The following is an 87,500-nucleotide window of genomic DNA, read 5'->3' on the forward strand; positions in this document are numbered from 1 at the left end:
CGACAGCCCTTGCCTGCAACTCACGCGCTCGCAAAATCCCCGCTTCAGACCTACGCCAAAAGACAGTGTGAGATATCCGGGCTAGCTGTGCCCGACATAGTCAGGCACGGTCTCGATTTCGTCGCGAACCATGCCGGCAGCGAAACTGAACTGGCCCCAAAACGCCAAGCCATAAAATGCCTGACCGACAATCAGGGAAAATGGAATTTGCCAAAGCGGCATCCCTGCTTCTCGGGCATGGCCGACAATACGTCGTGTTGTGCGCCACGACATGGTGAACCATCGGCTGAACGACTTCGCCACCCGTTGCGTGCGGCTAGGCGCGCTAAGCTCCACATATTTGCGGTCGGCATCGCGACCGGTTACCAGTGCACGCCAGTAAAAGAATTTCCAGCCACGTGGCGAGTAATGGTAAGCGCGTGCATTGACATTATAGATCTTGTGACCTTCAAGTTTTAGCTTGCGCATCAGCAATGTGCAGGAGACTTTGAACCCATTATGTTTTGGAAAAGGATTTTTTGTAATCCAGTCGCGCCGAAAAGCTATATTATTGGCATTAATTGCCCTCTTTGAAGCAAATCTCCCGTCTCCATGTGCCATTGGAAAAAACCAAATCAAAGCAAATGTTCTAGAAAAGAAGTCATCATGCAATAGGTAGGTATATCCGTTCACGCAAACAATTTCAGATTGTGCGAACGGCTCAAGTAAAGTTGATAGCCATCCGGGTTCAGCTACGGTATCTGAGTCGGATAAGACAATTACGTCCCCATCGGCTTTCAAGATTCCATTATTCTTCAGGTCGTAATATCGCCCTCCTGGGCAAGCGGCAAAGATGACGTCGGCAACTCGTTCCAGTTGCGGCGCTTCCGCTGTGATGTCGCTACGAAGCGTTTTTGCATCCGCCTCTGTTCCGCCGTGGGAGATGACAACCTTCGGTCTGGCCAAGCCGGCTGAGGAAACCGAAGTGATTTCACGCGCCAGCGCCTTCAGTCCAACGCCGACTTCGCCCCAATCTATGGATTTGGCGTTCTCCATTTCCAAGACGAGCGAGTATGTTGCGCGTTCCTCAACCATCTCTGCACCGACCATTTATCAGCGTCTAGGTGGCTATCGTCGCCGCAACCCAATGTAAAGACAACCCTACGGATCAAGCGGCAGTAGATTCGCAAAGCGCTCCTTGTCACCTATGATCTTCACATCGCCTTTTCGATCAGATCGGACGCTGGCCCAGGTTTCTAAGAGTGCCGAAAGCGCGATGATTGCTGAGGTTGAATTTTGAGGGGTCCGAGTATTGCGACAAGAAGCGCTCCCTCCACTCCATATTGACGTTGTCTCGTTGGATTTCGAGACCTGAACTGGGGGCTGGTGCAGATTCAGCAGATTCAAATGTGAGTTGCGCGCCTACCAGACCCGCGACTTTCTCAAGGCTGGCCTGTGGATTTGCCAAGAGTTCCTCGTATGTCAAGGACAGGAAAGACAATCCGTTTTTTGCAAGCCAGATGTCCCACGACAGATTCTCCAGCACGATTTTTTCAAGGGCCTCCGCTATCGATGCGCCGTCATAGCGTGGTGAGTTCTGAACAGCCTCAGTAGAGCGAAACCGACCGGTCTGACGAGCGCGTGACCAAGAGATTGCCTGACCAAGGAGATCGCGGCGAGTCAAGCGCACGTAGTGCAGTCCTGGAAGGCTGGCTGGGAGATCCACAGTCTTGGCCACCTGCAAAAACTGGCTTGCAAACAGTTTGGCAGCGTAAATTCCAGAGGGAGACCGCCCATCTTTCAATGCACGCAAAACCTGGGCACGGGGATCGCGAGGATAGTTCGGCATTGCGAGAACACGGCGGCCACCGAACCACTCGAGGGGGTTGCCAAGCTCGGTGGCCGCCATCAATCCGGCCAGATGATTGCTGCCGCTGCGCGGTGAGGTGCAGATGAGAATTCCGGCTTTCAACCCAGCCAGCATTTCCGGCGGGATTTCAACTGGCAGAGGGCGCCTACGAAAAAGATGCATGGCGATCAAGACTACCGCTTCAGCAAGAACACAGCCTGCTGGCCGAAGAAATTCCAGAACCACCACGGCATCGACAGGCCGATCTTCTGGCCATTGGCGTCGAGTGCGGTTGCTTTTTCCACGGTTGCGCCGAGTTCGTCGCACAGATTGACGAAGTCGCGGATGGTGCAGAAATGGATATTGGGCGTGTCGTACCAGGAATAGGGCAAGTCCTTGGTCACCGGCATGCGGCCGTTGAGGAACAGCGAAAGGCGCACGCGCCAATGGCCGAAATTGGGGAAGGACACGATCGCCCGGTTGCCGATCCTGAGCAATTCGTCGAGCACCAGCTTCGGGTTGCGGGTGGCCTGCAGCGTCTGCGACAGGACGACGAAGTCAAAGCCCTTGTCGGGATAGAATTCGAGGTCCTTGTCGGCATCGCCCTGGATGACCGAGAGGCCGCGCGCCACGCATTCGTTGACGCCGCGCTGCGACAGCTCCAATCCCCGGCCATCGACCTGCTTGCTGTCTTGCAGCAATTCGAGCAGCGAGCCGTCGCCCGAGCCGACATCGAGCACGCGGGACCGCGGCGGGATGAGATTGGCGACGACCTCGAGGTCGACACGCTGGTCGCGGTTGACGCTCATTGGCTCAATCCTCTCGCCCGGGCCGCCGAGCCGATGAAGCCATTGATGGCGGCAAACAGTTCCGGCTCGTCGAGCAGGAAAGCATCGTGGCCGCGATCGGTCTCGATCTCGACGAAGGATACCGACGCGCCGGCCGCGTTGAGCGCATGCACGATCGAGCGGCTCTCCTCGGTCGGAAACAGCCAGTCCGAGGTGAAGGACACCAGGCAGAAGCGGGTTTTGGTGCCGGCAAAGGCGTCGGCCAACCGGCCGCCATGGTCGGCGGCGAGGTCGAAATAGTCCATCGACCGGGTCATGTAGAGGTAGGAATTGGCGTCGAAGCGATCGACGAAGGTCATGCCCTGGTGGCGCAGATAGCTCTCGATCTGGAAGTCGGCGTCGAAGCCGAAGGTCAGAGCTTCGCGATCCTGCAGGTTGCGGCCGAATTTCCGGTGCAGGGCGGCCTCCGACAGATAGGTGATGTGGGCGGCCATGCGCGCCACCGCCAAGCCCTTTTCCGGGCGTTTGCCGTGTTCGAAATATTTGCCGCCATGCCAGTCCGGATCGGCCATGACAGCTTGCCGGCCGACCTCGTGGAAGGCGATGTTCTGCGAGGAATGGCGCGCACCGGTGGCGATCGGCAGCGCCGAGAAGACGCGCTCCGGGTAGCTCGACGCCCATTCCAGCACCTGCATGCCGCCCATCGAGCCGCCAAGCACGCAGAACAGCTTTTCGATGCCGAAATGGTCGATCAGCATCTGCTGCGCGCGCACCATGTCGCGGATGGTGATGATCGGCAGGTCGAGCCCATAGGGTTTGCCGGTGGCGGGATTGGTCGAGGCCGGTCCGGTGGAACCCAGACAACCGCCGATGACGTTGGAGCAGATGACGAAGAAGCGGCTGGTGTCGATGATCTTGCCGGGGCCGATCAGCACCTCCCACCAGCCCGGCTTGCCGGTCACCGGATTGGTGCTGGCGACGTGCTGGTCGCCGGTAAGCGCATGGCAGACGAGGATGGCGTTGGAGCGGGCGTCGTTCAGCGTGCCATAGGTCTGGTAGGCGATCTGGAACGGCGACAGCAGCGTACCGGCGTCCAGCTTGAGCGGTTTGTCAGGCCCAAAACGCAAAACCGGGCTCGATGGCTGGTCGGCCTCGTTGTTGGTTTTGCGAGCACGCAGAGCGGCCATTGCATCCATCTCACACCTTGATCCCTGCACCGTGCTTTTCGAAAATCGATGCCGATGCGGTATCCGGCCGGCGCGGACAACAAAAAACCGGCATTGCAGTCGCAAAGCCGGTTACAGGATGCAAACGGCCCTTTAGCAAGTTGTTTAACGTGGCTGCAAGCCGACCGGCCAAATCACCACGGAAGTTCGCACCCTTCTAGGCCCGTGGCGTGCTGGCGTCAACGGCCAGCCTTTGTCCCGAGGCGGTCACCTCTCGACATTGCGGGCCACGGCTTGTATTTCCGCTGCGGCTTCCCTGAGGAGCGTTCTCGACGGATTTTACGACATGAGCCAGACACCGGACAAGGCACGTCCAACCCCGCGCGCGGGCATCATGGACATCGATGCCTATGTGCCGGGCAAGAGCACGGCGCCCGCCGGCATCGCCAAGGTCTACAAGCTGTCATCGAACGAGAACCCGCTCGGTCCGTCGCCAAAGGCGATCGAAGCCGCGCGCGAGATTGCCGGAAAGCTCGATATCTATCCCGACGGCACCGCCAGGCGGCTGCGCGAAGCGATCGCCGAAGTGCATGGCCTGAACCCGGCCAACATCATCTGCTCGAACGGCTCCGACGAGATCCTCGGCCTGCTGGCGCAGACTTATCTGGCGCCCGGCGACGAGGCTGTCATCACCGAACACGCCTTCATGGTCTACAAGATCTACATCCAGTCGGCGGGTGCCGTTCCGGTGACGATCAAGGAAAAAGACGAGCGCGCCGACATCGACGCCATCCTGGCCGCCGTCACGCCGCGCACCAAGATCGTGTTCCTCGCCAATCCCAACAACCCGACCGGCACCTATGTGCCGTTCCAGGAGGTGCGCCGGCTGCACTCAGGTCTGCCCAAGCACGTGCTTCTGGTGTTAGACGCGGCCTATGCAGAATATGTCCGCCGCAACGACTACGAAGCCGGCATCGAGCTCGTCGGCAGCGCCGAGAACGTGGTGATGACCCGCACTTTCTCCAAGATCGGCCTTGGCGGGGCGCGGATCGGCTGGATGTACGGGCCGATGCACATCGTCGACGCAATCAACCGCGTGCGTGGCCCCTTCAACGTCAATGCAACGGCGATCGAGGCCGGCATCGCGGCGATCCGCGACCGCGCCCATATCGAGCGCAGCATCGCGCACAACGAGACCTGGCTGGCATGGCTGAGCGAGGAGTTCACAAAGCTTGGACTGCGGGTGACGCCGAGCGTCGGCAATTTCGTCCTCGTTCATTTTCCCGAGGACAACAAACATTCCGCAGCTGCGGCGGACGAGTATCTAACGGCGCGCGGCTATATATTGAGGCGCGTTTCCGGCTACGGCTTTCCCAACGCGCTGCGCATGACCGTCGGCACCGAAGAGGCCAATCGCGGCGTTGTCGCCGCACTCACGACATTCCTGAAAAGCTAGAACACCATGACATCACCGATGTTTGAAAAGATCGCGCTGGTCGGCATCGGCCTGATCGGCTCGTCGCTGGCCCGCGTCATCCGCCGCGAGGGTCTGGCCCACCACGTCGCTATCTCGACCCGCAGTGCCGCGACGCTGGCGCGAGCGAAAGAACTTGGGCTGGGCGATAGCTACACCACCGATGCGAAGGAGGCGGTTCGCGATGCCGATCTGGTCATCGTCTCGGTGCCGGTCGGCTCGTCCGGCACCGTGGCCGAGGAAATCGCACCGGCGCTGAAGCCGGGCGCGATCCTGACCGATGTCGGCTCGACCAAGGCATCCGTCATCGCGCAGATGCAGCCTTATGTGCCGGCCGGCGTCCACTTCATTCCCGGTCATCCGCTGGCGGGCACGGAAAAATCCGGCCCCGATGCCGGGTTCGCCGACCTGTTCGACAATCGCTGGTGTATCTTCACGCCGCTGCCCGATACCGACCCGGACGCGCTGGCACGGCTGTCGGAATTCTGGCGCCGCTGCGGCGCCAACATCGACACGATGGATCCCCAGCATCACGACATGACGCTGGCCATCGTCTCGCATCTGCCGCACATCATCGCCTACAACATCGTTGGCACCGCCGATGATCTGCAGTCGGTAACCAAGTCCGAGGTGATCAAATATTCGGCTTCCGGCTTTCGTGACTTCACGCGTCTTGCCGCCTCCGACCCGACGATGTGGCGGGATGTGTGCCTGCACAACAAGGATGCCATCCTCGAAATGCTGGCGAGGTTCTCGGAAGATCTGGCGTCGCTGCAACGCGCGATCCGCTGGGGTGACGGCGAAAAACTCTTCGACCTGTTCACCCGCACCCGCGCCGTGCGCCGCTCGATCATCGAGGCCGGCCAGGACATCGACGTGCCCGATTTTGGCCGCCAGGCGGTCGAACACCCGGCAAAGACCTAAGTCTGTTTCAGGCGGGCCAGGTCGCGGCAACCATGGCCAAAGTCTCGGCGCGGTCCGGGGCACCAAGCCTGCCGCCGAAGTGTAGGCATTTGAGCGCGGCGGCCGCACTGGCAAAGCGCAGCGCCTGCTCGACCGGCATGGCTTCGGCCATCCCCACGGCGAAGGCGCCGTGAAAGACATCGCCGGCCGCCAATGTGTCGACCGCTTTGATTCTCGGCGCCGCGACGTGGCGCACACAGCCTGCGGAACGGTCGTGCCACCAACTCCCCGCCGCGCCGCCAGTCACCGCGACAAAGGCGTCGGTGCGGCTGGCGAGATCGGCGCAAGCCGTTTCCGGATCGAGCGCCTGGCCGCAGACAATGCGCGCCGCCGGCTCCGATGCAACGATGTGCGTGGCGAGCGGCAACAGCTGTTCCAGGACCTCCAGCGGCGCGGTGTCGGCATCGAGGATCGCCGGCCGACCATCGGCGCGCGCCGCCTTCAGGGCAAGTGCTGCCGCACCTGGCCAGCGGACATCGACCAGTACGGCATCGAATGCGGAGAGGTCGGCGACCGGCAAGGCTTCGGGATCGGCCTGGGCAAGCCTGTCATAGAACGGCACGATGATGCGCTCGCCATGCGCGTCGACCAGAATCGAGGCCAGCGCCGAGCGGGCGCCTCTGACGCGGCGCACAAAGGTGCAATCGACGCCTTCGGCCTCGACGCTGGCGATGAGCTGGTCGGCGATGACATCGTCGCCGGCGCTCGCCCACAGCGATACCTCGGCGCCCAGGCGATGGGCGGCGCAGGCAGCGCTGGTGGCCATGCCCGAGGCGATCTGGACGCCGTCGGAGGCGATGAACTTGCCCTGATGCACGGGCAGTGTCTCGACACGCAGGATGGTGTCGAGCGTCAGCGCGCCGACGCTTAGAAGTTTTGCCGGTCTGTTCATACTGGGATGCTTAATTGAGCGGCTTGATCTTGCCCAGTGGGATGAAGCCGAACGAGGCCTTGCCCTTGACCACCTTGAGCGGCATCGACGGTTCGTTGCCGAGCACCGCCAGGGCAGAAAAGCCCTGCTCGATCTGGCTTTTCTGCTCGGGTATGGCGGCACCGAGGATGGCCGCCACCGCCTTCGGGTCCTTCAGCCTGATCATCAGATCGGCGTTGACCAGGCCCTCGGCATCGACCGAGAGCGGTCCCGAAACAGTGATGCGCGCCGTCCCCGACGACAGGTCGAGGTTGCGGATTTCGATCGCCTGGCCGCGCAGGCTTTTCACCTGCGTGCCAATCAACGCGACGCCGTTCTTCAGCGTTGCGTCGCCGCTGGCATCGAGCGCCGGCAGCACGCGCCCGCCGATCGCGCCGGGGTCGATCTCGAGATCGCCGAAACTGCCGAGATAGTCGATGTCCGACCCATTCGGCCGCAGTTGGCCGGCCGCCTTGCCGGCGCTGAACAATTGCACCGGGTCGGTATCGTCGGCCGGATCGGTCTGGCCGGACAGGCCCTCCGCCTCCAGGGCAATCCGCTGCGGTAGCGGCCACCACAATTTGACGTTGGCCTGCAGATTGTCCCAGTCGATCCACAGCGGCGCCATGCCTGGAACGGAAGTCCTGAGCGGGCCGCGCAGATTGGCAACCGGTGACAGAGGCTGGATGATCTGGGCGGCTGCGTTGAAGCTGCCGGCCGAAGCGGCGATGTTCCTGGCATCGTCCTCGTAAGCCAAATTGTCGCAGGAGACGGTAAAGCTCAGGGGATAGCCGCTGACCTGGAGGTTGGCGCAGCCGGCTTCGACGCCAGTTTTGTTCAGCGTGGCAACCGCCTTGTCGGCCTCGCTCCTGACCCGGTCAGCCAGATAGAACCAGCCGCCGCTGTAGATGGCAAACAGCACCACGACGAGCGCGGCAAGCCACAACAGGCGGCGACGTTTACTCGGCTGGCGTTCGTCACTTGACGTCATGCTTTGGCTCTCGTTAACGCATGGGTGTTGCGGACGGACAGTCGATCCCGCCAACAATAGGTAGACAGAGACGAATAGGTAGACGGGGACAGGCGGAAAAGACACCGGTCCCGGTGCGGTGTTGGCATCTTTTGCAATCAGGCGCGGCGATATGGGCGATTTTTGGGTGTTTGGCTATGGTTCGCTGATCTGGCGGCCGGGTTTCGCGCATGTCGAGACACAGCGTGCCCGCCTGCATGGCTACCGGCGCTCGCTTTGCGTCTATTCCTTCGTGCATCGCGGCACGCGTGAACGGCCGGGGCTGGTGCTCGGCCTAGATCGTGGCGGCTCCTGCATCGGCTTGGCGTTCCGCGTTCCCGGCGACTTGCGCGACGAGGTCATCGCCTATCTGCGCGAGCGCGAATTGGTCACCAACGTCTATCTCGAGCGCTTGCTCAAGATTCGTCTCGACGGAGGCCGGACGGTCGAGGCGGTGGCCTATATCGTCGACCGCCAGCACGAGCAATATGCCGGCGCCCTCGACGCGGCGGAGGCGGCGGCCGTGGTGCGCGGTGCGGCCGGCCAGTCCGGCATCAACGAGGACTATGTGCTGAGCACTCTGGAGCACCTCGAGGCGCTGGGCATTCGCGACCACTGGCTGGAAGAGGTGGCGCGGCAGGTCGCGCCTTTGTGAAGCTGGCGCTGCGGAAAAAGGCGGCCAGGCTTTTGACCTCGATCGGTCAAGACCTAGGTTAGGCTCCGAACCTCAGCCCCGCGGGCGCCATTCGCCCGCCCCAATTATCCCGGAGATACGCCTTGCAGAAACGCCGTCTCGGTCGCACCGACCTTTCCATCGCGCCGCTGGTTCTGGGCGGTAATGTCTTCGGCTGGACCGCCGACGAGAAAACCTCGTTCGACCTGCTCGACCGCTTCGTCGGCGCCGGCCTCAACACCATCGATACGGCGGACGCCTATTCGCGCTGGGTCTCCGGCCACAAGGGCGGAGAGTCGGAAACCATCATCGGCAAGTGGATGAAGGACCGTGGCAATCGTGACAAGGTCATCGTGGTCACCAAGGTCGGTTCGGATATGGGGCAGGGCCACAAGGACCTGTCCGCCGCATACATCGAAAAGGCCGTCGACGCATCGTTGAAGCGGCTGCAGACCGACACAATCGACCTCTATCTGTCGCACTGGCCGGACCCGACGACGCCCTACGAGGAAACTCTTGGCGCCTATGAAAAGCTGCTCGCCAAGGGCAAGATCCGCTATGCCGGCTGCTCGAACCTCGACGCCGCTCAGTTGCGCGCCGCACTCGATGTGGCGAGCCTGCGCAGCCTGCCACGCTACGCAGTGCTGCAGCCGGAATACAATCTTTACGATCGCTCGTCCTTCGATGGGCCATTGCGCGATCTGTGCGTGGCCGAGGACATCGGCGTCATCACCTATTTCAGCCTGGCCAAGGGCTTTCTCAGCGGCAAATACCGCCGCGAGGCCGATCTTGGCCAAAGCCCGCGTGGCGGCGGGGTGAAGGACTATCTCAATGCGCGCGGATATCGCATCCTCGCGGCACTGGACGCGGTCTCGGCCAGGCATTCGGCCAAGCAAGCGGAAGTCGCACTTGCCTGGGTGATCGCGCGGCCAGGTGTGACCGCGCCGATCGCCAGCGCGACCAAGCCCGAGCAGATGAACAGCCTGATCAAGGCGGCGTCGCTGAAACTGAGCGGCAACGACATGGCCGAACTCGACAAGGCGAGCGGCTGAAGCTTTCGGCGACCGCTCCTCGCACGAACGTCCAAGACCACCCTCTCGTCTTGCCATACCGTTTTTCGCAGGGGCAAGGCAGAGGGTGAGATGACTGAGCCGCTGCTTTCGCAGCCGGACCTTTGGCGTCAGCTGCTCGCGCTGGTGCTTGCCGCCACGGTCGTCATGGGCAGCCCGGGGCCGGCAACGATAAGCGTCACCGCCGTCGGTGCCGCCTTCGGCCTGCGCCACTCGCTGGGTTATGCCTGCGGGATCATCCTGGGCACGATCGCCGTGCTTTTGGTTGTCGCGACCGGGGTCATGGCTGTGCTCACCTCGATGCCGAAGCTGGCGCCGCTGCTGGCTGTCGCGTCCGCGGCCTACATTCTCTATCTCGCCTTTAAGATCGCCACGGCACCACCCTTGGCGGCGCGCGCTGGCGAGGCTTCGCGTCCAACATGGCTGGCCGGGTTTCTTCTCGCTGTCGCCAACCCAAAGGCCTATGTGGCGATCGCCGCCGTGTTCGCCGGCGCTTCGTCGAAACAAGGCGTCGCTGAGATCGGTCCATGGCTTGGGCTGACGGTTCTCGCCCTGATGATCGTCGCCATCCATGCGGTGTGGCTCGTCGCGGGAGCAGCGTTCGCGCGGTTCCTGCGCCAGCCGGCAACCTCGCGGATCGTCAATTTGGTCTTTGCCGGGACGCTGGTGTTGACCACCGCGCTGGCCGTGTTCCGCTGAAAACTGGCCCCGGAGTTTTCGCTCAGGCTTTAGCGCCGAGTTCCCGCAACCGCTTCACCGCTGTCGGCGGCAAGGCGGGTGGGTTCGGGCCGCGCGCCGCATCAATCAGGAACTGGTCGCAGGCAGCTTCCGTTTCCCCGATCAGCCGGGCCATGAATTCGTCCTTGCTCAGTCCCGGTGGAATCGGCGGCAGGAAGCGCGCCTTGATCGTGCCGGGGTAGCGCAGGAATTTCCGCCGCGGCCAATAAAGGCCGGCGACATGGGCAACCGGCACGACCGGAACGCCAAGCTGAGCATAGATTTCGACGATGCCGTATTTGTAGGCCGGCTCGTCGCCCGGCGCCCGGCGCGTGCCCTCGGGATAGATGATCAGCTGGCGAGGGTTGCGCGCCATCTCCTCCTTGGTCGCGGCGACCACGGCCTTCAGCGCCTTCGAGCGGCTGCCGCGGTTAACCGGGATCATCCGCATCTTCATGATGTACCAGCCGAAGAACGGGATCCAGGTCAGCTCTCGTTTCAAAATGTAGAGCGGGTCCTGGAGGAAGGGAAAGAAGGCGATCGCGTCCCAGAACGACTGGTGCTTGGGCGCCAGGATGAACGAGCCTGCCGGCAGGTTTTCCTGGCCGGTGATGTCATTCTTCGTTCCGGCGATCTTGTCAAAGAGCCACATCGAGGTGCGCGACCAGAATTTCGGCACGAACCAGGCGCGGTGACGGGGCGACAGGAAATAATAGGGGGTCCAAAGGATCATCTGGACGATCAGGTTGACGTAGAAGACGAAATTGAACGTCAGCGATCTGGCATAGAGCATGGGGGAGGCCCGGTGAGGAGGTGAGCGTTGGTTACACCAAGCGCGGGGAAAAAGGAAATGGCCGACGGGCGCTCCGATCGGCGATGAAGAGCGATCCGTCGACGGTCCAGGTTCCGCTACATCAACCGCGCCAGCCGCTCCTTCAGGCGCGGCGCGGCAAAATCGAGGAAGGCACGCAGCTTCACCGGCAACAGGCCGTGGCCCGCATGCACCAGGCTTACCGGCCATGGCGCCGGCTCGAACTCCTCCAACAGGACGCGCAGCGAGCCGGACCGCAGCGCGGCCTCGATCTGGTAGGAGAGCACTTTGGTCAGCCCGACGCCGGCGATCGCCGCGTCGATGGCCGCTTCAGCGCTGTTGACCTGAAGCCGTGAACGGACCTGGACCGGGATTTCGGCCTTGCCCTTGGTGAAGCTCCAGGTGGCGGCGGAAGCAAGTCCCTCGAAGGTGATGCAATCGTGTGTTTCGAGGTCCTCCGGGGTGATCGGCGTGCCGTGTTCGGCCAGATAGGCCGGGCTGGCGCAAACGACGCGGCGGATCGCGCCGACGCCCATCGCGACCAGGCTCGAATCGGGCAACTGCCCGATGCGGATGGCGAGGTCGAAATGGTCCTCGACCAGCTGGATTATGCGGTCTGCCAATGTCAGGCGTATGTCCACGTCGGGGTAGGCTGCGAGAAAGCCGGTGACGACCGGCAGCACGTGCAGGCGGCCAAAGACGACCGGCGCGGTGATAGCCAGTTCGCCGGTTGGAGCGCTGTATTCTCCGGCAGCCGTGCGTTCGGCCTCACCGACGTCGTCGAGGATGCGGCGGCAGGCGGCAAGATAGGCCTGGCCGGCATCGGTCGGCGTCAGCCGGCGCGTCGAGCGGTTCAAGAGGCGTGTGTTGAGATGGCGTTCCAGATCGGAAACCTTGCGGCTGACCGTTGCCAGCGGAATGCCGAAACGGCGGCTTGCCGCGGACAGGCTGCCGGCCTCCACCGCGGCGACAAAGAGAGACATTGCTTCGAGACGATCCACAGCTTCTTCCGGAAAATGGAAGGACGAGTTGCAAATATGTCATCTGCATCGGAACGATGGAAGGCTTTATATTGTTGTTGTCGGCCTGCCTGTAGCATGGCCACAACCTGCAAGGAGCAATCATGTCCGAAGCCCGGCCACCGCTGCCGCCGTTCACAGCCGAGACATCAGCGCAAAAGGCGCGCATGGCCGAGGATGCCTGGAACTCCCGCGATCCGGCACGGGTCGCGCTTGCCTATACGACGGACAGCCGCTGGCGCAACCGGGCCGAATTCCTGCAAGGCCGCGATGCGATCCAGGCGTTCCTGACGCGCAAATGGAGCCGCGAGTTCGACTACCGGCTGATCAAGGAGGTCTGGGCCTTCCACGACAACCGCATCGCCGTGCGCTTCGCCTATGAATGGCACGACGACAGCGGTTCATGGTTCCGCAGCTACGGCAACGAGAACTGGGAATTCGACGGACACGGCCTGATGCGCCTGCGTATCGCCAGCATCAACGACCTGCCGATCGGCGCGGCTGATCGTAAGTATCACTGGCCGCTCGGCCGGCGGCCGGACGATCACCCAACACTGTCGGAACTCGGGCTTTAGAGCAATTCCAGGAGGCTTTCGATGAACGCGCATGCTTTCACCAGCGACGTCGCCTTCACGCCGACCGTCAAGGCGATCCAGGCACGCAAGGGTTCACGCCAGTCCTATGCCCGCGTCGAGGAGCGTGGCGGCTGGCAAGCCGCGATCACCCCTGACGTTGCCGCCTTCATCGAGATGCAGACCAGCGTCTTCCTGGCGACGGCCAATGGCGATAGCCAGCCCTACATCCAGCATCGCGGCGGACCGGCCGGCTTCCTCAAGGTGCTGGATGAACACACGATCGGCTTCGCGGATTTTGCCGGCAACCGGCAGTTCATCACGCAGGGCAATCTGGCCGACAATCCGCAGGCCTTCCTGTTCCTGATCGACTATATGCACCGCCAGCGCATCAAGCTCTGGGGTACGGCGCGCGTTGTCGAGAACGATGCCGAGCTGATGGCGAAGCTGATGCCTCAGGACTACAAGGCCCGCCCCGAGCAGGTGATCCTGTTCACGGTCTCGGCCTGGGATGCCAATTGCCCACAACATATTCCGCAGCGTTTCGAGGCGGCCGACGTGGCGGCTGCACTCGGCGAGAGAGACAAGCGGATCGAGCGCCTCGAACGGGAGGTCGCGCGGCTCAAGGGGATGTCGGGCGCTGCCTCCAGGGCAGGCGCGGCCGCCGGGGAATAATGGTTCAGCCGCCGGCCGCGGTTTCGGCCAGCGCTATACCGGCTGGAGTTGGCTTCACCGGCACGATGCCACGCGCCAGCGCCAGCAAATATTTGTTGTACTCGGTGAACAGCACGCGCAATGCCCGCGGCTTGGTCAGCCAGCCGCCATTGTCGAGGTTGGAATTGACCACCGGATAGGGCTCAAGCTTGGCGCCATGCAGCAGCCGGCCCATTTCCAGCAGGCTGCGCGGCATATGATAATTATTGGTGACGAGGATCACCGTGCCATAGGCATGGCTCTCCACCCATTTGGCGCTTTCCTCGGCATTGCCGATCGTGTCGAGCGCGGCACGGTCGATGTCAACGCAGCAGGAGAACAATCGCTTGTCGCCACCGGTCGCCGCCTGCAGCTGACGACGGCTGGCGGAAGGATGCACGCCACTGATCAGCAGCCGCTCGCCCTTGCCCGACGCAAGCAGGTCCATCGCCGCGTCAAGGCGGGACTGGCCGCCGGTCAACACGATAATCGCGTCGGCCCTGGCTGGATTGGCAGGGGTCGTCAGGTGACTGACCTTGTTGGCGAACCAGCCGAAGCCGCCGGCAAACAAAGTCGCGAGGACGAGCAAGGAGAGAGCGGACATACGCAACGCGGCCCTTATCCGGCTCACTGTGCGGCGGTCATGCGAACGGGCAACCACCACTGGCATCTGCCCAGCCGTACCGGTTGAATCCCGCGCGTCCATCGCCATATGGTTAATCCTGAAATGCGACCTTGGGTAGTTAAAAGACGCACTTTGCGTTACGTGAATTCTCCATCCGTGATCTGTCCATGTCGTTAGCCCGCGTCCGGTTGGCGGACGTCGATGTCGCTGAGATAGGCAACGACGGTGGCGTGCGAGGTTGCCGCCGTCAGTCCGCCGATCACCAGCACCATCAAGACGACACCGAGATAGCCCGCCGAGCCGATGGCGAAATTGCCGAACAGGGCGGTCGCCTGGTCGGCCTGCGGCGTTGCCATGTTGCGCGACGACCACCAGGAAAAGGCGATGAAGACGAGCACAGCGGCCGCGCCGCCGGCTGCCGCGCCTTTCATGCCGGTGACCAGGAAATGCCGGCGAAACTCGCGTGCGATGAAGCGCGCTTCGGCGCCGACGAAATGCAGTACTTCGATGATGTGGCCGTTGCCGGCCATGGCGCCGCGTGTGGCGAACACCACGGTCAGCACGGTCGCCGACAGCATCAGCGCCAGCACGGCGATGCCGATGGTCACCGTCGTGCGGGCCATGGCCACCAGCCGGTCGACCCAGGTGCGGTGATCGTCGAGCGAGGCGCTCGGCAGTTTCGGCGTGATCGCGGCGCGCATGGCGGCGAAATCGGGTGGGCTGCTCTCGTCGATGGTGACGATGATCAGGCGCGGCACCGGCAGTTCGTCGATGTTAAGGCCCGAACCGAGCCACGGCTCCAACAGCCTGGCGGTCGCCTCACGATCGATGATCCGGGTCGCCTTGACGCCGGGAAATTCGCCGGCGATCTGCGAAGCCTGGGCAAGGGCTGCCTCCATGTCGAGACCGTCGACCGGCTTAACCTGGATCGTCGCCTCACGCGAGATCTGGTTCTCCCAGACGGAAGCCGTGTCGCGCACCAGCGTCACCGCACCGAAGGTCAGGCAGGAAAGGAAGGTCATGATGGCGATGACCAGCACCAGCGCCCGGCCGGCGATGTTCTGCGCCGGCACGATCGGTGCCATCCTGCGCTGGGCGCGCGGCCTTGCCTCGGTAGCCTCGGCGTCCTGCGTTCGTTCGACAAGATGTCCGGCGGACAGTTCAGTCATAAATGTCCAGCCTTCCGCCGGCCAGGATCATGCGGCGCGCGTCGACCTGTTCCATCAGGCCGAGATCGTGGGTGGCGATCACCACGGCGGTGCCGAGACGGTTGAGTTCGATGAACAGCCGCAGCAGGCGTCGCGCCAGCGGCGGATCGACATTGCCGGTCGGCTCATCGGCCAGCAGGATCTCCGGCTGCTCGATCAGCGCGCGGGCGATCGCGGCGCGCTGCTTCTCGCCGCCGGACAGAACCGGCGGCAGCACATGCATGCGCTCGCCCAGCCCAACCCACTTCAACAGTTCGGTGACATCGGTGCGGTAGCTCGCCTCCTCGCGCCCGCGCACGCGCAGCGGCAGCGCGACATTCTCGTAGGTGGTCATGTGGTCGAGCAGGCGAAAGTCCTGGAACACCACGCCGATGCGGCGCCGCAGATGCGGCAACTCGGTGCGCGAGATGCGCGAGCGGTCCTTGCCGAAGATGGTGATCAGCCCGCGCGTCGGCTTCAGCGACATGAACAGCAGGCGCAGCAACGTCGTCTTGCCGGCGCCCGAAGGCCCGCTCAGGAACTGGAAGGAGCGCTCCGGAATGTGCAGGGAGATGTCGCGGAGGATTTCCGGACCCATGCCATAACGGAGGCCGACATTTTCGAAGCGAATCAATTTCGGCGACCTGAAATTCGGCACGGCGGCGAGCCGGCCTGTTCTGGGTAAAGACCATCGGCCGGCATGGTTAACCGGCGGTTAATTCCTGCGTTCTTTCGGTTCGTCACGAGGGCTCCGGTGGGGAAGCGTTAACCATTTGTGTTTACGCAAAAAGAAACGAAAAGCGAACACGTTCTGCAATGCTGGGGCCATATGGCTGACGATCGAACCGCGCGCCCGGTTTCCGGCGAAATCATGACCGATCCGGCGGCAATTGCCGTAGCGGACCGGTTCATGCGTGGTTCGGCTGCCGACATCGTCGATGCCGACTATGTGGTGATGCCGCGTCTTGTCCCTGTCGTGGAAAGCGTTTTGCCGCTGCCGCGTGCGATCGTCACACCGGCCATCGAGGGCATGGACATGCTGCGCAAGCCCGAGGCCCCGGCGGAGCGGCCACCGGCCTCGCGCGGCGGGCCGATCTTCTGGGTCGCCGGCCTAGGGGCCGCCCTTGCCGCCTTCTGGGTCTCGGGTGGGCATGCGCTGGTGCGCCAGGCGCCGTTCCTGTCCGGCGCGCAGGCGTCGGCGCTCAGCATTTCAGGCGTCACGTCACGCATCGACGCCTCGGGGCCGAACCCAACGCTGTTCGTCGATGGCGAGGCCGCCAACGATGGTGCGAAACCTGTGCAACTGCCGCCGCTCGAAATTCGGGTGACGAGCAATGACGGGCGCACAACCCGCTATACGTTGGGGACATCCGGCCGCGCGCTGGCGCCGCGCGAAAGATTCGGCTTTGCCAGCCGGCTCGACGTGCCTAAGAACGGCGTAAGAACCGTTTTAGTCACTTTCGCTCAATAGGCGACTATCGAGGAACACCAATGCCAATCGTACGCGGCAAGGACATCGAAGTCCTGTTTTCAGCATCGGCGATCGCCCGGCGCAACCTTGAGCTCGCCAAGGAGATCGCCGGCCACGACTATCACGATCTGCTGGTGATTTCGGTGCTGAAGGGGTCGTTCATCTTCGCCGCCGACCTTATCCGCGCCATGCACGATGTCGGCCTGTCGCCGGAGGTCGAGTTCATCTTCATCTCCAGCTATGGCGCTGGCACCACCAGCGGCGAGGTGAAGGTGCTGCGCGACATCGACAATGAGGTCGCCGGCCGCGACGTGCTGTTGATCGACGACATTCTCGAATCGGGCAAGACGCTGAGCTTCACCCGCGACCTGATGCTGTCGAGGGGCGCCAAGAGCTGTTCCGTCGCCGTGCTGCTCGACAAGCGCATGCGCCGCCAGACCGCGCTCAATGCCGACTACGTCGGCTTCGACTGCCCCGACTATTTCGTCGTCGGCTACGGCATGGATGTCGCGCACGCTTTTCGCGAACTGCCGTTTGTCGGCGTCGTGAAAGGGGACGCGTGAGCGGCTTCCAAAAAGATCCACCGACCCTGCGCGCTTTCAGGAAAAGTCAACTTTTCAGCGCCAAGTATGCCGGTCATGGCAAAGCTTCTGATCGTCGAGGACGATGAGTCCGTACGCACCCTGGCCGCCCGCGCGCTTGAACGCGCCGGGCATACAATCGATATCGCGGCGGACGGCGCGCAAGGGCTTTCGCTGATCCAGGCCGCGCGTGGCGGCTACGATCTCGTCGTCTCCGACATCCGCATGCCGGAGATGGACGGCATCGAGATGGCGATCGCGGCGGCAGCGCTCTTTCCGGCGATGAAGATCATGCTGATGACCGGCTATGCCGACCAGCGCGAGCGCGCCGAGGAATTGAACGGCATCATCCTCGATGTCGTGCAGAAGCCTTTCACGCTGGCCGAAATCCGCTCGCGCGTCGAACGGGCTCTGATCTGCTTCGCCTGATCAGGCTGGATCGGCAGCAGTGAGCGCGGGTGGAGCGCTCTTGCGCCGTTCGGTGTTGAGCGCCAGCAGGCCGGCGCCGATTATGAGGGCCGCGCCGATCACGGTCGTCGACCGCGGCATTTCGGCGAAGAACAGGAAACCCCACAGCGGCGACCACAGAATGCCGGTGTATTCGAAGGTGGCGACGCGGTTGGCCGGCGCCATCCGGTAGGCCTGCGACAGCAGGATCATGCCGGCGGAAGCGACGAAACCGCAGGCCGCCATCTTGAGAAAATCGGGCAGCATCGGCCACAGCCAGGGCCGCACCAGGAATTCCAGGCTCGGGTGGACGGCATGGGTGATGCCGGCAAGGTGAAACGCGCCGGCAACCACGGCGGCGCCGACCAGATAGGCGCCGTTCTGATAGAAGGCCATGACGGTGGACGATTCGGTATCGCCTATCTTGCGGGCCATCAGCTGCGAAAAGCCATAGAGCGCCGCCGAGCCCAGCGACAGCAGTGCCGCCCAGTCGAACAGCCCTGCGCCCGGGCGCAGCATCACAAGGACGCCGAACAGCCCGATCAGCACGGTTGCCATCGTTTGCCAGGAGACGCGCTCGCCAAGATACGGCCCGGCCAGCGCCATGATGAACAGCGGCGCCATGAAGTAGAGCGCCACCGCGTCGGCGAGCGGCAAAGCGGCGATGGCGAGATAGTACATCGTATAGGAGGTGAACTGGATGAAGGCGCGCATCGTCAGCATGCCGAATCGCTTCGACAGGATCGCCCGCAGGCCGACATCGGTATGGACCAGAACAATCAGGATCGGCAAGGCGACGATCGATCGGATCGCCATCACTTCGGTCACCGGATAACCGCTCGACACGGCTTTGACGAGCGGGTCCTGCAACGAGAAGACCAGCACGCCGAGACACAGGCTCAGGATGCCGCGCACCATCCGGTTCCGCATGACGATTCCAGGCTCCAGTACCGCGACCGCAAGCTAAAAAGAACCCGCCACCGTTTCGGGCAGCGGGCACGAGTGAGGACTCTTGATTGGTCCGCGGCTGATTTCGCAGCCGCATATCCAATGGGAGTGGCCACTATCGTCCTGCGTTTGACATGTTGCAAACGAATTGGAATGATGCCAGCGATCAAATTTCCTTATGGCGGATTTCATGCGACCGACCCTCGACAGCGACCTCCTGCGCACCTTCGTGGCGATTGCCGAGACCGGCAATTTCACCAAGGCGGCGGAGCAGGCCGGCCGCACCCAGTCGGCGGTGTCGATGCAGATGAAGAAGCTCGAAGAGCTGATCGGCGACAGCCTGTTCGAGCGCGGCTCGCGCGGCGTCGCGCTGACGCGGCGCGGCGGCGAACTCATCGTCAATGCCCGCCGCATCGTCTCGCTGCTCGACGAGACGGCGGCTTCGATGGCGGCGGCGCCGCTTGGCGGGCCGGTGCGCATCGGCATTCCGGAGGAGTATGGCCACGCCATCCTGTCGCGCGCGCTCGGCGCCTTTTCGAAGCGCCACACGCAGGTCGAGGTCACCGTGCGCTATGCGCATTCGGGGGCACAGATAGCGGCGCTTGCCGCGGGCGAACTCGATCTGTGCGTGGTGTTCGAATGGCAGGATCCTGCCGGCGGCGAAGTGCTGATGCACGATCCGACCGTGTGGGTGACGTCGACCCTGCACCACATGCATGAGGAACAGCCGGTGCCGATCGCGCTCTACAACCGGGCAGGCTGGTGCAAGGACTTCGCCATCAAGTCACTGGAGCAGCGCGGTCTTGCCTATCGTGTCGCCTATACCAGCGACACCACCGGCGGCCTCAAGCTCGCCGTCACCTCCGGACTGGCGATCGCACCGATTTCGCGCAGCAACATTCCCGACGGCTGCCGTGAACTGACGACCGCGGACGGGTTCGGCGCCATCGATTCCTCGAATGTGGTGATGCACCGCAACCCGAATGCGTCAGGCGAGGCGATCGACGGCATGCAGGAGGCAATCCGCGAGGCGTTCGTCAACAGGCTGAATCAGCCGGCGGCATCCTCGTAGAAATGCAGGCGGTTGCCGAACGGGTCGGCGACCGATACCTCGCGGGTCTTCCATGGCGTTTTCTTCCAGGCCGGGCCTGGCGAAGCGGTATTTCTTGCCGATCAATTCGCCATGCAGCGCCGCGATATCCTCGACCCTTATGCGCACGGCAATGCCGAGGCACCGTCGCCGCGTTGTCGTCAAAGCTATGCCCCCACCGCACTTCGAAGCCGAGGAAGCCGACGTAGAATTCACGCGCCTTGGCAATATCGAAGATGCGCAGGATAGGGATGACAGCGCCAAGTTTAGGCATGGTGCTGCAACCGTCCGGGAGGGTTTTCGGGTGTGGTCGAGGCGGGGCGGCAATCCCTTTGTTGTTTTATCGCAATTCCGGACGGAAAACCGCTTCACACTTTTCCTGGAATTGCTCTATTTCAGCTCGAGCAGCCGTTCCAGATAGCTGCGTTCGATGTCGGGACTCAGCGCGTTGCCGAGCCGCTTGCGGATCGCTTCCAGAATCTGACGGGCGCGCTGCACATCGATCTCGTCGGGCACCTTCACCGAATCGCCGAAATCGGGCCCCTGGCTGGCGCGTGGCCGGCCGAGCGGGTCACGATCGGCATTCTGCTGGCGGCCGCCTTGTTCGCTGCCGCTCTGGTCGCCCTGCATGGCCTGCATCTGCTTCATCATGTCCTTGGCGCCCTTGCGGAGCGCTTCCAGCGCCCGGCCCTGATGGCCGACGGCCTCATCGCCTTCGCCCTCGCCGAGCGCCTGTTCGGCATTGCCCATGGATTTGCCGGCCTCGCCAAATCCTTCATTGGGCTCCATGCCCATGCCCTCGAGCCCCTTCTTCAACTGCTCGAGGTCGCTTTTCAGCTGGCCCTGACCCTGCTGCAGCTGCTTCAGCGCATCGGCGAATTCCTGCGGCGTCATCGGCTTCGGCTGGCCGCCCTCGTTCGGCTTGCCGTTTTCGCCTGATTGACCTTGTTGCTCGTCCTGGCCGAGCTGTTCGTCGCGGTTCTGTCCGCGCTGGCGTTCGCCGCGCTGCATCTGGTCCATGCGGAAGGTGTCGTTCATCATCTCCTGCTGGCGGCGCAGGATATCGCCGAGCTTGTCCATCTGCTGGCGCATCTCGCTATCCTGCTGGCCGCCTTGCTGCTGACGGCCGGCCTGCAGATTGTTCATCATGTCCTGCAGTTGCGACAGCAATTGCTGCGCCTTGTCGCGGTCGCCCGACTTCGCCAGATTCTCGATCTGATCCATCATGCGGTCGATATCGCTTTGGCGCAGTTCCTGGCCATTCTGCTGCATCTGCGGGGCGCTGGGATTCTGCTTGGCGCGCTCCGCGAATTCCTGCAGGAACTGGTTCATCGCCTCGCGCAGTTCCTTCATCGCCTTTTCGATTTCGGCGTCGCTGGCGCCATTCTTGATGGCGTCCTGCAATGCCTGCTGTGCCTGGCGCAGCCGCTTTTCCGCGGCCGAGAGATTGCCTTCCTCAATGCCGAGCGCGATTTCCCAGAGATAGGAGACCTCGCTGCGCAATTGATCGTCGCTGTCGGCCATCTTCAACCGGCTGCGGGCGCTCATGATGGCGAGGTAGTGGGACATGTTGTCGAACGTGTCTTCCGGCCGCAGCGTAATGGCGTCCATCAGGTCGAGCACGCGCGGCTTGGCATTGGCGTCGAGCGCGAGCAGGCGGCGCTGCTCGATCACGGCTCGCGCCAGCGGATTGGCGAACGGCCGCTCCGGCATCATCAGCGTCTTGGTTTCGCTTGATGCGGTGTGCCCGGCATCGTCGGTGGCAACCAGCGTCAGCTTGATGTTGCTGCCGGCCCAGACATGCTCGGTCAGGTCCTTGGAGGTCTTGGCCGCATTCGACTTGCCGCCGCGTCGCGGCAGCGAAAGCGGCATTTCAGGCGGACCATAGAGCGGATGCGCATTCGGTGCCTGCGGATCGGCGAGCGTGAACACCGTCTTGGCGGTGGCGGCGCCATAGTCGTCGTCGATCTGGTAGTTGAGTTCGAAGGCGCCGTTGGCGGCCCGCTTCGGCTCGCCGACGAAGCGGATCCGCGGCGGCTTGTCGGTTATGACCGCGAAGGCCCAGCGGCCGAGCTGATCCTCGCCCGATGTCAGCGTCAGCGTGCCGTCGCCGGTCAGCTTGCCGGTGAACTGGCGTATCTTGGACGGCGTCGCCGGGCTTGCCGCTGGCTTGGCTGTGGCGGCCTGCGGACCGGCCGGCTCGATGGCGCGGGAATTGCCACTCTTGTCGGCGTAGGCAAGCGTTTCCTCGCCCGAACCGCCGGTCACGCGCAACGACACATCGCTGCCTTCGGGAACGGTGAAGGTCGGCGTCGCCTGGTTGGCGTCGGCGGTCAGGAAGATCGGCGGCTTGCCGGTGTAGGCCGGTGGCGTCACCCAGGCGTCGATGCGCGGCGGCACGGTATCCTGCGCGCCACGGGCATTGAACCCGTCGCTGACTCTGCCGCCCGTCGGCCCGAAGGAGAAGGCGAAGGCGGTAACGAGCAAAAGTGCCGCCACCGTGCGCAGTCCCCAGGGGTCGCGCTCCGGCACCCGTGTGCGCGGCAGGTCGGCGCCGAGGCTGTCGAGCTTTCCGGCCATGCGCTTCTGGTGCTCGCGCCAGAGCGCTTGCGAGAAGCTGCTTTCCCTACCGCTAGGCCGGTCGGTCTGCACCAGCACCGGGCTGTGCAGCAATTGATTGGCCGCCTCGATGCGGCGGTCGATTTCGGCGGCGCCCGGCAGGCGGAAGAAGCGCAGGGGATAGAGCGCGGCCAGTGCCGCGATGGCGAAGGCGGCGACAAGGCCGATGCGCGCCATATCCGGCAGCCGGGAGAAGAGGCCGAGCCAGGAGGCGCTGAGGAACAGGCTGGCGACGATGACGAGCGGAAGCAGCAACGGCCAGCCGCGCTCGACCATCATCGAGACCCGCGTCGCCAGCCGGCTCAAGGCTAGGCGCCCGGCCAGGCCGCGATTGCTGCTGAAGGTGGGTCGTCGCGTCATCGGCCCTTCCTCGAGCCCTATTCCATCCCGAAAAAACAGGCATGGGGCTCTATCTCTTGAGCATGATCTATCCCAAAAACCGGATTCCACTTTTCGGGATCATGCTGTGGGCGGGCAGGATAGCCCAAGCCTCACGACTCGAAGAATACCAGCAAACACGGCAAAGGCGAGGCGGTTTGGAAAAACGTGAAGGCCGCTATTATAGTTCCATGCTGCAGTCAGAAGGTTGCCGGGTTCGCATTTGCCCCGCAGACCAGCACGGCGACGCGTTCGCCCGGCGCTGGCGAATAGCGGCCGGACAGGATCGCGGCAAAGGCGGCGGCGCCACCCGGCTCGGAAATGATGCGAACCCGGTTCCACAACGCCTTTTGCGCGGCGATGATGTCGTCGTCGCTGACCAGGATCGAGCGTTCGACAAAGGCCTCGGCGATCGGGAACATCATCTCGCCGACACGCTTTGGCGCCAGCGAATCGGCGGCGATGCCCTCGGCCGGCGCATCGACGGGGTGTCCGGCCTCAAAGGCGCGGTAAAGCGTTGGTGCCCCTTCCGGCTCGACGGCGATGATGCGGATGCGGCCGGCAAACCAGGCAGCGATGCCGCCGATCAGGCCGCCGCCGCCGACGGCGACCAGCAATGTGTCGATCTCAGGCAAATCGCTCTCGATTTCCAGCCCAAGCGTGCCCTGGCCGATCAGCGTCTCCTGCTGGTTGAAGGCATGGATCTGCAAGGCGCCGGTTTCCTCGGCGAACCGTTCGCTGGCGGCCAGTGCCTCGGCATAGCGGGCGCCGCCGACGATCAGATCGGCGCCGTAGGAGCGGATCCGCTCGAGCTTGGCCGGCGGGCTCACTTCGGGCACGAAAATGGTCGCCTTGTGGCCAAGCCGCATGGCGGCATAGGCGACGGCAGCACCATGGTTGCCGCCCGACGCGGCGACGACACCGGCCTCGGGAACCGGCCGTTCCAGGAGATTGGTGAAGGCGCCGCGCGCCTTGAACGAGCCGGAATGCTGCAGGCATTCGAGCTTCAGGTCGATCGCCAGCGGCGGCCGGTCGAAGTCGGCCATGTCGACGCGCAGCACCGGTGTGTGGCGCACATAGGGACGGATGCGCGGTTCCATCGCGGCAATGCGCTCGCGTGTGACAGTGTTGCCGTTCGTCATCGACGTCTCCTCGGGATTGACAGTAATTAGTAACTTGGCAAAATGGCTAAATGCAAGAGGTCGATGTCTTCAAGGCGATTGCCAACGAACGCAGGCTGCAGATACTCGACTGGCTGAAGGATCCGCGCGCGCATTTCCCACCCCAGGCGGATGGCGATCTGGTCGAGGACGGCGTCTGCGCGCTGCTGATCGCCGAGAAGCTCGGCATCACACAGGCGACGCTCAGCGAGCATATGCGCGTGCTCACCCAAGCCGGCTTGTTGCGTGCCAGGCGCATCAAGCAATGGACATTCTATCGCCGCGACGAGGATAGGATCGCCGAAACAAGGGCGCTCATCCAGAACCGGCTATAGCGCTACCGTCGGCGTTCGAGACGATGTGGCCTCTATGCGAGCCAATCGGGTACGGAATCCAGCCCGATCAGGTCGTCATAGGACAGGCGCGGACGCACGACGTGGAAGCGGTCCCCGTCGACCAGAACTTCCGGCACCAGCAGGCGGGTGTTGTAGGTGCCTGCCTGCACCGCGCCATAGGCGCCGGCGGTGAAGACGGCAATCAGGTCGCCGGACTTCAGCCTGGGCAGATCGCGGTCGAGGCCGATATAATCGCCGGTCTCGCAGACCGGGCCGACAACGTCGACCATCATGCGCGGCGCGTCGGCCGGCGGCTGCACGACCGGACGGATGTCGTGGAAAGCATCGTAGAGCGTCGGTCGGATGAGATCGTTCATGGCGGCGTCGACGACCAGGAAGTTCTTGGCGTCGCCTTCCTTCACGAAGATCACTTCCGAGACGAGGATCCCGGCATTGCCTGATATCAGCCGGCCCGGCTCGAACATCACCTTCAATCCGAGCTTGCCGACATGCTTCCTGACGATCTGGGCATAAGCATCGGGGAGGGGCGGCGGATTGTTGTCGATGCGGTAGGGAATGCCGAGGCCTCCGCCGAGATCGATATGCTCGATGACATGGCCGTCAGTTCGCAACGCGCCGACCAGATCGACAAGCAGGGCGAAGGCGTCGTCGAAAGGCTGCAGCTCGGTGATCTGGCTGCCGATATGGGTGTCGATGCCGGTGATCTTGATGCCGGGAAGCTTTGCCGCGCGGGCATAGACCTGACGCGCCTTTTGCCACGGAACGCCGAACTTGTTCTCGGCCTTGCCGGTGGAAATCTTCTTGTGGGTCCTGGCGTCGACATCGGGATTGATGCGCAGCGAGATCGGCGCCACCTTGCCGAGCGCCACGGCTCGCGCCGACAGGAGCTCGAGTTCAGGCTCGGATTCAACGTTGAAACAGAGGATGCCGGCGGCAAGGGCAAAGTCCATTTCCCGTGCGGTCTTGCCGACGCCCGAAAACAGGATCTTGCTTGCCGGGATGCCGGCGGCCAGCGCCCGGCGCAACTCCCCTTCCGAAACCACGTCGGCGCCGGCACCGAGCTTCGCCAGCGTCCGCAGAACGGCTTGGTTGGAATTGGCCTTCATGGCGTAGCAGACCAGCGTTTCGAGCCCGGCAAAGGCCTGCGCGAACACCCGGTAGTGCCTGGTCAACGTGGCCGTCGAATAGCAGTAGAACGGCGTGCCGACCTGCGCGGCGATATCGGGGATCGCCACGTCCTCGGCATGGAGCACGCCGTCGCGGTAGTCGAAATGGTTCACGAGAGTGGTTCCGGAAGTTGGAGCACGATGAGATCGGGTTTAGAAGGACCAAAACCCAGTCGCATGGCTGCTCTAGATCAGCGGGTCGAGGATGAACTTCTTGTCCTCGACCGGTTTTTCCGGCTCCGGCGGTACTGGCTGGTGCGCCTTCGAGGCATCCTTGCGCGCTTGCACGGCTGCCTCATAGGGCGTGTCGAGACCGCCCCTCCTGCCGCAGGCCGAAACGGCCGCGATCGCCGCCAGAAGCGTCAGAGTCACCCAAATCCTGCTTCCGGTCATCGATCCATCCGTCCGAAACGTTTGCCAGCCGCCGCTTTTAGCCGAGTTCTCGGCGTATTGCACCCCGGATATTGCTGGTCGCAATATCAGGGATATTGCTGGTCGCAGCAGCCGGAATCACGCTTTCGCCAGTCGCTTTTTCCAGGTGCGGATCTGTTTCCTCACTTCCGACGGCGCGGTGCCGCCGAAACTGGTGCGGCTCTTGACCGAGTTCTGCACCGCCAGCACCGAAAATATGTCCGCCGTGATGGCGGGATCGATCGACTGCAGATCCTCCAGCGAAAGCTTCTCCAGCCCGACCTTCTTCTCTTCGGCCAGAGCCACCGCCCGGCCGGTGACATGATGCGCCTCGCGGAACGGCAGGCCGAGCGTGCGCACCAGCCAGTCGGCAAGATCGGTCGCTGTCGCGTGACCCGCGCCGGCGGCCTTCTTCATCGCGGCCGCGTTGACCGTCATGTCCGAAACCATGCCGGTCATCGCGGCCAGCATCAGGTCCAGCGTCTCGGCGGCATCGAACACCGATTCCTTGTCTTCCTGCATGTCCTTGCCATAGGTCAAAGGCATCCCTTTCATCACCGTCAGCAGGCCGACCAGATGGCCGGTGACGCGGCCTGTCTTGCCGCGCACCAATTCGGCCGCATCTGGGTTCTTCTTCTGCGGCATGATCGAGGAGCCGGTGGAAAACGAGTCCGACAGCCTGACGAAGCCGAACTGCGGCGTCGACCAGATGATGATCTCCTCGGCCAGTCGCGACAGATGCGTGGCGCAGATCGCCGCCATGCCGAGGAACTCCAGCGCGAAATCGCGGTCCGAAACGCTGTCGAGCGAATTGCGCATCGGCTCACGGAAGCCGAGCGCCTTGGCGGTCCGGTGGCGGTCGATCGGGAAACTGGTGCCGGCGAGGGCCGCGGCACCGAGCGGGCTTTCGTCCATCCGCTCGATTGCATCGCGCGCACGCGACAGGTCGCGCGAAAACATTTCGACATAGGCCATGCAGTGATGGCCGAAGGTCACCGGTTGGGCCGCCTGCATATGGGTAAAGCCCGGCATCACCGTCGCCGCATGCTCCTCGGCCCGCTCCAGCAGTGCCTTGATCAGCCCTTTCAACGCCTCGGCGACACGAAAGCACTCATCCTTGACCCACAGTCTCAAGTCGACCGCCACCTGATCGTTGCGCGAGCGGGCGGTGTGCAGCCGGCCGGCCGCCGGACCGATCAGGTCGGCAAGGCGCGCCTCGATATTCATGTGGATGTCTTCCAGCCGGGTCGAGAACTCGAAGCTGCCGGCCTCGATCTCTTTCAGGATCGTGTTCAGCCCGTGAGCGATTTTTTCTTGATCGGCCGCCGAAATAATGCCCGTTTGCGCCAGCATCTCGCTATGGGCGATCGAGCCTTTGATGTCCTGCGCATAGAGTTTGCGGTCGAAGGAGATCGACGCGTTGATCGCTTCCATGATCGCGGCCGGACCCGAGGCAAAACGTCCGCCCCACATCTGGTTGCTGGTTTTCTTGTCGCTCATGGCTATAACCCGTGCTTCGGAGCAGTTTGAGAAAATGGCAGACGGCAATAGATTCTTCCCGGCCTCGCGCCTGATCCTCGCCGCCTTGGTGGCGGGCGCGCTGGCCGGCGCGGTCGCGGTATATGTCAGCGAGAGCCGGTCTGGCAACAATGCACCGGCACAAGCTGTCGTCGGCGACAGCAAGGACGATGTCGCCTGCGCCGCCAAGAGCGATCGCGCCAAGAAGGTCGCGGCCTCGGCCACCGGTCAGGTCGCTGCACTGTTGCCGGCCGATCCGCCGCAATCCTTGAAAAGCCTCGCCTTTAACGGTCCGGACGGCAAGCTGATGACGCTTGCCGACCATGCCGGCAAGACGGTGCTGCTTAATTTGTGGGCGACATGGTGCGCGCCGTGCCGCGCCGAAATGCCGGCGCTTGATGCGCTGCAGAAGGAAATGGGCAGCGATGCCTTTCAGGTGGTCGCCGTCAATGTCGATGCCGGCGACGATGTGAAGCCGAAGAAATTCCTCAGCGATACCGGCGTCACGACGCTCGGCTATTACCGGGATTCGACGATGGCGCTGTTCAATGACCTTAAGAAGCGCGGCCTCGCGCTCGGCCTTCCCGTCACCATGCTGATCGACGGCGAGGGCTGCCTGCTCGCCCATATGAACGGCCCGGCCGAATGGTCGGGACCGGACGCCAGGAGACTGGTCGAGACGGCGCTCAAGCCCGAAAGCTTCTAGCGTCGGGTTTTTCCGGAGAAGGGCGACTGACTACTTCTCTGGTGTAGCCGGCTGGCCGCGCTAGTCAGGCGATGCGAACCGTCACGACAATTGCTTCATGATCGGAGCTCGGGCTGCCGTCCGCCAGCACAGCCGGAAGGACGGCGGGGGCTGTTGCGACAAGGCCGCGCGTGAAGAACCAGTCGATGTGGCCGGTCGGGGTAGGATCGCCGAACTCGCGCCGCTGCGTGGGCAGGTCGAGCCTGTTGGCGGCCTTCCAGTCGTAACCGCGCCCGGCGAAGACCGCGAACAGCGGTTCATGGCGTTCGACATCGATCAGCCGATCAGGCTCGGCCGCGATGCGCGCCGCCCAGGCGTCGGGATCGTCGTGGCGGTCCTCATGGCTCGATGTCAGCGTGTTGAAGTCGCCGCCGAGCAGCACCGGCGCCTCTGGATCATATCTGTCGATGGCATCGAGAAGATGGCTGACCTGGATGGCCCGGCCGGCGGGATCGGTGCGGTTTTCCAGATGCACCGAGACGACCGTCACCCTGCGGTCGCCGATCCGCACCTGGCCACCGATGGCCATGCGCCCGCCGATTCGCGGCTGGCCCCGCTCCGGCAGGAACCAGCCGCCAGCCGCGTCGAGGCGGACCAGGAAAGGGCGAAGCAGCGGGATGGCGCTGGTCACGGCATTGCCGTGGAAGCCTTCCGTATTCTGGACGGCGCCGGTTGCAGCCTGCTCAGTCTCATTGCCGCCGCCGAGCTCGACGAATTCGACGCCATAGGCGAAGGCATGACCGAGACGGTCGGCAAGGGCGCGCAAGGGATGGCCGTTGCCTGAGCGCGCCATGCCTTCGTCGACCTCGGACAGCAGCACGACATCCGGTGACTGGTCGGCAAGCGTTGCCGCGATGGCATCGCCATGGCGCAGCCGTTCGACGTTCCAGGCCACGACGGTGAGCGTTTCGCCCGTGCCTTCGCGTGAAGCCTTACCGCCGATCTCGATCTGGCCAAGTGCCGGTGTGGCGCCGGCCAAACGAAGATGGGTGGCGCTATCACGGGGACCGTCGCGCATGGCCTGGCGCTCGGCGAGTGGAACATGTGTCAGCTGTGGCACCAGCATTTCATTCATCCCTTTAGCCGGATAATCATGACTGCTCTTCAGGTCTTTACGTCCTTGACAGCCGCCCTAGCTACCTAGAGCGCCGGCATGACATTTTCATGCCGGCGCAACCGCTGGAGGGAGGAGAGACAGGCTGTCCACAGGCCTGAGGGGCCACAGCAGAACTGTCACATACCTTCTCTAAGAGAGCGGGCAAGGACTTGCGCAAGACCCTTGTCAACAGCCACTCAAGAGGGAAGAAATCATGACCATCATCAAGCGGGGCTTTGCCGCCCTTGCCGTAGGCGCGCTCAGCATCGCGCTTGCCATGCCCGCCGTCGCAGAGCCGGTGAAATTCGATTTCTGGTTCGGCCTTTCGGGCGACCTTGCCCGCGTCGTCGACACTCTGTGCAAGAACTTCAACGCCTCGCAGGCCGACTATGAAGTCGTCTGCACCAGCCAGGGCAACTACGACGCCACGCTGCAGAACACGATCGCCGCCTTCCGCGCCGGCAAGCAGCCGGCCGTCGTCCAGGTCTATGATGTCGGCACTGCCACCATGATGCTGTCGGGCGCCTACAAGCCGGCCGACAAGCTGATGGAAGAAAACGGCTACAAGATCGACTACGCCGACTATTTCCCCGGCATCGCCCGCTACTACGCGACCTCGAAGGGCGAGATGCTGTCCTTCCCGTTCAATTCCTCGACCGCGCTGATGTACTGGAACAAGGACGCCTTCGCCAAGATTGGCAAGACCGAAGCGCCGAAGACCTGGGAAGACGTTGGCACCGATCTTCAGGCAATGAAGGACGCCGGCTATGAATGCCCGATGGCGATCAATATCTCGGCCAACGAAAGCTGGCAGCTGATGGAGCAGTTCTCGGCCATCCACAATCAGCCGATCGCCACCAGGAACAATGGCTATGACGGCCTCGACGCGCGTCTGGAAGTCAACAAGACCAAGTTCGTCCAATACGTGACCGACCTAAGGAAGTGGTATGATGCCGGCCTGATCAAGATCAAGTCGAAGGACCTCGGCCAGGACATGGTCCAGGCCTTCGCCTCCGGCACCTGCCAGGTCATCATGACTTCGGTCGGCGACCACGGCACGGTCGGCAAGACGCAGAAGGCAGGCATGAACTGGGATGTCGCCGAATTGCCCGTCTATGCCGGCACCGAGCGCAAGAATTCACTCGTCGGCGGCGCTTCGCTTTGGGTTCTCTCCGGCAAGTCGGATGCCGAATACAAGGGCGCGGCCGCGTTCCTCAACTTCATCCATGACCCCAAGACCGCCCTGTTCTGGTCGACCAACACCGGCTACATCCCGGTGACCAAGTCGGGCTTCGACTACATGAAGTCCACCGGCTTCTACGACAAGGCGCCCTACAAGGGCCGCGAAGTCGCGATCGCCAGCCTGACCGCGTCCGAGCCGACCGAAATCACCCGCGGCGTGCGGCTGGGCAATTTCACCCAGATCCGCGCCGAGTTCGGCACCCAGATGCAGGCGATCTTCGCCAACAAGGTCAGTGTCCAGGAAGGCCTCGACACGCTGGTCAAGAATGGCGACGCCATCCTCGACCGCTTCCAGCAGACCTATCCGGGCAAGACCCTGCCCTGACCCACAGGCGATTTTCAGGCCGCCCGTCGAGCCTCATGCTTGAGTCGACGGGCGGGTGTTTCGCGTATCTAATGCACACGTGACTGGCCGTTGAGCGGCATCGGCGGACCGATGGAAAAACGCGTTACCTTTGGCAGCTGGACGATCGGCATCCTTTTCGCGGTGCCTCAGCTCCTCTTGATCTTCACCTTCTTCTACTGGCCCGCCGGTCAGGCCGTGTACTGGTCGCTGACGCTGCAGCAGCCTTGGGGCGGCGGCAACATCTGGGTCGGGCTCGATAATTTCCGCTCGATCCTCTCCAATACCGACTACTGGAACTCGATCATCGCCAGTGTTGTCTTTGCCGCCGTCAGCACCGGGCTTGCGATGTTCATTGGCCTCGTGCTGGCCGCCTTGACCGATCGGCAACTTGCCGGATCGCGTTTCTATCGCGTGGTGCTGATCTGGCCTTACGGCATCGCGGCGCCGGCGCTGGCAATGGCGTTCCGCTTCATCCTTGCGCCGGAAGCCGGCTTCATGGCCGTCGTCAACCAGGTCTGGCCCGGCTTCTGGGATCCCGGCCTTGACGGCACAGATGCCATGGCCTCGATCATCATCGCCTTTTCCTGGAAGTATGTCGGCTACAACTTCATCTTCTTCCTCGCCGCGTTCCAGGCCATTCCGCGTTCGCTGATAGAGGCAGCCGCAATGGACGGCTCCGGCGTCGTCAGGCGCTTCTGTGACATCCAGTTCCCGCTGATCACGCCGACGATCTTCTTCCTGCTGGTCATCAACATCACCGAGAGCTTCCAGGATTCCTTCGGCATCGTTGACATCATGACCGCCGGCGGCCCTGCGAACGCCACCAATCTGATGGTCTACAAGATCTATTCCGACGGCTTCAAAGGCCTCGATTATTCGGGCGCCGCCGCGCAGAGCATCATCCTGATGGTGCTCATCGTCGTGCTGACCATTTTCCAGTTCCGCTTCATCGAGCGGCGCGTGCACTACAGGTGATGCCGATATGGTAGAGCGCACCCCCTTCCTCAATTTCTTCACGCATCTGATCCTGTTCATCGGCTTCGTCTTGTGCGTCGCGCCGTTCGTGATCGTCGCCATCGCGGCGTCGCACAATCTCGGGGATGTCAACGACGTACCGATGTCGCTGCTGCCGGGCAGCGACTTCTGGCTGAACATCAAGACGGCCTGGACGACGGCCGACCTCGGCCCCAAGCTTCTGAACAGTTTCATCATGGCCGTCGGCGTCGCGGCGGGCAAAGTGATCATATCGGCGCTCACCGCCTTCTCGATCGTCTATTTCCGCTATCCCGGCCGCACCTTCATATTCTGGCTGATCTTCGTGACGCTGATGCTGCCGCTGGAAGTGCGCATCGTGCCGACCTACGCGGTCGTCGCCAATGTGCTGTCGCCCTATCAGACCATCCTCGACCTGACCGGAATCAGCTGGCTGATCGAGAAGGTATCGGGCGTCCAGGTTTCGCTCAACCTCGGCCTTCTCAATTCCTATACCGGCCTGATCCTGCCGCTGGTCGCGACCGCCACCGGGACCTTCCTGTACCGGCAGTTCTTCCTCACCGTTCCGGATGAACTGACCGAGGCCGCGCGCATGGACGGCGCCGGCGCGCTGCGTTTCTTCATCGACATCCTGCTGCCGCTGTCGCGCAACAACATGGCCGCGCTTGGGACCATCATGTTCCTGTGGGCGTGGAACCAGTATCTGTGGCCGTTGCTGATCACCACCGACCAGTCGCATGCGACGGCGGTCACGGAACTCAAGCAGCTCATCCCCAATGTCGGCGGCATTCCGGAATGGAACATCGCCATGGCCGGAACGCTTATCGTCATGTTGCCGCCGCTGATCGTTGTCGTGGCCATGCAGCGCTGGTTCGTGCGCGGCCTGATCGCCACCGAAAAGTGACCTGAAAGGAGACGAAAGATGGCCTCCATCACCATTCGCGACGTCAAGAAAAGCTACGCCAAAATGCAGGTCGTGCATGGCGTCGACCTCGACATCGCATCGGGCGAATTCGTCGTCATCCTCGGGCCATCAGGCTGCGGAAAGTCCACGCTGCTTCGGATGATCGCGGGACTGGAGGACATATCCGGCGGCGAGATCGCTATCGATGACACCGTGGTCAACAATTTGGAGCCGCGTGAGCGCGGCTGCGCCATGGTGTTCCAGAACTACGCGCTCTATCCGCATATGAGCGTAGCGCAGAACATCGGCTATTCGCTCAAGGTCGCGGGCGTTGCCGCCGCCGAGCGCCAGCTGCGCATCCAGGCGGTCGCCCGCACGCTGGAGCTCGAACATCTGCTCGACCGCAAGCCGATGGCGTTGTCCGGCGGCCAGAGGCAGCGCGTCGCCATGGGCCGGGCGATGATCCGCGAGCCCAAGGTTTTTCTCTTTGACGAACCGCTGTCCAATCTTGACGCGAAACTGCGCGTCCAGATGCGCTCGGAGATCCGCAAGCTGCATCGCCGGCTGAAAGCGACGTCTGTCTTCGTAACCCATGACCAGGTCGAGGCGATGACGCTTGCCGACCGGCTGGTGGTGATGAATGGCGGGCGCGTCGAACAGGTCGGCACGCCAGCCCAGATCTACAGCCGTCCGGCCAGCCGTTTCGTCGCCACCTTCGTCGGTGCGCCGGCCATGAACATTCTTGAAGGCACAGTGGACCTCGACGGGGTCTCGCTGCTCGCCGGCAGCCGGCATCTTGCCGTTCCGCGCGCCGGCCTGGCGGTCGGCACGCAGGTGGCGGTCGGTATCCGGCCGGAAGCCGTGCGGCTGGTGGCGCCGGGCACCGCAGGCGCGCTCAATGCGACCGTCGACCTGATCGAGGAACTGGGCGCGGGCCGCGTCATCTATGTCGATCTAGACGGCGCGCCGTTTTCCGTCATGACCTCGGAGGCCGTCCACCCGGAACCCGGCAGCGCGGTGGGTCTGCGGTTTTCGCCCGACGATCTGCATTTCTTCTCGTCGGATGCGGGAACCCGTCTCGAGGTCTTCAAGGCTTCGGTGCCGGAACCGGCACTTTGATTTCTGAAGCCATTGTCGCCGATGACTGGACCGGCACCACCGGCAAGCCGAAGAAGCCCGCAATGAAGATTATCCAGGTCACCGATGTCCATCTTGGCCGGCAAGGCGAGCGCCGCTATGGCGCCGACCTGCATCAGCGGCTGGCTTCATGCATCGCGCACATCAATGCGCATCATGCCGATGCCGCGCTTTGCGTCTTCACCGGCGACCTGACCGAGACCGGCGCGCCCGAAAGCTATGCCGATCTCCGCGCCTCTCTGAGCGAGCTGTCGGTGCCCTTTCAACTGCTTCCGGGAAACCATGACCGGCGGGCCAATCTTGTTGCGGCGTTTCCTGAAATTCCGGTCGACGAGAACGGCTTCGTGCAGTCGGCTCGCCAAACAGCCGACGAGGTGCTGCTGTTCCTCGATTGCCTGGCGGAGGGCCGTGTCGAAGGCGAATTGTGCGACAAGCGGTTTGCCTGGTTGGAAGCCCGGCTCGAAGAAGCGGCAGGCCGGCCCGCCTATGTCTTCATGCATCATCCGCCGGTCACGCTCGGCCTGCCGCAACTCGATCCGCTCGCCCTTGAGCAACCCGAACGGTTGCTGGGCCTGCTTCGGGGTCATGGTAACGTCCGCCACATCTTCTTCGGCCACGTCCATCGCGACATCGCAGGCACGGTCGCCGGCATTCCGTTCTCGGCGCAGCGCGGCCTGCATGCCAGGTTCGAACTTGCCCTCGACCGATCGAGCGAGATTGTCGAGCAAGCGCCGCCCTCCTACGCGGTCGTCCTCGTCGACAGCGCCAACGAGCACGTGGTCGTGCACGGCTGCGATTTTCTCGAACAGTGGCCGATCTATTCCGGCGAGACCGGCGAACGCATCACCGTGTGAGTCGGATTGAGGCGCAGCGCCGAAAAGCTTTCGACCGTTCAGGTGAAGACATGCGCCTTTCCCGATACGGTCAGCCGGACGATCTCGCCGACCGCCGGCGCGTCCATGCCCGGTTTGCGCAGCACCAGCGGCGTGTTGCCGATCGCGGCCGCATCGGGCGGATCGGCATTGTTCAAGAGCCGCACCGCGATCGTGCACATCGAGCCGGCGAATTCCGATTCCGTCACTTCGCCGAACAGCATGTCCGAAGTGCCCGACATGCCCTCGCGCGACGTTCTTTTCAGCGCGATCTGCTCCGGCCGCAGCATGATGCGGGCAATGTCGCGGCTGTCGTTGGTGTCGACCGCGATGCGGCCGAGTGGAGAATTGGCGAAGCCGCCCGATATCTTTGCCGGCAGGATGATGGCGTCGCCGAGGAACTCGGCGATCATCCTGTCCTTCGGCTTGAAATAGAGTTCGCGCGGCGTACCGATCTGCGAGAACTTGCCGTCGCGCATCACCGCGACCTGACTGGCGAAGGACAGCGCCTCGGCCTGGTCGTGCGTCACCAGGATGGTGGTGATGCCAGCGGTTTCCAGAAGCTCGGCCACCGCCTTGCGCATCGAGGCGCGCAGGCCAGTATCGAGCGCCGAGAACGGCTCGTCGAGAAGCATCAGTCTCGGCTTCATCGCCATGGCGCGGGCCAGTGCCACACGCTGCTGCTGGCCGCCGGAGAGCTCGTGCGGGCGGCGTTTGAGGATCGCCTTGTCGAGCCCGACGATATAGGCGAGCTCGACGATGCGCTCGGTGCGCTTGTCTTCGCTGCGGGCCATGCCGAAGCCGATATTGTCGCCAATGGTCAGATGCGGGAACAGGGCGCCATCCTGCGCCACCACGCCGATCCCGCGGCGATATGCCGGCACCGCCGCGCCGCCATTGGCCAGCACCTCGCCGTCGAGCGTGATGCGGCCCTGGTCCGGGGCCTCGAAGCCGGCGATCAGCCGCAGCAGGGTCGTCTTGCCGCAGCCGGACGGGCCGACGATTGCCGTGCGGCTGCCACTGGCGACGCTCAGGTCGACGCCGGCAAGCGCCGCCACCGGGCCGTAATGCTTGTGCAGGCCGCTGATTTCGAGAAAGCTCATCGTCCGGCCATCCGTTTCGACTGGACGTAAAGCAGCCAGGTCAAGGGAAGCGACATGGCCACCATGATGAAGGCGTAAGGGGCCGCGGAGGCATAATCAATCTCGCCGCTGTAGGACCAGAACGCCATCGCCAGCGTGCGGGTGCCGTTCGGCGCCAGCATCTGGGTGGCGGTCAGTTCGTTCATGATGCCGAGCGCCACCAGCGCCATGCCGGCCGCGGCACCTGGCGCCGACAGGCGGATCGTGGTCGACCACAGCGCCTGCAGCGGGGGCCGTCCGAGGCTGGAAGCGGCGCGTTCGAGTTCGACCGGCGCCTGCGCGATCGAGGCCCGCAGGCTGACCAGAGCGCGCGGCAGGAACATCAGCGCATAGGCCATCAGGATGGTGAACAGGGTCTGGTAGAGCGGAAGCGCGATGCGCACCGTGATGGTGACCAGCGCCAGTGCGATGACGACCCCCGGCAACGAGCCGACGATGTAGTTGCAGCCCTCCAGCAGACGCTGCAATGGCCCCGGCGCTCGGATCGAGATCCAGGCCATCGGCATGGCGGCGACCGTGGCGAGCAATGCGCCGGCGAGCGCCAGGAACAGCGTTTGGCCAAGCGCCAGCCCGATCTCGTCGAAGCGCCAGACAGCCGCGCCGCCGGCGGCAAGCCAGCCGCCGATGGTGACGAACGGCACGCCAAGCGCCAGCAGCGTGGTGACGACAAGCAAGGCGAGGCAAGGGACGGTGGCCCGTCCGAGGCTTGTGCGCTGCTGATAGCGCGCGGCGCCGGAGCCGACGCGGGCATAGCGCTCCTCGCCGCGCACCAGCACTTCGAGGCCGAGCAGCACGAAGCAGCAGCTCACCAGCACGCCGGCCAGCATGTTGGCGGCCGGGCCGTTGAAGGTCGACTGGAATTGGTCGACGATCGCCGTGGTGAAGGTGTCGAAGCGGATGAAGACATAGAGGCCGTACTCGGCCAGCAGATGCAGCCCGACCAGCAGCGAACCGCCGCAGATGGCCAGCCGCAATTGCGGCAGCACGACACGCCAGAACACGCGCCGGGGCCCAAGGCCGAGTGCGGCGGCGGCGTCCTCGAGAGCGGGATCGAGACGGCGCAACGCCGCCGACACCGGCAGATACAGGAACGGGAAATAGGCGATCACGGAAATCAGGACGCCGGCCCACAGGCCGTGCAGTCCTGGCACCATGGTGATCCAGGCATAGCTGTGCACGAAAGCGGGGATGGCGAGCGGCGCCACGCACAGCCAGGCCCAGAACCGGGCGCCCGGCAAGTCGCTGCGCTCGGTCAGCCAGGCCAGGGCAACCGACAGCACGATGGTGATCGGCACGCAGAGCGCGACCAGCAGGATAGTATTGACCAGAAGCTCGCCGACACGTGGCCGGAAGACCAGCGCCGAGACGGTTTCCCAGCCGGTCCGCACCGCGATCCAGATGATGAAGGCAAGCGGCAGCAGCGCCAGCAGCGCAACGAAGACGGCGGCGATGACCAGCCAAAGCGGTGCGCGTCGCCGAGCCCTTCGGCCTGTGCCCGAAGGCAGGCCCGAGCGCGCGAGATCGACCGCAGACTGCATCAGGTCAGACGCCGCGCCGTTGCCGTCCAGCGGCAGCAATTGAAGGACCGCGATCGCGGTCGGGAACACAGCGTGTCGTCATCGACGAATGCCATCTCGAAAAGCAAAATCACTCCCGCGGAAGGCGAATTCCCGCGGGAGCGTGGTCGGTTGTCCTTTTAGGAGGAATGGCAACTAAAGCAAGCCGGCTGCCGTCATCAGGTCGGTGACCTTCTTGGAGTTCAGCGTCGTGGTATCGACTTTCGGCGCCTGCAGATCGGCGAGCGGCACCAGCTTCGGGTTGGACTCCGCACCCTTGCCGACCGCGTATTCGAAGGAATCGCCGGTCTTCAGCACGTCCTGGCCGCCCTTGCCGGTCACCCATTTCAGGAAGGCCTGGGCTTCCTTCGGATGCTTGCTCGAAGCCAGCACACCGCCGCCGGAAATCGAGACGAACGCGCCCGGATCCTGGTTCTTGAAATAATGCAGCTCGACATTCTTGCTGTTTTCGCCGGTCTTGGCCTGATCGCCGAAATAGTAATAATGGTAAATCACGCCGCCTTCGATTTCGCCGGCGTTGACCGCCTTCATCACCGTGCTGTTGCCCTTGTAGGCAGTGAAATTGGTCTTCATCGCTTTCAGCCAGTCCGCCGTGGCGGCCTCGCCCTTGAGCTGAAGCAGCGCACTGACGATGGCCTGAAAATCGGCGCCCGAGGGGGAGGCCGCCCAACGGCCCTTCCAACTCGGATCGGCGAGGTCAAGCATCGACTTGGGCAGCTGGTCGGCGGTCAGCTTGGTCTTGTTATAAGCAAACACCGTGCTGCGCGCCGCGACGCCGACCCATTTGCCGCTGGCCGGCTGATAGTCCTGAGGAACCTGGGCCAGTGTGTCGGCTTCGACCGGCGCGAACAGGCCGGCATTTTCGACCAGCACCATGGCCGGCGAGTTTTCCGTCAGGAACACGTCCGCGGGCGAAGCAGCGCCCTCGGCGACGATCTGGTTCGAGAAATCGCTGTCGCCGCCATTGCGCACGGTGACCTTGATGCCGGTCTCCTTGGTGAAGCCTTCGGCCCATGCCTTGGTCAGGCTCTCGTGCTGCGCATTGTAGACAATGATGCCATCATCCTCCGCCATGGCCGGACCGGCGAGCAGGGTGATTGCCAGCACGGTGGCGCCGACGAGGGTGGAAAGAGCGTATTTCATGTCACTGTCCTCGATCTCCGGGGTCTTCGGTCTTTCAGGGCCGCACCTATCGATACCTGACCAGGATAGTCAACATTGCTTTGCTGATTTTGATCGAGCGCCTGCAAACTTTCGTGATTTGCCGCTAGTTTGGCTTGGACATTATTTCGCCGGCCACGTAACAAATCAGCGCCGAGACGCGAAAATCGGGGGAGTGAACTCTTGTGAGCGGCAAGGACGAGGCCGAGCTTTCCCGGCTGATGCGGGCCGCGATCGCGGGAGATGAAAGGGCCTATGCCGACTTTCTGCACCGGATTGCCGCGCTGGTGCGCGGTTTTGTCAGGCGCAAGATCGTGCGGGGCGGGGTCGATCCCGAGGATGTCGTGCAGGAAACCTTGCTGGCCATTCATGTGAAACGACATACCTGGCGCCAGGATGCGCCGGTGTTGCCGTGGATCTATGCAATCGCCCGCTTCAAGCTCATCGACGCGTTCCGGCGGCGTGGACGGCGCATCGAGATCGATGTCGACGATATCGCCGAGACGTTCGCCGAGCCGGAAACGGAAACCGTCAGCGAGCGCGACATCACCCGGGCTTTGGACGGCCTGTCGCCGGCACAGCGCTCGGTGGTCTCAGCCGTTTCGGTGGAAGGCCGCTCCATTGGAGAGACGGCGGCAAAGTTCGGTATCAGCGAGACGGCGGTGCGTGTGTCGCTGCATCGGGGACTTGCCGCGATAGCCAAGCGGTTCGGGCAGGGGCGATTCGGGCGGGAATGACATGAGGACGGACGATCTCATCAAGGCGCTGGATGCCGATGCCCGGAGCAAGGCGATGCCGTTGCAATCGGCCTGGTGGGTGGCCGCCGGTGCGGCCGCGGTGATCGCGGCCGTCGTTTTCCTGCTGACCATCGGTCCGCGCCCGGACTTCATGGCGGCCGCCCACACGATACGCTTTCTTTCCAAATTCGTCTTCACCATCGTGCTTGCCGTCAGTGCCTTTGCCCTGGTCCGCGCCTTGTCGACGCCGGGAGCCTCGACGGGCCGGGCAATGGCCTGGATGGCCGCTGCGCCGGTGTTGATAGCCGTGGCGGTGGTTCTGGAGCTTTTCATGGTGCCGGAGGCGCTGTGGGGCACAAGGATGGTCGGCTCCAACATGATGATCTGCATGGCATTCATCCCTTTGATCGGCATCGGTCCGCTTGCCATTTTCCTGTGGATGCTGCGCTATGGCGCACCGACACGGCCGGTGCTTGCCGGCGCGGCTGCGGGCCTGCTCGCCGGCGGGCTCGCGGCGACCTTCTACGCCGCGCACTGCTTCGACGACTCGCCGCTTTTCGTCGCCACCTGGTACTCGCTGGCGATCGCGGCGCTCGCGCTGCTTGGCGCGCTTGGCGGGCGATTCTTCGTGCGCTGGTAGTGCGCCACGGCGATCACGATCCGTGCTCGCCGATCCTTAATCATGCCGGCAACCGTTTGTCGGTTAGCGACAGCACCGCTATGGACTGGACTTCACCTGGGACGGCCGCACTCACGTGATCGGCGCCAGCATGGGCTGGCTGCGATCAACGCCAATTGCGGCGAGGCGGCCGGCCATGGCTGCGTTTCCTTGGCGCCGGACGGCGAAAGCAGGGCCGATCGGGAAGAACCGCCCGCGCCACTGGCCGTGGCGTCTTGATCAGAACCGGTCCCGAAAAGAGTCTGCTGCTGACGCGGTTTGATCAGCGCGTCGGAACGGGATGCTCGCCGCGATAGTCGTAGAAGCCGCGCCCGGTCTTGCGGCCGAGCCACCCGGCTTCGACATATTTCACCAGCAGCGGGCAAGGGCGGTACTTCGAGTCCGACAGGCCGTCATGCAGCACCTGCATGATCGACAGACAGGTATCGAGCCCGATGAAGTCAGCCAACTGCAGCGGCCCCATCGGATGGTTGGCGCCGAGCCGCATGGCGGTGTCGATGGCATCGACCGAGCCGACACCCTCATAGAGCGTGTAGATCGCTTCGTTGATCATCGGCAGCAGGATGCGGTTGACGATGAAGGCCGGAAAATCCTCCGAGACCGTGATCGTCTTATCGAGCTGCTTCACATAGGTCTTGGCCGCCTCGAAGGTCTGGTCCTCGGTGGCGATGCCGCGCACCAGCTCGACCAGCTTCATCAGCGGCACCGGGTTCATGAAATGTATGCCGATGAACCGCTCCGGCCGGTCGGTCTGCGCGGCAAGCCGCGTGATCGAGATCGACGAGGTGTTGGTCGCCAGGATAGCTTCGGGATTGAGCTGCGGACAAAGCTGGGCGTAGATCTTGCGCTTGACCGTCTCGTCCTCGGTCGCCGCCTCGATCACCAGATCGGCGCCGGCAAGATCCGCCATCGCCGGCGCGGAAGAGATGCGCGCCATCGCGTCGTTGCGCACCTTCTCCTCGAGCTTGCCGGACCCCACTTGCCGGGCCATGTTGCCGCTGATGGTGGCGATGCCCTTCTCGATGCGGTCGGGGGATATATCGTGGATCAGCACCTTGTAGCCCGAAAGCGCGGAGACATGGGCGATGCCGCCGCCCATCTGGCCCGCGCCGATGATGCCGATCGTCTCGATCTTGCTCATTACACCGATCCCGTCAAAAGGCCTTTGCGGCCTGCTTTTTGTGCGGTGCAAACTAAAAGGGCGGGGCGACTTCGTCTACCCCACCCTCACCATTTAATACGCTTTGGCAGAAAGCGTCAAAGCGCCTTTTGCAGCTCCGGCAAAATGACGAAGAGATCGCCGACGAGGCCGTAGTCGGCAACCTGGAAAATCGGCGCCTCCTCGTCCTTGTTGATGGCGACGATGACCTTCGAATCCTTCATGCCGGCAAGGTGCTGGATGGCGCCGGAGATGCCCACCGCGATGTAGAGATCAGGGGCGACGACCTTGCCGGTCTGGCCGACCTGCCAGTCGTTCGGCGCATAGCCGGCATCGACGGCGGCGCGGGAAGCGCCGACGGCTGCACCGAGCTTGTCGGCGACCGGCAGGATGACTTCCTGGAACTTCTCCGCCGAACCCAGCGCGCGGCCGCCCGAGATGATGATCTTGGCCGAGGTCAGCTCCGGACGGTCGGTCTCCGAGAGCTTGTTCTCGACGAAGGTGGACAGGCCCGGATTGGCCGCGGCCTTGACGGTCTCGATGGAGGCCGAGCCGCCCTCGGGGGCGGCCTGGAAAGAGGCGGTGCGGACCGTGATCACCTTCTTGGCGTCGGTCGACTGCACCGTCTGGATGGCGTTGCCGGCATAGATCGGCCGCTTGAAGGTGTCGGGCGAGACGACTTCGATGATCTCGGACACCTGCGCGACGTCGAGCAGGGCAGCCACGCGTGGCGCGACATTCTTGCCCGACGAGGTCGCCGGCGCGATGATGGTGTCGTAGGCGCCCGCCAGCGACACAACCAGTGCCGCCGTCGGTTCGGCGAGGCGCTCGGCGAGTTCGTCGGCTTCGGCCAAGAGCACCTTGCTCACGCCCTTCAGCTTGGAGGCAGCGTCGGCCGCCGGCTTGGCGCCCTTGCCGGCAACCAGCACATGCACGTCCGAACCGATCCGCAGCGCCGCCGACAGCGCCTTGGCGGTCTGGTCGGAAAGGGTGGCGTTGTCGTGTTCTGCAATCAGAAGAATAGCCATTGATGATATTCCTGACTTTCGTTTTCGCGGCTCCCTGAAATCCGGTCAGGCCGAGTCGAAAACGGTTGGTTTCGAGAACCGGAGCGGAGCGTACTTCAGTACGTGAGCACCGGAAGCGGAGAAACCGACCGTTTGCAGGCCGGCCTCATCGGATTTCCTAGAGCACGCCGGCTTCGTTCTTGAGCTTGTCGATCAGCTCGGCGACGCTCTTGACCTTGACGCCCGCCTTGCGGCCACTCGGCTCCTCGGTCCTGATGACTTTCAGCCGCGGCTTGACGTCGGCGCCGTAGTCGGCCGGGCTCTTCTCGTCGAGCTGCTTCTTCTTGGCCTTCATGATGTTGGGCAGCGAGGCATAGCGCGGCTGGTTGAGGCGAAGGTCGGCGGTGACGATCGCCGGCATCTTCAGTTCCACCGTCTGCAGGCCGCCGTCGACCTCGCGCGTCACCTTGGCCTTGTCGCCCTCGAGCACGATCTTGGAAGCGAAGGTGCCCTGCGCCCAGCCCAGCAGCGCCGCCAGCATCTGGCCGGTCTGGTTGCTGTCGTCGTCGATCGCCTGCTTGCCGAGGATGACGAGGCCGGGCTGTTCGGCGTCGACGACGCCCTTCAGCACCTTGGCGACGCCGAGCGGCTCGGTCTGTTCGTCGGTCTTGACCAGGATGGCGCGGTCGGCGCCCATGGCGAGCGCGGTGCGCAGGGTTTCCTGCGCCTGCTGCGGGCCGATCGAAACGACGATGATCTCTTCCGCCTTGCCGGCTTCCTTCAGCCGGATCGCTTCTTCCACCGCGATCTCGTCGAACGGGTTCATCGCCATCTTGACGTTGGCGAGTTCCACCGCCGAACCATCAGCTTTCACGCGAACCTTGACGTTCGCATCCACAACCCGCTTCACGGGCACAAGGATCTTCATTTGCCTGTCACCTCTTCACGCTAGTTGGGCGCGCTATAACAGCCTGCGCCCTTTCTGAGTTGTCGAAAGCCGACATTCCGGATGGAAATTCTGGTCTTTGACCGCCTTAGGCCGCGGCGGAGACGTTTCCGTAGTTGCGGCAACCCTGCACGTCAATACGCTGCAAGCAGCCAAATCGGTTCAGTCCGAACTGGGAGCGCTTCCTCGCCCCCAGCGCGGCGTCGCGGCGGGTGGATCTGGGATCAGCGGTTCCGTGGCAACGTGCTGTTGGTTGGGAGCGGTGGGCGCGACGTCTTCGTCAGGGCCTGCAAACAGCGGCACACCGCGGCTGCGCAATATGAGCACCAGAATGGCGCCGGCGATGATGCCGCCTATGTGGCAGGCCCAGGAGATCTGGTCCTCGCCGCCGGCGGCAAACATCACCACCTGGAACAGCACCCACAGAATGAGCGGGATGAACGCTGGAATGCGCAGCGGGATGCGGGCAAAGGCCAGCACCCAGACCTTCACCCTGGGATAAAGGATCAGATAGGCGACGACCACGCCGGCGATGGCCCCGGACGCGCCGATCAGCGGCACTTGCGAATCCCAGGCGACGAGCCCCTGGAAGGCCGCTCCCGCAACAGCGCATAACAGGTAGAAGATGAGGTAGCGGATGTGGCCGAGCGCATCCTCGACATTGTCGCCGAACACCCACAGGAACAGCATGTTGCCGCCGAGGTGGAAGATGTCGGCGTGCAGGAAGGAATAGCTGAGATAGCTCAGGCTTTCGGGGATGACGATAAAGCGAGGGTCAAGCTCGGCTGTGTCATGCACGACCGACGGAATGAAGCCGAGGCCAAGCACGGCGGCATTGGTGAAACTCTCGCCGCCTAGCGCGGTGGCGAAATAGACCAGGGCGTTGGCCACGATCAGCCCGATCGTCACATATTGCAGGCGGATGTGCCGCAGCCTGTTGGTGTCGTAAAGCGGGATGAACATGCCCAGGCCCTCTTCCGCTTTCGACCATCAGCGGTTCTTGCCGGGAACCCATAGCACGTCGGCGTTTCCGTTGTCATTGACCGCCCGGGCGGCGACAAACAGGAAATCCGAGACGCGGTTGATGTATTTCAGCCCGTCGCGGTTGACGTGTTCGTTCGGGTCCTGGGCCAGGGCCACCATCAGCCGTTCAGCTCGCCGCGCCACGGTGCGGGCAAGGTGAAGGGCGGCGGCCGCCGGTGTGCCGCCATTGAGCACGAAGGATTTGAGCGGCTGAAGCTCCTTGTTGAGCAGGTCGATCTCCTTCTCGACCCGGTCGGTCTGCACGGCGACGATGCGAAGCGGCTCATAGCCGAGCGGCTTGCCGTCGTCGGGCACGGCGAGATCGGCGCCGAGGTCGAATAGATCGTTCTGGATGCGGGAAAGCATGGCGTCGATCGCGGGGTGAGCCGATGCCGTATGCACCCGGGCGATGCCGATGCAGGCATTGGCCTCGTCGACCGTGCCGTAGGCGTCCACCCGCAGATCGGATTTCAGCCGCCGTTCGCCGGTGCCGAGACCCGTGGTGCCATCATCGCCGGTGCGGGTGTAGATCTTGTTGAGCTTGACCACGTCGCCTCCCGGCCGCCGATATCCTCACTTGCGGGTGAAATACACCGCAAGCAGGATCAGCGCCAGCGCCACGGCCTGCAACAGAACGCGTGCTTGCATCAGCTTGTTCGAGGTGACGCCGGAGCCGCCGCGCATCATGTTGATGAGGCCGCGAACAAGCACGATCACCACGGCGACCATGACCAGAATGGCGAGGATGTTGAAGGCGGTTGCCATGGTGTGTTCCCAGTTCAGTTGATTCAGGCGCGTTTGGCAAGGATGCGGTAGAGCATCGATGCGGGCAGGATGCGTTTGAGCACCGCACCGATCCTGGCCGGCACCGTTACCACATAGTGGGCGCGCGGGCGCCGCGACAGAAGTGCATGGCGCAGCGCCGCGTGAACCACTTCCGGCCCGGGCTTCAAGGCCGATTGGCTGCCGCCAGCCCGCAGCCGCTCCAGTTGCGCCGCATAATCGAGGCGGTGGACCGAAGTCTCGTGCTCGATGTTCTTCAAGAACCAGGGAAGCGCATTGCTGGCGATCTTCGACGTTACCGGCCCCGGCTCGATCAGCGAGACATGGATGCCGCTGCCCCCAACTTCCTGATGCAGGCACAGCATCAGACCTTCCAGCGCGTGTTTCGACGCCGAATAGGCGCCGCGAAAACGCACTGGCGTCAGGCCGAGGATCGACGAGCAGTGGACGATGCGGCCGTAACCCTGGCGGCGCATCACCGGCACCAGCCGGCGGGTCAGGTCATGCCAGCCGAAGAAATTCGCCTCGAACTGCTCCTTGAGCGCTGCCACCGGCAAATCCTCGACGGCGCCGGCTTGCGCATAGGCGCCGTTGTTGAACAGGGCATCGAGCCTGCCGCCCGTGCGGTCGAGCACCGCCGTAACCAGCGCGGCGATGGAGTCCGGCTCGCAATAATCGAGATAGAAGGCCTCGATGCCGTCGGCCTCGAGTGCGGCGATGTCCCGGGGCTTGCGCGCCGTCGCGAACACCCGCCAGCCTTCCGCCTTCAACGCGCGGGCGCAGTACGCGCCTATTCCCGAGGATGCGCCGGTGACGATGATCGAGCGCAATTCTTGCGCCGGACTGCTCGTGGTTTCGCCAAGGGTTGCCATTTGCCGCAATCCCTTCCCATATTCCCGGCGTGGAGACAATTGGAGGGCACGGTTCTTGTTGCGGAAGATCGTTGCCCTCAAACGGGTCCTCTACGACGCGCTTGGCCATTTCAATACCGATGATGGCTGGGCGATGGCCAGCCATCTGGCGATCACATCGCTGATGGCGCTGTTCCCGTTCCTGATTTTCGCCACGACGCTGGCGAGCTTCCTCGGCGCGCAGGCGTTCTCCGACACGGCCGTGCACCTGGTGTTCGACACCTGGCCCGAACAGATCGCCAAGCCGATCGCGCGCGAAGTGCTCAATGTGCTGACCGTCAGGCGCACCGACCTCTTGACCTACGGCGTGCTGCTTGCCGCCTATTTTGCCTCGAACGGCATCGAGGCGCTGCGCACATCGCTCAACCGCGCCTATCGCGTCTCGGAAACGCGCGGCATCATCTACCGCCGGGTCCAGAGCATCATCTTCGTGCTCATCGCAACGGCCGGGTTTCTGGCGATCAGCGTGCTCCTGGTGTTCGCGCCGCTGCTGGCGCGACTCGCCGAAGCCCATATCGACTGGATCAAGCCTTATATGGGCACCATCACGCTGTGGCGTTATGTGATCGCCTCGGCGGTCATCGTCGGCGGATTGTTTGCCGTCCATTTCTGGCTGCCGGCGGGCAAGCGCCGCCTGGTGTCGATCGTCCCGGGCATCATCTTCACGCTTTCCGGATGGCTTGTCGGTTCGACTGTCTTCGCCACCTATCTCGACCATTTCTCGTCCTACGTGACGACCTATGCCGGCCTCGCCTCGATCATGATCGCCGTGGTCTTCCTCTACATGGTCTCGGCGATCTTCATCCTTGGCGGCGAGCTCAATGCAGCGATCAGCCGCTATCTTGAGGCACGCGCGCGGGTCGGATGAGTCGGTGCTGGGCGGATAGAAGAATTGAAGAATTGAAGAATTGAAGAATTGAAGAATGGGCTGTCGCTTGGGTTCCTCAGTTCCTCAGTTCCTCAGTTCCTCAGTTCCTCAGTTCCTCAGTTCCTCAATTCCTCAGTTCCTCAATTCATCCCTTGTTCGGCCGAGCTGTTGCCAGGCCAACGCCGAATGTCGTGATCGCCATGCCGACAATCTGCAGCGCGTTGAGCTGCTCGTCGAACAAGGCCCAGGCGATGATGGCCGTCACCGCCGGTACCAGGTAGAACAGCGAGGCCACTTTCGACATCTCGCCGTCGCGGATCATCACCATCAGCAGGAAGATGGCGCCGAGCGACAGCACCAGCACCAGCCAGGCCATGGCGAAGATCAATTCGCCGTTGATGACGACAGTGTGCGTCTCGAAGGCCAGCGCGGCCAGTATCATCAGCGACGCACCACCGACATATTGCCACATGGTCGCCGCGACGAGGTCGCCGCCGGAGGCAAAGCGCTTCTGCCAGATGGTGCCGGCGCTCATGCCGAGCACCGAGACCAGCGAGGCGGTCAGTGTCGCCGCCGTTACGCCGCCGCCGAGCGCGCCGAGCTTCGGCCACAGCACGATGACGATGCCGATGAGGCCGATGCCAAGGCCAAGCCAGTGGCGCGGCAGAATCGCCTCGCCGAGAAACTTGCCGGCGAGCACCGCCGTGATCAGCGGCTGCAGGCCGACGATCAGGGCCGAAAAGCCGGCCGGCATGCCCCTGTGGATGGCCCAGAAGACGGCGCCGAGATAGACGCCGTGCATCAGGATGCCGGCGCCGGTGGCATGCAGCGCTTCCTCGCGGGTGGCTCTCTTGGAGCCCAGCACAAGCATCAAAACAGCCAGCAGAATGGCGGCGATGACGAAACGCGCGGCAAGGAAGGTGAACGGCTCCGCCCACGGCATGGCGTAGCGCGCGCCGATGAAGCCGGTGGCCCACAGGACAACGAAGGTGGCGGGAATGAACCGCTTTATGCTGTGCATGTTCCGGAGACCGCCGTGCTGGGGAGAGTTGACCGTGACGCTGCTCTACTGCGCTTCAATCCGACGCGCAAAGCGAAACCATTGATCCATGCATCATCGGAATTCAACGGCCGGGACGTTTGGCAGGTGGTTTCTCTGATCTCGCCCGGCTTAAAGCCCGACCATCCGCCTGACGTCATCAGGCGATGCGCCGGCGTTGCGTAAGGCGGCAAGGCCGGTGTCGCCGAGGCTCTTGGACAGCTTTCGTCCATCGGGCCCGAGGATGAGACGATGATGGAAATAGGCAGGCTGCGGCAGCCCGAGGAGTTGCTGCAGCAGGCGCTGCACGCCGGTGGCGGAAAACAGATCCTGCCCGCGCACGACGTGGCTGATGCCTTGCAGCGCATCGTCCATGACGACGGCGAGGTGGTAGCTGGTCGGGATGTCGCGGCGCGCCACGATCACGTCGCCCCACTCCCGCGGGCGGGCTTCGACAGAGCGCGTCGCAAGCAGTGTCTCGTCGGAATACTCGGTCCATGACAGGGCCTTGCCGACACGCGCCATGGCGGCGCGGACATCCAGTCGCCAGGCGAAGGGCGTATTCTCGGCGATCCGCCGCTTGCGTTCCTTCATCGGCAGCGCCTTGTCGGCGGCGGGATAGAGCGGTACGCCGTCGGGATCGCGCGGCCAGTCGCGTCCGTGCTTTTCGCTGTCGGTGATAAAGGCGCGGATCTCGCCACGGCTCATGAAGGCGGGATAGACGAGTTCTTCCGCGATCAGCCGGTCAAGCATCGCTTTGTACTCGGCGAAATGCTCGGACTGGCGGCGCACCGGCTCTTCCCAGCCAAGCCCCAGCCATTTCAGGTCGGCAAGCACGCCGGCCTCGAATTGCGGCGTGCAGCGCACCGTGTCGATATCCTCGATGCGCAGCAGCAGCCGGCCGGCCGCGGCATTCGCCAGCTTCTGGTTGAGCAGCGCCGAGTAGGCGTGGCCGAGATGCAGGTCGCCATTGGGGCTGGGCGCGAAGCGGAATGTCAGGAGTGTCATCTCTTGGGCGGCAATCGGGTTGTGCGGCGGTTCTGCCAATTGCTACCGTGCAGCCGCTCAAGGAACAAGAAAGCATGCAGCGTATCGTGACATCGGACGACATTGCCCGGGGGCTCGATGCGCTTTGCGTGATCGACCCGCGCCTGGAAAAGGTACGCGGCATGGCCGGCGAGGTGCCGCTGCGGCTTTCCGAACCGGGGTTTCGAAGCCTGGCTTCGATTGTCGTCTCTCAGCAAGTGTCGCGCGCCAGCGCCGATGCGATCTTCGGCCGGCTGGTCAAACTCGTCGATCCGCTGACGCCGCGGGCTATCCTTGCCGCCGGCGAAGACATGTTTCGCGAGGCCGGCCTGTCGCGGCCGAAGCAGCGTGGCCTGATCGCTGTTGCCCAGGCGGTGGTCGACGGCCTCGACCTGCATCACCTCTGTTCGCTCGATGCCCAGGAGGCGATTACGACGATGACGGCGGTGTCCGGCATCGGTCCATGGACGGCGGAAGTGTACCTGCTGTTTGCCGCTGGGCACCCCGACATCTTCCCAGCGCGCGACGTCGCCTTGCAGAGCGCGGTCGGCCACGCGCTCGGCATCGACCCGCGTCCGCCGGAGAAAACACTGATCCAACTCGCCGAATCATGGAGCCCCTGGCGAGGTGTCGCGTCGCGGCTTTTCTGGTCCTATTATCGCGAAACCAGAGGGCGAGACGCCGCACCGCCGGCCTGAAACCGCAAAAAAGCCTGAAAATCATGTCTTTTTGCCGCTTCGACGACGCGACAATCCGCTTCACATCCCTGTCATGTCGGGCTTACAGTATCCTCGCCGTTCGGTTCTAGAACCAAGGAGGTAAACACGTGACGGTTGCCGTATCTCCGGATGGGCTTCCAGCACTAGTGCTGAATGCGGATTACCGCCCGCTCAGCTATTACCCCTTGTCGCTCTGGTCCTGGCAGGACGCGATCAAGGCGGTGTTCCTCGATCGGGTGAACATCGTCGCCGAATACGAGCACGCCGTCTCCTCGCCGACCTTCTCGATGAAGCTGCCGAGCGTGGTCAGCCTCAAGGCCTATGTGAAGCCGTCGAGGCATCCGGCCTTCACCCGCTTCAACGTCTTCCTGCGTGACCGCTTCCAGTGCCAGTATTGCGGCACGCCGGAGGACCTGACCTTCGATCACGTTATCCCCCGCCATCGCGGCGGTGCCACGACGTGGGAGAATGTCGTTGCCGCCTGCTCGCCCTGCAATCTGAGGAAGGGCGGCATGATGCCGGCGCACGCCAAGATGTGGCCGCTGCAGAAGCCCTTCCAGCCGACAGTGCATGATCTGCACAATAACGGCCGCCTGTTCCCGCCCAACCATCTGCATGAGAGCTGGATGGATTACCTCTACTGGGATGTCGAGCTGGAGCCGTAGAGTTCGGCACATCAGCTATGGCAAGGCAACTGCCGAAGTTGGTGCTGCCCCTCATCCGGCTGCCGCCACCTTCTCCCCGTATAGTGACGGGAAGAAGGGAAGCTGCGGCACCCTCGGCCTCGCAACGTTGGTGATTGGCGAAATCGGCGATGACAGCGTCTTTCTCCCCGTCGCCATACCGGGAGAAATGCCCGGCAGGGCAAAGGGGCGGCGGCAACACCTCAAGTCCAGCCACAGGCCGGGCGGCGCGAGTTTCTGTCTCGCGCTGGCTCAGTCGCGCGCGAAAGCGCCGCGGAAGGCGACGGCGGCGAGGATCAGGCTGGCGATGGCGTTCCAGCCGGCCAGCGACAGGCCAAGGATGCGCAGTGCGGCCTTGTCGCAGGATGGCGGCACGAATTTGTCGAGCGCGTCGAGCACGCCCTTGCCGCCGGTGTCGACCGGTCCAGCACCCGCGGTGCAATCGGTCGGGCCGGCCCACCACTGCCATTCGACGCCGGAGTGATAGACGCCGAGATAGAGGCCGTAGAGCATCAGCAGGCCGCCGACAGCCAGCAGGCCACGCGTCAGCCAAGCCGGTGCGTGCAGCATCGACGCAATCGCCGCCAGCACCATCAGCGGCACGCCGATATAGTAGGGTGTGCGCTGCTCCAGGCAGAGGTGGCAAGGGATGTAGCCGCCGAGATACTGGAAGCCGAGCGCCGAGCCGACGGTGGCGGCCATGGCGACGGCGAGGAACAGGGCCGTGCGCGTCCGCTGGCGTGCGGGATCGGCATTCATCGTCGCGGTCATTTCAATCGGCTCCGTCCGGCTCGCGATGGCTGTCTTCAGAGGGCGTATTTGACTGTTATATAGAGCAAAATCAGGGCAGCCGCCGCGCCACCGGCGATCAGGCCGAGACGCTTTTCGATGAACTCGCGGATCGGCTCGCCATAGCGGCGCAAAAGCCAGGCGAGCAGCAGGAAGCGGCCGCCGCGCGCCACGATCGCCAGCACGATGAACAGCAGCAAATTGACGCCGATGACGCCGGACAGGATCGTCACCACCTTGATCGGCGGCAAATGGGCCGCGCCCGAAGTGACCAGCATCAGGATGATGAAGCCGACACCCGCGCCCGCGCGCAGCGTCTCGAACTCGTCGTACTTGCCGTAGAATTCGAGGATCGGCCGCGCCACCGCGTCATAGGCGTAATGGCCGATAAACCAGCCGGCGATGCCGCCCAGCACCGAGGCGACGGTGGCGATCAGCGCATAGCGGTAGGCGCGATCCGGCCGCGACAGCGCCATCGGCAGATAGAGCACGTCGGCCGGCACCAGAAACACCGAGCTTTCGACGAAGGCGATGAAGGCCAGCCACCATTCGGCGGATTTGCGGGCCGCCAGCGACAAGGTCCAGTCGTAAAGTCCGCGAAGCATCGCCACTCCTAGCATGTCGCCCCAAAGGTGCGCGGCGATCTTTCCGAACATGCCGCGCTTTGACGCGCCGCCTGTCTAGAAAGATTTTCCGCACTGCACAATGGCAGCGCCGTCACGAAATCGAAAGACGCAGTTTGGTCGCATCCGGCATGCCGGAGAACTCATGCCGGAGAATTGGCCAGTTGACGAACAGGCCCCCAACCGTATAGTCCCGCGCCATCCAGGCCGCCCGGCCTGAGCCCCTATGGCGGAATTGGTAGACGCGCTCGACTCAAAATCGAGTTCCGCAAGGAGTGCTGGTTCGATCCCGGCTAGGGGCACCAAACTTTTCTCCCGGCAGCCAATCCGTGTTTTGGGACAGGCTCCTACCGCCGCCCCAGCAGGCTCTTCATGCGGTTGCGCAGCAGGCGGGCCATGTTGCGGGTTTCGCGGTAGAGGTGCAGTTGCGAGGCGGCCTGGCGGGTCAGGCGGTCGGCGTCCGGCGTCAGGCCGATCACCAGCGTGCCCATCGGCTTGCGCTCGGCCCACAGCCGGCTCATCACCGGGTGGTCGGGCACGGCGCAGGAATCGGTCATCATGATGTTGGGATCGTCGAGATGCTGCCTGGTCACCTCGATCATCAGCAGCGTGCCCGGCGAATAGCTGGCCAGCGTCTCGTCATAGGCCGTCTTCCAGGTGTAGGCGACGCCGGTTTCGACGAAGACGATCAGGCAGGCGATGGTGCGGCCGTCGAGCGTCAGCGAATGGATGCGGCACATGTCCTGCTCGGCCAGCCGGTGCACGGCCTCGCGGGCGAAGGCGGCGCGGTAGCGGTCGATTGCCATGGCGGTGCGTTCGCGACCTTTCCAGCCGGCCGCTTCCAGGGTCAGGAAGCTCTCGATGGCGTGGCGGATGTCCTCGAGCCCGCGCGCCACGACATGCTCCAGTCTGCCGAGGTCGCCAAGGCGGCGCTTCAGGCGGCGGAACTCGCGATTATGGTGCGGGCGCAGCGAGGCCTTCAGATAGTCGTCGCCATCGAGTTCGCTCTCGAGCGCCGGGCGCTGGGTCTGGCCTGTGGTGACCAGCATCAGGCCGCGCGTCTCGGCAACGGTGGCAAGCAGGCTCGCCACCGGGCCATCGAGCCGGATATCGGGCAGGACGAACACTTTCGGCAGCTTGAGGTGAGGGCGCGACAGCATCGAGAAGAAGTCCTCGACGACGCCGACCGGGTCGTCGCGGTCGACCAGCGGCGTGCCGAGCGGCCCGAACGGGCTCGACCATGTGCGCATGACCGGCACGCCGAGCGGCATGGCCGGCCGTTCCACCGAGAACGGCACCAGAAGGCGCAGCCGGTTGCGGTATTCGTCGCCGTCGCGGATGACCGCCAGCCGCACCTCGCGATCCTCCAGCCGGGGCATGGCCGGCGCCAGGAAGCGCGGGTTGAAGAAGACGTTGGGCTCGATCGCGCGGGCGCAGAGGTAATCCAGCTCCTCGACCAGGTCGAAGCCGGCCGATGCCGGGTAGATGGCGAGTTTGCGCTCGGGCCGGTTGTTGGCGAAGATCTCGATATGAGCGGGGTCGGGGTCGCGGGCCAGCCCGGCAAGGCCGGACACCATGGCGCCGGCGGTGCCGCCGCTGGTTTCCTCAAGCAACGGGATGGCGGCCATCACGCGGCTCCTTTCGCGGGCACGAAGATGAGCATGACGATGCCGAGCTTGCGCCACACCGTGAAGGACAGCGCGCCGGCTTCGAAGATCATGGCAAAGGCGGTGGCCATTGCCGCGCCCCATAGGCCGAACATCGGGATCAGCACCACGTTGAGGGCGATGTTGAAGGCCAGCGTCATGGCATAGACGGCGGCGCAGATGTTCTGGTTGCCGCTCATCGTCAGCAGGCTTTCGCAGGGGCCGACGGCGGCGCGGGCCACGACGCCGAAGACGAGCAGGAACAGCAAGGGATAGCCGCTGCTGAATTCAGGGCCGAACAGCACCAGCATCGGTTCGCCGAGCGCCAGCACCAGCAGCGCCATCAACAGCGATGGCCAGAACGTCCACGACACCGTCTCGCGGGCAAAGGCGGCGAGCCTTTGCGGGTCGCCATGGGTGAACTGCGCATAGCGCTGGGCAACGCCGGCCTTGACGGCGAAATAGACGAAATGCACCAACGCCAGCGTCTTCACCGTGGCGAAATAGACGGCGACGTCGTTGGGATCCATATAGGCGCCGACCATCAGCACGTCGGCATTGGTGAGCAGGAAGAAGAAGCTTTCGACCAGGAAAATCGGCAGCGAGACGACGAACCACTGCGCGAAATGCACCTTCATCGGCCCGGCCGGGATCTGCCGTTCCATGCGCTGGGTGACACCGATCAGCTGACCAAGCGTGGTGGCGTAGGTGGCGGCGATCGAGGCGAAGATCGCCGTCCTGGCGTCGGGGGCGTAGCCCGCCGCCAGCATCAGCGCCATGAACAGCAGGATCAGGATGGGTCGCACCAGATAGGTCGGCGACAGGGCAAACAGCGCCCAGCTGTTGGCGCGTGCCAGTCCCGACAGAAGGTCCGACATGGCGATCATCGGCAGGCAGATGACGCCGAGGATGAACGGGATCACATAGTAGCTTTCGATCCAGGGTGCCGCCAGCCAGACGCCGAGCGCGCCGAGCCCGGCGATGAGCGTGGAGGCGATCAGCACGAACAGGCGGCTGGCCAGCACGATGCCGCGCAGCTCGTCCATCAGGCCGCGCTCGCGGTATTCGGGAATGAAGCGGATGACCGAGGTGTGGAAGCCGAGGCAGGCGAGGTTGCCGACGATGACCATCGTCACCCAGACGAGGACGAAGATGCCGTATTCGAACGAGCCCATCCAGCGCGCCATCAGCACCTGGCTGATGAAGGCGATGACGGCGCTGACGATGCGGATGGAGAAGGCGATGACCGACATGCGGCCGGCCTCGCCGCGCTCGTCGGCGGTGAACAGCACGGCATCGATGCGGCCAAGCAGCGGCCCCATGCGCAGCGCCCAACGCTGCGGCAAGAACCGCCCGGCAGTCGTGGCCGCGGAAAAGCGCACCCCGATTTCTCTCCGTTTTCCGCTTCTTTTTCGAGGTTGGGTGTAGCGAAAACACATTAAGAAACGGTTGGGTGAGCTTCTCCTTCGCCCCGTCCCTATACGGGGGTGAGGCGTGGTCCGCGCAGCGGACGAAAAGCCAATTGCTTGGCTTTTCGAACGGCGAACGCCCGGAGCGATAGCGAAGGGCTAGGTGCCGGCAGGCGGTGCGGCTTTCGGCGGAAGGGCGTCACCTATTCGCAGCTCGTTGAAAAGCTGAATGCGATGGGCGTTGACGAGAAAGAGGTAAACGTGCGCAATAAGCTCTCTAGGGGCAAATTCACGGCGGCGTTTTTACTTCAATGTCTCAGCGCGATAGGATCGCAGACACTGCACTTGGCCTAGCCATAGGCCTCGGGATTGCCCTTTTAGTTCTTGTCTGGGCGGTTCCGGGGTTTCGTGATCCAGCCGATAGCAAAAACGGACAGCAGCACAACGAGCAGAAAGCCGACGGGGACGAAAAGCCAGTCCAGCCGCCCAGCTTCTGGAAAACCTACACTACGCCGTCTGATACGTACGCACAGTGGATCGCAGCGTTCTCCGCTCTCTTCAGCGTATGCGTTAGCACTTGGGCTGTGTGGCTGGTCAGAAACACGCTGGTTGTCAATCAACGAGCGACCGCCGCCGCCGAAGATGCCGTTGCCACCACTCGCGAAATGGGCGAACTGGAGACCCGTGCGTATCTTGCCGTCACCGGCGGAACGGCTGTTTATTACGGCAGCAGCGATCCCCAGGTTTTCATAAGGGTGCGAAATGCCGGGAACTCGCCGGCCTTCGACGTCACTGCCCATTTCCAAAATTGCAAAGATCATACAGCCGGATAGCGAGGGCGACTATTTGCTTAGCGCTTTTGGGAAAACTGACGAACGAGGCCTCGGATTCAATTTGGACGGACTTCTGGAATATCAAACCGTTTTCGATATGAAAACGGGAAACACTGATATGGAATCGACGTTCCTGTTCTTGTTCGGGCCGAGCAGGGCAAAGATCGCAAAAGCAATCCAAGACGGCAAGCGATTGCGGCTTCCTATGCAACTCATGCCGCAGTTCAGTTCCGGCTGGATTGTTGATTACCGCCGCGCAATGCGGTCCGCCCGCGAGAAAGAGCGCCGCGAAAAGCAGGCAGCCAAGCGGACCTAGCCGCGACAAGGCAAAAGAAGCTCGGGCAGGGGGGCGGTCTATGCGGCTAGCGATCCCCGCGCCACCTCTGGTCCGTTTGCTACATTAGACCGGAGATTTGCGCTGCGGCCATCGCCCGTTCGCAACAGCCTATCCACACCGAATGAGGAAAGCCGCGCAGTTGAGGTTCGAGTTCGAGGCTGAGATGGTGCGGCTGAAAGCAGCGTAGGCGCGGCGGGACAGCACCCCCCTCTGGCCTGCCGGCCATCTCCCCCTCAGGTGGGGAGATTGGCTTGGCTAGTCGCAAACGCTTGCGCCGCCCCTCATCCGCCCTTCGGGCACCTTCTCCCCGTATAGTGACGGGGAGAAGGGAAAGAGGCGCCGCGCTTACGCGAACGCGCCGTGGCAATGCTTGTATTTCTTCCCCGACCCACACGGGCAGGCTTCGTTGCGGCCGACCTTGCCCCAGGTGGCAGGATTGTTGGGGTCGCGGTCTTCGGGGGCGACGATGGCGGTTGTCTCCGGGCGGACCAGCAGGGCGGTCTCGCCGCCTTCGAAGTCGTTCTCGCCGGTGGTGCCGTCGATGTGGGTGCCGAACATGTCGGGGGCTTCCGGAGGCGGTGCTTCGGCGGCCTGGCGGACCAGTTCGACGCGCATCAGCTGCGCGGTGACGGCCTGGCGCAGATTGCCCAGCATCGCCTGGAACAGCTCGAACGCCTCGCTCTTGTACTCCTGCAGCGGATCGCGCTGGGCATAGCCGCGGAAGCCGACGACCGAACGCAGATGGTCGAGATTGACGATGTGCTCGCGCCACAGATGGTCGAGCGTCTGCAGCACCACCGAACGTTCGACATAGCTCATCACCTCCGGGCCGAAGCGCTCGGCGCGCTCCCTGGCGGCGGCGTCGGCGGCCTGCGTGATGCGCTCGCGGATGTCGTCCTCGGCGATGCCCTCTTCCTTGGCCCACTCGTCGATCGGCAGGTCGAGATTGAGGAACTCGGCGACCTCGGCCTTCAAGCCGGCGACATCCCACTGCTCGGCATAGGCGTTTTCGGGAATGGCCTTGGCGACGATCTCGTCGATGACGCCCTCGCGCATCTCGCCGATGGTTTCAGAGAGGCCTTCGCCATCCATCAGCTCGATGCGCTGCTCGAACACCACCTTGCGCTGGTCGTTGGAGACGTCGTCGTATTTCAAAAGGTTCTTGCGGATGTCGAAGTTGCGCGCCTCGACCTTCTTCTGCGCCTTTTCCAGCGCCTTGTTGATCCAGGGATGGATGATCGCCTCGTCTTCCTTGAGGCCGAGCTTCTGCAGCATGCCGTCCATACGCTCGGAGCCGAAGATGCGCATCAGGTCATCCTGCAGCGACAGGAAGAATTTCGAGCGGCCGGGGTCGCCCTGACGACCGGAGCGGCCGCGCAGCTGGTTGTCGATGCGGCGCGATTCGTGGCGCTCGGTGGCCAGCACATAGAGGCCGCCGGCGGCGAGCGCCTTTTCCTTCAGGCGCTCGACGTCGTCACGGATGGCCTTTTCCATGGCCTCGCGCTCGGGGCCTTCCGGCATGTCGCCCAGCTCGTCGGCGATGCGCATGTCGGCGTTACCGCCGAGCTGGATGTCGGTGCCGCGACCGGCCATGTTGGTGGCGATGGTGATGGCGCCGGGCTTGCCGGCCTGGGCGACGATCGCCGCCTCGCGCTCGTGGTGGCGGGCGTTCAGCACCTCGAAGTCCTTGAAGCCTTCCTTGCGCAGGCGTTCGGCCAGCTGCTCGGATTTTTCAATGGAGGTGGTGCCGACCAGCGTCGGCTGACCCTTGGCGCTGGCTTCGCGGATCTCCCTGACGATCGCCTTGTATTTCTCCTCGACCGTCCGGTAGACCTCGTCGTCCTCGTCAATGCGGATGACCGGCAAATTGGTCGGGATCTCGGTGACGTCGAGATTGTAGATGTTGCCGAATTCCTCGGCCTCGGTCAGCGCCGTGCCGGTCATGCCGGAAAGCTTCTTGTAGAGGCGGAAGTAGTTCTGGAAGGTGACGGAGGCGAGCGTCTGGTTCTCCGGCTGGATCGCCACATGCTCCTTGGCTTCGAGCGCCTGGTGCAGGCCTTCCGAATAGCGGCGGCCCGGCATCATGCGGCCGGTGAACTCGTCGATGATGACGATTTCGCCGTTGCGGACGATGTAGTCCTTGTCCTTCTGGAACAGCCGGTGCGCCTTCAGCGCGTTGTTGACATGGTGGACGATGGCGACGTTCTCGACGTCGTAGAGCGACTCGCCCTTGAGCAGGTCGGCGTCGCGCAAAAGGTTTTCGAGCTTCTCGGTGCCTTCCTCGGTGAAGATCGAGGTCTTCTGCTTCTCGTCGATCTCATAATCCTGCGGCTGCAGCTGGATGATGAAGGTGTCGATGGTGTTATACATTTCCGAACGGTCCTCGAGCGGACCGGAAATGATCAGCGGCGTGCGCGCCTCGTCGACCAGGATGGAGTCGACCTCGTCGACGATCGCGTAATTGTGACCGCGCTGCACCATCTGGGCGCGCTCGTATTTCATGTTGTCGCGCAGATAGTCGAAGCCGAGCTCGTTGTTGGTCGCGTAAGTGACGTCGGACGCGTAAGCGGCGCTGCGCTCCTCGTCGGACAGGCCGTGCACGATGACGCCGACCGAGAGGCCGAGGAACTTGTAGACGCGGCCCATCCATTCGGAGTCGCGGGTGGCGAGATAGTCGTTGACGGTGACGACGTGGACGCCCTTGCCGGCGAGCGCGTTGAGGTAGACCGGCAGCGTCGCCACCAGGGTCTTGCCCTCGCCGGTGCGCATCTCGGCAATGCCGCCATTGTGCAGCACCATGCCGCCGATCAGCTGGACATCGAAGGGACGCATGCCGAGCACGCGGCGCGCCGCCTCGCGGGCGGTGGCAAAGGCTGGCACCAGAAGGTCGTCGAGCGTGGCGCCGTTGGCGATGTCCTGGCGGAATTTCGCGGTGCGGCCGACCAACTCCTCGTCGGAGAGCGCCCGCATCTCGTTTTCCATGGCGTTGATCGCCTCGACACGAGGCCGGGTCGATTTGACCCGACGGTCGTTGGAGGAACCGAAAACCTTACGGGCGAGACCGCCGAGACTGACCATCCAATGGTCCTTTCGATAGAATTCTCAATCTTGAGATAGGCGCCGGCCGGCCCCATCAATTCCACGTGAACGTGGACAAACACAAAAAGCGCCCGGAAAACGGTTCTGGACGCAAAGTCGTTGGACAGATAAGAGGGGGCTCAACTGATGTCAACGCCGCGCTGGCCCTGCCGGGCGCGCCAAATTCCGCCACGATCTGGCTGATCTGGAAGCCACCCCTCCTTACAATCCCCACCGGAGTCACCTTATGTCCTTGTTGTTCCGCCGCGCGTCGCTCGCCAGCCTCGGTCTGGCCTTCGGCCTGTCGGCCCTTTCGCTGTCGCCGCTTATGGCGCAGCAAACCGCTCCCGCTCCGGCGGATGCGGCAGCGCCGGCCGCGGCACCGGTCGATCCGAATACGGTGATCGCCACGGTCAACGGCCAGCCCCTGACCGAGGCCGACCTGGTGCTTGCCGAAGGTGAATTGTCGCAGCAGTTCTCGCAGCTGCCGCCCGAGCAGCGCCGCGCCGCCGCCCTTTCGGCCGCCATCGAAATCCGCGTCATGGCCGCCCAGGCCGTCGCGTCAGGGCTCGACAAGGATCCCGACTTCCAGCGCCGCATGGCCTTCCTGCAGCAGCGCGCGCTGCATGGCGAGATGGTCGAGAAGGGCGTTGTCGACAAGGTCACCGACGCCGAGGTTCGCGCCCGCTACGACCAGGAGATCGCCAACACGCCGCCCACCAACGAGGTGCACGCCCGTCACATCCTCGTGAAGACGAAGGAAGAGGCCGAGGCCATCATCAAGCAGCTCGACGGCGGCGCCGATTTCCAGAAGCTCGCCAACGAGCACACCAGCGATCCCTCGGGCAAGACCAGCGGCGGCGATCTCGGCTGGTTCGGACCCGGCCAGATGGTGCCGGAGTTCGACAAGGCAGCCTTCGCGCTCGAGGTCGGCAAATACACCGAGCAGCCGGTGCAGTCGCAGTTCGGCTGGCATGTCATCAAGCTCGAGGACAAGCGCACCAAGCAGCCGCCGGCCTTCGACGACGTCAAGGACCAGGCCAAGCAGGCGGTCATCCGCGACAAGTATTTCGCGCTGGTCAAGTCGCTGCGTGCCGGCGCCAAGGTCGAGATCCCCGACGCGAAACTGAAGAAGGCGGTCGATACGCTGGAAAGCGCCAAGTAAGCCTGAAAGAATTCTTTGCAAAGGGGCGCGGCAGCCAAGGGTTGCCGCGCCCCTTTTTCGTTGGCCAGCATCGGTCGCCTTTTACCTTCCGGGCGCCGCTATGCCTCGCATCACGTAACCGACTGCCTTGCGTATCGTCGCTTCGTCCTCGTCGAGCCGGTTGGTCAACAGATGCCTCCAGGCGAAGGAGGCGATCAGGTCGGCAACAACAGCCGAATCGATGTCGGCCGGGATTTCGCCTCTTGCCTTTGCGCGTTCGATGATCTGGCCGGTATGGGACCGTCGGCCCAGCGCATAGTCGGCAAGGGCCGCCGCCGCCGTATCATCCGACTGTGCCTCGGCGATCAGCGACCTGAACACGCTGCCCGACGACGTCTCGCGCCAGTGCGAGAACAGGTTCTTCAGGAAGCCGACGAGATCCTCCTCCAGTCGCCCGGTATCGGGAACGTCGACGCGTTTCTGGCGCTGGTAGACTTCGAGCAGCAATGCCGCCTTGCTCGGCCACCAGCGATAGATGGTGGGTTTGCCGGCACGCGCCCGCCGCGCCACCGCCTCGATCGAGAAACCGGCATAGCCGGCCTCGACCAGCACGGCCTCGGCGGCTTCGAGAATGGCATCGGCGCTGTCGGGGTTGCGCCGCGCACCGATCGATCTGCGCGCCGGATCGGCGTCCTCGGTCATTTCTGTCATCCTCGCCAACAAGTTTGCTGGCAGTATAGGTGAGGTCCCGGTGAAACGAAACGGACCGTTTTCAAGCTTCTGGAGGGCGGTGATGGTCGCGCCGGGCAACGAGTCCGCGATAACCAATTCCTTTGGAGCCTTTATCAGCGTGTTGGTTAGCGAAGCCCCCAACGCAAAAACCCGCCTGTGCGGCGGGTCACTGGCGCAATCAGCACCATGGTCGAACATGTAGCATAGCTGCCCTCACGGGTCAAGGAAGAAATTCCTATCGGCATGAATGGGGAGAACTCGCCGATACTGCGTTCGAGTTCACGCTTGCCGAGGTCATTGCCCTCGATCACCTCATAACGCCATAGCTCGCGGCGACGCCAACAGATTTGAAATGCAAGCTTAATCCCGAGTTGGCCCGTCCTGCAAAGCGAAGACAACGCCCTTGCGCCCGCGCGGCGTATCGGGCAAACCGGCCTTCCCTTGCGATTTTTGCCGCCCGAGGTCTGCATGTCCACGACGATTTCGCCGCTTGCGCCGAAGAAGTACCCCAAAATGCCGGCCATCGAGGGGGTGCGCATCGCCACCGCCGAGGCGGGGATAAAGTACAAGAACCGCACCGATCTGCTGACCATGGTCTTCGATGAAGGCACTGCCGTCGCTGGCGTGTTCACGAAATCGAAATGCCCCTCGGCGCCGGTCGATTTCTGCCGGCAGAATCTCGGCGCCGGCAAGGCGCGGGTGCTGGTCGTCAATTCCGGCAACGCCAACGCCTTCACCGGCAAGAAGGGCCGCGAGTCGACCGCACTGACGGGCGAGGCGGCGGCGAAGGCGGCGGGCTGCAAGGCAAGCGAGGTTTTCCTGGCGTCGACCGGCGTCATCGGCGAGCCGCTCGACACCAGCAAGTTCAGCCATCTGCTGGCCGGTCTGGTCAGCAACGGCAAGCCTGACCTGTGGACCGAAGCGGCAAAGGCGATCATGACCACGGATACCTATCCGAAAGTGGCGACAGCGACTGTCAAGCTGGGCGACACCGACGTTACCATAAACGGCATTTCCAAGGGCGCCGGCATGATCGCGCCCGACATGGCAACGATGCTCTCCTTCGTCGCCACCGACGCGCCGATCGCCGCCCCTGTCCTGCAGGATCTGTTGTCGCGCGGCACGGCCAAGACGTTCAACGCGGTCACCGTCGACAGCGACACCTCGACCAGCGACACGTTGCTGATCTTCGCCACGGGCAAGGCCGCCAAGCGTGGCGCGCCTGAGATAACCGACCCTAAGGATGCCCGCCTTGGCGCGTTCCGCCGGGCGCTCGGCAAGGTGCTGAAATCGCTGGCGCTGCAAGTGGTGCGCGACGGCGAGGGTGCCCGCAAGCAGGTCGAAGTCACCGTCACCGGCGCCAAATCGGCGCGCTCGGCCAAGCGCATCGCACTGTCGATCGCCAATTCGCCGCTGGTCAAGACGGCGGTCGCCGGCGAGGACGCCAATTGGGGCCGCGTCGTCATGGCTGTCGGCAAGGCCGGCGAGCCCGCCGATCGCGACCGGCTGTCGATCTGGTTCGGCGACAACAGGCTGGCGCATGAAGGCGAGCGTGATCCCTCCTATTCCGAGCAGGCGACGTCGGCCTATATGAAGCGCGACGATATCCGCATCCGCGCCGATATCGGCATCGGCCGCGGCAAGGCGACGGTGTGGACCTGCGATCTCACCAAGGAATATGTCGCCATCAATGGCGATTATCGGAGCTGATGGTTTTGGGCTCCAGGCATCCGGCAAGCATGCTCGCGATCGTGCGCCGCTACGAGGCGGCCGGCTTTCGCGCCTGGCCGGCAGCCGCCGTCCACTATGACGGCACCTGGGTGGTGCGGCTGACCGCCGGCCATCCGGCCAAGCGGCTGAACTCGGTCAATCCGCTCGATCCCGGTGACATCCAGCACATTGCCGACCGTATCGGCCGGGCCAGCCGCCGTTTCGATGCCTATGGCAGGCCGCTGACGTTCCGCATGTCGCCGCTGTCGGGTCCCGATCTCGCCAGCCATCTCGACAAGGAAGGCTGGAGCCGGTTCGACGAGTCGCTGGTGATGCGGCTGCCGCTGGCCGACGCGCAACTCGACGCCGCCATGGACCAGATTCCGCTGAAGGACATCAGCCGCTTTATCGGCGCCTCGCTCAAGGTCAGCGGTTCGGATGTTTCGCTGCGGCCTGGGCTGTCGGAGATCATCGGTGCCATCCAGCCCGAGGCCGGACTGTTCGCGCTCGAAGATGGAACCGAGCCGCTGGCAACGCTTATCTGCGTGCATGACGGCGATCTGGCCGGCCTGTTCGAGATCGCCACCGACAAGTCGGCGCGCAACAAGGGCCACGGCCGCAACCTGATCCTGTCGGCGCTGAAATGGGCGCGGTTGCGTGGCGCGCGGGAAGCCTGGCTGCAGGTCGAGGCCGGCAATGTGCCGGCGCTGGCGCTCTACCATTCGCTCGGCTTCGACGAAGTCTATCGCTACCACTACCGCCGGCCGCCCGGGCATGAGTGAAGTTGGGCATGATTGATGTGACGATCGCCGGCAAGCGCCTGCTTCTGGTCGCCGCCTGCGCGCTGGTCGATGCCGACGGCCGGGTGCTGCTGGCGCAGCGGCCCGAGGGCAAGCAGCTTGCAGGGCTGTGGGAATTTCCCGGTGGCAAGGTCGAGCCCGGCGAGACGCCCGAACAATGCATCATTCGCGAGCTGAGCGAGGAAATCGGCGTCGAAACCGACATTCCGTGCCTGGCGCCGCTCACCTTCGCCAGCCACTCCTATGAGGACTTCCATCTGCTGATGCCGCTGTTCATCTGCCGGCGCTTTCGCGGCATCGCCCACCCGAGGGAAGGGCAGGCGCTGAAATGGGTGCGGCCAAAGCAGATGCGCGACTACCCGATGCCGCCGGCCGATGCGCCGCTGATCCCGTTCCTCATCGATCTTCTCTGAGGGCGCTCCCGTCCGATTGCCGATCGAGGCGTCGTATCAGCCAGCGTTAATGGAAGATTTATCTCATCGTGAAAAATTGATGCATGGCCGTTCGCGGCCGCGCCGCCGATACGCTGGGGAGCGATAGCATGAGCCTAGACAGGGATTGGGACCCGATCCGGCCCGAACGCGGCTTTCGCGCCGCCGACGCGGGCATGGGGATATTGCGCGTAACGCTGCTGTTCGGTTCGGCCGCTGTGGCGCTGGCGCTGATCGCAACCTCTTTCCTCGACAACCAGACACGCCCGCTGTCTGCTCGCGACGGTCTTGCCGGGCTCGACATGACGGCCACCGGCTCGGTGAGCCATCGCGAAACCTATACGCTGCGCCGCAGTGTGCTGCAGCCGCAGCCCGGTTCGGTCTGCATCATCAGGTCCAATGGCAGAAGCAGCGGCGACTGCTGACATGGTTAAGAGTTTTCGCAAAGGCGGCGGTTTCACCGCCTGTTAAGCCTTTGCCGTTAACCTTTCTTAACAGGTCGGCGGTAAGGTCCGGGCGAGAGGGGTTCAGGCCATGAAAGCAGTGCTGCTGCGTTTTCTGAAAGACGAGACGGGCGCCACGGCCGTCGAATATGGCGTGATCATCGCCGTGCTGTCATTGGCCATAGTCGGCGGTATCGGTCAGGTCCGCGACGGGATCATCTGGCTGTTCAGCGACAACAGCAGCAGGCTTGCGAACGCTTTCACACCTTGATCCGGACTAATTCAAAGAGATAGAGCATGATGTCGTCCGAAAACCGCTTCACACTTTTCGGCATCATGCTCTAGCGCCCGCGGGCAGGATCATTGCCCGTCTGGCGCCTCCAGGATTGCCTTCAGCGAAACCTTGGCCGAACCCGGCTTCAACGGTTTTTGCTGCGATGCATCGGGCGCCCAGCCGGACATCCAGACAATCGAGAAACTTGCCCTCACGCGGCCATCGGGGTCGGAAAACCGCTCTGCGTAGATCTCCGCCGCGCGGGCAAACAGCGCGCGCGAGCCCGGCCTCCGGCTGCGATCGGTGAGCGCACTGGTCTCGCCCATGGCCCGCAGGTCCGCCATCAGGTTAAACAGGCTGTCATAGCGCACCGTCACCGTCTCGACATCGGCGACCGGCAGAGCGAGACCGGCGCGCTGCAGAAGCGCACCGGCCTCGCGCACGTCGGTGAACGGGATGACACGCGGGCTGGCGCCGCCATAAAGCTCGGTCTCCGCCGCAAGCAGGCTTTCGCGCAACTCGAAAAGCGTGCCGGAGCCGGCAAAGGCGCCGAGGAAAAGCCCGTCCGGCCGCAACGCGCGGCGGATCTGGATCAGCATGCCGGGAACGTCGTTCATCGCCTGCAGCGACAGAAGCGAGACCGCCAGATCGAGGCTCTCCGGCTCGAACGGCACGGTTTCGAGCGGTGCGATCAAGCCGGCGCCGCCGTTCAGGAAAGCCGTGTCCGTCTCGACGCGGACAATGTCGGCGACCTTGCCGCTCTCGGCGAGCATTTCGGCTGCCGTCGGCGTCTGGCAAAACAGCACAGCCGCCTTGCCGAACCGGCGCTCGACGGCACCCAGCCGGTCGGCAAGATCCTCGGCGGTGCGGCGCATGAGGAAGTCCGCGCCGTCGGCCGGCTGGGCAAGCGCGCGCCGCTTGTGCGCCAGCCACAGAGAGGTATCCATTATCGGTTGCAACGGGCGGATCCTTGTTTGTCCATGCTCTAAGATAGTGGATATAGTGACGCGCAGGACCAACCACGTGGCCGATCCGATGCCCAAGATCAAGTCCGTCGAGATACGCAGTCTCGCCCGATCGGCTCTCGGCTGGCCGGCTCGCATCCTGTTTCCGCCGGTCTGCGCCGGTTGCCGGCGGCATGTCTCGCAGCCCGGCGTGCTGTGCGGCGCCTGCTGGCCGAAGCTCAGGCTGCTGGAACGACCATGGTGCCCGGTGATGGGCACCCCGTTCACCCACCATATGGGCGAAGGCTTTCTATCCGCCGAGGCCATTGCCGATCCGCCGCCTTTCGAGCGGGCGCGGGCGGCGGTCGCTTATTCCGGCGTCGCCCGCCAGATGGTGCAGGGGCTGAAATACCAGGATCGCACCGATCTCGCGCCATGGATGGCGCGCTGGATGGTGCGCGCCGGTGCCGATCTCATCGCGCAGGCGGATGTGGTGGTGCCGGTGCCTCTGCACTGGCGGCGCTTTTTCAGGCGACGGTTCAATCAGTCGGCGGAACTGGCAAGGGCGGTCTCGGCGCTCAGCGAATTGCCCTTCGCGCCCTCGGCGGTGCGGCGCGTAAAACTCACCCGCCAGCAGGTCGGGCTGGAGCGGGCTGAGCGCGAGGAGAATGTGCGGGCCGCCTTTCGCGTGCCCGCCGAGGCGGAAATCGAGATCGCCGGCCGCCGAGTGCTTTTGATCGACGATGTCTACACCACCGGCGCCACCGTGCGTTCCGCCACCAAGGCGCTGAAAAGAGGAGGTGCGGCCGCCGTCGACGTGCTGACCTTCGCGCGCGTGTTGCCGGGGGACTTCCGGGCGGACGAGTCCACGACTATATAAGTCGGCAACGAACAGCGGAATTTCGTCATGACCGATGTCACCATCTATACCCGCATGATGTGCGGCTATTGCACGGCAGCCAAGCGGCTGCTCGAACGCAAAGGCGTCGCCTTCACCGAACACGATGCCTCCTTCTCGCCGGAGCTGCGCCAGGAGATGATCTCCCGCGCCCACGGCCGCTCGACCTTTCCGCAGATTTTCGTCGGCGATACGCATGTCGGCGGTTGCGACGACCTCCACGAGTTGGAAGCCGAAGGCCGGCTGGACAGGTTGCTCGCCAACGGCGCGACGAATTGAGGAAGATGGCGATGGGTGTTTTCAAGGCCGCTGCAATCCAGATGCGTTCAGGCGAAAGCCCCGAGCGCAACGCGGTCGATCTCGAACGGCTGGTGCGTGAAGCGGCCGGGCAGGGTGCGACCTATATCCAGACGCCGGAAATGACCGGCGCGCTGATCCGCGACAGGCAAGCGCGCGCCGCCTCCTTCACGTCCGAGGACAAGGACATCATCGTCGCGACCGCGCGCGGACTGGCCGAGGAGCTCGGCGTCTTCCTGCATATCGGCTCGACCGCCATCCTGCGCGCCGACGGCAAGCTCGCCAACCGGGCGCTGCTGTTCGGCCCGGATGGCGCCACGCTCGCCACCTACGACAAGATCCATATGTTCGACGTCGATCTCGACAATGGCGAGAGCTGGCGCGAATCCGCCGCCTACGAGCCGGGCACCGAGGCCGTCGTCACCGAGATCGACGGCGCGAAACTGGGTTTCGCGGTCTGCTACGATTTGCGCTTTCCGCAATTGTTCCGCGCCGAGGCACTGGCTGGCGCCGACCTGCTTTCCGTGCCTGCCGCCTTCACCCGCCAGACGGGCGAGGCGCACTGGCATGTGCTGCTCAGGGCGCGCGCCATCGAGAACGGCGCCTATGTCGTTGCCGCCGCGCAAGGCGGCCTGCATGAAGACGGCCGCGAGACCTACGGTCATTCGCTGATCGTCGATCCGTGGGGCCGTATCATCGCGGAAGCCGCGCATGACGAGCCGGCGGTGATCGTCGCGGAGATCGACCCGGCGCAGTCGCTTGCCGCGCGCAAGAAGATCCCCAATTTGAAAAATGCGCGGGATTTTGCTGTCAATGCCGGCCTGGGCGAGGCGCCGCGTCTCAGGGGAGCGGCCTCTTGATCCGTTTTGCCCTGATCTGCGAGCATGAGCACGAATTCGAAGGCTGGTTTCGCAGCAACGACGATTTCGACACCCAGAAGAAGCGCGGCTTTGTCGATTGCCCGACCTGCGGCTCGCACAAGGTGCGGAAAGCGCTGATGGCGCCGGCCGTCTCCACGGCGCGCAAGCAGGAAACGATCGCGCTCGCCATGGGCGAGGCGCAGAAGCAGGCTTTGGCGCAGCTGAAGGCGATGGCCGAGAAGGTGCGCGAGAATGCCGACTATGTCGGTGACAAATTCGCCGAGGAAGCCCGAAAAATCCATTTCGGCGAAAGCGACGCGCGCGGCATCTATGGCGAGGCGACGCTGGACGAGGCCAAGAGCCTGGCCGAGGACGGCGTCGAGTTCATGCCGATTCCGGTGTTCCCGGATGATCGAAATTGACCGGCTAGCTCACGCTGCCGATCAATTTCTCAAGCAGCCGAGAGAGCGTTTCCTTTTCTGCATGTGTCAGGCTCGCTAGAATCTCGTGCTCGTTGGCAACGTGGGCGGTAACTGCCTCGTCGATCAAAGCGAGACCCTTTTCGGTCAACCGCACGACAATGCCGCGCCGATCGTTGGGATGTGGTCCGCGCAGGATCAATCCGGACGTTTCGAGCCGGTCGAGCCGGTTGGTCATGGCGCCGGACGTCACCATCGTCGCTTCATAGAGGGCGGTCGGCGTCAGCGCGTAAGGTGATCCCGAGCGGCGCAGCGTCGCCAGCACATCGAATTCCCCGGACTGCAGTCCGTAACGGGCAAACAACGGCGCCAGCCGCTCGCGGGCGATCAGCGAGGAGGCCTCGTTCAGCCGCCCGAGCACGGCCATCGGCGAGACGTCCAGATCGGGCCGCTCCCGCTTCCATTGCTCGATCGCTCTTGCCGCCCTGTCCAACAGTCTCACCATCATATATCTTGACGTTAAGAATCTTTCCATTATCTTACCGCAAGATGCAATGCTGGCCAAGGGCCGCTCGCGACAGGGTTCGATTATGAAATTTCTTTGGGATTCGGCGCTCGGCCTGCTGGTCGTCACCGGCGGCCTGCTCGGCCTGACGCTGCCCTTCGGCAAGCTCGCCACGGCGGCCGGCGTTCCGGCCATGGTCTGGGCTTTCGTCATCTCACTTGGCGCCGGCGGCGTGCTGTTGTGCTCCTTGCTGCTGCGCGGCCAGCGTGTCCAACTCACCGCGCACAAATTGCGCTATTTCTTCGTCACCGCCGCAGTGTCCTATGCCGTGCCCAATCTCCTGATGTTCTCGGCCATCCCGCATCTTGGCGCCGGCTACACCGGCATCATGTTCACGCTGTCGCCGGTCATCACGCTGGTGTTCTCGATCCTGCTGCGTGTCCGGCGCCCGAACGTGCTGGGAATTGTCGGCATTGCCGTCGGCTTTGTCGGCGCCATCATGGTGGCGGTGACGCGCGGCGAGGCCGGCGAGCCGGCCGATTTGTTCTGGGTGGTGATGGGGCTGCTCATCCCGGTCAGCCTTGCCGCCGGCAACATCTACCGCACGGTCGACTGGCCGGAAGGCACTGGCCCGATCGAGCTTGCCGTCGGCAGCCATCTGGCATCGGCGGCGATACTGCTGGTCGGAATTCTCGCTCTGTTCGGCGTCACGGCCTTCGCTCCCCTGAGCGGCGTGCCGATGGTGGTCGTCGCGCAGGCTGCGTCGGCGTCGGCGATGTTCGCCTTCTTCTTCCGGCTGCAGGCGGTCGGCGGTCCGGTCTATCTCAGCCAGATCGGCTACGTGGCGGCGGCCGTCGGCTTGTTTGCCGGCACGATCTTTCTGGGCGAGCACTATCAGCTGCTGACCTGGGCGGGCGCGGTCATCATCACCGCCGGCGTTTTCATCACCACCAGTGCACAAAATCAGATCAGCACGAAGGCGCAACGCCAGGCGGCGTGAGCGCCTTCGCGCCTCAGCCGGCGCCGGTTTCGTTGTCTTCGCCACCGGTGTCGGCCGAGCCGCCCAAGGTGATCTACTGGCGCGGCGGCTATCGGCCGCTCGATTCTGAATAGGGTCAGACCGAACTTTTTTCCGCCAGCACCATGTAGTTGACGTCCATGTCCTTCGAGCGCGCCCAACGGTCGGCGAGCGGATTGTAGGTGACTCCGGTGCGGTCGATGACGGTGAGGCCAGCCCTGCCAAGTGCCTTCTCAAGCTCTTCCGGGCGCACCAGCTTGCCGAACTGGTGGGTGCCGCGCGGCAGCCAGCGCAGCACGTATTCGGCGCCGATGATGGCCAGACCGAGCGCCTTCAGAGTGCGGTTGATGGTGGCCACGAACATGATGCCGCCCGGCCGGACCATCTCGCCGCATTTGGCGACGAACAGGTCGATGTCGGCGACATGCTCGACCACTTCCATGTTGAGGATGACGTCGAATTTCTCACCGGCGTCGGCAAGGTCCTCGGCCGTCGTGGCGCGGTAGTCGACGCTGACATTGCCCTCGGCCGCGTGCAGCTTCGCCACTTCGATGTTTGTTTCGGAGGCATCCGCGCCCACCACCTCGGCGCCAAGACGCGCCATCGGCTCGCACAACAGGCCGCCGCCGCAGCCGATGTCGAGGATGCGCAGGCCCTCGAATGGTCTTGCAGCGCGCGGATCGCGGCCAAAGCGCGTCGCTATCTGGTCGCGGATATAGGACAGCCGGACCGGATTGAATTTGTGCAGCGGACGGAACTTGCCGTTCGGGTTCCACCATTCGGCGGCAAGAGCGGAAAAGCGTTCCACTTCTCCGGCATCGATCGTCGATCGTCGGGGCTCTGGCATCGGTTGGTCTCCTCGACACTACAGCGCCGCGCGTCCTTTTGGATGCGCAAAGGACGCTGTAGCACTTTAGATTCTGCGCATGATCCTTTTCGAAATCGACTCCGATTTCGGGTCATGCGCTAGGAAGTCGGGCGTGACACCGCGAATGTCAAGGCAGCATTTTTCGATGCGGCCAAAGCAACAGGTTCAGTCAGGACATGTCACCTGTCGGGAACCTCATCGAAACACAATTGGCCCGCCGGGCGCATCGAAGCTGTTGGCGATCCGCCGGTTCGACCTCGGCATCGGCGAGGCGACGCCCGCCCCGGCCGCCTACCTGACCTTCCCCGAGATCAAGCTGGTGCGCCTCGAACAGAGTTACCGCCGTCTCGATGAGGCTCGCTACGCCTATGCCGCGCCCATGTTCGGCTATGACAAGGTCCTCGAGGTTTCGCCGCGCGGGTTCGTAGTCGATTATCCCGGCCTGTGGACAAGCTCGGCTGCGTCAGGCTGAAGCGACCAGGATCATTTCCGATACGGCCTAATTCGTGTCCAGCACGTCGCGCAGTTTCGCCGCCAACTGTTCGATGGTGAAGGGCTTGGCCAGGAAGTGCACGTCATGGTCGAGCACACCATTGTGGACCACGGCGTTCCTGGTGAAGCCGGTGGTGAAGATGACCTTGAGCCGCGGCATGCGCGCGACCGCTTCTTCCGCCAGCTTGCGGCCGTTCATGACCGGCATGACGATATCGGTGAACAGAAGTGCGATGCCGGGGTTTTCCGCCAGCTTCTGCAACGCCTCCTGGCCACTTGCGGCATGGATGACGGTGTAGCCGAGTTCGCGCAAGGCATCCGTGGTGGAGGCCCGCACGCGGGCATCGTCCTCGACGACAAGGATCGTTTCGGTGATCGGAGCCGCGGGATTCTCGCCGCGCCCGCTCGGCACGACAGGCTCCTCCGGGTCGAAGAATCGCGGCAAGTAGATCTTGACCGTCGTGCCTTCGCCGGGTTCGGAATAGATCTTGACGTGGCCACCCGACTGTTTGACGAAGCCGAACACCTGGCTCAGTCCCAGGCCGGTTCCCTTGTTGACCGGTTTGGTGGTGAAAAAGGGCTCGAAGGCCTTGGCTATGATTTCGGGGGCCATGCCCGAACCGGTGTCGCTGACGGCGATCATCACATACTGGCCCGCCTCGACATCGGCATGGGTGGCGGCGTAGCTGTCGTCGAGATGGCTGTTGGCGGTCTCGATGGTCAGCCTGCCGCCATCGCCCATGGCGTCACGCGCGTTGACGGCGAGGTTGAGAATGGCGTTCTCGATCTGACTCGGGTCGGCATGGATCTTCCATAAGCCGCCCGCCAGCACGGTTTCGATGCGGATGGTTTCGCCGAGCGCCCGCCGGATCAGGTCCGACATTCCGGTCAGCAGACGGTTGGCGTCGACGATCTGCGGCGCCAGCGGCTGCTGGCGCGAGAAGGCGAGAAGCCGGGCCGTCAGATTGGCGGCACGGTTTGCCGCGTCGACCGCCGCTTCGATGAATTTTTCGATGTCGTGTTCGCCGCGCCCGAGCTTGCGCTGGGCGAGGTTCATGGCACTGATGATCACAGCCAGCATGTTGTTGAAATCGTGGGCGATACCGCCGGTCAGCTGGCCGACCGCTTCCATCTTCTGCATCTGGCGTATCTGGGATTCGGCCTTTTCGCGCGTCTGGATCTCATGGCCGAGCGCGATGTTATTGCGCATCAGTTCTTCCTGGGCGAGGACCACCTCGCGGAAGCGGCGGCGCGATTGCCTGATCGTGTAGGCGCCAAGCAGGAAGATCGCCAGCAGCGCCGCCAATGAAACGATGCGCAGCCAGGCTTCGACCTGGTCGGTACGGCTGTCGCGCGCGGCGACGGCGGCGGCGCCGATGCGTCGGATCGTATCCATGCTGGTCCGGATTTCGTTCATGACGGCCTTGCCCTGGCCGCTGCGGACCAGATCCAGCGCCTTCGTCGCATTGCCCTGGTCGTACAGCGCAATCGTCTCGGCCAGTTCAGCCTGCTTTTGCGAAAGCGCGTCCTTGATATGGTTGATCTGCTGGACGACCTGGTCGTCCGGGGCCGTCATGCTGTCGATGCGTGCAAGTTGCCCCGGAATTGCGCCGACAGCCCGCCGATAGGGTTCGAGATAGGATTTCTCGCCGGTCAGCAGATAGCCGCGCTGGCCGCCCTCCGCGTCTTGCGCCAGCGAAAGCAGGCCGGAAAGCAGTTCCTGATACTCGCTTGCCTCTCGCGCGGCGGCGCGATTGGCCCTTTGGCCCTCGACCAGCATGGCGCGGCTGCCGACGATCAGCGCCAACACCGCGAAGCCAGTGAAGAGCGGGAGCGATTGCCATCGCATGGCGCGTCGAAGACGAGCAATCATTTGCCAGACCGAGCCAACAGGAATTCCCCCAAAGGGCAGTATTTCGTAAGCGGCGCGGCGGCGGAACGCAATATGCCAACCTTCTTGAAGCCGGCAATCCGCCGCCAGCCTTGCGAAACCTTCGTCATTTGGCTAAGGAGGCGCGCATTCAGCGGCCGGCGTCAGCCGGTCTTCCGCTTTTCGGGATTCCGCTTTTGGGCTGGGGTCCGGTTTCAGTCAAAGGCATTTCGCTTCCATGGCGCGCATCGTGATGAAATTCGGCGGAACCTCCGTCGCAGACATCGCCCGCATCCGCAATGTGGCGCGTCACGTCAAACGCGAGGTCGACGCCGGCCATCAGGTGGCGGTGGTCGTCTCGGCGATGGCCGGCAAGACCAATGAACTGGTCGGCTGGACGCGCGAGGCCTCGCCGATGCACGACGCACGCGAATATGACGCGGTCGTCGCGTCCGGCGAACAGGTCACGGCCGGCCTTCTGGCAATCACCTTGCAGAACATGGGCGTGCATGCACGCTCCTGGCAGGGCTGGCAGATCCCGATCAAGACCGACAATGCGCATGGCGCGGCGCGCATCCTCGATATCGACGGCGCGTTCCTGATCAAGCGCTTCGGCGAGGGCCAGGTGGCGGTGATCGCCGGATTCCAGGGCATTGGCCCGGACAATCGCATCGCCACGCTAGGCCGCGGCGGCTCCGATACCAGCGCGGTTGCCATCGCGGCGGCGGTCAAGGCCGATCGCTGCGACATCTACACCGACGTCGACGGGGTCTACACCACCGATCCGCGCATCGAGCCCAAGGCGCGGCGTCTGGCCAAGATATCGTTCGAGGAAATGCTTGAAATGGCCTCGCTCGGTGCCAAGGTTCTGCAGGTGCGTTCGGTCGAGCTTGCCATGGTGCACAGGGTGCGTACCTTCGTGCGGTCGTCCTTCGACGATCCCGACGCGCCCGGAATGGGGGATTTGCTCAATCCGCCCGGAACGCTCATTTGCGACGAGGAAGAGATCGTGGAACAGCAGGTCGTCACCGGAATTGCCTATGCCAAGGACGAAGCGCAGATTTCGCTGCGCCGGGTCGGCGACCGGCCGGGCGTTGCCGCCGGCATCTTCGGACCGCTGGCCGAGGCCAACATCAATGTCGATATGATCGTCCAGAACATTTCCGAGGACGGAAAGTCTACCGACATGACATTCACCGTGCCGTCGGGCGATGTCGACAAGGCGCTGGCCGTGCTTGAGCGGCTGAAAGCCGAGATCGGCTACGATGTCGTGCAGTCGGAGGCGGGCATGTCGAAGGTTTCGGTTATCGGCATCGGCATGAGGAGCCATGCCGGCGTCGCCGCCACCGCTTTCAAGGCGCTGGCAGACAAGTCGATCAACATCCGTGCCATCACGACTTCGGAGATCAAGATTTCGATCCTGATCGACGGTCCGTACACCGAACTTGCGGTTCGTACTTTGCATTCCGTCTACGGTCTGGATAAGCAGTAGCGAGAACGATTTGAGTTGTTGCGTGTGCGCCGGTCGCGGTGGAAACTGCGTCGGGCAGAATGCCCATTGGAGAACAAGCCGCGATGCGTGATCAGGCCAGTGGCCCGCGCGTTTTGCTGAAACGGCTCCGCGAGCTCATGCAAGAGCCGCTGGAGCCGCAGGAGCGGCTTGACCGGATCGTGCGCGACATCGCCTCCAATATGGTCGCCGAAGTCTGCTCGCTCTATGTGCTGCGCTCCGATTCGGTGCTCGAACTCTACGCCACCGAGGGTTTGAACCCGAACGCCGTCCATCTGGCGCAGTTGCGATTGGGGCAAGGCCTGGTCGGCACGATCGCGGCCAGTGCGCGGCCGCTCAACCTTTCCAATGCGCAGGAACACCCGGCATTTGCCTACCTGCCGGAGACCGGGGAAGAGATCTACAATTCCTTCCTCGGCGTGCCGGTGCTGCGGGCAGGGCGCACGCTGGGCGTGCTGGTGGTGCAGAACAAGACCATGCGCCATTACCGCGACGACGAGGTCGAGGCGCTGGAAACGACGGCGATGGTGATCGCCGAGATGATCGCCACCGGCGATCTGGCGCGGCTGACCAGGCCAGGCCTCGAACTTGATCTGCGCCGCCCGGTCAGCTTCACTGGCCTGTCCTTCAATGAAGGCGTCGGGCTTGGCCATGTCGTGCTGCACGAGCCGCGCATCGTCGTCACCAATTTGTTCAACGAGGACAGCGAGGAAGAGGTCCGCCGGCTCGAAACCTCGCTCGGCTCGCTAAGGCTCTCCATCGACGACATGCTGGAACGCCGCGACGTCGCCTTCGAGGGAGAGCATCGCCAGGTTCTGGAAGCCTATCGCATGTTCGCCAACGATCGCGGCTGGGTGCGCCGGCTGGAGGAGGCGATCCGCAACGGCCTGACCGCCGAGGCTGCCGTGGAAAAGGTGCAGAGCGACATGCGCGCCCGCATGCTGCACATGACCGATCCGTATCTGCGCGAACGGATGAGTGATTTCGACGACCTCGCCAACCGGCTGCTGCGCCAGTTGATGGGGCGTGGGCCGGAGGATGTCGCCGCATCGCTGCCGAAGGACGCCATTATCGTCGCCCGCTCCATGGGAGCCGCCGAACTGCTCGACTATCCCAGGGACAAGATGCGCGGGCTGGTGCTCGAGGACGGTGCCGCGACCAGCCACGTCGTCATCGTTGCGCGCGCCATGGGCATCCCTGTCGCCGGCCAGATGAAGGGCGCCGTTTCCATGGCGGAAAACGGCGATGCCATCATCGTCGATGGCGAAGAGGGCGTGATCCATTTGCGGCCGCAGGCCGATCTCGAAGCCGCCTATGCCGAAAAGGTGCGGTTCCGGGCGCGCCGGCAAGAGGTCTATCGCGAGCTGCGCAAGAAGCCGTCGACGACCAGGGACGGTGTCCAGGTCGATCTTTTGATGAATGCCGGCCTTGCCGTCGACCTGCCGCAGCTCGTCGAATCGGGTGCGGCCGGCATCGGCCTGTTTCGCACCGAGCTGCAGTTCATGGTCGCCTCGACATTTCCCCGGGCCGAGGCCCAGGAAAAACTCTACCGAGACGTGCTGGAGGCGGCGCGCGGCAAGCCCGTCACCTTCCGCACCATCGATATCGGCGGCGACAAGGTGCTGCCCTACTTCAAGGGCTCCATCCAGGAAGAGAATCCGGCGCTTGGCTGGCGGGCGATCCGCCTGACGCTTGACCGGCCGGGGCTGCTGCGCACCCAGATCCGCGCCTTGCTCAAAGCCAGCGGCGGGCGTGAGCTCAAGCTGATGCTGCCGATGGTGACCGAGCTTGGCGAGATCGCCCAGGCACGCGAGATCATCGACCGCGAAGTGCGGCATTTGTCACGCTTTGCCCATCATTTGCCGACCAGCCTGAAGCTCGGGGCGATGCTGGAAGTGCCGTCGCTCTTGTTCCAGCTCGACGAATTGATGAAAGCGGTCGATTTCGTCTCGGTCGGTTCGAACGACCTGTTCCAGTTCGTCATGGCTGTCGACCGCGGCAACACGCAACTGGCCAACCGCTTCGACACGCTGTCGGCGCCGTTCCTGCGCGTCCTGAAGCAGATCGCCGATGCCGGTGTCCGCAACCACACGCCGGTAACCCTGTGCGGCGAACTCGCCGGAAAACCTATCTCGGCGATGGCGCTGATCGGCCTCGGCTTCCGCTCGATCTCGATGTCGCCGGCCTCGATCGGCCCGGTCAAGGCGATGCTGACGGAACTGCCGCTGGATGAGTTGGAGGCATTCTTCGACGACAATCTGATGGCGCCGGCGCAGGGTTTGCCGATGCGGGCGCTGCTGCAGGCCTTTGCCGACGACCGTTCGATTCCATTGTAGCAGCCTCATCATGGTCAACCTGCCCCGCGATCGTATGGATCAAGTCGTCAAGCGTTTCGAGATGCTCGAAGCGCAGATGTCGGCTGGCCCGGCGCCGGATGCCTATGTGCGGATGGCGTCCGAATATGCTGAAATCCAGGACATGGTGGCCAAAGTCAGGGCACTGCGCTTGGCCGAGCATGAGCAGGCCGACCTCGAAGCCATGCTTGCCGACAAGGGCACCGATGCCGAGATGCGGGCGCTCGCCGAGGCCGACCTGCCGGAGGTCGAGGAACGCATCGAGGCGCTGCAGAAGGACATCCAGATCCTGCTGTTGCCCAAGGATGCCGCCGACGACAAGAACGCCATTCTCGAAATCCGCGCCGGCACAGGCGGCGATGAGGCGGCGCTTTTCGCCGGCGACCTGTTTCGCATGTATGAGCGCTACGCGGCCGAACGCGGCTGGCGTTTCGAGACGGCCTCGGCCAGCGACGGCGACGCCGGCGGCTACAAGGAAATCATCGCCACGGTGTCGGGCAAGGGCGTCTTTGCGCATCTGAAATTCGAATCCGGCGTGCACCGCGTGCAGCGCGTGCCGGCGACCGAGGCGAGCGGGCGCATCCACACGTCGGCCGCCACCGTCGCCGTGCTGCCGGAAGCCGAGGAGGTCGACATAGATATCAGGCCCGAAGACATCCGCATCGACACGATGCGCGCCTCGGGTTCGGGCGGCCAGCACGTCAACACCACCGATTCGGCTGTGCGCATCACTCATTTGCCGACTGGCATCATGGTGGTGCAGGCGGAGAAGTCGCAGCATCAGAACCGGGCGAAGGCCATGCAGATCCTGCGCGCCCGCCTCTATGACCTCGAGCGTGGCAAGGCCGACGAGGAGCGCTCCGAATCACGCAAGTCGCAGGTTGGCTCCGGCGACCGCTCCGAGCGCATCCGCACCTACAATTTCCCTCAAGGCCGCGTCACCGACCACCGCATCAACCTGACGCTCTACAAGCTCGACCGGGTGATGATGGGCGAGCTCGACGAGATCATCAACGCGCTGATCGCCGATCACCAGTCGAAGCTGCTTGCCGACATCGGTATCGATGGCTGATCAACTGCCCGAGACGCTCGGGCCGCTGCTGCGGGAAGCGCAGGCTCGGCTTGCCGCTGCCGCTACCGATGATCCGGCGCTCGATGCGCGGCTGATCGTCGAGCATTTTTCCGGCACCACGCGTACGCAAGCCATCGCGGACCCCGAACGCAAGGTCGACGCTGGCGTCGTTGCCCAAATCGATGCCGCCTTAAGGCGCCGGGCCGGCGGCGAGCCGGTGCATCGCATCCTAGGCTATCGCGAATTCTATGGTTTGCGCCTGTCGCTGTCGCCGGAAACGCTGGAGCCGCGGCCGGATACCGAAACGCTGGTCGACGCGATGCTGCCTTTCGTCAAGGCAATTGCGGTCCGGGATGGCGCATGCCGCATCCTCGATCTAGGCACCGGTACCGGCGCCATCGCGCTGGCGCTGCTCAGCGCCGTGCCGGCCGCGATCGCCACCGGTGTCGATCTGTCCGCGGGCGCGCTGGCGACGGCGACCCGCAATGCCGGGCAACTGGGCCTTGCAGGGCGGTTCACAGCGCTCCAGTCGGACTGGTTCGAAAAAGTTTCGGGCCGGTACCATGTAATTGCCGCAAACCCTCCCTATATACCCTCCGAAGACATTGGAAATCTGCAGGACGAAGTCCGCAATTTCGACCCGCGCCTTGCCTTGGATGGCGGCGCGGACGGTCTGAACCCCTATAGGATCATCGCCGCGGAGGCGGCGAGATTTTTGGAAACTGAAGGCAGGATTGCGGTCGAGATCGGCCACACGCAGCGCGACCAAGTCTCGGAGATATTCACTGCTGCCGGCTACGTGCCGGGCGGTGCTTTTCGGGATTTTGGCGGAAACGACAGGGTTCTTGTCTTTGAAAGGATAAAGCCTTGACGCAGTGCAAAAAGCGCTTGGCAATGCCGGGGAATGCGGCTAGGGTCGCCTTAACCGGATGAGACGAAGCAGGCAGTGCTCTTAGCGATTCGGTTTTCCTTGGAAATAGCTGCCTTCTTGCGCAACCGATGCCCAAGCTTCGTGCGGGAATCGTCCGGCAAGTGATGTAACCGGAACAGGATGGCACGTGGCGCCAACGCAATTGATGCGGGCGAACGCCGGTGAAGAGACGAAGCGGCTGGCTGCATGAGCGCCTCCGTTCGTGAAGAGTTTTCGAAAATTTCAAGATGACAATGAAGAGAGTTTGATGAGGCCACAACAGCAGAACAGGCGCATGCGCGGTCGCAACAACAGTGGCGGCGGCGGTAGCAACAATAACAACAATAACAACAACAACCGCAAGGGGCCGAACCCCCTGACGCGCAACTACGAGAGCAATGGCCCGGACGTCAAGATCCGCGGTTCGGCTCAGCAGATCGCCGAAAAATACGCCACCCTTGCCCGCGACGCGCAAAGCTCCGGCGATCGGGTCATGGCGGAGAATTATCTCCAGCACGCCGAACACTACAATCGCATCATCGCGGCCGCGCAGGCGCAGATGCCGATCCAGAACACGCAGCAGAATCGCGATGATTTCGATGATGACGGCGACGAGGATCGCGACGATTTCGACAATACCGGCAACAACAACACTGTTTCCGACGCCCAGGTGCCGGTGATCAACCATGGCGCCGGCCCGCAGCCGGTCATCGAAGGCATGCCGGCCGAGGTTGCGCTCAACCGGGAAGGTGGCCGCGACAATAGCGGGCGCAACAATGGTGGCCGCGACAACAATGGTGGACGCCATCGCGATCGTCGCCCCAATGGCGGTTACGGCCAGAGCGGCCAGCGCGACTATTCATCGTCCGCCGAGCAAGGTGGTCAGCCCCAGAGCAACGAGCCCGCAATTCAGGGCGAAGCCGCTTCGCCGACCGAGTCCGTTGCGGCGGCCGAACCTGCTCCGTTGTTCGAGAACCTTTCGCCAGCGGGCCTTGCCGCCCGGGCCGAGCTCAATGAGGCGGCCGCCGAAAGCGGTGCTGCCCGTCGCCCGAGGCGTCCGCGCCGTCCGCGCGTCAACGCCAATCAGGTCGAGGGCGGTGGCGACAATGCCGAAGCTGGCGAGGTGGCTGCGGCCCCGGCCGACGGCGGCAACGCTGAACCGGCCATTGTCGACATCGACAACTGATCAAACGACATTTCAAACACTTTGAGCGGCGGGGAGAAATCCCCGCCGTTTTTGTTTTGTGCCGCGATGGAATATTATGCGTTGACCGACATCAAGGCGCCTTGAGACAGCATGGCCTATGCACCATATCTCGGCTGAACAGGATCCGGCTCGAATGGGCGGATTCGTCACCGCAATCTGATCCGGTGCCGCAAAGCGGGCCGGTGATGGAAGGAGACAGATATGAATCTTGAGAAATACTCCGAGCGCGTGCGAGGCTTCATCCAGTCCGCGCAGACCATGGCGCTCTCCCGTAACCACCAGCAGTTCACGCCTGAACACATCCTGAAAGTGCTCGTCGACGATGACGAGGGCCTAGCCGCATCGCTGATCGAGCGCGCCGGCGGCAACGTCCGCGACGTCAAGCTTGGCGTCGAGACGGCGCTTGAGGCGATGCCCAAGGTCGAGGGCGGCAATGGCCAGCTCTATCTGGCGCAGCCGCTGGCAAAAGTGTTCTCGACCGCCGAGGAACTGGCCAAGAAGGCCGGCGACAGTTTTGTCACCGTCGAGCGGCTGCTGCAGGCGCTCGCCATGGAGAAATCGGCCAAGACCGCCAACATCCTGGCCAAGGCCGGTGTCACCGCGCAGGCGCTCAACCAGGTCATCAACGACGTCCGCAAGGGCCGCACCGCCGATTCAGCGAGTGCCGAACAGGGCTACGACGCGCTGAAGAAATATGCGCGCGATCTGACCGCGGATGGGCGTGCCGGCAAGCTCGATCCGGTGATTGGCCGTGACGACGAGATCCGACGCACCATTCAGGTGCTGTCGCGCCGCACCAAGAACAATCCGGTGCTGATCGGTGAACCGGGCGTCGGCAAGACGGCGATCGCCGAGGGTCTGGCGCTGCGCATCGTCAATGGCGACGTGCCGGAATCGCTGAAGGACAAACAATTGATGGCGCTCGACATGGGCGCGCTGATTGCCGGCGCCAAATACCGCGGCGAGTTCGAGGAGCGGCTGAAGGCCGTGCTCTCCGAAGTCACCTCGGCCAGCGGCAACATCATCCTGTTCATCGACGAGATGCACACGCTGGTCGGCGCCGGCAAGGCGGACGGCGCCATGGATGCGTCGAACCTGTTGAAGCCCGCGCTTGCGCGCGGTGAATTACACTGTGTCGGCGCCACCACGCTCGACGAGTACCGCAAGCATGTCGAGAAAGATGCAGCCCTTGCCCGCCGCTTCCAGCCGGTGTTCGTCGATGAGCCGACGGTGGAAGACACCGTATCGATCCTGCGCGGCCTGAAGGAAAAATACGAGCAGCACCACAAGGTGCGTATCTCGGATTCGGCGCTGGTGGCGGCGGCGACGCTGTCCAACCGCTATATCGCCGACCGGTTCCTGCCGGACAAGGCGATCGACCTCGTCGACGAAGCCGCTTCGCGACTGCGTATGCAGGTCGATTCCAAGCCCGAAGCACTGGATGAGATCGATCGCCGCATCATGCAGCTCAAGATCGAGCGCGAAGCGCTGAAGGTCGAGACGGACGATGCCTCGAAGGACCGGCTCGCCCGCCTGGAAAAGGAACTCGTCGGCCTCGAGGAGGAATCGGCCGAGATCACCGCCAAGTGGCAGGCCGAGAAGCAGAAGCTCGGGCTCGCCGCCGACCTCAAGAAGCAGCTCGACGAGGCGCGCAACGACCTTGCCATCGCCCAGCGCAAGGGTGAGTTCCAGCGCGCCGGCGAGCTTGCCTATGGCAAGATCCCGGAACTGGAAAAGAAGCTGAAGGAGGCCGAGGCCCAGGACGGCAAGGTCGGCATGGTCGAAGAGGTGGTCACTCCCGACCACGTGGCCCATATCGTCTCGCGCTGGACCGGCATTCCGGTCGACAAGATGCTGCAGGGCGAGCGCGACAAGCTGCTGCGCATGGAAGACGAGATCGGCAAGCGCGTCGTCGGCCAGGGCGAAGCGGTGCAGTCCGTCTCGAAAGCCGTGCGTCGGGCGCGTGCGGGCCTGCAGGATCCGAACCGGCCGATCGGCTCGTTCATGTTCCTCGGGCCGACAGGCGTCGGCAAGACCGAACTGACCAAGGCGCTGGCGAGCTTCCTGTTCGACGACGAGAGCGCCATGGTGCGCATCGACATGTCGGAGTTCATGGAGAAGCACTCGGTTGCCCGGCTGATCGGCGCGCCTCCCGGCTATGTCGGCTATGAGGAAGGCGGCGCGCTGACCGAAGCGGTGCGGCGGCGGCCCTATCAGGTCGTGCTGTTCGACGAGATCGAAAAGGCGCATCCCGATGTCTTCAACGTGCTGTTGCAGGTGCTCGACGACGGCCGCCTGACCGATGGCCAGGGCCGCACGGTCGACTTCCGCAACACGCTGATCATCATGACCTCGAACCTCGGTGCTGAATATCTCGTCAATCTCGGCGAGGACCAGGATGTCGACGCCGTGCGAGACGAGGTGATGGGCGTGGTGAGGGCATCGTTCCGGCCGGAATTCCTCAACCGCGTCGACGAGGTGATCCTGTTCCACCGGCTGCGCCGGCAGGATATGGGCCGCATCGTCGAGATCCAGCTCAAGCGGCTGGAGAGCCTGCTTGTCGACCGCAAGATCACGCTTTCGCTGGATCAGGAGGCGATCGACTGGCTGGCGGCCAAGGGTTACGACCCGGCCTACGGCGCGCGGCCGCTGAAGCGAGTGATGCAGAAGGAGTTGCAGGATCCCCTGGCGGAGAAGATACTGCTTGGCGACATTCTTGACGGCTCGACAGTCAAGGCGACAGCCGGTTCCGACCGGCTGAACTTCCGATCGAAGCCGACGATCGTCGCGGCGGAAGCGGCGGCCTGATCCAACGCCGCGCGTCCATTCTGGACGCGCGGCGTTTTCATACGAAAAACGAGAGCACTGATGACGCTGGACGACTACAACAGCTTCTGCGCCTCGCTGCCCTCGACGACCCATGTCGTCCAATGGGGCGGTGCCCATGTCTGGAAGGTCGGAGCCAAGGTCTTTGCGATCGGCGGCTGGGGCCAGGGCGACCAACTTTTCGTGACCTTCAAATGCTCCGATATCGCCTATGATGTGCTCAAGGAGCAGCCGGGTCTGCGGCCCGCGCCCTATCTTGCCTCGCGCGGCATGACATGGATCCAGCGTCGGACAAGCCAGAGCATGGATGATAGTGCGCTGAAGGACTATCTGCGCGAGAGCCATCGCCTTGTCGCCCTGAAGCTGACCAAGCAGGTGCGCAAGGAATTGGGACTTGCCGCAAGCTAGATAATATTCGCCGATGCGCCGGAAACCGCCATCTTCATGCCCGGTTCATGTTGGAACCATATGGTGACTAACTGGTTTGCTGGCGAAGGGGTTCGCCTTACAGGGACACTGCCGGGCGGCGGCAATTACGGACCGGAGAGCTTCGCCACCATGCTGCGCACGATCTTCACCCTCTCGGTACTTGCCGGCGGGTTTTTGTCTTCCAATGCCCTTGCCGCGCCGACGCAGGACAGCGCACCAACGATTGTCCGTGCCGCCAATAACGGTGGCGTCCTGCTCGCGCAGGACGGCAATGTGGACATTTATTACGACGCCAGGGGCAACCGCGTCATTGTCGATGCCGATACCGGCAAGGTCATCGCCATCCAACCGCCGCAGACGCGGCTCGACCGTCGAGTGCTGCGTCGCGAGACACGGCTGCGCGAACTGGGCCGCGCCCCCGATGACAATGACCGCTACTATCTCGACGATCCGGAAGACATGGCGCGGTTCCGCCGCAAGCAACTGGAAGAGGAAGGCCGGGTCATCCCGCCGCCGGCGGACGAATACGATCCTAACGGTGACAATTCCGTGGAGGCCTATCCGCCGCCACTGCAGGACGATGGCAGCTACGACAACAATTTTCCCGATGCACCGCAGCCGGCAGAGCCGCGCACCATCACGCGTCAGCCGCTGGACGAGGCCTCGATAGACTCTGTCGAGCCCGCGGCACCTACCGAACAGGCCATGCCCGAGGATCAGGCGGGACTGCCGCCGAAGATCGGCGGCAAGACCATCGACCCGTCGCTTTCGCTGGGAGCACGCCAGGACGTCGCGGCGCTGCAGGTGCTGCTCGACCGGGGTGGCGCTTCGCCTGGCGTCATCGACGGGCGATTCGGTTCGAATGTCGACAAGGCACTCGCCGCCTACAACCAGATCACCGGCAGCAATCTGCGATCGACGGATGCTGTCGGCATCCAGTCGGCACTGGCGCAATCCGGCGGCGACGCTTTCGCCAACTACACGATCACGCCGGAGGATGCGGCCGGCCCGTATGTCGCCTCGATCCCGGAAGACTACAGCCAAAAGGCGCAGCTCGACCGGATGGGCTATACGTCGGTGACCGAAGCACTGGCGGAGCGCTTCCACATGGACGAGAATTATCTCAAGGCGCTCAACCCGGACCTCAATTTCAATCGCCCCGGCACGATCATCAAGGTCGCCAATTTCGGCAGGCTGGTGTCGACGCCGGTGGCCCGCATCGTCGCCGACAAGGACAAGAAAGAGGTTTTCGCCTATGATGCCGGCGGCAAGCTGGTGGCAGCCTATCCCGCCACCATAGGCTCGTCGGATACGCCGTCACCGTCCGGCACGCATGCGGTGTCGCGCGTCGCGCTCGATCCGAACTACACCTACAACCCCAGCATCAATTTCAAGCAGGGTCAAAACAACAAGGTCCTGACCATTCCGCCAGGCCCGAACGGTCCTGTCGGCTCGGTTTGGATCGCGCTGGACAAGCCGACCTACGGCATTCATGGCACACCGGACCCATCGAAGATCGGCAAGACTGAAAGCCATGGCTGCGTGCGCCTGACCAACTGGGATGCCCGTGAGCTGGCCAAGCTGGTTTCGCCGGGCGTGACGGTGGAGTTTGTCGGCGGACCTTCAGCCGATGACTTTGCGCAGCAGTGAACTCCGAAGCGCGGCGGCATAGACCAACTGCACGACCAGGATGAAGCCGATGCCGAGCAAGGGATTGACGAATGACAGTGCGGCGCCGATCGCCCACAGGATTTGCGCCTTGACGATGCGCAGATAGACCGTGCGTTTCGTTTCCGCGTCGATGCCCTCTGCCAGGAAGCCGTTCTTCTCCGCATAGCGCCAGCTGGCGAACAGGGTGACGCCGAGCATCAGCAGATTGAGCCAGTAGACCAGCACGGCGGTTCTGAACTCGAGGAAGTCGGCCAGAAGGTCGGTCGAGAACGGCAGCAGCGCGATGAAGGCGAGAAAGCAGAGGTTCAACGTCGCAAGCCGTCGGTCGGATCTGGCGATCAGACCATGCTGCGCCTGCTGGCCGAACCAGAAGATGGTCAGCGTCAGGAAACTCAAGGCGTAAGTCAGGAAGCGTGGCGCCAGTGCCGCGATCGCGGCAAGCAGCTCGCCTTCGGAATGGATCGCCTCGTGCGCCGGCACCCTGATTTCGAGAACGATCAGGGTAAGCGCGATGGCAAACACCCCGTCGGTGATGCCGACGATACGGCCGCGTCCTTCCGCCGATGCTTCAAGTGGCCGCTTCATCGATTTCTCCCCGTTGCAAATTCCCAGGAAACCTAACATGGCTGCCGCCGTTTGCATCAGAACAGGCGCAATCCCGGCAATGTGGCTGGTTTCAACGACAGCAAGCCACTGGCTCGTTGTTGCCGATGCACTGGAGGTCTAAGCAAGGTTTCATGCATTCACCAAGTGCCGCCGCCGCCGTCCCGCTTACCAGTCCGGGCACGAATCGAACCTTCTGCCCGCAAGCGCAGCGGCGATTTGTGCTGATAGCGGCCATCCTGGCCTCGGCGCTCGGCTTCATCGATGGCTCGATCCTCGCCATCGCCACGCCGGCGATCCGCGTCAACCTCGGCGCCAGCCTGGCGCAAGCGCAGTGGATTTCCAACGCCTATGCGCTGACGCTCTCGGCGCTGATCCTTGCCGGGGGTGCCGCCGGTGACCGATTCGGGCTGCGCCGCGCCTTCGTGGCGGGCATTGCGCTGTTCGTTACCGCTTCGCTTGCCTGTGCGCTGGCGCCGAATGCAATTGTGCTGATTGGATTTCGCGCGGTGCAGGGCATCGGTGCGGCCATCATGGTGCCGGGCAGTCTCGCCATCATCGCCAAGGCCTATCCGAAGAAAGAACGCGGCCGCGCCATCGGCATCTGGGCGGCGGCGTCGGCACTGACCACGGCACTTGGCCCGGTGTTTGGCGGCTTCGTGCTGTCGGCCTTCGGCGACGGCATCTGGCGGGCGATCTTCGCCATCAACCTGCCGCTCGGGCTGATCTCGATCTATCTCCTGCTGGCCAAGGTTCCAGCCGATGCGGCGACGGAGAAACGCAGCCTGGAGCTTGGCGGTGCCGCGCTCGCCACATTGGCCTTCGGCGCGCTCGCCTATGGACTAACCTCGACAAGTGCCAGCGGCGAGGACCACATGTCGGGGCCGAGCATTGCAGCCGGTGTCGCGCTGCTTGTCGTCTTTATCTTTTTCGAACTTCGGCAGCGCGAGCCGATGATCGACCTGTCGCTGTTTCGCGTCGGCGCTTTCGCCGGCGCCAATGTCGCGACGTTCTTCCTCTATTTCGCGCTGTCGGCCAATCTTTTCTATCTGCCGATGCTGCTGATCGCCGGCTGGGGACTGAGTACGGCCGAGGTCGGCTTCATCTTCCTGCCACTGTCGGCATCGATCGCGCTTTTGTCAGGGCCGGTCGGCCAGTTGTCGGACCGGATCGGCCCGCGTTTTCCGATCGCCTGCGGCAGCCTCATCGTGGCTTTCGCCTTTGCCGGACTTGCCTTGCTCGCCCATGCCGGCATCCACAATTTCTGGACGGGAACATTCCCGCTGATGGCGCTGATGGGGCTGGGCATGGCGCTGGTCGTGTCGCCATTGTCGACCGCGATCATGACGGCGGTGGAAGACAAGGATACGGGTGCGGCCTCCGGCATCAACAATGCCGTCTCGCGCATCGGCGGCCTGATCGCGGTGGCGGCAATGGGTTCGCTCGCCGCCTGGGTCTACGCGCATGCGCTGGATGGCAATGCAACGCCCGGCGTGCCTGGCTTTGGCGAACCGGCAACGGTAGCGCTTGCGCCCGCCGTCGACGCGGCAAGGCTTGCCGCGAGCGACGCTGCGTTTGCCGCTGTCTCCGCGGTGACAGCGCTGCTTTGCCTGCTTTCGGCTGTCATCGCCTGGACGACCATTTCCGGGCAACCGCTGCCATGGCCGCGGGATGCCGAAAATCCGCAAGGCTGAGAAATTCAGCAAGGATGGAGGCCGACGGAATCAACCGTCGATCTTGGCGCTCGCAACCTTCAGCGAGTCACTGTCTTCCTGCTTCAGCAGATCGTCGATGCGCTCGCGCTCGCGCTTGAAGGCGACGAGGTCATCGCCTTTCAGCACCTTGCCGACCGGCAGCCGGACGCGCATCGAATCGACTTTGGTGCCGTTGACGATCAGCTCGTAGTGGAGGTGCGGACCGGTGGAGAGACCGGTCTGGCCGAGATAACCAATGATCTGCCCCTGGCGCACGCGCACACCGGGTTCGATGCCTTTGGCGAAGGCGCTTTGGTGATTGTATGATGTCTCGTAGCCGTTGGCATGGCGCAGGATGA

91 protein-coding genes, 1 tRNA gene and 1 riboswitch (1 of these 93 running past the window's edge) are annotated in these 87,500 nt (G+C 63.6%); of the genes, 47 read left to right on the forward strand and 45 right to left on the reverse strand.

Annotated features, from left to right (window positions below):
• Nucleotides 1-81: 81 nt before the first annotated feature.
• The 4 genes from NKH19_RS13715 to metX form a co-directional block, all read right to left on the reverse strand.
• On the reverse strand, nucleotides 82-1,089 hold the full coding sequence (locus NKH19_RS13715) for a glycosyltransferase (protein ID WP_352867956.1): 1,008 nt from the start codon (nucleotides 1,087-1,089) through the stop codon (nucleotides 82-84).
• A gap of 121 nt (nucleotides 1,090-1,210) precedes the next feature.
• Nucleotides 1,211-2,011: a Stf0 family sulfotransferase gene (locus NKH19_RS13720; protein WP_352867968.1), complete on the reverse strand. Its 801-nt coding sequence runs from the start codon at nucleotides 2,009-2,011 to the stop codon at nucleotides 1,211-1,213.
• A gap of 11 nt (nucleotides 2,012-2,022) precedes the next feature.
• Nucleotides 2,023-2,637, reverse strand: coding sequence for a methionine biosynthesis protein MetW (gene metW / locus NKH19_RS13725; protein WP_352867954.1), 615 nt, complete (start codon nucleotides 2,635-2,637; stop codon nucleotides 2,023-2,025).
• The gene (gene metX, locus NKH19_RS13730) at nucleotides 2,634-3,803 is read right to left on the reverse strand and encodes a homoserine O-acetyltransferase MetX (RefSeq protein WP_352867951.1); all 1,170 of its coding nucleotides are present in this window, start codon (nucleotides 3,801-3,803) and stop codon (nucleotides 2,634-2,636) included. Before metX ends, metW begins: the two co-directional genes overlap by 4 nt.
• 112 nt (nucleotides 3,804-3,915) lie before the next feature.
• Nucleotides 3,916-3,993: riboswitch (SAM riboswitch) on the reverse strand.
• 135 nt (nucleotides 3,994-4,128) lie between these two features.
• On the opposite strand from metX, the gene hisC reads away from it, so the two are divergent.
• Nucleotides 4,129-5,238, forward strand: coding sequence for a histidinol-phosphate transaminase (gene hisC, locus NKH19_RS13735; protein WP_352867949.1), 1,110 nt, complete (start codon nucleotides 4,129-4,131; stop codon nucleotides 5,236-5,238).
• A gap of 6 nt (nucleotides 5,239-5,244) precedes the next feature.
• Nucleotides 5,245-6,180 (forward strand): prephenate/arogenate dehydrogenase family protein, encoded by a 936-nt coding sequence (locus NKH19_RS13740; RefSeq protein ID WP_352867948.1) that lies wholly within the window; start codon nucleotides 5,245-5,247, stop codon nucleotides 6,178-6,180.
• 7 nt (nucleotides 6,181-6,187) lie between these two features.
• On the opposite strand, the gene NKH19_RS13745 is transcribed toward NKH19_RS13740, so the two are convergent.
• Both NKH19_RS13745 and NKH19_RS13750 read right to left on the reverse strand, forming a co-directional pair.
• Entirely contained in the window at nucleotides 6,188-7,111 is a 924-nt protein-coding gene (locus NKH19_RS13745; protein ID WP_352867945.1) for a sugar kinase, read from the reverse strand.
• Between the two features lie 10 nt (nucleotides 7,112-7,121).
• On the reverse strand, nucleotides 7,122-8,120 hold the full coding sequence (locus NKH19_RS13750) for a DUF2125 domain-containing protein (RefSeq protein WP_352867943.1): 999 nt from the start codon (nucleotides 8,118-8,120) through the stop codon (nucleotides 7,122-7,124).
• Between the two features lie 151 nt (nucleotides 8,121-8,271).
• Here NKH19_RS13750 and NKH19_RS13755 point away from each other — a divergent pair, with 151 nt between their 5' ends.
• The 3 genes from NKH19_RS13755 (at nucleotide 8,272) to NKH19_RS13765 (ending at nucleotide 10,580) form a co-directional block, all read left to right on the forward strand.
• Entirely contained in the window at nucleotides 8,272-8,793 is a 522-nt protein-coding gene (locus tag NKH19_RS13755) for a gamma-glutamylcyclotransferase (RefSeq protein WP_352867940.1), read from the forward strand.
• A gap of 122 nt (nucleotides 8,794-8,915) precedes the next feature.
• Nucleotides 8,916-9,863: an aldo/keto reductase gene (locus tag NKH19_RS13760; protein WP_352867939.1), complete on the forward strand. Its 948-nt coding sequence runs from the start codon at nucleotides 8,916-8,918 to the stop codon at nucleotides 9,861-9,863.
• A 90-nt stretch (nucleotides 9,864-9,953) separates the two neighbouring features.
• Nucleotides 9,954-10,580 carry a LysE family translocator gene (locus NKH19_RS13765; protein ID WP_352867937.1) on the forward strand — a complete coding sequence of 209 codons (627 nt, stop codon included), beginning with the start codon at nucleotides 9,954-9,956 and terminating at the stop codon, nucleotides 10,578-10,580.
• Nucleotides 10,581-10,602: 22 nt separating this feature from the next.
• Here the strand turns inward: NKH19_RS13765 and NKH19_RS13770 are convergent, their stop codons facing one another.
• Both NKH19_RS13770 and NKH19_RS13775 read right to left on the reverse strand, forming a co-directional pair.
• Nucleotides 10,603-11,391 carry a lysophospholipid acyltransferase family protein gene (locus NKH19_RS13770; protein WP_352867935.1) on the reverse strand — a complete coding sequence of 263 codons (789 nt, stop codon included), beginning with the start codon at nucleotides 11,389-11,391 and terminating at the stop codon, nucleotides 10,603-10,605.
• A gap of 116 nt (nucleotides 11,392-11,507) precedes the next feature.
• Nucleotides 11,508-12,410 carry a LysR family transcriptional regulator gene (locus NKH19_RS13775; RefSeq protein ID WP_352867933.1) on the reverse strand — a complete coding sequence of 301 codons (903 nt, stop codon included), beginning with the start codon at nucleotides 12,408-12,410 and terminating at the stop codon, nucleotides 11,508-11,510.
• Nucleotides 12,411-12,532: 122 nt separating this feature from the next.
• Between NKH19_RS13775 and NKH19_RS13780 the strand changes: the two genes are divergently transcribed.
• Nucleotides 12,533-13,003: a nuclear transport factor 2 family protein gene (locus NKH19_RS13780; RefSeq protein ID WP_352867932.1), complete on the forward strand. Its 471-nt coding sequence runs from the start codon at nucleotides 12,533-12,535 to the stop codon at nucleotides 13,001-13,003.
• A gap of 21 nt (nucleotides 13,004-13,024) precedes the next feature.
• Nucleotides 13,025-13,675: a pyridoxamine 5'-phosphate oxidase family protein gene (locus NKH19_RS13785; RefSeq protein WP_352867931.1), complete on the forward strand. Its 651-nt coding sequence runs from the start codon at nucleotides 13,025-13,027 to the stop codon at nucleotides 13,673-13,675.
• A 4-nt stretch (nucleotides 13,676-13,679) separates the two neighbouring features.
• Here the strand turns inward: NKH19_RS13785 and NKH19_RS13790 are convergent, their stop codons facing one another.
• The 3 genes from NKH19_RS13790 to ftsE form a co-directional block, all read right to left on the reverse strand.
• Nucleotides 13,680-14,405 (reverse strand): YdcF family protein, encoded by a 726-nt coding sequence (locus NKH19_RS13790; protein WP_352867930.1) that lies wholly within the window; start codon nucleotides 14,403-14,405, stop codon nucleotides 13,680-13,682.
• 86 nt (nucleotides 14,406-14,491) lie between these two features.
• Nucleotides 14,492-15,487, reverse strand: coding sequence for a cell division protein FtsX (locus NKH19_RS13795; RefSeq protein ID WP_352867928.1), 996 nt, complete (start codon nucleotides 15,485-15,487; stop codon nucleotides 14,492-14,494).
• Complete coding sequence (gene ftsE / locus NKH19_RS13800; protein ID WP_010911739.1) at nucleotides 15,480-16,139, reverse strand: cell division ATP-binding protein FtsE; 660 nt, start codon at nucleotides 16,137-16,139, stop codon at nucleotides 15,480-15,482. The genes NKH19_RS13795 and ftsE overlap by 8 nt, the downstream gene beginning before the upstream one ends.
• Before the next feature lie 195 nt (nucleotides 16,140-16,334).
• Here ftsE and NKH19_RS13805 point away from each other — a divergent pair, with 195 nt between their 5' ends.
• The 3 genes from NKH19_RS13805 (at nucleotide 16,335) to NKH19_RS13815 (ending at nucleotide 17,986) form a co-directional block, all read left to right on the forward strand.
• Nucleotides 16,335-16,976 (forward strand): hypothetical protein, encoded by a 642-nt coding sequence (locus NKH19_RS13805; protein ID WP_352867925.1) that lies wholly within the window; start codon nucleotides 16,335-16,337, stop codon nucleotides 16,974-16,976.
• Between the two features lie 20 nt (nucleotides 16,977-16,996).
• The gene (gene hpt / locus NKH19_RS13810) at nucleotides 16,997-17,539 is read left to right on the forward strand and encodes a hypoxanthine phosphoribosyltransferase (protein ID WP_352867923.1); all 543 of its coding nucleotides are present in this window, start codon (nucleotides 16,997-16,999) and stop codon (nucleotides 17,537-17,539) included.
• A gap of 75 nt (nucleotides 17,540-17,614) precedes the next feature.
• Nucleotides 17,615-17,986 carry a response regulator gene (locus NKH19_RS13815; protein WP_352867920.1) on the forward strand — a complete coding sequence of 124 codons (372 nt, stop codon included), beginning with the start codon at nucleotides 17,615-17,617 and terminating at the stop codon, nucleotides 17,984-17,986.
• On the opposite strand, the gene NKH19_RS13820 is transcribed toward NKH19_RS13815, so the two are convergent.
• A complete protein-coding gene (locus NKH19_RS13820; protein WP_352867917.1) occupies nucleotides 17,987-18,934 on the reverse strand; it encodes a DMT family transporter in 948 nt (315 codons plus the stop codon).
• Between the two features lie 208 nt (nucleotides 18,935-19,142).
• On the opposite strand from NKH19_RS13820, the gene NKH19_RS13825 reads away from it, so the two are divergent.
• Nucleotides 19,143-20,024 carry a LysR family transcriptional regulator gene (locus tag NKH19_RS13825; protein ID WP_352867914.1) on the forward strand — a complete coding sequence of 294 codons (882 nt, stop codon included), beginning with the start codon at nucleotides 19,143-19,145 and terminating at the stop codon, nucleotides 20,022-20,024.
• On the opposite strand, the gene NKH19_RS13830 is transcribed toward NKH19_RS13825, so the two are convergent.
• The 3 genes from NKH19_RS13830 to NKH19_RS13840 form a co-directional block, all read right to left on the reverse strand.
• A complete protein-coding gene (locus NKH19_RS13830) occupies nucleotides 19,990-20,316 on the reverse strand; it encodes a glyoxalase superfamily protein (RefSeq protein ID WP_502910934.1) in 327 nt (108 codons plus the stop codon). The two genes, NKH19_RS13825 and NKH19_RS13830, sit on opposite strands and share 35 nt — an antisense overlap.
• Nucleotides 20,317-20,432: 116 nt before the next feature.
• Nucleotides 20,433-23,021, reverse strand: coding sequence for a TIGR02302 family protein (locus tag NKH19_RS13835; RefSeq protein ID WP_352867911.1), 2,589 nt, complete (start codon nucleotides 23,019-23,021; stop codon nucleotides 20,433-20,435).
• A gap of 218 nt (nucleotides 23,022-23,239) precedes the next feature.
• Nucleotides 23,240-24,181, reverse strand: coding sequence for a threonine/serine dehydratase (locus NKH19_RS13840; protein ID WP_352867908.1), 942 nt, complete (start codon nucleotides 24,179-24,181; stop codon nucleotides 23,240-23,242).
• 50 nt (nucleotides 24,182-24,231) lie between these two features.
• Between NKH19_RS13840 and NKH19_RS13845 the strand changes: the two genes are divergently transcribed.
• Complete coding sequence (locus NKH19_RS13845; protein ID WP_352659115.1) at nucleotides 24,232-24,534, forward strand: ArsR/SmtB family transcription factor; 303 nt, start codon at nucleotides 24,232-24,234, stop codon at nucleotides 24,532-24,534.
• Between the two features lie 32 nt (nucleotides 24,535-24,566).
• Here the strand turns inward: NKH19_RS13845 and lysA are convergent, their stop codons facing one another.
• The 3 genes from lysA to argH all read right to left on the reverse strand — a co-directional run bounded on the left by lysA (nucleotide 24,567) and on the right by argH (nucleotide 27,632).
• Nucleotides 24,567-25,835, reverse strand: coding sequence for a diaminopimelate decarboxylase (gene lysA / locus NKH19_RS13850; RefSeq protein ID WP_352867905.1), 1,269 nt, complete (start codon nucleotides 25,833-25,835; stop codon nucleotides 24,567-24,569).
• Nucleotides 25,836-25,907: 72 nt separating this feature from the next.
• Nucleotides 25,908-26,114, reverse strand: coding sequence for a lipoprotein (locus tag NKH19_RS13855; RefSeq protein WP_352867902.1), 207 nt, complete (start codon nucleotides 26,112-26,114; stop codon nucleotides 25,908-25,910).
• Between the two features lie 117 nt (nucleotides 26,115-26,231).
• The gene (gene argH, locus NKH19_RS13860) at nucleotides 26,232-27,632 is read right to left on the reverse strand and encodes an argininosuccinate lyase (RefSeq protein ID WP_352867899.1); all 1,401 of its coding nucleotides are present in this window, start codon (nucleotides 27,630-27,632) and stop codon (nucleotides 26,232-26,234) included.
• Nucleotides 27,633-27,666: 34 nt separating this feature from the next.
• On the opposite strand from argH, the gene tlpA reads away from it, so the two are divergent.
• Complete coding sequence (gene tlpA, locus NKH19_RS13865) at nucleotides 27,667-28,356, forward strand: thiol:disulfide interchange protein TlpA (RefSeq protein WP_352867897.1); 690 nt, start codon at nucleotides 27,667-27,669, stop codon at nucleotides 28,354-28,356.
• Nucleotides 28,357-28,420: 64 nt separating this feature from the next.
• On the opposite strand, the gene NKH19_RS13870 is transcribed toward tlpA, so the two are convergent.
• Entirely contained in the window at nucleotides 28,421-29,461 is a 1,041-nt protein-coding gene (locus tag NKH19_RS13870) for an endonuclease/exonuclease/phosphatase family protein (protein WP_352867893.1), read from the reverse strand.
• 244 nt (nucleotides 29,462-29,705) lie between these two features.
• Here NKH19_RS13870 and NKH19_RS13875 point away from each other — a divergent pair, with 244 nt between their 5' ends.
• The 5 genes from NKH19_RS13875 (at nucleotide 29,706) to NKH19_RS13895 (ending at nucleotide 34,967) form a co-directional block, all read left to right on the forward strand.
• Nucleotides 29,706-31,058, forward strand: coding sequence for an extracellular solute-binding protein (locus tag NKH19_RS13875; RefSeq protein ID WP_352867890.1), 1,353 nt, complete (start codon nucleotides 29,706-29,708; stop codon nucleotides 31,056-31,058).
• A 111-nt stretch (nucleotides 31,059-31,169) separates the two neighbouring features.
• Complete coding sequence (locus tag NKH19_RS13880) at nucleotides 31,170-32,054, forward strand: carbohydrate ABC transporter permease (protein WP_352867887.1); 885 nt, start codon at nucleotides 31,170-31,172, stop codon at nucleotides 32,052-32,054.
• A 7-nt stretch (nucleotides 32,055-32,061) separates the two neighbouring features.
• Nucleotides 32,062-32,976, forward strand: a complete 915-nt coding sequence (locus NKH19_RS13885) for an ABC transporter permease subunit (protein ID WP_352867885.1) — start codon at nucleotides 32,062-32,064, stop codon at nucleotides 32,974-32,976.
• Between the two features lie 18 nt (nucleotides 32,977-32,994).
• Nucleotides 32,995-34,095 (forward strand): sn-glycerol-3-phosphate import ATP-binding protein UgpC, encoded by a 1,101-nt coding sequence (locus NKH19_RS13890; protein ID WP_352867882.1) that lies wholly within the window; start codon nucleotides 32,995-32,997, stop codon nucleotides 34,093-34,095.
• A 62-nt stretch (nucleotides 34,096-34,157) separates the two neighbouring features.
• A complete protein-coding gene (locus tag NKH19_RS13895; RefSeq protein WP_352867966.1) occupies nucleotides 34,158-34,967 on the forward strand; it encodes a phosphodiesterase in 810 nt (269 codons plus the stop codon).
• Nucleotides 34,968-35,005: 38 nt separating this feature from the next.
• On the opposite strand, the gene NKH19_RS13900 is transcribed toward NKH19_RS13895, so the two are convergent.
• The 3 genes from NKH19_RS13900 to NKH19_RS13910 all read right to left on the reverse strand — a co-directional run bounded on the left by NKH19_RS13900 (nucleotide 35,006) and on the right by NKH19_RS13910 (nucleotide 38,847).
• Nucleotides 35,006-36,088 carry an ABC transporter ATP-binding protein gene (locus NKH19_RS13900; RefSeq protein ID WP_352867879.1) on the reverse strand — a complete coding sequence of 361 codons (1,083 nt, stop codon included), beginning with the start codon at nucleotides 36,086-36,088 and terminating at the stop codon, nucleotides 35,006-35,008.
• On the reverse strand, nucleotides 36,085-37,665 hold the full coding sequence (locus NKH19_RS13905; protein ID WP_352867964.1) for an ABC transporter permease: 1,581 nt from the start codon (nucleotides 37,663-37,665) through the stop codon (nucleotides 36,085-36,087). Before NKH19_RS13905 ends, NKH19_RS13900 begins: the two co-directional genes overlap by 4 nt.
• A 174-nt stretch (nucleotides 37,666-37,839) precedes the next feature.
• A complete protein-coding gene (locus NKH19_RS13910; RefSeq protein ID WP_352867876.1) occupies nucleotides 37,840-38,847 on the reverse strand; it encodes an iron ABC transporter substrate-binding protein in 1,008 nt (335 codons plus the stop codon).
• Nucleotides 38,848-39,050: 203 nt separating this feature from the next.
• On the opposite strand from NKH19_RS13910, the gene NKH19_RS13915 reads away from it, so the two are divergent.
• Nucleotides 39,051-39,602: a sigma-70 family RNA polymerase sigma factor gene (locus NKH19_RS13915; protein ID WP_352867873.1), complete on the forward strand. Its 552-nt coding sequence runs from the start codon at nucleotides 39,051-39,053 to the stop codon at nucleotides 39,600-39,602.
• A gap of 1 nt (nucleotide 39,603) precedes the next feature.
• Nucleotides 39,604-40,242: an NrsF family protein gene (locus NKH19_RS13920; RefSeq protein WP_352867871.1), complete on the forward strand. Its 639-nt coding sequence runs from the start codon at nucleotides 39,604-39,606 to the stop codon at nucleotides 40,240-40,242.
• A gap of 301 nt (nucleotides 40,243-40,543) precedes the next feature.
• On the opposite strand, the gene NKH19_RS13925 is transcribed toward NKH19_RS13920, so the two are convergent.
• The 7 genes from NKH19_RS13925 to NKH19_RS13955 form a co-directional block, all read right to left on the reverse strand.
• Nucleotides 40,544-41,422 carry a 3-hydroxybutyryl-CoA dehydrogenase gene (locus NKH19_RS13925; protein ID WP_352867869.1) on the reverse strand — a complete coding sequence of 293 codons (879 nt, stop codon included), beginning with the start codon at nucleotides 41,420-41,422 and terminating at the stop codon, nucleotides 40,544-40,546.
• 116 nt (nucleotides 41,423-41,538) lie between these two features.
• Nucleotides 41,539-42,468 (reverse strand): electron transfer flavoprotein subunit alpha/FixB family protein, encoded by a 930-nt coding sequence (locus NKH19_RS13930; protein ID WP_352867866.1) that lies wholly within the window; start codon nucleotides 42,466-42,468, stop codon nucleotides 41,539-41,541.
• A gap of 157 nt (nucleotides 42,469-42,625) precedes the next feature.
• Nucleotides 42,626-43,375 (reverse strand): electron transfer flavoprotein subunit beta/FixA family protein, encoded by a 750-nt coding sequence (locus NKH19_RS13935; protein WP_352867864.1) that lies wholly within the window; start codon nucleotides 43,373-43,375, stop codon nucleotides 42,626-42,628.
• A 180-nt stretch (nucleotides 43,376-43,555) separates the two neighbouring features.
• Nucleotides 43,556-44,356: a rhomboid family intramembrane serine protease gene (locus NKH19_RS13940; protein WP_352867860.1), complete on the reverse strand. Its 801-nt coding sequence runs from the start codon at nucleotides 44,354-44,356 to the stop codon at nucleotides 43,556-43,558.
• Between the two features lie 27 nt (nucleotides 44,357-44,383).
• Nucleotides 44,384-44,965, reverse strand: a complete 582-nt coding sequence (locus NKH19_RS13945) for a cob(I)yrinic acid a,c-diamide adenosyltransferase (RefSeq protein WP_352878991.1) — start codon at nucleotides 44,963-44,965, stop codon at nucleotides 44,384-44,386.
• A 24-nt stretch (nucleotides 44,966-44,989) separates the two neighbouring features.
• Complete coding sequence (locus NKH19_RS13950; protein WP_352867854.1) at nucleotides 44,990-45,181, reverse strand: twin transmembrane helix small protein; 192 nt, start codon at nucleotides 45,179-45,181, stop codon at nucleotides 44,990-44,992.
• 23 nt (nucleotides 45,182-45,204) lie between these two features.
• Nucleotides 45,205-46,071, reverse strand: a complete 867-nt coding sequence (locus NKH19_RS13955) for an SDR family oxidoreductase (RefSeq protein ID WP_352867851.1) — start codon at nucleotides 46,069-46,071, stop codon at nucleotides 45,205-45,207.
• Nucleotides 46,072-46,126: 55 nt separating this feature from the next.
• On the opposite strand from NKH19_RS13955, the gene NKH19_RS13960 reads away from it, so the two are divergent.
• Nucleotides 46,127-46,978 (forward strand): YihY/virulence factor BrkB family protein, encoded by an 852-nt coding sequence (locus NKH19_RS13960; protein ID WP_032906951.1) that lies wholly within the window; start codon nucleotides 46,127-46,129, stop codon nucleotides 46,976-46,978.
• A gap of 145 nt (nucleotides 46,979-47,123) precedes the next feature.
• Here NKH19_RS13960 and NKH19_RS13965 read toward each other — a convergent pair whose 3' ends face one another.
• Both NKH19_RS13965 and gluQRS read right to left on the reverse strand, forming a co-directional pair.
• Nucleotides 47,124-47,999, reverse strand: coding sequence for a DMT family transporter (locus NKH19_RS13965; RefSeq protein ID WP_352867848.1), 876 nt, complete (start codon nucleotides 47,997-47,999; stop codon nucleotides 47,124-47,126).
• Nucleotides 48,000-48,149: 150 nt separating this feature from the next.
• Entirely contained in the window at nucleotides 48,150-49,025 is an 876-nt protein-coding gene (gluQRS, locus tag NKH19_RS13970; RefSeq protein ID WP_352867845.1) for a tRNA glutamyl-Q(34) synthetase GluQRS, read from the reverse strand.
• Nucleotides 49,026-49,099: 74 nt separating this feature from the next.
• On the opposite strand from gluQRS, the gene NKH19_RS13975 reads away from it, so the two are divergent.
• Entirely contained in the window at nucleotides 49,100-49,741 is a 642-nt protein-coding gene (locus tag NKH19_RS13975) for a DNA-3-methyladenine glycosylase family protein (protein ID WP_352867842.1), read from the forward strand.
• 128 nt (nucleotides 49,742-49,869) lie between these two features.
• The gene (locus NKH19_RS13980; RefSeq protein ID WP_006328497.1) at nucleotides 49,870-50,427 is read left to right on the forward strand and encodes an HNH endonuclease; all 558 of its coding nucleotides are present in this window, start codon (nucleotides 49,870-49,872) and stop codon (nucleotides 50,425-50,427) included.
• A 270-nt stretch (nucleotides 50,428-50,697) separates the two neighbouring features.
• Here the strand turns inward: NKH19_RS13980 and NKH19_RS13985 are convergent, their stop codons facing one another.
• Both NKH19_RS13985 and NKH19_RS13990 read right to left on the reverse strand, forming a co-directional pair.
• A complete protein-coding gene (locus NKH19_RS13985) occupies nucleotides 50,698-51,216 on the reverse strand; it encodes a disulfide bond formation protein B (protein ID WP_352867839.1) in 519 nt (172 codons plus the stop codon).
• 35 nt (nucleotides 51,217-51,251) lie between these two features.
• Entirely contained in the window at nucleotides 51,252-51,839 is a 588-nt protein-coding gene (locus tag NKH19_RS13990; protein ID WP_352867836.1) for a YqaA family protein, read from the reverse strand.
• Between the two features lie 238 nt (nucleotides 51,840-52,077).
• On the opposite strand from NKH19_RS13990, the gene NKH19_RS13995 reads away from it, so the two are divergent.
• Nucleotides 52,078-52,162: transfer RNA gene (locus NKH19_RS13995), tRNA-Leu, on the forward strand.
• A 42-nt stretch (nucleotides 52,163-52,204) separates the two neighbouring features.
• Here the strand turns inward: NKH19_RS13995 and NKH19_RS14000 are convergent.
• Nucleotides 52,205-53,485 (reverse strand): GNAT family N-acetyltransferase, encoded by a 1,281-nt coding sequence (locus NKH19_RS14000; protein WP_352867834.1) that lies wholly within the window; start codon nucleotides 53,483-53,485, stop codon nucleotides 52,205-52,207.
• Nucleotides 53,485-54,885 (reverse strand): lipopolysaccharide biosynthesis protein, encoded by a 1,401-nt coding sequence (locus NKH19_RS14005; RefSeq protein WP_352867831.1) that lies wholly within the window; start codon nucleotides 54,883-54,885, stop codon nucleotides 53,485-53,487. The genes NKH19_RS14000 and NKH19_RS14005 overlap by 1 nt, the downstream gene beginning before the upstream one ends.
• Before the next feature lie 105 nt (nucleotides 54,886-54,990).
• Between NKH19_RS14005 and NKH19_RS14010 the strand changes: the two genes are divergently transcribed.
• On the forward strand, nucleotides 54,991-55,266 hold the full coding sequence (locus tag NKH19_RS14010; protein WP_352867829.1) for a DUF6471 domain-containing protein: 276 nt from the start codon (nucleotides 54,991-54,993) through the stop codon (nucleotides 55,264-55,266).
• 23 nt (nucleotides 55,267-55,289) lie between these two features.
• Here the strand turns inward: NKH19_RS14010 and NKH19_RS14015 are convergent, their stop codons facing one another.
• Complete coding sequence (locus NKH19_RS14015) at nucleotides 55,290-55,712, reverse strand: hypothetical protein (protein WP_352867826.1); 423 nt, start codon at nucleotides 55,710-55,712, stop codon at nucleotides 55,290-55,292.
• A 94-nt stretch (nucleotides 55,713-55,806) separates the two neighbouring features.
• On the opposite strand from NKH19_RS14015, the gene NKH19_RS14020 reads away from it, so the two are divergent.
• The gene (locus tag NKH19_RS14020) at nucleotides 55,807-56,061 is read left to right on the forward strand and encodes a hypothetical protein (RefSeq protein WP_352867824.1); all 255 of its coding nucleotides are present in this window, start codon (nucleotides 55,807-55,809) and stop codon (nucleotides 56,059-56,061) included.
• 366 nt (nucleotides 56,062-56,427) lie between these two features.
• Here the strand turns inward: NKH19_RS14020 and secA are convergent, their stop codons facing one another.
• Nucleotides 56,428-59,160 (reverse strand): preprotein translocase subunit SecA, encoded by a 2,733-nt coding sequence (secA, locus tag NKH19_RS14025; protein WP_352867822.1) that lies wholly within the window; start codon nucleotides 59,158-59,160, stop codon nucleotides 56,428-56,430.
• A gap of 247 nt (nucleotides 59,161-59,407) precedes the next feature.
• On the opposite strand from secA, the gene NKH19_RS14030 reads away from it, so the two are divergent.
• Nucleotides 59,408-60,325, forward strand: a complete 918-nt coding sequence (locus NKH19_RS14030) for a peptidylprolyl isomerase (protein ID WP_352867820.1) — start codon at nucleotides 59,408-59,410, stop codon at nucleotides 60,323-60,325.
• Nucleotides 60,326-60,406: 81 nt separating this feature from the next.
• Here NKH19_RS14030 and NKH19_RS14035 read toward each other — a convergent pair whose 3' ends face one another.
• Together NKH19_RS14035 and NKH19_RS14040 are read right to left on the reverse strand one after the other, a co-directional pair.
• Nucleotides 60,407-61,006, reverse strand: a complete 600-nt coding sequence (locus NKH19_RS14035; RefSeq protein ID WP_352867818.1) for a TetR/AcrR family transcriptional regulator — start codon at nucleotides 61,004-61,006, stop codon at nucleotides 60,407-60,409.
• Between the two features lie 155 nt (nucleotides 61,007-61,161).
• Entirely contained in the window at nucleotides 61,162-61,575 is a 414-nt protein-coding gene (locus NKH19_RS14040) for a hypothetical protein (protein ID WP_352867969.1), read from the reverse strand.
• Between NKH19_RS14040 and argJ the strand changes: the two genes are divergently transcribed.
• The 5 genes from argJ to NKH19_RS14065 all read left to right on the forward strand — a co-directional run bounded on the left by argJ (nucleotide 61,505) and on the right by NKH19_RS14065 (nucleotide 64,691).
• The gene (argJ, locus tag NKH19_RS14045; protein WP_352867815.1) at nucleotides 61,505-62,746 is read left to right on the forward strand and encodes a bifunctional glutamate N-acetyltransferase/amino-acid acetyltransferase ArgJ; all 1,242 of its coding nucleotides are present in this window, start codon (nucleotides 61,505-61,507) and stop codon (nucleotides 62,744-62,746) included. The genes NKH19_RS14040 and argJ overlap by 71 nt on opposite strands.
• Nucleotides 62,747-62,775: 29 nt before the next feature.
• The gene (locus NKH19_RS14050) at nucleotides 62,776-63,528 is read left to right on the forward strand and encodes a GNAT family N-acetyltransferase (RefSeq protein ID WP_352867813.1); all 753 of its coding nucleotides are present in this window, start codon (nucleotides 62,776-62,778) and stop codon (nucleotides 63,526-63,528) included.
• Between the two features lie 8 nt (nucleotides 63,529-63,536).
• On the forward strand, nucleotides 63,537-63,959 hold the full coding sequence (locus NKH19_RS14055; RefSeq protein WP_352867810.1) for a (deoxy)nucleoside triphosphate pyrophosphohydrolase: 423 nt from the start codon (nucleotides 63,537-63,539) through the stop codon (nucleotides 63,957-63,959).
• A 128-nt stretch (nucleotides 63,960-64,087) separates the two neighbouring features.
• Entirely contained in the window at nucleotides 64,088-64,402 is a 315-nt protein-coding gene (locus tag NKH19_RS14060; protein WP_352867808.1) for a hypothetical protein, read from the forward strand.
• Nucleotides 64,403-64,511: 109 nt separating this feature from the next.
• Complete coding sequence (locus NKH19_RS14065; RefSeq protein WP_352867806.1) at nucleotides 64,512-64,691, forward strand: Flp family type IVb pilin; 180 nt, start codon at nucleotides 64,512-64,514, stop codon at nucleotides 64,689-64,691.
• A gap of 89 nt (nucleotides 64,692-64,780) precedes the next feature.
• Here NKH19_RS14065 and NKH19_RS14070 read toward each other — a convergent pair whose 3' ends face one another.
• Nucleotides 64,781-65,653 carry a methyltransferase domain-containing protein gene (locus tag NKH19_RS14070; protein WP_352867803.1) on the reverse strand — a complete coding sequence of 291 codons (873 nt, stop codon included), beginning with the start codon at nucleotides 65,651-65,653 and terminating at the stop codon, nucleotides 64,781-64,783.
• A gap of 64 nt (nucleotides 65,654-65,717) precedes the next feature.
• On the opposite strand from NKH19_RS14070, the gene NKH19_RS14075 reads away from it, so the two are divergent.
• The 4 genes from NKH19_RS14075 to NKH19_RS14090 are packed head-to-tail and all read left to right on the forward strand — an operon-like array spanning nucleotide 65,718 to nucleotide 68,115.
• Nucleotides 65,718-66,518 carry a ComF family protein gene (locus NKH19_RS14075; protein WP_352867962.1) on the forward strand — a complete coding sequence of 267 codons (801 nt, stop codon included), beginning with the start codon at nucleotides 65,718-65,720 and terminating at the stop codon, nucleotides 66,516-66,518.
• Nucleotides 66,519-66,545: 27 nt separating this feature from the next.
• Nucleotides 66,546-66,815: a glutaredoxin 3 gene (gene grxC / locus NKH19_RS14080; protein ID WP_352867801.1), complete on the forward strand. Its 270-nt coding sequence runs from the start codon at nucleotides 66,546-66,548 to the stop codon at nucleotides 66,813-66,815.
• An 11-nt stretch (nucleotides 66,816-66,826) separates the two neighbouring features.
• Complete coding sequence (locus NKH19_RS14085) at nucleotides 66,827-67,693, forward strand: carbon-nitrogen hydrolase family protein (RefSeq protein ID WP_352867798.1); 867 nt, start codon at nucleotides 66,827-66,829, stop codon at nucleotides 67,691-67,693.
• Nucleotides 67,690-68,115: a DUF1178 family protein gene (locus NKH19_RS14090; RefSeq protein WP_352867796.1), complete on the forward strand. Its 426-nt coding sequence runs from the start codon at nucleotides 67,690-67,692 to the stop codon at nucleotides 68,113-68,115. The genes NKH19_RS14085 and NKH19_RS14090 overlap by 4 nt, the downstream gene beginning before the upstream one ends.
• A gap of 4 nt (nucleotides 68,116-68,119) precedes the next feature.
• On the opposite strand, the gene NKH19_RS14095 is transcribed toward NKH19_RS14090, so the two are convergent.
• Nucleotides 68,120-68,605 (reverse strand): MarR family winged helix-turn-helix transcriptional regulator, encoded by a 486-nt coding sequence (locus tag NKH19_RS14095; protein WP_352867960.1) that lies wholly within the window; start codon nucleotides 68,603-68,605, stop codon nucleotides 68,120-68,122.
• Nucleotides 68,606-68,702: 97 nt separating this feature from the next.
• Here NKH19_RS14095 and NKH19_RS14100 point away from each other — a divergent pair, with 97 nt between their 5' ends.
• Nucleotides 68,703-69,617, forward strand: a complete 915-nt coding sequence (locus tag NKH19_RS14100) for a DMT family transporter (RefSeq protein ID WP_352867793.1) — start codon at nucleotides 68,703-68,705, stop codon at nucleotides 69,615-69,617.
• Nucleotides 69,618-69,732: 115 nt separating this feature from the next.
• On the opposite strand, the gene ubiG is transcribed toward NKH19_RS14100, so the two are convergent.
• Nucleotides 69,733-70,482 (reverse strand): bifunctional 2-polyprenyl-6-hydroxyphenol methylase/3-demethylubiquinol 3-O-methyltransferase UbiG, encoded by a 750-nt coding sequence (gene ubiG, locus NKH19_RS14105; protein WP_352867791.1) that lies wholly within the window; start codon nucleotides 70,480-70,482, stop codon nucleotides 69,733-69,735.
• A 256-nt stretch (nucleotides 70,483-70,738) separates the two neighbouring features.
• Here ubiG and NKH19_RS14110 point away from each other — a divergent pair, with 256 nt between their 5' ends.
• Nucleotides 70,739-70,975 carry a putative glycolipid-binding domain-containing protein gene (locus NKH19_RS14110; RefSeq protein WP_352867788.1) on the forward strand — a complete coding sequence of 79 codons (237 nt, stop codon included), beginning with the start codon at nucleotides 70,739-70,741 and terminating at the stop codon, nucleotides 70,973-70,975.
• A 27-nt stretch (nucleotides 70,976-71,002) separates the two neighbouring features.
• Here NKH19_RS14110 and NKH19_RS14115 read toward each other — a convergent pair whose 3' ends face one another.
• Nucleotides 71,003-72,844, reverse strand: coding sequence for a CHASE3 domain-containing protein (locus tag NKH19_RS14115; protein WP_352867786.1), 1,842 nt, complete (start codon nucleotides 72,842-72,844; stop codon nucleotides 71,003-71,005).
• A 259-nt stretch (nucleotides 72,845-73,103) separates the two neighbouring features.
• On the opposite strand from NKH19_RS14115, the gene NKH19_RS14120 reads away from it, so the two are divergent.
• The 8 genes from NKH19_RS14120 to NKH19_RS14155 all read left to right on the forward strand — a co-directional run bounded on the left by NKH19_RS14120 (nucleotide 73,104) and on the right by NKH19_RS14155 (nucleotide 84,823).
• Entirely contained in the window at nucleotides 73,104-74,357 is a 1,254-nt protein-coding gene (locus NKH19_RS14120; RefSeq protein ID WP_352867783.1) for an aspartate kinase, read from the forward strand.
• A gap of 83 nt (nucleotides 74,358-74,440) precedes the next feature.
• On the forward strand, nucleotides 74,441-76,711 hold the full coding sequence (gene ptsP / locus NKH19_RS14125) for a phosphoenolpyruvate--protein phosphotransferase (protein WP_352867781.1): 2,271 nt from the start codon (nucleotides 74,441-74,443) through the stop codon (nucleotides 76,709-76,711).
• 10 nt (nucleotides 76,712-76,721) lie between these two features.
• Nucleotides 76,722-77,801: a peptide chain release factor 1 gene (gene prfA, locus NKH19_RS14130; protein ID WP_352867779.1), complete on the forward strand. Its 1,080-nt coding sequence runs from the start codon at nucleotides 76,722-76,724 to the stop codon at nucleotides 77,799-77,801.
• Complete coding sequence (gene prmC, locus NKH19_RS14135; protein ID WP_352867776.1) at nucleotides 77,794-78,672, forward strand: peptide chain release factor N(5)-glutamine methyltransferase; 879 nt, start codon at nucleotides 77,794-77,796, stop codon at nucleotides 78,670-78,672. Before prfA ends, prmC begins: the two co-directional genes overlap by 8 nt.
• 307 nt (nucleotides 78,673-78,979) lie before the next feature.
• The gene (locus tag NKH19_RS14140) at nucleotides 78,980-79,897 is read left to right on the forward strand and encodes a DUF4167 domain-containing protein (RefSeq protein WP_352867773.1); all 918 of its coding nucleotides are present in this window, start codon (nucleotides 78,980-78,982) and stop codon (nucleotides 79,895-79,897) included.
• Nucleotides 79,898-80,119: 222 nt separating this feature from the next.
• Complete coding sequence (clpB, locus tag NKH19_RS14145; protein ID WP_352982284.1) at nucleotides 80,120-82,726, forward strand: ATP-dependent chaperone ClpB; 2,607 nt, start codon at nucleotides 80,120-80,122, stop codon at nucleotides 82,724-82,726.
• Between the two features lie 60 nt (nucleotides 82,727-82,786).
• Nucleotides 82,787-83,152, forward strand: a complete 366-nt coding sequence (locus tag NKH19_RS14150; protein WP_352867768.1) for an MmcQ/YjbR family DNA-binding protein — start codon at nucleotides 82,787-82,789, stop codon at nucleotides 83,150-83,152.
• 150 nt (nucleotides 83,153-83,302) lie between these two features.
• A complete protein-coding gene (locus NKH19_RS14155) occupies nucleotides 83,303-84,823 on the forward strand; it encodes a L,D-transpeptidase family protein (protein ID WP_352867958.1) in 1,521 nt (506 codons plus the stop codon).
• Here the strand turns inward: NKH19_RS14155 and NKH19_RS14160 are convergent.
• Nucleotides 84,797-85,429, reverse strand: coding sequence for a TMEM175 family protein (locus NKH19_RS14160; protein WP_352867765.1), 633 nt, complete (start codon nucleotides 85,427-85,429; stop codon nucleotides 84,797-84,799). The genes NKH19_RS14155 and NKH19_RS14160 overlap by 27 nt on opposite strands.
• 152 nt (nucleotides 85,430-85,581) lie before the next feature.
• Here NKH19_RS14160 and NKH19_RS14165 point away from each other — a divergent pair, with 152 nt between their 5' ends.
• Nucleotides 85,582-87,141, forward strand: a complete 1,560-nt coding sequence (locus NKH19_RS14165) for an MFS transporter (protein WP_352867764.1) — start codon at nucleotides 85,582-85,584, stop codon at nucleotides 87,139-87,141.
• Between the two features lie 30 nt (nucleotides 87,142-87,171).
• Here the strand turns inward: NKH19_RS14165 and NKH19_RS14170 are convergent, their stop codons facing one another.
• A protein-coding gene (locus NKH19_RS14170) for a M23 family metallopeptidase (RefSeq protein ID WP_352867761.1) crosses the window boundary here: on the reverse strand, nucleotides 87,172-87,500 show its 3' end. It continues 1,639 nt past the right edge of the window; 329 of the gene's 1,968 nt are visible here — the last part of the coding sequence; its start codon lies beyond the right edge, outside the window; it ends in the stop codon at nucleotides 87,172-87,174.

It is taken from the genome of Mesorhizobium sp. M1338, assembly GCF_040318045.1.
Classification (GTDB): Bacteria; Pseudomonadota; Alphaproteobacteria; order Rhizobiales; family Rhizobiaceae; genus Mesorhizobium.

Bases quoted from the DNA above. Each gene is read 5' to 3' on its own strand.
- NKH19_RS13715 (WP_352867956.1), bottom strand. From the start codon at position 1,089: ATGGTCGGTGCAGAGATGGTTGAGGAACGCGCAACATACTCGCTCGTC.
- NKH19_RS13720 (WP_352867968.1), bottom strand. From the start codon at position 2,011: ATGCATCTTTTTCGTAGGCGCCCTCTGCCAGTTGAAATCCCGCCGGAA.
- metW (WP_352867954.1), bottom strand. From the start codon at position 2,637: ATGAGCGTCAACCGCGACCAGCGTGTCGACCTCGAGGTCGTCGCCAAT.
- metX (WP_352867951.1), bottom strand. From the start codon at position 3,803: ATGGCCGCTCTGCGTGCTCGCAAAACCAACAACGAGGCCGACCAGCCA.
- hisC (WP_352867949.1), top strand. From the start codon at position 4,129: ATGAGCCAGACACCGGACAAGGCACGTCCAACCCCGCGCGCGGGCATC.
- NKH19_RS13740 (WP_352867948.1), top strand. From the start codon at position 5,245: ATGACATCACCGATGTTTGAAAAGATCGCGCTGGTCGGCATCGGCCTG.
- NKH19_RS13745 (WP_352867945.1), bottom strand. From the start codon at position 7,111: ATGAACAGACCGGCAAAACTTCTAAGCGTCGGCGCGCTGACGCTCGAC.
- NKH19_RS13750 (WP_352867943.1), bottom strand. From the start codon at position 8,120: ATGACGTCAAGTGACGAACGCCAGCCGAGTAAACGTCGCCGCCTGTTG.
- NKH19_RS13755 (WP_352867940.1), top strand. From the start codon at position 8,272: ATGGGCGATTTTTGGGTGTTTGGCTATGGTTCGCTGATCTGGCGGCCG.
- NKH19_RS13765 (WP_352867937.1), top strand. From the start codon at position 9,954: ATGACTGAGCCGCTGCTTTCGCAGCCGGACCTTTGGCGTCAGCTGCTC.
- NKH19_RS13770 (WP_352867935.1), bottom strand. From the start codon at position 11,391: ATGCTCTATGCCAGATCGCTGACGTTCAATTTCGTCTTCTACGTCAAC.
- NKH19_RS13780 (WP_352867932.1), top strand. From the start codon at position 12,533: ATGTCCGAAGCCCGGCCACCGCTGCCGCCGTTCACAGCCGAGACATCA.
- NKH19_RS13785 (WP_352867931.1), top strand. From the start codon at position 13,025: ATGAACGCGCATGCTTTCACCAGCGACGTCGCCTTCACGCCGACCGTC.
- NKH19_RS13790 (WP_352867930.1), bottom strand. From the start codon at position 14,405: ATGGCGATGGACGCGCGGGATTCAACCGGTACGGCTGGGCAGATGCCA.
- NKH19_RS13795 (WP_352867928.1), bottom strand. From the start codon at position 15,487: ATGACTGAACTGTCCGCCGGACATCTTGTCGAACGAACGCAGGACGCC.
- NKH19_RS13805 (WP_352867925.1), top strand. From the start codon at position 16,335: ATGGCTGACGATCGAACCGCGCGCCCGGTTTCCGGCGAAATCATGACC.
- hpt (WP_352867923.1), top strand. From the start codon at position 16,997: ATGCCAATCGTACGCGGCAAGGACATCGAAGTCCTGTTTTCAGCATCG.
- NKH19_RS13815 (WP_352867920.1), top strand. From the start codon at position 17,615: ATGGCAAAGCTTCTGATCGTCGAGGACGATGAGTCCGTACGCACCCTG.
- NKH19_RS13820 (WP_352867917.1), bottom strand. From the start codon at position 18,934: ATGCGGAACCGGATGGTGCGCGGCATCCTGAGCCTGTGTCTCGGCGTG.
- NKH19_RS13825 (WP_352867914.1), top strand. From the start codon at position 19,143: ATGCGACCGACCCTCGACAGCGACCTCCTGCGCACCTTCGTGGCGATT.
- NKH19_RS13830 (WP_502910934.1), bottom strand. From the start codon at position 20,316: ATGCCTAAACTTGGCGCTGTCATCCCTATCCTGCGCATCTTCGATATT.
- NKH19_RS13835 (WP_352867911.1), bottom strand. From the start codon at position 23,021: ATGACGCGACGACCCACCTTCAGCAGCAATCGCGGCCTGGCCGGGCGC.
- NKH19_RS13840 (WP_352867908.1), bottom strand. From the start codon at position 24,181: ATGACGAACGGCAACACTGTCACACGCGAGCGCATTGCCGCGATGGAA.
- NKH19_RS13845 (WP_352659115.1), top strand. From the start codon at position 24,232: ATGCAAGAGGTCGATGTCTTCAAGGCGATTGCCAACGAACGCAGGCTG.
- NKH19_RS13855 (WP_352867902.1), bottom strand. From the start codon at position 26,114: ATGACCGGAAGCAGGATTTGGGTGACTCTGACGCTTCTGGCGGCGATC.
- argH (WP_352867899.1), bottom strand. From the start codon at position 27,632: ATGAGCGACAAGAAAACCAGCAACCAGATGTGGGGCGGACGTTTTGCC.
- tlpA (WP_352867897.1), top strand. From the start codon at position 27,667: ATGGCAGACGGCAATAGATTCTTCCCGGCCTCGCGCCTGATCCTCGCC.
- NKH19_RS13870 (WP_352867893.1), bottom strand. From the start codon at position 29,461: ATGCTGGTGCCACAGCTGACACATGTTCCACTCGCCGAGCGCCAGGCC.
- NKH19_RS13875 (WP_352867890.1), top strand. From the start codon at position 29,706: ATGACCATCATCAAGCGGGGCTTTGCCGCCCTTGCCGTAGGCGCGCTC.
- NKH19_RS13880 (WP_352867887.1), top strand. From the start codon at position 31,170: ATGGAAAAACGCGTTACCTTTGGCAGCTGGACGATCGGCATCCTTTTC.
- NKH19_RS13885 (WP_352867885.1), top strand. From the start codon at position 32,062: ATGGTAGAGCGCACCCCCTTCCTCAATTTCTTCACGCATCTGATCCTG.
- NKH19_RS13890 (WP_352867882.1), top strand. From the start codon at position 32,995: ATGGCCTCCATCACCATTCGCGACGTCAAGAAAAGCTACGCCAAAATG.
- NKH19_RS13895 (WP_352867966.1), top strand. From the start codon at position 34,158: ATGAAGATTATCCAGGTCACCGATGTCCATCTTGGCCGGCAAGGCGAG.
- NKH19_RS13900 (WP_352867879.1), bottom strand. From the start codon at position 36,088: ATGAGCTTTCTCGAAATCAGCGGCCTGCACAAGCATTACGGCCCGGTG.
- NKH19_RS13905 (WP_352867964.1), bottom strand. From the start codon at position 37,665: ATGCAGTCTGCGGTCGATCTCGCGCGCTCGGGCCTGCCTTCGGGCACA.
- NKH19_RS13910 (WP_352867876.1), bottom strand. From the start codon at position 38,847: ATGAAATACGCTCTTTCCACCCTCGTCGGCGCCACCGTGCTGGCAATC.
- NKH19_RS13920 (WP_352867871.1), top strand. From the start codon at position 39,604: ATGAGGACGGACGATCTCATCAAGGCGCTGGATGCCGATGCCCGGAGC.
- NKH19_RS13925 (WP_352867869.1), bottom strand. From the start codon at position 41,422: ATGAGCAAGATCGAGACGATCGGCATCATCGGCGCGGGCCAGATGGGC.
- NKH19_RS13930 (WP_352867866.1), bottom strand. From the start codon at position 42,468: ATGGCTATTCTTCTGATTGCAGAACACGACAACGCCACCCTTTCCGAC.
- NKH19_RS13935 (WP_352867864.1), bottom strand. From the start codon at position 43,375: ATGAAGATCCTTGTGCCCGTGAAGCGGGTTGTGGATGCGAACGTCAAG.
- NKH19_RS13940 (WP_352867860.1), bottom strand. From the start codon at position 44,356: ATGTTCATCCCGCTTTACGACACCAACAGGCTGCGGCACATCCGCCTG.
- NKH19_RS13950 (WP_352867854.1), bottom strand. From the start codon at position 45,181: ATGGCAACCGCCTTCAACATCCTCGCCATTCTGGTCATGGTCGCCGTG.
- NKH19_RS13955 (WP_352867851.1), bottom strand. From the start codon at position 46,071: ATGGCAACCCTTGGCGAAACCACGAGCAGTCCGGCGCAAGAATTGCGC.
- NKH19_RS13965 (WP_352867848.1), bottom strand. From the start codon at position 47,999: ATGCACAGCATAAAGCGGTTCATTCCCGCCACCTTCGTTGTCCTGTGG.
- gluQRS (WP_352867845.1), bottom strand. From the start codon at position 49,025: ATGACACTCCTGACATTCCGCTTCGCGCCCAGCCCCAATGGCGACCTG.
- NKH19_RS13975 (WP_352867842.1), top strand. From the start codon at position 49,100: ATGCAGCGTATCGTGACATCGGACGACATTGCCCGGGGGCTCGATGCG.
- NKH19_RS13985 (WP_352867839.1), bottom strand. From the start codon at position 51,216: ATGACCGCGACGATGAATGCCGATCCCGCACGCCAGCGGACGCGCACG.
- NKH19_RS13990 (WP_352867836.1), bottom strand. From the start codon at position 51,839: ATGCTTCGCGGACTTTACGACTGGACCTTGTCGCTGGCGGCCCGCAAA.
- NKH19_RS14000 (WP_352867834.1), bottom strand. From the start codon at position 53,485: ATGGCCGCCATCCCGTTGCTTGAGGAAACCAGCGGCGGCACCGCCGGC.
- NKH19_RS14015 (WP_352867826.1), bottom strand. From the start codon at position 55,712: ATGGGCAGTGACGTCGAAGGCCGGCGAGTTCCCGGCATTTCGCACCCT.
- secA (WP_352867822.1), bottom strand. From the start codon at position 59,160: ATGGTCAGTCTCGGCGGTCTCGCCCGTAAGGTTTTCGGTTCCTCCAAC.
- NKH19_RS14030 (WP_352867820.1), top strand. From the start codon at position 59,408: ATGTCCTTGTTGTTCCGCCGCGCGTCGCTCGCCAGCCTCGGTCTGGCC.
- NKH19_RS14035 (WP_352867818.1), bottom strand. From the start codon at position 61,006: ATGACCGAGGACGCCGATCCGGCGCGCAGATCGATCGGTGCGCGGCGC.
- argJ (WP_352867815.1), top strand. From the start codon at position 61,505: ATGTCCACGACGATTTCGCCGCTTGCGCCGAAGAAGTACCCCAAAATG.
- NKH19_RS14040 (WP_352867969.1), bottom strand. From the start codon at position 61,575: ATGCGCACCCCCTCGATGGCCGGCATTTTGGGGTACTTCTTCGGCGCA.
- NKH19_RS14050 (WP_352867813.1), top strand. From the start codon at position 62,776: ATGCTCGCGATCGTGCGCCGCTACGAGGCGGCCGGCTTTCGCGCCTGG.
- NKH19_RS14055 (WP_352867810.1), top strand. From the start codon at position 63,537: ATGATTGATGTGACGATCGCCGGCAAGCGCCTGCTTCTGGTCGCCGCC.
- NKH19_RS14060 (WP_352867808.1), top strand. From the start codon at position 64,088: ATGAGCCTAGACAGGGATTGGGACCCGATCCGGCCCGAACGCGGCTTT.
- NKH19_RS14065 (WP_352867806.1), top strand. From the start codon at position 64,512: ATGAAAGCAGTGCTGCTGCGTTTTCTGAAAGACGAGACGGGCGCCACG.
- grxC (WP_352867801.1), top strand. From the start codon at position 66,546: ATGACCGATGTCACCATCTATACCCGCATGATGTGCGGCTATTGCACG.
- NKH19_RS14085 (WP_352867798.1), top strand. From the start codon at position 66,827: ATGGGTGTTTTCAAGGCCGCTGCAATCCAGATGCGTTCAGGCGAAAGC.
- NKH19_RS14100 (WP_352867793.1), top strand. From the start codon at position 68,703: ATGAAATTTCTTTGGGATTCGGCGCTCGGCCTGCTGGTCGTCACCGGC.
- ubiG (WP_352867791.1), bottom strand. From the start codon at position 70,482: ATGCCAGAGCCCCGACGATCGACGATCGATGCCGGAGAAGTGGAACGC.
- NKH19_RS14115 (WP_352867786.1), bottom strand. From the start codon at position 72,844: ATGCGATGGCAATCGCTCCCGCTCTTCACTGGCTTCGCGGTGTTGGCG.
- NKH19_RS14120 (WP_352867783.1), top strand. From the start codon at position 73,104: ATGGCGCGCATCGTGATGAAATTCGGCGGAACCTCCGTCGCAGACATC.
- ptsP (WP_352867781.1), top strand. From the start codon at position 74,441: ATGCGTGATCAGGCCAGTGGCCCGCGCGTTTTGCTGAAACGGCTCCGC.
- prfA (WP_352867779.1), top strand. From the start codon at position 76,722: ATGGTCAACCTGCCCCGCGATCGTATGGATCAAGTCGTCAAGCGTTTC.
- prmC (WP_352867776.1), top strand. From the start codon at position 77,794: ATGGCTGATCAACTGCCCGAGACGCTCGGGCCGCTGCTGCGGGAAGCG.
- NKH19_RS14140 (WP_352867773.1), top strand. From the start codon at position 78,980: ATGAGGCCACAACAGCAGAACAGGCGCATGCGCGGTCGCAACAACAGT.
- clpB (WP_352982284.1), top strand. From the start codon at position 80,120: ATGAATCTTGAGAAATACTCCGAGCGCGTGCGAGGCTTCATCCAGTCC.
- NKH19_RS14150 (WP_352867768.1), top strand. From the start codon at position 82,787: ATGACGCTGGACGACTACAACAGCTTCTGCGCCTCGCTGCCCTCGACG.
- NKH19_RS14155 (WP_352867958.1), top strand. From the start codon at position 83,303: ATGCTGCGCACGATCTTCACCCTCTCGGTACTTGCCGGCGGGTTTTTG.
- NKH19_RS14160 (WP_352867765.1), bottom strand. From the start codon at position 85,429: ATGAAGCGGCCACTTGAAGCATCGGCGGAAGGACGCGGCCGTATCGTC.
- NKH19_RS14165 (WP_352867764.1), top strand. From the start codon at position 85,582: ATGCATTCACCAAGTGCCGCCGCCGCCGTCCCGCTTACCAGTCCGGGC.